The organism is Friedmanniella luteola (assembly GCF_900105065.1).
Classification (GTDB): domain Bacteria; phylum Actinomycetota; class Actinomycetes; order Propionibacteriales; family Propionibacteriaceae; genus Microlunatus; species Microlunatus luteolus.
Genome location: NZ_LT629749.1, coordinates 958,869 through 1,071,119, shown reverse-complemented (window position 1 = coordinate 1,071,119; position 112,251 = coordinate 958,869). Strand labels below are relative to the sequence as shown.

116 protein-coding genes and 1 other RNA gene (2 of these 117 running past the window's edge) are annotated in these 112,251 nt (G+C 74.2%); 61 read left to right on the top strand and 56 right to left on the bottom strand.

The features are described 5' to 3' along the window. Together BLT72_RS05100 and BLT72_RS05095 are read right to left on the bottom strand one after the other, a co-directional pair. Positions 1–257, bottom strand: the 5' portion of a protein-coding gene (locus BLT72_RS05100; RefSeq protein WP_231930343.1) for an SDR family oxidoreductase. 427 nt of this gene lie to the left of the window's left edge; only the first 257 of its 684 coding nucleotides appear in the window; the start codon lies at positions 255–257; its stop codon lies off the left edge, out of view. Continuing rightward, entirely contained in the window at positions 247–906 is a 660-nt protein-coding gene (locus tag BLT72_RS05095; RefSeq protein WP_091410746.1) for an MBL fold metallo-hydrolase, read from the bottom strand. Before BLT72_RS05095 ends, BLT72_RS05100 begins: the two co-directional genes overlap by 11 nt. Before the next feature lie 73 nt (positions 907–979). On the opposite strand from BLT72_RS05095, the gene BLT72_RS05090 reads away from it, so the two are divergent. Further along, positions 980–1,555: a DUF2087 domain-containing protein gene (locus BLT72_RS05090; RefSeq protein WP_157720301.1), complete on the top strand. Its 576-nt coding sequence runs from the start codon at positions 980–982 to the stop codon at positions 1,553–1,555. A gap of 25 nt (positions 1,556–1,580) precedes the next feature. On the opposite strand, the gene BLT72_RS05085 is transcribed toward BLT72_RS05090, so the two are convergent. The 9 genes from BLT72_RS05085 to BLT72_RS05045 form a co-directional block, all read right to left on the bottom strand. Beyond that, positions 1,581–2,606, bottom strand: a complete 1,026-nt coding sequence (locus BLT72_RS05085) for a threonine aldolase family protein (protein ID WP_091410742.1) — start codon at positions 2,604–2,606, stop codon at positions 1,581–1,583. A 258-nt stretch (positions 2,607–2,864) separates the two neighbouring features. Then, entirely contained in the window at positions 2,865–4,250 is a 1,386-nt protein-coding gene (locus BLT72_RS05080) for a class II 3-deoxy-7-phosphoheptulonate synthase (RefSeq protein WP_091410740.1), read from the bottom strand. Positions 4,251–4,293: 43 nt separating this feature from the next. Continuing rightward, complete coding sequence (locus BLT72_RS05075) at positions 4,294–4,650, bottom strand: hypothetical protein (protein ID WP_091410737.1); 357 nt, start codon at positions 4,648–4,650, stop codon at positions 4,294–4,296. 388 nt (positions 4,651–5,038) lie between these two features. Then, positions 5,039–5,329 carry a phosphatase RsbU N-terminal domain-containing protein gene (locus BLT72_RS05070; RefSeq protein WP_091410735.1) on the bottom strand — a complete coding sequence of 97 codons (291 nt, stop codon included), beginning with the start codon at positions 5,327–5,329 and terminating at the stop codon, positions 5,039–5,041. Further along, complete coding sequence (locus BLT72_RS05065) at positions 5,326–5,730, bottom strand: STAS domain-containing protein (protein WP_231930342.1); 405 nt, start codon at positions 5,728–5,730, stop codon at positions 5,326–5,328. Before BLT72_RS05065 ends, BLT72_RS05070 begins: the two co-directional genes overlap by 4 nt. Then, complete coding sequence (locus BLT72_RS05060; protein WP_091410734.1) at positions 5,727–6,623, bottom strand: STAS domain-containing protein; 897 nt, start codon at positions 6,621–6,623, stop codon at positions 5,727–5,729. The genes BLT72_RS05065 and BLT72_RS05060 overlap by 4 nt, the downstream gene beginning before the upstream one ends. After that, positions 6,620–7,714, bottom strand: coding sequence for a sigma-70 family RNA polymerase sigma factor (locus BLT72_RS05055; protein ID WP_091410732.1), 1,095 nt, complete (start codon positions 7,712–7,714; stop codon positions 6,620–6,622). The genes BLT72_RS05060 and BLT72_RS05055 overlap by 4 nt, the downstream gene beginning before the upstream one ends. A gap of 48 nt (positions 7,715–7,762) precedes the next feature. Further along, positions 7,763–8,515, bottom strand: a complete 753-nt coding sequence (locus tag BLT72_RS05050; protein ID WP_197677318.1) for a lysophospholipid acyltransferase family protein — start codon at positions 8,513–8,515, stop codon at positions 7,763–7,765. An 85-nt stretch (positions 8,516–8,600) separates the two neighbouring features. Then, positions 8,601–9,380 carry a lysophospholipid acyltransferase family protein gene (locus BLT72_RS05045; RefSeq protein WP_091410730.1) on the bottom strand — a complete coding sequence of 260 codons (780 nt, stop codon included), beginning with the start codon at positions 9,378–9,380 and terminating at the stop codon, positions 8,601–8,603. 169 nt (positions 9,381–9,549) lie between these two features. Between BLT72_RS05045 and BLT72_RS05040 the strand changes: the two genes are divergently transcribed. Together BLT72_RS05040 and BLT72_RS05035 are read left to right on the top strand one after the other, a co-directional pair. Beyond that, on the top strand, positions 9,550–10,401 hold the full coding sequence (locus tag BLT72_RS05040) for an alpha/beta hydrolase (protein WP_231930341.1): 852 nt from the start codon (positions 9,550–9,552) through the stop codon (positions 10,399–10,401). Further along, positions 10,398–10,892, top strand: coding sequence for a hypothetical protein (locus BLT72_RS05035; protein ID WP_091410728.1), 495 nt, complete (start codon positions 10,398–10,400; stop codon positions 10,890–10,892). Before BLT72_RS05040 ends, BLT72_RS05035 begins: the two co-directional genes overlap by 4 nt. Positions 10,893–11,111: 219 nt before the next feature. Here the strand turns inward: BLT72_RS05035 and BLT72_RS05030 are convergent, their stop codons facing one another. The 6 genes from BLT72_RS05030 to BLT72_RS05005 form a co-directional block, all read right to left on the bottom strand. Beyond that, positions 11,112–12,167 carry an ROK family glucokinase gene (locus BLT72_RS05030; RefSeq protein ID WP_091410726.1) on the bottom strand — a complete coding sequence of 352 codons (1,056 nt, stop codon included), beginning with the start codon at positions 12,165–12,167 and terminating at the stop codon, positions 11,112–11,114. Between the two features lie 53 nt (positions 12,168–12,220). Next, entirely contained in the window at positions 12,221–12,646 is a 426-nt protein-coding gene (locus BLT72_RS05025; protein ID WP_091410724.1) for an SRPBCC family protein, read from the bottom strand. Positions 12,647–12,770: 124 nt separating this feature from the next. After that, positions 12,771–13,889, bottom strand: coding sequence for a glycosyltransferase family 4 protein (locus BLT72_RS05020; protein ID WP_091410722.1), 1,119 nt, complete (start codon positions 13,887–13,889; stop codon positions 12,771–12,773). A gap of 1 nt (position 13,890) precedes the next feature. Continuing rightward, a complete protein-coding gene (locus BLT72_RS05015; protein WP_091410721.1) occupies positions 13,891–15,198 on the bottom strand; it encodes a hypothetical protein in 1,308 nt (435 codons plus the stop codon). Further along, positions 15,171–16,319, bottom strand: coding sequence for a C40 family peptidase (locus BLT72_RS05010; RefSeq protein WP_091410720.1), 1,149 nt, complete (start codon positions 16,317–16,319; stop codon positions 15,171–15,173). The genes BLT72_RS05015 and BLT72_RS05010 overlap by 28 nt, the downstream gene beginning before the upstream one ends. 216 nt (positions 16,320–16,535) lie before the next feature. Next, positions 16,536–16,775: a hypothetical protein gene (locus tag BLT72_RS05005; protein ID WP_091410719.1), complete on the bottom strand. Its 240-nt coding sequence runs from the start codon at positions 16,773–16,775 to the stop codon at positions 16,536–16,538. Between the two features lie 114 nt (positions 16,776–16,889). On the opposite strand from BLT72_RS05005, the gene BLT72_RS05000 reads away from it, so the two are divergent. The 5 genes from BLT72_RS05000 (at position 16,890) to BLT72_RS04980 (ending at position 20,838) form a co-directional block, all read left to right on the top strand. Beyond that, positions 16,890–17,711, top strand: coding sequence for a methyltransferase domain-containing protein (locus BLT72_RS05000; RefSeq protein ID WP_231930340.1), 822 nt, complete (start codon positions 16,890–16,892; stop codon positions 17,709–17,711). 98 nt (positions 17,712–17,809) lie between these two features. Further along, on the top strand, positions 17,810–19,546 hold the full coding sequence (locus tag BLT72_RS04995; protein WP_091410716.1) for a DEDD exonuclease domain-containing protein: 1,737 nt from the start codon (positions 17,810–17,812) through the stop codon (positions 19,544–19,546). A 5-nt stretch (positions 19,547–19,551) separates the two neighbouring features. Beyond that, complete coding sequence (locus tag BLT72_RS04990) at positions 19,552–20,349, top strand: maleylpyruvate isomerase family mycothiol-dependent enzyme (RefSeq protein ID WP_091410715.1); 798 nt, start codon at positions 19,552–19,554, stop codon at positions 20,347–20,349. Between the two features lie 41 nt (positions 20,350–20,390). After that, a complete protein-coding gene (locus tag BLT72_RS04985; protein ID WP_091410713.1) occupies positions 20,391–20,666 on the top strand; it encodes an Lrp/AsnC family transcriptional regulator in 276 nt (91 codons plus the stop codon). Continuing rightward, the gene (locus tag BLT72_RS04980; protein WP_091410711.1) at positions 20,656–20,838 is read left to right on the top strand and encodes a hypothetical protein; all 183 of its coding nucleotides are present in this window, start codon (positions 20,656–20,658) and stop codon (positions 20,836–20,838) included. The genes BLT72_RS04985 and BLT72_RS04980 overlap by 11 nt, the downstream gene beginning before the upstream one ends. 48 nt (positions 20,839–20,886) lie before the next feature. Here the strand turns inward: BLT72_RS04980 and BLT72_RS04975 are convergent, their stop codons facing one another. Together BLT72_RS04975 and BLT72_RS04970 are read right to left on the bottom strand one after the other, a co-directional pair. After that, complete coding sequence (locus tag BLT72_RS04975; RefSeq protein ID WP_091410709.1) at positions 20,887–21,735, bottom strand: rhomboid family intramembrane serine protease; 849 nt, start codon at positions 21,733–21,735, stop codon at positions 20,887–20,889. Next, entirely contained in the window at positions 21,732–22,247 is a 516-nt protein-coding gene (locus tag BLT72_RS04970) for a peptidylprolyl isomerase (RefSeq protein ID WP_091410708.1), read from the bottom strand. The genes BLT72_RS04975 and BLT72_RS04970 overlap by 4 nt, the downstream gene beginning before the upstream one ends. Positions 22,248–22,421: 174 nt before the next feature. On the opposite strand from BLT72_RS04970, the gene BLT72_RS04965 reads away from it, so the two are divergent. From BLT72_RS04965 to BLT72_RS04955, 3 genes are all read left to right on the top strand, one after another. Continuing rightward, positions 22,422–23,579, top strand: coding sequence for a sunset domain-containing protein (locus tag BLT72_RS04965; protein WP_091410706.1), 1,158 nt, complete (start codon positions 22,422–22,424; stop codon positions 23,577–23,579). Between the two features lie 133 nt (positions 23,580–23,712). Beyond that, entirely contained in the window at positions 23,713–24,186 is a 474-nt protein-coding gene (locus BLT72_RS04960; protein WP_157720300.1) for a hypothetical protein, read from the top strand. 52 nt (positions 24,187–24,238) lie between these two features. Beyond that, on the top strand, positions 24,239–24,901 hold the full coding sequence (locus tag BLT72_RS04955; protein WP_091410703.1) for a prepilin peptidase: 663 nt from the start codon (positions 24,239–24,241) through the stop codon (positions 24,899–24,901). Between the two features lie 7 nt (positions 24,902–24,908). On the opposite strand, the gene BLT72_RS04950 is transcribed toward BLT72_RS04955, so the two are convergent. Beyond that, positions 24,909–25,325: a hypothetical protein gene (locus tag BLT72_RS04950; RefSeq protein ID WP_091410701.1), complete on the bottom strand. Its 417-nt coding sequence runs from the start codon at positions 25,323–25,325 to the stop codon at positions 24,909–24,911. An 84-nt stretch (positions 25,326–25,409) separates the two neighbouring features. Here BLT72_RS04950 and BLT72_RS22680 point away from each other — a divergent pair, with 84 nt between their 5' ends. Then, the gene (locus BLT72_RS22680; protein WP_091410699.1) at positions 25,410–26,282 is read left to right on the top strand and encodes a DUF2510 domain-containing protein; all 873 of its coding nucleotides are present in this window, start codon (positions 25,410–25,412) and stop codon (positions 26,280–26,282) included. Here BLT72_RS22680 and trpD read toward each other — a convergent pair. Together trpD and BLT72_RS04935 are read right to left on the bottom strand one after the other, a co-directional pair. Further along, complete coding sequence (gene trpD, locus BLT72_RS04940) at positions 26,275–27,312, bottom strand: anthranilate phosphoribosyltransferase (protein ID WP_091410697.1); 1,038 nt, start codon at positions 27,310–27,312, stop codon at positions 26,275–26,277. The two genes, BLT72_RS22680 and trpD, sit on opposite strands and share 8 nt — an antisense overlap. Then, the gene (locus BLT72_RS04935; RefSeq protein ID WP_091416735.1) at positions 27,309–27,731 is read right to left on the bottom strand and encodes a response regulator; all 423 of its coding nucleotides are present in this window, start codon (positions 27,729–27,731) and stop codon (positions 27,309–27,311) included. The genes trpD and BLT72_RS04935 overlap by 4 nt, the downstream gene beginning before the upstream one ends. A gap of 123 nt (positions 27,732–27,854) precedes the next feature. Between BLT72_RS04935 and BLT72_RS04930 the strand changes: the two genes are divergently transcribed. The 6 genes from BLT72_RS04930 (at position 27,855) to BLT72_RS04905 (ending at position 33,870) form a co-directional block, all read left to right on the top strand. Then, on the top strand, positions 27,855–28,382 hold the full coding sequence (locus BLT72_RS04930) for a hypothetical protein (RefSeq protein ID WP_157720299.1): 528 nt from the start codon (positions 27,855–27,857) through the stop codon (positions 28,380–28,382). An 85-nt stretch (positions 28,383–28,467) separates the two neighbouring features. After that, positions 28,468–29,178, top strand: coding sequence for an aa3-type cytochrome oxidase subunit III (gene ctaE / locus BLT72_RS04925; RefSeq protein ID WP_483423482.1), 711 nt, complete (start codon positions 28,468–28,470; stop codon positions 29,176–29,178). Positions 29,179–29,277: 99 nt separating this feature from the next. Further along, a complete protein-coding gene (gene qcrC, locus BLT72_RS04920; protein WP_091410692.1) occupies positions 29,278–30,093 on the top strand; it encodes a cytochrome bc1 complex diheme cytochrome c subunit in 816 nt (271 codons plus the stop codon). 32 nt (positions 30,094–30,125) lie between these two features. Then, complete coding sequence (qcrA, locus tag BLT72_RS04915; RefSeq protein WP_091416729.1) at positions 30,126–31,187, top strand: cytochrome bc1 complex Rieske iron-sulfur subunit; 1,062 nt, start codon at positions 30,126–30,128, stop codon at positions 31,185–31,187. Positions 31,188–31,193: 6 nt separating this feature from the next. Further along, positions 31,194–32,948, top strand: coding sequence for a cytochrome bc1 complex cytochrome b subunit (qcrB, locus tag BLT72_RS04910; protein WP_091410690.1), 1,755 nt, complete (start codon positions 31,194–31,196; stop codon positions 32,946–32,948). 184 nt (positions 32,949–33,132) lie between these two features. Next, a complete protein-coding gene (locus tag BLT72_RS04905) occupies positions 33,133–33,870 on the top strand; it encodes a hypothetical protein (RefSeq protein WP_091410687.1) in 738 nt (245 codons plus the stop codon). Here the strand turns inward: BLT72_RS04905 and BLT72_RS04900 are convergent. The 8 genes from BLT72_RS04900 to BLT72_RS04865 all read right to left on the bottom strand — a co-directional run bounded on the left by BLT72_RS04900 (position 33,867) and on the right by BLT72_RS04865 (position 41,453). Next, entirely contained in the window at positions 33,867–34,622 is a 756-nt protein-coding gene (locus BLT72_RS04900) for an urease accessory protein UreD (RefSeq protein WP_091410683.1), read from the bottom strand. The two genes, BLT72_RS04905 and BLT72_RS04900, sit on opposite strands and share 4 nt — an antisense overlap. Then, positions 34,622–35,386, bottom strand: coding sequence for an urease accessory protein UreG (ureG, locus tag BLT72_RS04895; RefSeq protein ID WP_091410681.1), 765 nt, complete (start codon positions 35,384–35,386; stop codon positions 34,622–34,624). The genes BLT72_RS04900 and ureG overlap by 1 nt, the downstream gene beginning before the upstream one ends. Then, positions 35,379–36,047 (bottom strand): urease accessory protein UreF, encoded by a 669-nt coding sequence (locus BLT72_RS04890; RefSeq protein WP_091410679.1) that lies wholly within the window; start codon positions 36,045–36,047, stop codon positions 35,379–35,381. Before BLT72_RS04890 ends, ureG begins: the two co-directional genes overlap by 8 nt. A gap of 13 nt (positions 36,048–36,060) precedes the next feature. Further along, positions 36,061–37,764, bottom strand: coding sequence for an urease subunit alpha (locus BLT72_RS04885; protein WP_091410677.1), 1,704 nt, complete (start codon positions 37,762–37,764; stop codon positions 36,061–36,063). Between the two features lies 1 nt (position 37,765). Further along, entirely contained in the window at positions 37,766–38,125 is a 360-nt protein-coding gene (gene ureB / locus BLT72_RS04880) for an urease subunit beta (protein ID WP_091410675.1), read from the bottom strand. A 67-nt stretch (positions 38,126–38,192) separates the two neighbouring features. Further along, positions 38,193–38,495 (bottom strand): urease subunit gamma, encoded by a 303-nt coding sequence (locus BLT72_RS04875; RefSeq protein WP_091410673.1) that lies wholly within the window; start codon positions 38,493–38,495, stop codon positions 38,193–38,195. 181 nt (positions 38,496–38,676) lie between these two features. Continuing rightward, positions 38,677–39,711 carry a glutathione S-transferase family protein gene (locus BLT72_RS04870; RefSeq protein WP_091410671.1) on the bottom strand — a complete coding sequence of 345 codons (1,035 nt, stop codon included), beginning with the start codon at positions 39,709–39,711 and terminating at the stop codon, positions 38,677–38,679. A gap of 44 nt (positions 39,712–39,755) precedes the next feature. Continuing rightward, on the bottom strand, positions 39,756–41,453 hold the full coding sequence (locus BLT72_RS04865) for a WD40 repeat domain-containing protein (RefSeq protein ID WP_091410669.1): 1,698 nt from the start codon (positions 41,451–41,453) through the stop codon (positions 39,756–39,758). A gap of 151 nt (positions 41,454–41,604) precedes the next feature. On the opposite strand from BLT72_RS04865, the gene BLT72_RS04860 reads away from it, so the two are divergent. Together BLT72_RS04860 and BLT72_RS04855 are read left to right on the top strand one after the other, a co-directional pair. Beyond that, entirely contained in the window at positions 41,605–43,068 is a 1,464-nt protein-coding gene (locus BLT72_RS04860) for a GuaB1 family IMP dehydrogenase-related protein (protein WP_197677206.1), read from the top strand. Positions 43,069–43,114: 46 nt separating this feature from the next. After that, a complete protein-coding gene (locus BLT72_RS04855) occupies positions 43,115–44,098 on the top strand; it encodes a DUF3500 domain-containing protein (RefSeq protein WP_231930339.1) in 984 nt (327 codons plus the stop codon). A gap of 25 nt (positions 44,099–44,123) precedes the next feature. On the opposite strand, the gene BLT72_RS04850 is transcribed toward BLT72_RS04855, so the two are convergent. Continuing rightward, positions 44,124–44,396, bottom strand: a complete 273-nt coding sequence (locus BLT72_RS04850) for a DUF2277 domain-containing protein (protein ID WP_091410667.1) — start codon at positions 44,394–44,396, stop codon at positions 44,124–44,126. 117 nt (positions 44,397–44,513) lie between these two features. Between BLT72_RS04850 and BLT72_RS04845 the strand changes: the two genes are divergently transcribed. From BLT72_RS04845 to BLT72_RS23275, 3 genes are read left to right on the top strand one after another with little or no spacing between them, the layout of a single operon-like run. Further along, positions 44,514–44,876 (top strand): YciI family protein, encoded by a 363-nt coding sequence (locus BLT72_RS04845; RefSeq protein ID WP_091410665.1) that lies wholly within the window; start codon positions 44,514–44,516, stop codon positions 44,874–44,876. Then, positions 44,873–45,226 (top strand): YciI family protein, encoded by a 354-nt coding sequence (locus BLT72_RS04840; RefSeq protein WP_091410663.1) that lies wholly within the window; start codon positions 44,873–44,875, stop codon positions 45,224–45,226. The genes BLT72_RS04845 and BLT72_RS04840 overlap by 4 nt, the downstream gene beginning before the upstream one ends. Then, on the top strand, positions 45,223–46,455 hold the full coding sequence (locus tag BLT72_RS23275; RefSeq protein WP_091410661.1) for an RNA polymerase sigma factor: 1,233 nt from the start codon (positions 45,223–45,225) through the stop codon (positions 46,453–46,455). The genes BLT72_RS04840 and BLT72_RS23275 overlap by 4 nt, the downstream gene beginning before the upstream one ends. A 180-nt stretch (positions 46,456–46,635) precedes the next feature. On the opposite strand, the gene BLT72_RS04830 is transcribed toward BLT72_RS23275, so the two are convergent. Genes BLT72_RS04830 through ctaC form a run of 3 tightly spaced genes read right to left on the bottom strand, consistent with a single transcriptional unit; the run spans position 46,636 to position 49,672 of the window. Next, complete coding sequence (locus tag BLT72_RS04830; protein WP_091410658.1) at positions 46,636–47,031, bottom strand: cytochrome c oxidase subunit 4; 396 nt, start codon at positions 47,029–47,031, stop codon at positions 46,636–46,638. Continuing rightward, complete coding sequence (gene ctaD / locus BLT72_RS04825) at positions 47,028–48,848, bottom strand: aa3-type cytochrome oxidase subunit I (RefSeq protein WP_091410656.1); 1,821 nt, start codon at positions 48,846–48,848, stop codon at positions 47,028–47,030. Before ctaD ends, BLT72_RS04830 begins: the two co-directional genes overlap by 4 nt. Beyond that, positions 48,845–49,672: an aa3-type cytochrome oxidase subunit II gene (gene ctaC / locus BLT72_RS04820; RefSeq protein ID WP_425349221.1), complete on the bottom strand. Its 828-nt coding sequence runs from the start codon at positions 49,670–49,672 to the stop codon at positions 48,845–48,847. The genes ctaD and ctaC overlap by 4 nt, the downstream gene beginning before the upstream one ends. A 182-nt stretch (positions 49,673–49,854) precedes the next feature. Here ctaC and BLT72_RS04815 point away from each other — a divergent pair, with 182 nt between their 5' ends. The 7 genes from BLT72_RS04815 to BLT72_RS04785 all read left to right on the top strand — a co-directional run bounded on the left by BLT72_RS04815 (position 49,855) and on the right by BLT72_RS04785 (position 56,392). Further along, complete coding sequence (locus BLT72_RS04815; RefSeq protein WP_231930337.1) at positions 49,855–51,012, top strand: cysteine desulfurase family protein; 1,158 nt, start codon at positions 49,855–49,857, stop codon at positions 51,010–51,012. After that, the gene (locus BLT72_RS04810) at positions 51,009–51,248 is read left to right on the top strand and encodes a sulfurtransferase TusA family protein (protein WP_231930335.1); all 240 of its coding nucleotides are present in this window, start codon (positions 51,009–51,011) and stop codon (positions 51,246–51,248) included. The genes BLT72_RS04815 and BLT72_RS04810 overlap by 4 nt, the downstream gene beginning before the upstream one ends. Positions 51,249–51,399: 151 nt before the next feature. Next, on the top strand, positions 51,400–52,518 hold the full coding sequence (locus tag BLT72_RS04805; RefSeq protein ID WP_231930333.1) for an ABC transporter substrate-binding protein: 1,119 nt from the start codon (positions 51,400–51,402) through the stop codon (positions 52,516–52,518). A 26-nt stretch (positions 52,519–52,544) separates the two neighbouring features. Next, on the top strand, positions 52,545–53,447 hold the full coding sequence (locus BLT72_RS04800; RefSeq protein ID WP_197677205.1) for an ABC transporter permease: 903 nt from the start codon (positions 52,545–52,547) through the stop codon (positions 53,445–53,447). Continuing rightward, entirely contained in the window at positions 53,444–54,316 is an 873-nt protein-coding gene (locus BLT72_RS04795) for an ABC transporter permease (protein WP_231930332.1), read from the top strand. The genes BLT72_RS04800 and BLT72_RS04795 overlap by 4 nt, the downstream gene beginning before the upstream one ends. Next, positions 54,313–55,380: an ABC transporter ATP-binding protein gene (locus BLT72_RS04790; protein WP_091410652.1), complete on the top strand. Its 1,068-nt coding sequence runs from the start codon at positions 54,313–54,315 to the stop codon at positions 55,378–55,380. The genes BLT72_RS04795 and BLT72_RS04790 overlap by 4 nt, the downstream gene beginning before the upstream one ends. Positions 55,381–55,588: 208 nt before the next feature. Then, the gene (locus BLT72_RS04785) at positions 55,589–56,392 is read left to right on the top strand and encodes a glycosyltransferase family 2 protein (RefSeq protein WP_091410649.1); all 804 of its coding nucleotides are present in this window, start codon (positions 55,589–55,591) and stop codon (positions 56,390–56,392) included. Positions 56,393–56,506: 114 nt separating this feature from the next. Here the strand turns inward: BLT72_RS04785 and BLT72_RS04780 are convergent, their stop codons facing one another. Together BLT72_RS04780 and BLT72_RS04775 are read right to left on the bottom strand one after the other, a co-directional pair. Further along, a complete protein-coding gene (locus BLT72_RS04780) occupies positions 56,507–56,845 on the bottom strand; it encodes a HesB/IscA family protein (protein WP_245392081.1) in 339 nt (112 codons plus the stop codon). A 148-nt stretch (positions 56,846–56,993) separates the two neighbouring features. Continuing rightward, positions 56,994–58,076: a glycerate kinase gene (locus BLT72_RS04775; RefSeq protein ID WP_091410644.1), complete on the bottom strand. Its 1,083-nt coding sequence runs from the start codon at positions 58,074–58,076 to the stop codon at positions 56,994–56,996. Positions 58,077–58,177: 101 nt separating this feature from the next. On the opposite strand from BLT72_RS04775, the gene nadA reads away from it, so the two are divergent. Then, positions 58,178–59,371 carry a quinolinate synthase NadA gene (gene nadA, locus BLT72_RS04770; RefSeq protein ID WP_091410642.1) on the top strand — a complete coding sequence of 398 codons (1,194 nt, stop codon included), beginning with the start codon at positions 58,178–58,180 and terminating at the stop codon, positions 59,369–59,371. A gap of 83 nt (positions 59,372–59,454) precedes the next feature. Here the strand turns inward: nadA and pspAA are convergent, their stop codons facing one another. After that, complete coding sequence (gene pspAA / locus BLT72_RS04765; RefSeq protein ID WP_091410640.1) at positions 59,455–59,739, bottom strand: PspA-associated protein PspAA; 285 nt, start codon at positions 59,737–59,739, stop codon at positions 59,455–59,457. Continuing rightward, positions 59,736–60,569, bottom strand: coding sequence for a PspA/IM30 family protein (locus BLT72_RS04760; RefSeq protein WP_091410638.1), 834 nt, complete (start codon positions 60,567–60,569; stop codon positions 59,736–59,738). Before BLT72_RS04760 ends, pspAA begins: the two co-directional genes overlap by 4 nt. Before the next feature lie 157 nt (positions 60,570–60,726). Here BLT72_RS04760 and BLT72_RS04755 point away from each other — a divergent pair, with 157 nt between their 5' ends. From BLT72_RS04755 to BLT72_RS04740, 4 genes are all read left to right on the top strand, one after another. Next, a complete protein-coding gene (locus tag BLT72_RS04755) occupies positions 60,727–61,293 on the top strand; it encodes a DUF3043 domain-containing protein (RefSeq protein ID WP_091410636.1) in 567 nt (188 codons plus the stop codon). Between the two features lie 106 nt (positions 61,294–61,399). Then, entirely contained in the window at positions 61,400–62,413 is a 1,014-nt protein-coding gene (locus BLT72_RS04750; RefSeq protein ID WP_091410634.1) for an aldo/keto reductase family protein, read from the top strand. 3 nt (positions 62,414–62,416) lie between these two features. Next, on the top strand, positions 62,417–62,632 hold the full coding sequence (locus BLT72_RS04745; RefSeq protein WP_091410632.1) for a hypothetical protein: 216 nt from the start codon (positions 62,417–62,419) through the stop codon (positions 62,630–62,632). 33 nt (positions 62,633–62,665) lie between these two features. Then, complete coding sequence (locus BLT72_RS04740) at positions 62,666–63,151, top strand: NUDIX hydrolase (RefSeq protein WP_091410630.1); 486 nt, start codon at positions 62,666–62,668, stop codon at positions 63,149–63,151. Here BLT72_RS04740 and BLT72_RS04735 read toward each other — a convergent pair. Together BLT72_RS04735 and gcvT are read right to left on the bottom strand one after the other, a co-directional pair. Further along, the gene (locus tag BLT72_RS04735) at positions 63,148–63,477 is read right to left on the bottom strand and encodes a hypothetical protein (RefSeq protein WP_157720298.1); all 330 of its coding nucleotides are present in this window, start codon (positions 63,475–63,477) and stop codon (positions 63,148–63,150) included. The genes BLT72_RS04740 and BLT72_RS04735 overlap by 4 nt on opposite strands. Then, complete coding sequence (gene gcvT, locus BLT72_RS04730; protein WP_231930552.1) at positions 63,474–64,625, bottom strand: glycine cleavage system aminomethyltransferase GcvT; 1,152 nt, start codon at positions 64,623–64,625, stop codon at positions 63,474–63,476. Before gcvT ends, BLT72_RS04735 begins: the two co-directional genes overlap by 4 nt. 126 nt (positions 64,626–64,751) lie before the next feature. Between gcvT and BLT72_RS04725 the strand changes: the two genes are divergently transcribed. Next, positions 64,752–66,260, top strand: a complete 1,509-nt coding sequence (locus tag BLT72_RS04725; protein ID WP_091410626.1) for a leucyl aminopeptidase — start codon at positions 64,752–64,754, stop codon at positions 66,258–66,260. Between the two features lie 285 nt (positions 66,261–66,545). Here BLT72_RS04725 and BLT72_RS04720 read toward each other — a convergent pair whose 3' ends face one another. After that, positions 66,546–66,890: a hypothetical protein gene (locus tag BLT72_RS04720; RefSeq protein WP_091410624.1), complete on the bottom strand. Its 345-nt coding sequence runs from the start codon at positions 66,888–66,890 to the stop codon at positions 66,546–66,548. Positions 66,891–66,923: 33 nt separating this feature from the next. Here BLT72_RS04720 and lpdA point away from each other — a divergent pair, with 33 nt between their 5' ends. The 8 genes from lpdA to BLT72_RS04680 all read left to right on the top strand — a co-directional run bounded on the left by lpdA (position 66,924) and on the right by BLT72_RS04680 (position 75,972). Beyond that, a complete protein-coding gene (gene lpdA, locus BLT72_RS04715; RefSeq protein WP_091410621.1) occupies positions 66,924–68,318 on the top strand; it encodes a dihydrolipoyl dehydrogenase in 1,395 nt (464 codons plus the stop codon). 92 nt (positions 68,319–68,410) lie between these two features. After that, complete coding sequence (sucB, locus tag BLT72_RS04710; protein ID WP_425349220.1) at positions 68,411–70,354, top strand: 2-oxoglutarate dehydrogenase, E2 component, dihydrolipoamide succinyltransferase; 1,944 nt, start codon at positions 68,411–68,413, stop codon at positions 70,352–70,354. Between the two features lie 7 nt (positions 70,355–70,361). Further along, entirely contained in the window at positions 70,362–71,267 is a 906-nt protein-coding gene (locus tag BLT72_RS04705; RefSeq protein ID WP_091410616.1) for a TIGR01777 family oxidoreductase, read from the top strand. A 9-nt stretch (positions 71,268–71,276) separates the two neighbouring features. Then, positions 71,277–72,023, top strand: coding sequence for a lipoyl(octanoyl) transferase LipB (gene lipB / locus BLT72_RS04700; RefSeq protein WP_091410614.1), 747 nt, complete (start codon positions 71,277–71,279; stop codon positions 72,021–72,023). 89 nt (positions 72,024–72,112) lie between these two features. Beyond that, positions 72,113–73,141, top strand: coding sequence for an ATP-binding cassette domain-containing protein (locus BLT72_RS04695; protein WP_091416701.1), 1,029 nt, complete (start codon positions 72,113–72,115; stop codon positions 73,139–73,141). Then, positions 73,138–74,109, top strand: a complete 972-nt coding sequence (locus tag BLT72_RS04690) for an ABC transporter permease subunit (protein ID WP_157720297.1) — start codon at positions 73,138–73,140, stop codon at positions 74,107–74,109. Before BLT72_RS04695 ends, BLT72_RS04690 begins: the two co-directional genes overlap by 4 nt. A gap of 58 nt (positions 74,110–74,167) precedes the next feature. Further along, positions 74,168–75,100 carry a lipoyl synthase gene (gene lipA / locus BLT72_RS04685; protein ID WP_091410609.1) on the top strand — a complete coding sequence of 311 codons (933 nt, stop codon included), beginning with the start codon at positions 74,168–74,170 and terminating at the stop codon, positions 75,098–75,100. Positions 75,101–75,168: 68 nt separating this feature from the next. Continuing rightward, entirely contained in the window at positions 75,169–75,972 is an 804-nt protein-coding gene (locus BLT72_RS04680; protein ID WP_091410607.1) for a DUF4191 domain-containing protein, read from the top strand. Here BLT72_RS04680 and BLT72_RS04675 read toward each other — a convergent pair. Beyond that, a complete protein-coding gene (locus tag BLT72_RS04675; protein WP_091410605.1) occupies positions 75,951–76,442 on the bottom strand; it encodes a DUF1707 SHOCT-like domain-containing protein in 492 nt (163 codons plus the stop codon). The genes BLT72_RS04680 and BLT72_RS04675 overlap by 22 nt on opposite strands. A 203-nt stretch (positions 76,443–76,645) precedes the next feature. Here BLT72_RS04675 and BLT72_RS04670 point away from each other — a divergent pair, with 203 nt between their 5' ends. Continuing rightward, a complete protein-coding gene (locus BLT72_RS04670) occupies positions 76,646–78,436 on the top strand; it encodes an ABC-F family ATP-binding cassette domain-containing protein (RefSeq protein WP_091410603.1) in 1,791 nt (596 codons plus the stop codon). Positions 78,437–78,465: 29 nt separating this feature from the next. Beyond that, on the top strand, positions 78,466–79,830 hold the full coding sequence (locus BLT72_RS04665) for an FAD-binding oxidoreductase (protein WP_091410601.1): 1,365 nt from the start codon (positions 78,466–78,468) through the stop codon (positions 79,828–79,830). A gap of 25 nt (positions 79,831–79,855) precedes the next feature. On the opposite strand, the gene BLT72_RS04660 is transcribed toward BLT72_RS04665, so the two are convergent. After that, positions 79,856–80,284, bottom strand: a complete 429-nt coding sequence (locus tag BLT72_RS04660; RefSeq protein WP_091410598.1) for an RDD family protein — start codon at positions 80,282–80,284, stop codon at positions 79,856–79,858. 170 nt (positions 80,285–80,454) lie between these two features. Between BLT72_RS04660 and BLT72_RS04655 the strand changes: the two genes are divergently transcribed. Next, the gene (locus BLT72_RS04655; RefSeq protein WP_091410596.1) at positions 80,455–82,626 is read left to right on the top strand and encodes a glutamine synthetase III family protein; all 2,172 of its coding nucleotides are present in this window, start codon (positions 80,455–80,457) and stop codon (positions 82,624–82,626) included. A gap of 226 nt (positions 82,627–82,852) precedes the next feature. Further along, complete coding sequence (gene glnA / locus BLT72_RS04650) at positions 82,853–84,274, top strand: type I glutamate--ammonia ligase (RefSeq protein WP_091410594.1); 1,422 nt, start codon at positions 82,853–82,855, stop codon at positions 84,272–84,274. A gap of 189 nt (positions 84,275–84,463) precedes the next feature. Here the strand turns inward: glnA and BLT72_RS04645 are convergent, their stop codons facing one another. Next, positions 84,464–85,783 (bottom strand): phenylacetate--CoA ligase family protein, encoded by a 1,320-nt coding sequence (locus BLT72_RS04645; RefSeq protein WP_197677204.1) that lies wholly within the window; start codon positions 85,781–85,783, stop codon positions 84,464–84,466. Between the two features lie 199 nt (positions 85,784–85,982). Here BLT72_RS04645 and BLT72_RS04640 point away from each other — a divergent pair, with 199 nt between their 5' ends. From BLT72_RS04640 to BLT72_RS04610, 7 genes are all read left to right on the top strand, one after another. Further along, a complete protein-coding gene (locus BLT72_RS04640) occupies positions 85,983–87,515 on the top strand; it encodes a mannitol dehydrogenase family protein (protein ID WP_197677203.1) in 1,533 nt (510 codons plus the stop codon). Beyond that, positions 87,512–88,282 (top strand): HAD family hydrolase, encoded by a 771-nt coding sequence (locus BLT72_RS04635; RefSeq protein WP_197677202.1) that lies wholly within the window; start codon positions 87,512–87,514, stop codon positions 88,280–88,282. Before BLT72_RS04640 ends, BLT72_RS04635 begins: the two co-directional genes overlap by 4 nt. 264 nt (positions 88,283–88,546) lie before the next feature. Further along, positions 88,547–89,353 (top strand): CDP-glycerol glycerophosphotransferase family protein, encoded by an 807-nt coding sequence (locus tag BLT72_RS23270; RefSeq protein ID WP_091410589.1) that lies wholly within the window; start codon positions 88,547–88,549, stop codon positions 89,351–89,353. A 47-nt stretch (positions 89,354–89,400) separates the two neighbouring features. Next, positions 89,401–90,651, top strand: coding sequence for a D-inositol-3-phosphate glycosyltransferase (gene mshA / locus BLT72_RS04625; protein WP_231930331.1), 1,251 nt, complete (start codon positions 89,401–89,403; stop codon positions 90,649–90,651). Further along, complete coding sequence (locus BLT72_RS04620; protein ID WP_231930330.1) at positions 90,644–91,855, top strand: MFS transporter; 1,212 nt, start codon at positions 90,644–90,646, stop codon at positions 91,853–91,855. The genes mshA and BLT72_RS04620 overlap by 8 nt, the downstream gene beginning before the upstream one ends. A gap of 4 nt (positions 91,856–91,859) precedes the next feature. Continuing rightward, positions 91,860–92,243: a GntR family transcriptional regulator gene (locus BLT72_RS04615; protein ID WP_091410586.1), complete on the top strand. Its 384-nt coding sequence runs from the start codon at positions 91,860–91,862 to the stop codon at positions 92,241–92,243. 78 nt (positions 92,244–92,321) lie between these two features. Next, positions 92,322–92,810, top strand: a complete 489-nt coding sequence (locus BLT72_RS04610) for a DUF4383 domain-containing protein (RefSeq protein WP_091410583.1) — start codon at positions 92,322–92,324, stop codon at positions 92,808–92,810. 92 nt (positions 92,811–92,902) lie between these two features. Here the strand turns inward: BLT72_RS04610 and BLT72_RS04605 are convergent, their stop codons facing one another. After that, on the bottom strand, positions 92,903–95,884 hold the full coding sequence (locus BLT72_RS04605; RefSeq protein WP_091410581.1) for a bifunctional [glutamine synthetase] adenylyltransferase/[glutamine synthetase]-adenylyl-L-tyrosine phosphorylase: 2,982 nt from the start codon (positions 95,882–95,884) through the stop codon (positions 92,903–92,905). A 58-nt stretch (positions 95,885–95,942) separates the two neighbouring features. Then, a complete protein-coding gene (locus tag BLT72_RS04600; protein WP_091410578.1) occupies positions 95,943–96,767 on the bottom strand; it encodes an MBL fold metallo-hydrolase in 825 nt (274 codons plus the stop codon). A gap of 120 nt (positions 96,768–96,887) precedes the next feature. Between BLT72_RS04600 and BLT72_RS22475 the strand changes: the two genes are divergently transcribed. Next, on the top strand, positions 96,888–97,634 hold the full coding sequence (locus BLT72_RS22475) for a sterol carrier family protein (RefSeq protein WP_197677201.1): 747 nt from the start codon (positions 96,888–96,890) through the stop codon (positions 97,632–97,634). 20 nt (positions 97,635–97,654) lie between these two features. On the opposite strand, the gene BLT72_RS04590 is transcribed toward BLT72_RS22475, so the two are convergent. Together BLT72_RS04590 and BLT72_RS04585 are read right to left on the bottom strand one after the other, a co-directional pair. After that, positions 97,655–98,992 carry a glutamine synthetase family protein gene (locus BLT72_RS04590; protein ID WP_091410576.1) on the bottom strand — a complete coding sequence of 446 codons (1,338 nt, stop codon included), beginning with the start codon at positions 98,990–98,992 and terminating at the stop codon, positions 97,655–97,657. 52 nt (positions 98,993–99,044) lie between these two features. After that, positions 99,045–99,839 carry a carbon-nitrogen hydrolase family protein gene (locus BLT72_RS04585; RefSeq protein ID WP_091410574.1) on the bottom strand — a complete coding sequence of 265 codons (795 nt, stop codon included), beginning with the start codon at positions 99,837–99,839 and terminating at the stop codon, positions 99,045–99,047. Between the two features lie 76 nt (positions 99,840–99,915). Between BLT72_RS04585 and BLT72_RS04580 the strand changes: the two genes are divergently transcribed. Beyond that, positions 99,916–101,964, top strand: a complete 2,049-nt coding sequence (locus BLT72_RS04580; RefSeq protein ID WP_091410571.1) for an NAD(+) synthase — start codon at positions 99,916–99,918, stop codon at positions 101,962–101,964. 141 nt (positions 101,965–102,105) lie between these two features. Here BLT72_RS04580 and BLT72_RS04575 read toward each other — a convergent pair whose 3' ends face one another. Both BLT72_RS04575 and BLT72_RS04570 read right to left on the bottom strand, forming a co-directional pair. Further along, positions 102,106–102,918: a transglutaminase-like domain-containing protein gene (locus BLT72_RS04575; RefSeq protein ID WP_091410567.1), complete on the bottom strand. Its 813-nt coding sequence runs from the start codon at positions 102,916–102,918 to the stop codon at positions 102,106–102,108. A 4-nt stretch (positions 102,919–102,922) separates the two neighbouring features. Next, complete coding sequence (locus BLT72_RS04570; RefSeq protein WP_091410564.1) at positions 102,923–103,327, bottom strand: hypothetical protein; 405 nt, start codon at positions 103,325–103,327, stop codon at positions 102,923–102,925. A gap of 137 nt (positions 103,328–103,464) precedes the next feature. Between BLT72_RS04570 and BLT72_RS04565 the strand changes: the two genes are divergently transcribed. After that, the gene (locus tag BLT72_RS04565; RefSeq protein WP_091410562.1) at positions 103,465–103,854 is read left to right on the top strand and encodes an SRPBCC family protein; all 390 of its coding nucleotides are present in this window, start codon (positions 103,465–103,467) and stop codon (positions 103,852–103,854) included. Positions 103,855–103,942: 88 nt separating this feature from the next. Here the strand turns inward: BLT72_RS04565 and BLT72_RS04560 are convergent, their stop codons facing one another. Continuing rightward, a complete protein-coding gene (locus tag BLT72_RS04560) occupies positions 103,943–104,128 on the bottom strand; it encodes a hypothetical protein (RefSeq protein ID WP_091410560.1) in 186 nt (61 codons plus the stop codon). Positions 104,129–104,157: 29 nt separating this feature from the next. Between BLT72_RS04560 and map the strand changes: the two genes are divergently transcribed. From map to BLT72_RS04545, 3 genes are all read left to right on the top strand, one after another. Further along, the gene (gene map, locus BLT72_RS04555) at positions 104,158–105,006 is read left to right on the top strand and encodes a type I methionyl aminopeptidase (RefSeq protein WP_231930329.1); all 849 of its coding nucleotides are present in this window, start codon (positions 104,158–104,160) and stop codon (positions 105,004–105,006) included. A gap of 107 nt (positions 105,007–105,113) precedes the next feature. Next, an RNA gene (gene rnpB / locus BLT72_RS04550) (RNase P RNA component class A) lies at positions 105,114–105,499 on the top strand. Between the two features lie 137 nt (positions 105,500–105,636). Continuing rightward, positions 105,637–106,320 carry a class I SAM-dependent methyltransferase gene (locus BLT72_RS04545; protein ID WP_157720296.1) on the top strand — a complete coding sequence of 228 codons (684 nt, stop codon included), beginning with the start codon at positions 105,637–105,639 and terminating at the stop codon, positions 106,318–106,320. Between the two features lie 62 nt (positions 106,321–106,382). Here the strand turns inward: BLT72_RS04545 and mmsB are convergent, their stop codons facing one another. From mmsB to arfB, 5 genes are all read right to left on the bottom strand, one after another. Further along, the gene (gene mmsB / locus BLT72_RS04540) at positions 106,383–107,624 is read right to left on the bottom strand and encodes a multiple monosaccharide ABC transporter permease (protein ID WP_091410555.1); all 1,242 of its coding nucleotides are present in this window, start codon (positions 107,622–107,624) and stop codon (positions 106,383–106,385) included. After that, the gene (gene mmsA, locus BLT72_RS04535) at positions 107,621–109,159 is read right to left on the bottom strand and encodes a multiple monosaccharide ABC transporter ATP-binding protein (RefSeq protein ID WP_091410553.1); all 1,539 of its coding nucleotides are present in this window, start codon (positions 109,157–109,159) and stop codon (positions 107,621–107,623) included. The genes mmsB and mmsA overlap by 4 nt, the downstream gene beginning before the upstream one ends. A 137-nt stretch (positions 109,160–109,296) precedes the next feature. Continuing rightward, on the bottom strand, positions 109,297–110,427 hold the full coding sequence (gene chvE, locus BLT72_RS04530; RefSeq protein ID WP_231930328.1) for a multiple monosaccharide ABC transporter substrate-binding protein: 1,131 nt from the start codon (positions 110,425–110,427) through the stop codon (positions 109,297–109,299). A 311-nt stretch (positions 110,428–110,738) separates the two neighbouring features. Continuing rightward, positions 110,739–111,746 (bottom strand): LacI family DNA-binding transcriptional regulator, encoded by a 1,008-nt coding sequence (locus BLT72_RS04525; RefSeq protein ID WP_091410551.1) that lies wholly within the window; start codon positions 111,744–111,746, stop codon positions 110,739–110,741. Positions 111,747–111,840: 94 nt separating this feature from the next. Continuing rightward, a protein-coding gene (gene arfB, locus BLT72_RS04520; protein WP_091410549.1) for an alternative ribosome rescue aminoacyl-tRNA hydrolase ArfB crosses the window boundary here: on the bottom strand, positions 111,841–112,251 show its 3' portion. The gene runs 42 nt beyond the window's last position; only the last 411 of its 453 coding nucleotides appear in the window; the start codon falls outside the window, past its right edge — the gene reads right to left on this strand; the stop codon is at positions 111,841–111,843.

Genomic DNA, 112,251 nt, shown 5'->3' with positions numbered 1-112,251 from the left:
GCGGCGAAGACGACGGCGTCGGCCCCGCTCAGCAGCGCGGCCACCGTGTCGACGTCGCTGTGCTCGAGGTCGACGACGGCCGGCTCGGCCCCGGCGGCGACCAGGTCCCCGCCCTGGGCGGGGTTGCGGATCAGGCCGACGGGCCGGTGCCCGGCGTCGGCCAGCAGCCGGGCGGTGAGCAGGGCGATCTGGCCGTGACCCCCGGCGATGACGACGCGCATCCCGCGCCCCGCAGCGCGTCCGTCCTCAGAAGTCATGGCTCGCACCGCCGCGCAGGTCGAGCACCCGGGTGCCGGTCATGGCGTCGACGCGGCCCGAGATCAGCCCGCGGCCGCGGTCGTTGAGCAGCTCGTCGTGGATCGGGAACCCCTCGAGCGCCCCCACGGCGCGCACCCAGTCCACCGTCTCCTTGAGCGCGCCCCAGGGCCCGTAGGAGGGCATGGCGACGACGTCGACCCCGCTCGGCGCGGTCTCGTAGGAGTCGCCGGGGTGGAAGAACGTCGGCTCCCCCTCGGACCGCAGCACGAAGCCGACGTTGCCGATCCGGGGGATGTCGCGGTGGATGACGGCGTGCTGACCGCCGACCGCGGTGACCAGCACGTCACCCACGGCGGTCTGCTCCTCCGGCGCCAGGGCGGCCGCGCCCTCCCCGAGCGGCGGCAGGTCGCCGGCCTGCACCTGCTGCAGCACCGACGGCTCCAGCAGCACCCGGGCGGACGGGTTGGCCGCCAGCAGGGCCGGCAGGTGCTCGGGGTCGAGGTGGTCGGGGTGGCCGTGGGTGACCAGGACGGCGTCGAGGTCGGTGAGCCCGTGCCAGCCCGTCGACAGGTTCCCCGGGTCCAGCAGGATCCGGGCGTCGGCGGTCTCGATCAGGACGGCGGCGTGGCCGAGGTGGGCGATGCGCATGGCGTCAACCTACGGCAGCCCGCCCGCGGCGAAACCGATGGCGTCCGCCTCCCCGGCGGGAGAGACTGCGGCCGTGACCGACGACGACGCCGCCCCGTCCGCCACCCTGCTCAGCCGGGCCGCGCAGCAGCTGGCGGTCCTGGCGGACCGGCAGCGGGCCGCGCTGCTCGGCGGCGTCCTGCGGCTGGAGGAGCCGACGCAGGGCTGCACGGTCCCGGCGCTCGCGGCGGACCAGGGCACGGACCTCCGCACGACGGCCCGCCACCTCGCGGCGCTCGAGGCAGCCGGCCTGGTCACCGTCGCCGCGCACCGGGTGCGGCCGCGGGTCCAGGTCCTCGAGGAGACCGCCGGGGCGCTGCTGGCCGCGCTGCCCGTCACCGCACTGCTGGCCGCGGACCCGGCGCTCGGCCGGCTGTTCCGGCACGGCCGGCTGACGGGGCTCCCGGTGCTGGCCCGCGTGGACGAGCGGGAGCGGCTGGCCGCCCTGCTGGTCCAGCTGCTGCCCGCCGACCGGGCCCTGACCGAGGGCGAGGTGAACGCCGCCCTGGCCGAGGTCACCGACGACGTGGCCAGCGTCCGCCGGTTCCTGGTCGAGGAGAACCGCCTCACCCGCTCCGCCGGCCGGGACTACCGCCGCGTCACCCCTTGAACGACCGCCCGCCGGGGTGGTCCGGCTAGCCGCCGAGCAGCGCGCCGAGCACCTTGCCGGCGCTCGTGCACTCCTCGGCGGTCACGTCGAGGTGGGTGACCACCCGGACCATCCGGGGACCGAGTGCGGAGACCAGGACCCCCTGCTCGGCGGCGGCCGCCGCCACGGGAGCGGCGGGCCGGTCGCCGGTCGAGAGCACGACGATGTTGGTCTCGAGCGCGTCGACGTCCACGGCCGCGGGGGCGTGCTCGGCGACGGCCTCGGCCAGGGCGCGGGCCGCCGCGTGGTCCTCGGCCAGCCGGGCGACGTGGTGGTCGAGCGCGTGCAGGGCGCCCGCGGCCAGCATCCCGGCCTGCCGCCAGCCGCCACCGAGCCGCTTCCGCTGCACCCGGGCGCGGGCCATGTTCTCCGCGCTGCCCACGAGCACCGAGCCGACGGGGGCGCCGAGGCCCTTGGAGAAGCAGACGCTGACGGTGTCGAACAGCCGGCCGTAGACCTCGAGCGGCACGCCGCTCGCCACGTGCGCGTTCCACAGCCGCGCGCCGTCGAGGTGGTAGCCCAGGCCGTGCTCCCGGCAGAGGGCGCCGACGGCCTCGAGCTGCTCCAGCGGCTGGATGGTGCCGCCGCCGAAGTTGTGCGTGTTCTCCACCGCGACGGCGGCGGTCGAGACCAGGTAGGGACCGGCGGCCGGCGACAGGATCTCGGCCACCCGCTCGGCCTCCAGCCGTCCGTGGTCCGACGGCCACGTCCGCATCGTCAGGCCGTGCACGGCCGCGTGCGCCCCCATCTCGGCGCGGGCCACGTGGGCGGCGACGTCGCACAGGACCTCCTGGCCCGGCTCCACGAGCATCCGGACGCCGAGCAGGTTGGCCAGCGAGCCGGTGGCGCAGTAGAGCCCCGCCTCGTGGCCCAGCAGCGCCGCCGTCCGCCGCTCCAGCTCGAGGACGGTCGGGTCCTCCCCGTAGACGTCGTCGCCGACGGGGGCCTCGGCCATCGCGGCCCGCATCGCGGCGGTGGGTCGGGTGACGGTGTCGGAGCGCAGATCGATCACGCCCTCTGTTCTACCCGGCGGCACGGACGCGGCGGGCCGACGCCCGGCAGGTGGTCGGGCTCCCCGTCGGATCGGGGCCGCGGCCGGCCATGCCGGTGGCTGCTCGGCCGGCCGGCCGGTCCGGAGCGCCAGCGCGGCGGCCAGCACGACGAGCCCGGGCACAGCAGGGATCCTGGTGGAGCACCGCCGTCCGTCACGGTCCAGCAGCGACCGGTGCCGCTCGGCCCTCGTTCCCGCAGGTCCGAGGCGGGCTGGGCGTCAGACCGCGGCGGCCTGGACGGCCTTGGCTCGGCGGATCCGGCCGCTGGTGAGCCGCTCGGCCACCAGGAAGGCCAGCTCCAGCGACTGGTTGCGGTTGAGCCGCGGGTCGCAGAGCGTCTCGTAGCGGTTCACGAGGTCGGCCTCGACGAGGTCGTCGCTGCCGCCGACGCACTCGGTGACGTCGTCGCCGGTGAGCTCGACGTGCACCCCGCCCGGCCAGGTGCCGAGCTCCTCGTGCACGTCGAAGAAGCCGTTGAGCTCCTCCACCACGTCGGAGAAGGCGCGGGTCTTGTAGCCGTTGCGGGCCTCGAAGGTGTTGCCGTGCATCGGGTCGCAGACCCAGGCCACCTGACGGCCGCTGGCGGTCACCTTGGCCACCACCTCGGGCAGGATGTCGCGGACCTTGCCGGCCCCCATCCGGGTGATGAAGGTGATCCGGCCCGGCTCGTGGTCCGGGTCCAGCCGGTCGGCGAGCTCCAGGGCGGTGTCGGCCGTCGTCGTCGGTCCCAGCTTCACGCCCAGCGGGTTGCGGATGTGCCGCATCAGCTCGACGTGCGCGCCGTCCAGCTGCCGGGTCCGCTCGCCGATCCACAGGAAGTGCCCGGACGTGCCGTAGGGCTGCCGGGTGCGGGAGTCGATCCGGGTCAGCGCGTGCTCGTACTCCATCACCAGGGCCTCGTGGCTGGAGTAGAAGTCGACGGTGCGGAAGGCGTCGTCGTCGATCCCGCAGGCCACCATGAAGGCCAGCGCCCGGTCGATCTCGTCGGCCAAGTCCTGGTAGCGGACACCGGCGCCCGAGCTGAGGACGAAGTTCGCGTTCCAGCTGTGCACCCGCCGCAGGTGGGCGAAGCCGCCGGTCACGAAGGCCCGGGTCAGGTTGAGCGTCGCCGACGAGGCGTTGTAGACGCCGAGCAGCCGCTGCGGGTCGGGCTCGCGCGACGCGGGGCTGAAGGCGAAACCGTTGACCGCGTCGCCCCGGTAGGCCGGCAGCGTGACGCCGTCGCGGGTCTCGGAGCCGGAGCTGCGGGGCTTGGCGTACTGACCGGCCATCCGGCCGACCTTGACGATCGGCACCTGCGCCGCGTAGGTGAGCACGACGGCCATCGACAGCAGCGTGCGCAGCTTGTTCTGGATGTTGTCGGCCGTCACGCCCTCGAACGTCTCGGCGCAGTCACCGCCCTGCAGCAGGAAGGCCTCCCCCGCGGCGACGCTGGCCATCTTGGCCCGCAGCTCGTCGCACTCGCCGGCGAAGACCAGCGGCGGCAGGGTGCGCAGCTTGCCGATCACGTCAGCGAGGGCGCCCTGGTCGGCATAGGTCGGCTGCTGGAGCGGGTTCAGAGCATGCAGCTCGTCCAGCGAGGGGACCGGGGACGCATCGAGCATCCGCACACTCTAGACGCCGGGGGCCGCCGGGACCGCCCGATTGTCAGGACGTGGTCGCCGCCCCGACCGGGGGCCGCTGGACGCCCGGGCCGTCGCCGGAGCCGGGTACCGCCCACAGGGCGCGGTCGAACCAGCCCCAGAAGTCGGCCGCGTCCTCCAGGCCGAGGCCGCGGCGGAGCGCCGGCTCGCTGAGGAACAGCTCGCGCGCGGTCTGGGCGAGCCAGACCCGCAGCCCGTCCGCGTCCGCCCGCAGCCGGGCCTGCAGTTCCGCCCGGCAGCGCGCCCGGAGCTCCGACCCGCACCCGGGGAGGACGGCCGCCGCGGACGTCAGCGGGCAGTGGGCCCCGTAGTCCGCGGTGTAGAGCCGGACCAGCGCCTCCCGCAGGACGTCGTCACGCACCGCACGGCCCGCCCGCGTCGGGGAACCAGGACATCGTCGGCCTCTCTCGTCGGCTTCCGGGTCGCGCACCTGCCCGCTCCCGGTGGCTGCGGCTGCGGAACGCCCCAGGGGGTGCGGCGCCCCGCAGCCGCAGTTCGACGGCTCCACCGCCACGCCGGTCGACGGGAACGCTCCCCACGCCCCGGACACGCCACGCGTCGGTGGAGCCGTCACCCCTGAGACGCCTCGGCTCCCCGGTCATGACGCGGACCGGCGCCCGGGGGGCCCGGCACGGCCGACGACAGGGACGGACGGTGACGGCTGGGCCGCCCGGGGCGGGCCCGGCCGGGCCGCGTCATGACGCGGGGGTGGAGGCGTCCGTCCGCGGGCGCGGGCGGCCGCGGCCCGGTCAGCGACGGGGCGGCAGGCTGCGCTGGGCCATCTCGTAGGTGGCCAGCACCTCGACGAAGAACTCCGAGGCGGCGGCCGCGACGTCGCCCAGCTCGTCGCGGCGGACGGTCGTGATCACCTCGAGCAGCACCTCGTGGTGCACCTGGGCGAGGTCGAGGATGCTCAGGCCGTCGACGACGGCGGCGCGGCCGATCTCGTAACCCGCCCGCAGCGGCGCCTCGGCCCGGCGGGGCAGGTAGCGCAGGAAGGCGGCGCGGTAGTCGCGGCGGAGGTCCGCGAGGCTGCTCATCGCCGCTGGGCCGAGCGGGCGCGGGCGGCGGTCGCCGGCTGCCCGCCGAGGTAGGCCAGGCCCTCCTCGAGATCGAGCGCGGTGTGCACGCTGCCCGTGTCCATGCCCAGGGACACCATGGCGAAGGCCACCTCGGGCTGGATCCCGACGATCACGGTCGCCGCACCCCGCAGCCGGGCCATCTCCGCGATGTCGCGCAGCGTCCGCGACCCGAACGAGTCCAGCACGTCGAGGGCCGCGACGTCGATGACGACCCCGCGCGCCCGGTGCTCACCGATCTGGTGGACGAGGTCCTGCTGGAACCGCAGCATCTGGGTGTCGTCCAGGGCCGTGTGGATGGACGCGATCAGCTGCGACCCCTGCCGCAGGATCGAGACCAGCGCCGGGCCGTCGTCGGTCACGGTGAGCCGTCCTCGCGGATGACCGTGAAGCCGAGCAGCCGCTCGGCCTCCTCCAGACCACCCTGCAGGTCGCCGATGGTGTTCATCTTGCTCAGGTCGACCCCGATGGTGACCAGCGTCTGCGCGATCTCCGGGGACAGCCCGGTGATGATGACGCTCGCGCCCATCAGCCGGGAGGCGTCGACGGTGCGGACCAGGTGGTTGGCCACCGCCTCGTCGACGTCCGGGGCGCCGGTGATGTCGATGACCACGACCTTCGCCCGGTGGGTGCGGATGCCGCGCAGCAGCTGCTCGGTGAGCTGGCGGGCGCGCTCGGTGTCGAGCACGCCGATGATCGGCAGGATCAGCAGCCGCTCCCGCACGGGCAGCACCGGCGTCGACAGCTCCCGGATGGAGTCCTGCTGCTGGCGGATGACCCGCTCGCGCTCGTCGACGAAGCTGACCGCCACCGTGTTGGCGATCCGGTTGGCGGCGGGCTCGTAGGCGTCGAGCACCCGGTTGAGCAGGTCGAAGTCGCGCTGGTACTTCTCGAACAGCGAGCGGGCCAGCACGTCGCGCAGCAGCAGGACGATGCCGACCACCTCGTGGGTCTCGACGCCGCGGGGGATGATCCGCTCGGACAGGTCGCGCGCGTAGTGCTGGAGGGCCTCCACGCTGCCGGTCTCGAGCACCTCGACGTAGTTGTCGTAGACCGAGGTGGTCTCGGCGCCCACCTCCTGCGGCGTCATCGACCGCAGCAGGTGCGAGTCCTGGATCCGGCCGGCCCACTCCTCGCGGAGCCGGCTGCGGTGCTCGCGCAGGTGCGCGACCAGCTGCGGCAGCAGCTGCTCCACGTCCTCGTCCTCGTGGTGGACCCGTGCGAACTCCGTCGTCCCGCCGTCGCCCTCGCTCATGCCGTCCCTTCCCTCTGCCACTTGGTCATGGTCACCGTCGTGCCGCGGTCGACCTCCGAGACGACCGCGAACTCGTCCATCAGCCGTCGGGCGCCGGGCAGCCCCAGGCCGAGCCCGTGGTAGGTGCTGTAGCCGTCGGCCAGCGCGCGCTCGACGTCCGCGATCCCCGGACCCGCGTCGCGCGCGACCACCCGGATCCCCGGCCGCGGCTGCTCGAGGAGCTCCACGACCACCTCGCCGCGACCGGCGAAGCGCACGATGTTGCGGGCGATCTCGGAGACCGCGGTCGCCACCAGCGTCAGGTCGGTCCGGGAGAAGCCGATCCGCCCCGCCAGCTCGCGCGCCACCCGGCGGGCGGCCACGATGTCGGGGTCGCCCTCGATCCGCACGGTGACCACGGTGTCGGTCTCCGGGGAGCGCTCCAGCAGCGGCTGGCTCAGGTCGGCGCAGAAGTCGCACTCCAGCAGGTGCCGGGCGGCGTCGAGCTCGCGCTGCCGGCGCCGGTCCCCCAGCGAGAGCGCGAACAGCACGGGGCGGCAGCGGCCGGTGGGCGGCTCCTCGTCCTGCAGCGCCAGCAGGTACTCCACGCGCAGCCGGGCGCGGCTGCGGTTGAGCTGGGCGGCGACGGCCCCGGCGGACAGCCCCAGCTCGGTGCCCAGCGAGCGGGTGTCCTGGCCGGCCACCTCGTGGGCCAGCAGCGTCCGCCGCTCGCGCTCGCTCAGCCGGTCCAGGGCGGCGGCGACGGCGCCGCGCTCCTCCTCGCGGAGCAGGTCGGCGTCGGGTGCCTCCACCGGCACGAGGTCCACCACCCGGTGGACGTTGCGCCGGTGCCGGTCCCGTTCCTTCCACATCGACGCGACGACGTTGCGGGCGGTGACGATGGCGTAGGGCTCGAGCATGCCGGGCTCGACCCGGTGGGAGGCGGCGAGGACCTTGACGAGGGTCTCCTGGACCAGGTCCTCGGCCGCGGCCCGGTCCGCGACCCGGGCGTGCACGATGCGCCGGACCAGCGGGAGGAGCTCGGCGACGCCGGACTCCTCACCCGCCCCGTCCGGGTCGGGCGGCGCTGCCAGCGCCTCGGTGGCCCCCATGGCCGAAGACTACGGCCACCGCCCGTGGTCGGGGCAGGTCGCACCGGCTCAGGCCTGCGGTGAGATCTCGTCCCGCTCGGCGGCGGCCGCCTCCTTGGCGGCGGCCTCCTTGGCGGCGGGCGCGTAGAGGTCGACGTACTCCTGCCCGGACAGCTCCATGATCGCGTACATGATCTCGTCGGTGATCGAGCGCAGGATGAAGCGGTCGCTCTCCAGGCCCTCGTAGCGGGAGAAGTCCAGGGGCGCGCCGAACCGGACGGTGGGGCTGACGATCTTGGTGATGATCTTGCCGGGCGGGGCGATGACGTCGGTGCCGATCACCGCGGTCGGCACCACCGGCACCTTGGCCAGCAGGGCCATCCGGGCGACGCCGGTGCGGCCCTTGTACAGCCGGCCGTCGTGGCTGCGGGTGCCCTCGGGGTAGATGCCGAACAGCTCGCCGCGCTCCAGCACCTTGAGCCCGGCCCGCAGGGCGCCCTCGCTGGCCCGCCCGCCCGTGCGGTCGATCGGCACCTGGCCGGTGCCGGCGAAGAACCGGCGCTGCGCCCAGCCCTTGACCCCCACGCCGGTGAAGTAGTCGGACTTGGCGACGAAGGTCACCCGCCGGTCGAGGACCAGCGGCATGAACAGCCAGTCCGCGAAGGACAGGTGGTTGCTGGCCAGGATGGCCGGTCCGGTGGCGGGCACGTGGTCCCGGCCCTCGACGACCGGCCGGAAGATCTTGTCGATGGCGGGGCCGAGGAGGACGTTCTTCAGCACCCAGTAGATGCCGCGCCCCCCGCCGCCCCGGCCCCGCTCCAGGGTGACCCGGCCGTCGGCCGAGACCGAGACCACGTCGCTCGGTGCGGGGTCCTCGGCGTCGCCGGCCCGGCTCACGGGGTCCCGCTCACGGGGTGACCTCGGCCGGTCGGGGCACCGGCGCGGGCACGGGCGGCACCGGACGGCCGGCTCCCGGGCGCTCCAGCACCGTGGTGGGGAAGACGCGGCCCTCCGCGGCGGCGCTCTTGACCGAGGCGGCGTAGGCGTCGACGTAGGTCTGGCCCGACAGCTCCTGCACCGCCGCCATGATCTCGTCGGTCACCCACCGCAGGACGTCGCGGTCGTTGCCCGCCCCGGCGTAGCGGTCGAAGTCCATCGGCCGGCCGATCCGGACCCCGGGACGGCGCATCACCGGGATGCCGAGCAACGGCAGCTTGACGAACTGGGTGTCGACGACACCGACCGGGAGCACCGGGACCCGGGCCTGCAGGACCAGCCGGGCGACGCCGGTCTTGCCCTTGTGCAGCCGGCCGTCGGGCGAGCGGGTGCCCTCGGGGAAGATGCCGAGCAGCTCGCCGCGCTCCAGCACGTCGAGCACGCTCGTCATGCTGCTGGCGCTGGCCCGGCCGCCCGAGCGGTCCATCGGCAGCATGCCGACGCCCTCGAGGAACCACTTCAGCACCCGTCCGCGCACGCCGGTGCCGGCGAAGGCCTCCGCCTTGGCGGGGAAGGCCAGCCGGCGCGGGATCAGCGCCGGGATCAGGTAGGTGTCGCCCGCGGAGACGTGGTTCGCCACCAGGATCGCCGGTCCCGACGACGGGATGTTCTCCTTCCCCTCGATCCAGGGCCGGAACGCCACCTTGATCACGGGGAGGAAGAGGAACCACTTCAGCACCCAGTAGAGCAACCCGACCTCCGCGACCTCAACGCTCCGTGGCCCGGTGGAGAGGCCCTCCGCCGGTCGAGGAGACGTGGGCAGCCTAGTGTGCCGCGACCGCCGCGGCCGACCTGCCCGGCGAGCGCCGACCCGCGCCGAACCGTCGCGCTGCCGCAGGAGTCCGTGGCACCATGCCCCGGTGAGCCCCGCGTCGACGTCAGCGCCGTCCTCCGCGGTCCGCGGCCTGCTGGGCCGGCTGACCGGGTACGGCCGGCCCGCGGGACCGGCCCCGACGTCGGCCCCGGTCGTGCCGCAGGCTCAGCCGTACGCCGGCGGCTCCGGCCCGTACGGGGTCCTGCTCTGCCACGGCTTCACGGGCACACCCCACTCGATGCGCCCCTGGGCCGAGCACCTGGAGGCGGCGGGCTTCCGGGTCGTGCTGCCCCGGCTCCCGGGGCACGGCACCAGCTGGCAGGAGCTGAACCGGACGCAGTGGACCGACTGGTACGCCGCGGTCGACCGGGCGTTCGTCGACCTGACCCGGCAGTGCGAGCGGGTCGGCGTAGCCGGCCTGTCGATGGGCGGGGCGCTGGCGCTGCGGCTGGCCGAGCAGCACGGCGACGCGGTGGCCGCCCTGGCCCTGGTCAACCCGTGCATCAACATCACCGACCCCCGCATCCGGTTCTCCCGGCTGCTCAGCGTGGTGCCGTCGCTGCGGGGCATCGCCGGCGACATCGCCAAGCCGGGCGAGGGCGAGTTCGGCTACACCCGCAACCCGCTGCGGGCGCTGCACTCGCAGACCGAGCTGTGGGCCGACGTGCGGGCCGGCCTGGACCGGGTGACCTCGCCGACCCAGGTGTACTGGTCTCGGCAGGACCACGTCGTCGACCCGTCGTCGCTGGCCCTCATCCGGGCGGGTGTGCGCACCCCCGACCTGGAGGTCGTCACCCTGGAACGCAGCTACCATGTAGCCACGCTGGACTACGACGCGGACGACATCTTCCGCGGCTCCGCGGACTTCTTCCGCCGACACGTGGGGGACCGAGCATGACCAGGCCGAGCGAGGACGACCGCGCCGCCTTCGACCGCGCCTTCGCCGAGATGATGGCCGGCTACCACCTCACCGCCGAGCGGGCCTCCGACGTGGCAGCCGGCGACGCCGCGGCGGCAGCGACCACGACGGAACCACCGGCCGAGACCCCCGCCGTCGACGACGCGGGCCGCCGCTGGGAGCAGCTGCCGCTGTTCCAGTTCCCGGCCGAGGACGAGCGCCGCCCCCCGGGCGAGCCGGCCGAGGAGGAGCCCGAGCCGTACGTGCCCGAGCCGCTCCCCCCGCTGGACCCGCCGGCCCTGCCCGCGCTGCTCGGCTGGCTGGGCATCGGCTGGGCCGCCCTGGTGGTGCTGGCCGCCGCCTTCGGCGCCCGCTTCCCGTCCTGGGTCGGCTGGGTCGCCGTCCTCGGCTTCCTGGGCGGCTTCGCGGTGCTGGTCGCCCGGCTCCCCCGCCACCGCCCCCCCGGCTCCGGCGACGGCGCGGTCCTCTAGCCACCCGTCCCCCGGGCGCCACCGGGGACCGGTGACCGCCGGCGCACCCCCCGGGCGGTCCGCGGCCGGCGCCGGGGTCCCGGGCCGAGCCCGGTCCCCCACTTCACACCCCTGCGGTGGGCTTCACACCCCGTGCAGAGGGTGCGCGGACCACGCCAGGGGTGTGAAGTGGGGGACCCACCTCGACGCAGGAGAGGGGGCGAGCGGACCGCGGAGCCGTCAGGCCCGGGTGGCCCAGCGCTCGCGGCGCTCGCGGCGGGTCCGCACGCGGCGGACCTTCTGCTTGCGACGTCGGGGCCAGAAGCCGAAGCGGGCCGAGTCGGGCGGCTCGACCATGGCGTGCCGGGCCAGGTCGGCGGCGCCGATGAGTCCGGCGTCGTTCCGGAAGTGCGCGAGCTCCAGCCGGGCCTCCTCGCGGAACCCGCGCCCGGTCAGCGTCCGGCTGAAGGCCTGCCGGGCGGGCAGCAGCAGCAGGTCGCCCGCCGCGCTGACGCCGCCGCCGATGACGACCACCTCCGGGTCCAGGGCCGCCGCGAGGTTGGCGATGCCGCGCCCCAGCCAGGTGCCGACGTCGGCCAGCAGCTCGACGGAGTTGGGCTCGCCGGCGATGGCGGCGGCGGTGACGTCCGGGCCGGTGATCTCGTCCGGGTCACCGCCCACCATCTCCAGCAGCCGGAAGGCGGTCGGGGAGTTGGTCCGGGCCAGCGCCCGGGCCTCGCGGACGAGGGAGTTGCCCGAGGCGTACTGCTCCCAGCAGCCGCGGTTGCCGCACTCGCACCAGTGCCCGCCGGGCACCGCGATCATGTGGCCCCACTCCCCCGCCATCCCGTAGGTGCCGCGGAACAGCTGCCGGTTGATCACCAGGCCGCCGCCGATGCCGGTGCCCAGGGTGATGCAGACCATCACCGAGGAGCCGCGGCCCGCGCCGAACCGGTACTCCGCCCAGGCGGCGGCGTTGGCGTCGTTGTCCACGATCAGCGGCAGGTCGACCCGCTCGACGAGCCGCGCCTTCAACGGCTCGGAGCGCCACGCGAGGTGCGGGGAGAACCGGACGACGGCCTGCTCGTTGTCGACCCAGCCGGCGGCACCGATGCCCACCGCGTCGACCCGGTGCCGCGAGCGCAGCTGCCGGACGAGCCGGACGATCGCGTCCTCGACCGCGACGGGGCTGTGCGACGGTGTCGGCTCCTGCAGCCGCTCGAGGATGACGCCCTGCTCGTCGACCACGCCGGCGGCGACCTTCGTGCCGCCGATGTCGATGCCGATGCTCAGCACCGGCGGGACCGGCCAGGCGGTGGGGCGTCGCAGCCCGCCCGCCGGTGCGGTGGTCAGCCCTCCACCCGGCGCTTGAGGCCCCGGAGGGCGCCGTCGATGATCGTCTTCTCGGCCTTGCGGCGGAACATCCCGATCATCGGCAGGTTCGCGTCGACGGTCAGCCGGTAGGTCACGTTCGTGCCCGCACCCGCCGGCTCGACGGTGTAGGAGCCGTCCATGGTCTTGAGCAGGTCGCCCTCGACGAGCCGCCAGCTGACCACCGCGGGCTCCCACTGGTACCGCAGGACGTAGTCGTCCTGGACGACGGGGTGGTCGAGGACCATGCGCACCGTCTCGGGCCGCCCGCTGGCGGAGGTCAGGACCTCAGCGCTGCTCATCGAGTCCACCCAGGCGGGGTACTGCTCCACGTCGGAGATGACGGCCATCACCGCCTCGGGCGGGGCCGCGATGGCGATGGAGCCGCTCGTCTGGTCGGGCACGTGCCGCCTCTCCCCGGGTCGTCGGCCGCCCGGGATGAGCGGCCCCGCTCGTGCTGAGGACCTCGGTGCGCTGCTCAGGGTACCGGCTCCCGACCCCGCCCCGGACGCCGACCGGGGGGCGGGTTCAGCCGAGCTCGAGCGCGGCCCGGAGCGTCCGGCGGGCGGCGTCCGCACCGTAGCGGGCGGCGACGTGACGACGTCCGGCCGCGCCCAGGGCGGCGGCCCGGGCGGGGTCCAGGAGCAGGGTCCGCACCGCTCCCGCGACGGCGGCCGGGTCGTCGGGCTCGACCACCGCGCCGGTGCGGCCGTCGACGACGGTCTCGGGGGCCCCGCCGGAGCGGCCGACGACGACGGGCAGCCCGCAGGCCGCCGCCTCCACCGCGGCCAGCCCGAGCCCCTCCGCGTACAGCCCGCCCCAGCGGCTGCGCACCGGCAGGGCGAACACCCGTGCCGCCCGGAGCTCGGCCAGCACCGCGTCGCGGTCCAGCGCACCGGTCATCCGCACGGTCGGCGCGAGTCCCAGCGCACCGGCCAGCCGGGTCAGGGCCGCCCGCTCCGGCCCGTCGCCGACCAGGACCAGCTCCGGGGCCGCCGCGGCGGCCGGCCAGCCGTCGAGCACCGTGCGCCAGGCCCGGAGCAGGGTGTCGAAGCCCTTCTGCCGGACGAAGCGGCCGACGGCGACGCAGCGCACCGGTCGCGCACCGAGCGCGTCGTCGGGGGCCGGGGTGAACCGGTCGAGGTCGACCGGGGGCGGCAGCCGCAGCAGCCGGCGGCGGGCGGCCGGGGACAGCGCGGCGGCGACGGCGGCCGTGGTGTGGTCGGAGATGGTGGTGAGGTGGTCGCAGCCGTCGCCGACGCGGCGGAGCACTGCCCGGGCGGCCGGCACCCGCGCCCACCACACCTCGTGCCCGTGGGTCAGCCCGACGACGTGCCGGGCCCCGGCCCGACGCAGCGCCGGGGCCAGCAGGCCCAGCGGCGCCGCCGCCCCGAAGAGCACTCGGTCCGCCCCCGTGCTCCGCAGCAGCCGGGCCGCGTCCCGGGCCACGGCAGGGGTCGGCAGCAGCAGCCCGCCCCGCCGCAGCACCGGGTACCCGCGCGCCGTGTCGGTCGCGGCGGCGCCCGGCGGGCCGGAGGCGAGCACCACGACGTCGTCGTCGAGCAGGTGGCACAGGTCGGCGACGAAGGACTCGATGCCGCCGATCCGCGGCGGGAAGTCGTTGGTGACGACGAGGGTGCGGCCCACGTCAGGACCGCGCCTGCCGGGCCAGCGCCGCCCGCCAGCCGGCGGTGAACCGGGCCTCGTCCGTGCCGAGCGTGGCCTGCAGGGCCGCGTCGAGCCGCTGGCCGCCGTCGACGGCGGTGTAGAGCCGCTGCAGGTCCTCCTCCGACCAGGTCTCGGCGACGTAGCGGCAGGCCGTCCAGGCCGCGGCGTAGCTGACGGCGAGGTCGTCCGCACCGGCGAGGAACGCCTCGTCGCCGGGCAGCGCCTCCGGGGCGCCGTCGGCCCGGACCCGCGCCAGCAGGGGCTCGGCCACGCCGTCGGCCGCCGCGGGGTTCGCGGCCAGCGCGACCTCGTCGGCCAGCCCCTCGACGAGCCAGGTGGGCGCCGGGGAGTCGGGCGAGCGGGTGGCGACGTGCACCGTCTCGTGGGTCAGCACGACCGCGACCCCCAGCGGGGCGAGGACCCGGGTGACGTCGGGGTTGACGACGACGCGGAGCGCCGACCCCGCGCCGGACCCCTCGCCGAGCGTCACGGCGGCGATGCCCGTGTAGCTGCCGGGATCGGCACCGAGCTCGGCCTCGAAGGCGGTGCGGCTCGCCGGCACCTCGACGACGAGCCCCCCGCCCCAGCGGGCGGCGTCCCCGGCCCTCACCCGCTCCCGCACCACGGCGGCCGCAGCGACCGCCCGGTCCAGCCAGGCGTCAGCGGACTGGCCGGGACCGGCGAGCACCGTGACGCCGTCCCGGCTCGCGGCGGACACGGGACCCGTCCACCAGACCGGTTGGGGGCGGACGGCGCCGTCGGGGTCGTCGGGGTCCTCCGGCGGGGTGGTGCCGGCCAGCTGCGGCCGGTCGCCGTCGAGGTCGAAGGTGAGCCAGACGGTGTGCTCCGCCGTCGCCGTCTCCCCCACCAGCCGCCACCGGACGGTGGCCGGCTGCTGCCAGGCGTCGGGCCCGAGGAGCTCGCGCAGCCGGCCGCGCACGGGTTCACGGTCGGCGCGGAGCCGCACGTCGAGGACCGCCCACGGCAGCCCGACGAGGTTCCCGTAGAGCAGGCGTGCCCGGTCGGCGAAGGTGGGGTCGACGGTGCTGGTGGCGGCGTCGAACGCAGCCCGGTCGCCGGTCCGGCCGGCCTGCACCAGCGTGTCGACGACGGACTGCGCGGCTGGGTCGGCGGCCGGGACGGTGGCGGCAGGCGTCGGCCTGGGAGCAGGGGGCGTGGGACTGCTGCAGGCGGTCAGCAGCGCCGCGGCGACGGCCAGCGCGCCCAGGGCACGCGACCAGCGGGTGGTGCGGGGGACGGTCAGCCCGGGCGGCGCGCCCCGGCCCACGGCATCGAGTCGACGTCGGCGTACTTGACGCTGCTGCGGGAGTTCGGGGCGTGGATGATCTGGCCGTTGCCCACGTAGAGGGCGACGTGGCTGATGCCGCTGTAGTAGAAGACGAGGTCGCCGGGCTGCAGCTCGCTGCGGCTGACGGACCGGCCGGCGCCGATCTGGCTCTGCGAGGTGCGCGGCAGGGTGACCCCGGCGGCCTTCCAGGCCGCCCCGGTGAGGCCGGAGCAGTCGTAGGCGGCCGGACCCGTCGCCCCGAACCGGTAGGGCTTGCCGAGCTGGGCCTTCGCGAACGAGACCGCCTTCGCGCCGCGGCTGCTGCCGCTGACCGCGCTGGTCCCGGAGGTGGTGTCGGGAGTGGTCGTGGTCGACCCGCTCGTGCTGCCCGTCGTGGTGGTCGAGGAGGAGCTCGCGGCGGCGGCCTCGGCCTTCTTCTTGGCCTCCTCGGCCGCCTTCTTCTCGGCCGCGGCGATGGCCGCACGCTCGGCGGCCGTCAGCCGGGCCAGCACCTTCTTGGACTCGGCGACCTTCGCGTCGGAGTCGGCCCGCAGCTCCGCGAGCTTCTTCTCCTGCTCGGTGAGGGTGGCGAGGTCGGTCTCGCTGGAGTGCTGCAGCTCGGCCAGGGCCGCCTGCTGCTCCTGGAAGTCCTGGAGCACCGTGTTCTGGTTCTCGCTGACCTTCTCGACGGTGGAGATCTGGCTCATGAAGTTGTCGGAGTCGGAGTTGAAGAAGATCTGTGCCGCCGTGTCCACGTTGCGGTTCTGGAACTGCGCCAGCGCGACCTGACCGACCTGCCGCTTCACGCGGGCGACCTTCGCCGTCTGCGTCCGCACGTCAGCCTGCTTGCGGGCCAGCTTGGCGCGGCCCGCGTCCAGCTGCTCCTTGACGCCCACCCACTCCTGGTCGATGGCGGCGGACTCGACCTCGAGCTGCTCGATCTGCGCCTTCGCCTCGGCGATCGTCACCGCCGTCGGCGCGGCCGACGCGGTGGAGGCACCGGGGAGGAAGGTCGCGACCGTCAGCGCCAGCGTGGACAGACCGATGACCGACTTCCGCACGGTCCGGGTGGCCCGGACGGCGCGGAGGTCGTGGTCGGCCTCGCGGCGGTGTGACGTCAAGCGAGCTCTCCCCTTGCAGCAGTCGTGACCACCCAGCGGTCCGGGTGGGTCGTCCGGGTCCCAGCTCTGGGTCGGGCGGCTCGGCGAGCCACCAGTCAGAGCTTCAAGTGTACGACACCGCACACGAGCCGGGTCGGCTTCCGCCGGACCAGCGACTCTCCCGGAGTCGGAGTCACCTTAGGTCACGATCAGATCACAGGCAAGCCGGGGCCCCGGTCATGCGTAGTCCTGCCAGCTGAGCGGGCTCTGGCTGGCCCGTCCACGCCGCGCACCCGGCACGAGCCGCAGCGGCGGCACCAGTCCCTGGTCGGCGAGCGCGGACAGCGCCGCCTGCTCGTCGTCGTCCAGGTCGACGCCCTGGGGCGGCGACCCCAGCAGCACGCTGATCACGCAGTCGCCGCAGGCCGCCGGCCCCCGGGCCACACAGCTGGCACAGTCCACATGCAGCACGTCCATCTCGTCCTCCTCCACCTCGGGTCCCCGCGACGGGCGGCGGTCGCCGGTCCGTCGTGGGGGCTCATGTCCACCCCCGCGTCGAGAACTGTGCGGGACGGGTCTGACACTTTCGGGGTGGATGCTCCCCGGGCCCCCGACGCCGAGACCTACTCCCACGGCCACCACGCCTCCGTCCTGCGCTCGCACCGCTGGCGGACGGGGGAGAACTCGGCCGGCTTCCTGCTCCCGCACCTTCGGCCCGGGCTGCGGCTGCTGGACGTCGGCTCCGGGGCCGGCACCATCACCGCCGACCTCGCCGCCCTGCTCGCCCCGGGCGAGGTCGTGGGGCTGGACGGCGCCGTGGCCGCCGTCGACGCCACGGCCGCCCTGGCGGCCGAGCGGGGGCTCACCAACCTGACCGCCGTCCAGGGCAGCGCCTACGACCTGGCGTCGGCCGGCTCGGGCTTCGACGTCGTGCACGCGCACCAGGTGCTGCAGCACCTGGCCGACCCGGTCGGTGCCCTGCGGGCGATGGCGGACGCCTGCGCCCCCGACGGGCTGGTGGCGGTCCGCGACGCCGACTACGCCGCGATGACCTGGTACCCCGACGACGCGGGCCTGAGCCGGTGGCTCGAGCTCTACCGGTCCGTCGCCCGCGCCAACGGGGGCGAGCCCGACGCGGGCCGGCGGCTCGTGGGCTGGGCCCGCGCCGCCGGGCTGACGGACGTCGTCGCGTCGGCCTCGGTGTGGTGCTTCGCCGACCCCGAGGACCTGGGCTGGTGGACCGGCACCTGGGCGGAGCGGCTGACGGAGTCGGCGTTCGGCCGGCAGGGGGTCGATCTCGGCCTCACCGACCCGGCCGGGCTCGCCGGGCTGGCGGCGGCCTGGCGGGCGTGGGGGCGGCGGGAGGACGCGTGGTTCGCCGTGCTGCACGGCGAGGTGCTGGCCCGCCCCTGAACCGGCCGGCTGTCCTGCCCCGCGTCCCCCGATTCCCGCTGCTGACCGGCCCCGGCGGGCGACCGGAACTGTCAGCGGGCGTCCCTAGGGTTCCCGGCGTGGCACCCGGATCCCCCCTGCAGGCCTCCTTCGAGGACCTCGGCACCCCGCTGGCCGACGTCGTCTTCTGCGTCGTCGACCTGGAGACCACGGGCAGTGGCGAGACCGACCGGATCACCGAGGTCGGGGCCGTCAAGGTGCGCGGCGGTGAGGTGCTGGGTGAGTTCCAGACGCTGGTCAACCCGCAGGCCCACATCCCGCCGCTGATCGCCGTGCTCACCGGGATCACCAACGCGATGGTGGCCGGGGCGCCGGCGCTGGACGAGGTGCTGCCCGCGTTCCTGACCTTCGCCGAGGGCTGCGTGCTCGTGGCCCACAACGCCCCGTTCGACACCGGCTTCCTGCGCCGCGCCTGCGCCGCGCTGGACTACCCCGCGCCGCGCTGGTCGGTCGTGGACACCGCGACCCTGGCCCGGCAGATCCTGCTCCGCGACGAGGTCCGCAACTGCAAGCTGGGGACCCTCGCCGCCCACTTCCGGGCGGCCGTCACGCCCGACCACCGCGCGCTCACCGACGCCCGGGCGACCGTGGACGTGCTGCACGGGCTGATGGAGCGGGTGGGCAACCTCGGGGTGCACACCCTGGAGGACCTGCAGGAGTTCAGCCGCAAGGTGTCGCCGCAGCGGCGCGCCAAGCGGACCTGGGCGGCCGACCTGCCGGATGAGCCCGGGGTGTACCTGTTCGTCGCCGAGCACGGCGGCGAGCGCCAGGTCCTCTACGTGGGCAAGTCCAAGAACATCCGGACCCGGGTGCGCACCTACTTCACCGCCGCCGAGAAGCGGCCGCGGATGGAGGAGATGGTGCGGGTGGCGACCGGGGTGGAGCCGGTGCCGTGCGCCACGCCGCTGCAGGCCGAGGTGGTGGAGCTGCGGCTGATCGCCGCCCACGCGCCGCGCTACAACCGGCGCTCCAAGTACCCCGAGCGGGTCCAGTGGCTGAAGGTGACCGACGAGCCGTTCCCCCGGCTCTCGGTCGTCCGCGCGGTCAAGGACGACGGCGCCACCTACTTCGGACCGTTCTCCCGCCGGCAGGCGGCGGACGACGTCGTGATGGCGGTCTACGACAGCTTCCCGCTGCGCCAGTGCACGCCGCGGCTCAGCCTGGCGGGCACCGGGACGGCCTGCGCCCTCGCCGGGATGGGCCGCTGCTGCGCCCCCTGCGACGGCAGCATCACCCGGGACGACTACGCCGGCGTGGTGGAGCAGGTGCGGGCCGTGCTGTCCCGCGACGCCCGGCCCGCCGTCGCCGGGGTCTCGCACCGGCTCGTCCGGCTGGTCGACCAGCAGCGCTTCGAGGAGGCGGCCACCATCCGGCGGCGGCTGGAGACCCTGACCCGCACCGGCGCCCGCTACCACCGCGTCCGGGCTCTCGCGTCCTGCAGCGAGATCGTCGCGGCCCGGCGGGAGGGCCCGGACTGGGAGATCCACGTGGTCCGCCACGGCCGGCTCGCCGCGGCCGGGGTGGCCCGGCCGCACGACGTGCCGCAGGCGGTGGCCCGCGCGCTGCAGGCGACCGCCGAGACCGTCCGGCCGGCGCCCGACCCGCTGCCCGCGGCCACCATCGAGGAGACCGAGCGGATCGCCGACTGGCTGGAGCGGCCCGGGGTCCGGCTGATGGAGGTGACCGGGGACTGGATGTGGCCGCTGCACGCGGTGGTCGACCACGACACCCTCGTCGAGCACGCCCTCGGTGCCCGGGCCACGCCCCGGCCCGCGGCCGCCGCCGCACTAGGGTGAGCCGCATGTCCGTCGCGCTCGACCACCTGCGCCACATCACCGCCGAGACGGCCCGGTTCCGTGCCCTGCTGGCCGCCGTCGACCCGGCGACCCCGGTCCCCACCTGCCCCGGCTGGGACGCCGACGACCTGCTCTGGCACCTGACCGAGGTCCAGTCGTTCTGGGGCCGGGTGGTCGAGCAGCGCTGCACCGACCCGGAGACGCTGCGGGGCCCGGAGGTCCTCCGTCCGGACGACCGGGCGGCCCTGCTGGCGCTGTCCCGGCGCAGCACCGACGCGCTGGCCCGGACCCTGCGGCGCACGCCGCCCACCACCCCCGTCTGGACCTGGGCCGACGACCAGAGCGCGGGCTTCGTGCTCCGCCGGCAGGCGCACGAGGCGCTCGTGCACCGGGTCGACGCCGAGTGCACCGCCGGTGACCGGACCCCGCTCGACCCGGCGCTCGCCGCGGACGGCGTCGACGAGGCCCTGCGGGTGATGTTCGGCGGGGCGCCCGAGGGAGCCGAGCTCGAGGTCGACGCGGTCGCGACGGTGCGGCTGCACAGCACCGACACCGACGACCGCTGGCTGGTCACGCTCGCCCGCTACACGGGCGCGGTCCAGGAGGGCGTGCCCGGCAGCGGACCGACGCTGTTCATCGCGCCGGAGGACCACGGCCTGCCGACGGCGGCCACGGTCGCGGCGGCGGCCGGCGACCTGGACTGCTGGCTGTGGGGCCGGCCGCCGCTCGGCGACGTCGAGCTGGCCGGCGACGTCCCGGTGCTGGCGGGCCTGCGCGAGGTCGTCGAGTCGGGCATCAGCTGACGGCAGGGGTCGCGCCGGGGCCGGCCCCTAGGATGAGCGGCATGGTCACCGCCATCGTGTTCGTCAAGGCCGAGGTCGCCCGGATCCCGGAGGTGGCCGAGGCCATCGCCGCCCTCAGCGGGGTCAGCGAGGTGTACTCGGTGACGGGGGCGATCGACCTGATCGCGCTGATCCGGGTCGCGCAGCACGACCAGGTGGCCGACGTCGTGGCCGACAGCCTGAACAAGGTGCCCGGGGTGCTGAGCACCGAGACCCACATCGCCTTCCGGGCCTACTCCGCGCACGACCTCGAGGCGGCGTTCTCCCTTGGCGGCTGAGCACCCGCCCTCCGCGCCGGCGTCGCGCCGGCCCCGGCTGTCCGACCGGGCCCTGACGGGGCTGGTGGCGACGCTGCTGCTGGTGCTGCTGGCCACCCTGGTGGCCGGCTGGCTGACGCTGCGCTCCCCCGGGCTCGAGCCGGTGAGCATCCCGTCGCTCAGCCAGGCCTGACCGGCCCACCCGGTCGGCCGCCGCGAGCGGGACCGACCGGCCGCGCCGTCAGAACAGGCTGACCCGCAGGGCCACGGCCACCGCGCAGAGCGCGACGACGCCGAGCAGTCCGGTCACCTGCAGCAACGAGCGGCGGCGGCGCGGTGCATGGGCCAGCACCCAGCCGCTCAGCGCGCCGACGAGGATGCCGCCGACCAGGGTGAGCCAGCCGTAGCCGCTGAAGCCGACGAGCAGCGCGTACAGCACGAGCAGGAGCAGCAGGCCCACGTCGCCGCGGACGTCCTCCCCCGCCTTGCGCTTGCCGATGGCGTTCGCGGCCAGCAGCCCGACGACCGCGGCGGAGGCGGCCAGCGCCCCGCCGAAGGGCGGGCCGAAGACGAAGAAGAGGGTGGTGCCGCCCAGCCCCGCCGTCAGGTAGAGGGCGAGGAAGCGCCAGCGGCCCAGCTCGGACTCGAGGGCCCGGCCCGCGAGCCAGAGCACCACGAGGTTCATCAGCACCCCGAGGAAGCTGCCGGAGCTGAGCGACGCGGTCAGCAGCCGCCACACCTGGCCGGCGGCCACCGCCGCGTTGTCCATGAAGAGGAGGCGGGTGGCCAGCCCGCCGGTGACGAAGTCGAGCAGCCAGACCCCGGCGAGGACGACCATCAGGGCCTTGGTGACCACGCCGCTGTCCGGCCGCACCGTGGCGCCGAACCGCGTCCGCGCCGGGCGGGTGCCGGCCCGGCCACGGTGGACGCACGACGGGCACTGGAACCCCACCGAGGCCGGCTCCATGCACTCGCCGCAGATCGGCTTGCCGCAGCGCTGGCAGCTGATGCCCGTCATCCGCTCCGGATGCCGGTAGCAGCCGAGGAAGCCGGGCGCAGTGAAGTCGGGCCCGGTGGGGTTGGCGCTCACCCGGCGATGTCGACCGACTGGATCACGACGTCGTCGACGGGGCGGTCGTTGCGCCCGGTGCGGACGTTGCCGATCGCGTCGACGACGTCGCGGCTGGCCTGGTCGGCCACCTCGCCGAAGATGGTGTGCCGGCGGTTCAGGTGCGGCGTTGGGCCGAGGGTGATGAAGAACTGGGAGCCGTTGGTGCCGGGACCGGCGTTGGCCATGGCCAGCAGGTAGGGCTTGGTGAAGGCCAGCTCGGGGTGGAACTCGTCGGCGAAGGTGTAGCCCGGGCCACCGGTGCCGGTGCCGAGCGGGTCGCCGCCCTGGATCATGAAGCCGTCGATGATCCGGTGGAAGATCACGCCGTCGTAGAACTTGCCGGTGGTGGAGGCACCGGTGCGCGGGTCCGTGTACTCCTGGGTCCCGGTCGCGAGGCCCACGAAGTTGGCGACGGTCTTCGGGGCGTGGTCGGCGAAGAGGTTGATCGTGATGTCGCCGCGGTTGGTGTGGAGGATGGCGGTCTGTGCCACGTCGGCACCTTCCTGTGTCGTCGTTCCTGGTCGTTTCCGCCGGCCATCCTCCCAGACGCCGCCAACCGTGGCCGCCCCGACGCCCCCGCCCCACCCCGACCAACCCGGACCTCCCGGCGGTACGGTGGCCGTCACGGCGAACCGGAAGTCGCCCGTGCAGACAACGGAGGAAACGTGAAGCGCAAAAACCGCGTCGACGCCGCTCGGAGCAAGGTCCCGCCCGTCACCGAGACCGTCACGACCACCACGACGACGGAGAGGTTCGTCCCGCTGGCGCACTCAGCCGCGGAGCGGATCGCCCCGCTCTACCAGGGCGTGGCCGCCAAGGCCGGCCCGCTGGCCACCGGAGCCGCGGCCGCCGCCGGAGCCGCCCTCCCGCTCGCCCACCAGGTCTACGGCCGAGCCGTCCCGCTCGCCGCCGGCGTGGCGGCGGCCGCCGTGCCGCTGGCCCACCAGGCCTACGAGCGGGCCGTGCCGCTGGCCGCCGCGGCCGGACCGCTGGCCCACCAGGCCTACGAGAAGGCCGCGCCGCTGGCCGGCCAGGCCGTCGGCGCCGTCGCCCCGTACGCCCAGGCCGCCGCCGACCGGGTGGCCCCGCTGACCGAGGCCGCCTCGCTCCGCATCGCCCCCGTGGTCGCCGGCGGTGCCGCCGTGGCGCAGGACGCCGTGAGCAAGGTCGGGCCCGCCCTCGAGACGGCTCGCGACCGCGTGTCCGACGAGCTGCTGCCCCGGGCGGGCACCGCGCTCAGCGCGGCCGCCGCCTCCCCGCTGGCGGTCGAGGTCGTCAAGCGGGGCCGGGCCACCGTCGCCGCGGCCCGGGGCGAGCTCGCGCTGCCGGAGGAGAAGAAGGGCGGCAGCTGGGTGAAGCGGATCGCCGTCGTCGCCGCCCTCGCGGGTGTCGCCGTCGTCGTCGTCCGCAAGCTGCTGGGCGGCGGCCAGGACTCCGGCTGGCAGGCGGCCCGCCCGTCGACGCCCGCGCCGGCCACCCACGCCGCGACCACGCCGACCACCACCACCCCGTCCGACGAGCCGGTCGCCACGGCGGACGACACCGTCGAGACCGGCGCGGTCGAGACGAGCACGGTCGAGACGAGCACGGTCGTCGAGGAGGAGATCACCCCGGTGACGGTCCTCAAGCCGAGCTCCTCGACCTACGGCGAGGGGTCCTACACCGGCACCGAGCCGCCCGAGGGCTTCGTCATCAAGGGCAACGAGAACTCGATGAAGTACCACGTTCCGGACGGCGGCGGCTACGACCAGACCAAGGCCGAGGTCTGGTTCGACAGCGAGGACGCGGCCGAGCGGGCCGGTTTCACGCGCGCCCAGGGCTGAGCAGCAGCACCACCGGAGGGCCGGTCCCCGTCAGGGGACCGGCCCTCCGTCGGTTCCGGCGCCGACCGGGCCGTTAACAACGCCGCCCCTCCGCGGGCCCTCCTGGGTGAGGACCCACGACCAGGAGGACGAGATGGTGGCTGCAGCAGCGCCCTGGGTGGAGGCCGGACCGTTCCGGGCCCACCTGCGGCACCTGATGGACGTCGGCGGGCTGGACGCGACCGAGGTCGCGGTGCTGGCCGGCGTGCCCCCGCGGATGGCGACGTCGCTGGTCCGCGGCCGGAACGGTCGGCCGGTGCGCCGGATCAGCCCGGCCCACGCCCGGGCCCTGATCCGGGTCGGGGCCACCGACGTGCGGGACCTGCGCACCCGCCAGGTGCCGGCCGCGGAGTCCCGGCTGCGGCTGCGGCGGATGCTCGCCGGTCGCGGCGGCGGTCCGCCGGCGCTGGCCGTGGAGCTCGGGGTGGCAGCGTCGTCGCTCGACGAGCTGGCCCACCCCGGCACCGCCTGGTGCAGCGCGCTCGTGGCGCTGCGGCTGCTGACCGCCTCCCGGACCCGCCCCGGCGCCGTCGAGGCGCCCCCGGTGCCGCTCGGGGTGGCGGCATGAGGGCGGGTCCGGGAGCGGGCCGTCCCCCGCCCCGGATCCGTAGGATCGGCGGGTGACCCCGGCGCAGCTGCTCGTGCCGCTGGCCGTGCTGGTCACCGGACTGGTCACGGCGGCGGTGGCCGGACCACTGCTGCGCCGGCTGCCGGAGCCGACGGCGGAGGACCCGCCGGGCTACGCCGAGCTGCCGACGCCCCGCTTCCTGCTGGCCGTGGGGCTCGGCTCGGCGTCGGCGGCCGCCGTCGCCTGGACGGCCCTGCCTGCCACGGTGCAGCCGCTGTGGACGGTGCTGGCCGTCGGCGGGGTGCTGCTGGCCGGCGTCGACCTGGCGACCACCTGGCTGCCGCTGCGCCTGGTGCAGCTCACCTGGGCCGCGATGGCGGTGGCCGCGCTGACCGGGGCCGCGCTCGGCGGCGGCTGGGCGCAGCTGGTCCGCAGTGCGGTCGGGGCGGCGGTGGCGGGTGCGCTCTACCTGCTCGTCTGGACCGCGTCCCGGGGCGGGTTCGGCTTCGGCGACGTCCGCTACGCCCCGCTGCTGGGCGCCGCGGCGGCGGCGCACGGCTGGCGGCTGCTGCTGCTGGCCCTGCTCACCGGGACGCTGGTCGGCGGGGTCGTCGGCCTCGTCCAGCTGGTCCGGCGGCGCCGGGGCGGTTTCGCCTACGCCCCGTCGATGCTCCTCGGGGCCTACCTCGCGGTGCTGACCCGCTGGACCGGCTGAGCCGCGGTCAGGCCGTCGCCGGCGCGGCGGCCGTGAGCACGTAGAGCAGCGCCCGGCCGTAGGCGTCCGCGGCCTCGGGCTCGGGGTCGGTGTGGTGGGCGCGCCCGGGCCCGCTGACCGTGACGACGAAGCCCTCGGGCGTCGCGTCGAGCGAGAGGAACCAGGTCCCCACCAGCTCGCGGAGCTGCTCCTCCCGCGGCAGCCAGACCACCAGGTCGGCCTCGACGGAGTCCAACGCCCACTCCACGGTGCCGTTGAAGTGGAAGCGGGTCTCGCCCTGCAGGGTCACCCGCTCCACCACCATGTCGCTGACGGTGAACACCGACTCGGCGATCTCCTCGCGCGGGATGTAGAACTGGTCGCCGTTGTGCGGCGTCCAGGGGAGCAGGGGGGCCAGGGCGGCGGCCAGGTCGCGCGAGATCACCCGTGCAGTATGTCGCGGCGCTCCCAGCGGCACGCCCGCCCGCGGCCAGGAGCCGGGGGTGGCCCACCCGACTAGGCTCACCCGGTGAGCGCTGCCCCGCGGCCCGGCTGGTATCCCGACCCCGCCGGCACCCCCGACCTCTACCGGTGGTGGGACGGCGCCGACTGGACCGCGGCGATCAGCGAGTCCCCTCGCGCCCCCACCCCGCGGCTGCACTCCCCCGCCCGGCCCGAGGACGACGTCACCCGTCGCCGCCCGTCCCCCTTCCGCACCGTCGTCGCCCTGCTGGTCTGCCTGGCCCTGTTCCTCAGCGCCACCGTCGGCCTCGGGCTGGCGATCTGGGGCGACCGCTCGGGGGTCCAGCGGGGTGCGCGCTCCCCCGGCGCCGCCACCCCGGCGGCCGCTCCGGCCAGCAGCGCCGCGGTCGGCCGCCTCGACCAGTCCAGCCGGGTGGCCACCGTCGGCCCGGTCTCGATGACCCTGCCCGACGCCCCCTACCGGACCCGGCCCGACCCGATGAGCATCCCCCAGCTGCTCGACGCCTGCTTCCTCGCCTGGGCGCCGGTGCACACCCGCTCCCACGGCGCGACGTCGTGGGCCGCTGCGGTGCTGCTCGGCCGGCTGCACCCCGACGTCGGCGCGGGCGGCGACCTCGCCGCCCGCGGCCGGGCGGTCACCGCCCAGCTGGACCGGCTGCTGTTCCGCTCCGCCCCGGTGCAGGTCACCGGCGTCGAGGTGGCCGACCACGCGGTGGACAACCACGCCGGCGTGCTGGTCACCGCCCGGGTGCACTACCGGCTGCCGGACCTGCCCAGCCGCTACGACGACGTCGCGGTGGTGCTGGTCGGCCTGGAGGACGGGTCGGTCGTGCTCGCCGCCACCTCGGTGCCGGACGACGCCGACCCCGGGCTGGCGCGGCAGGCCGCGGACGCGCTGGCGTCGCTCGCCGTCAGCTGACGGCGCTGCGGGTCACGTCGACCCAGCGGGCCAGCGTCTCGGCGGCGCGGCCGGAGGCGATCGCCTCCTCGGCGGCGACCAGCTGCTCGCCGAGCTGCTCGGTCAGCCGCGCCGGGTCGGGCCCGTGGAAGGCCACCAGGGTCGCGGCCGCGTTCAGCACCACGACGTCGTGCACGGGTCCCGGCCGGCCGGCGAGCACGTCGTGGACCACCTGCGCGTTGTGGGCGGGGTCGCCCCCGGTGAGGTCGTCGGCGTCCGCGCGGGCGAGGCCGAGGTCCAGCGGGTCCAGCGCGGTCTCGGTGACCGCACCCCCGACGTGCACCCAGACCCGCGAGCTGGTCGTCGTGGTCAGCTCGTCGAGGCCGTCGCCGCCGTGCACGACCAGCCCCTGGTGGCCGCGTGCGGCGAAGACGCCGGCGACCAGGGCGGCCATCCGCTCGTCGGCGACACCGACGGCCTGGGCGCCGGGCTGCGCCGGGTTGGTCAGCGGCCCGAGGTAGTTGAAGGTCGTGGGGATCCCCAGCTCGCGGCGCACCGGTCCGGCGTGCCGCAGCGCCGGGTGGTAGTGCGGGGCGAAGAGGAACGCGATCCCGGCGGCGTCGGCCACGCCCTGCTGGGCCTCCGGCGGCAGGTCGAGCACCACGCCCAGCGCCTCGAGCACGTCGGCGGAGCCGCAGGCCGAGGAGGCGGCCCGGTTCCCGTGCTTGACCACGCGGGCGCCCGCGCCGGCCGCGACCAGCGCGGCCATCGAGGAGATGTTGACGGTGTTCGAGCGGTCGCCCCCCGAGCCGACGACGTCGACGGCCGGGCCGCCGAGCTCGATCGAGGTGGCGAAGTCGAGCATGGTGTCCGCGAGCCCGGCGATCTCCTCGACCGTCTCCCCCTTGGCCCGCAGGGCGACGACGAAGGCGGCGATCTGCCCGGGCGTCGCCGCGCCGCCCAGGATCTGCTCCATCGCCCAGGCGGTCGCGTCGCGGCTCTGGTCCTGGCCCTGCACCAGGGCCCCGAGCAGCACGGGCCAGCTGGTCACCGGCTGGGCGAGGTCGCGGCGGCGCTGCGCAGCAGGCCGGCGACCACCTCGGGCAGCCGCACCGGGTCCACGGGGTGCTCCAGCACGCCGTCGGCCCGGGACCAGGTGGCCAGCCAGGCGTCGTCGCGGCGGCCGGTGAGCACCAGCACGGGCGGGCAGCGGAAGATCTCGTCCTTGAGCTGGCGGCACAGCCCCATCCCCCCGGGGACGGCCTCGCCGTCCAGGATGGCGAGGTCGACGCCGCCGGCGTCCAGCGCGGTGATGACGGCGGCCTGGGTGGCGACCTCGAGCACCTGCACGGGCAGGTCCCGGGCGACCTTGCGGCCCAGCGCCAGCCGGATGTTCTCGCGCGTCAGCCGGTCGGAGGCGTAGAGCAGGACGGTGGCCACCTCGGCGGACGGCTGCGGGGTGCTGCTCATGGCGTCGATCGTCTCCACTCTCCTCGGACGGCGGGCACGAGCCTAGCGCCCCGGCACCCCCCGACCACCGTGCGCACCGCCGGGTTGCACGGCGCCGCCGGGACGGCCCGCGATACTGGTCGGGTGCAGCTGCGAGGAGTGACCCTGACCCGTGGACGCGTCGTCCCCGCGGCCGTCTCCGTCGTCCTGGTCGGGCTCGGAGCCCTGCTGCCGTACCTGCGGATGCAGTACCTCGACTTCACCGTGCAGGTGGTCGACGCGCGGCTGACGCTCTTCCCGGCGGCGACGCTGGTCCGCGGCGTCGACCCGCAGTGGCTGCCCGCCGCCGACCCCGCGCGCCTGCCCCTGGCGCTCAACGTGTTCAACCTCGGGGCGTCCATGCACCAGATCGGCGCCGTGCTCGCGGTGCTGCTCTGCTGGGCGCTCGTCGTCGACGAGATCAACAAGTTCTTCTGGTGGCCGCTGCACCTGGCCGGCTGGGTCCTGGCGCTGGGGTTCGTCCCGCTCTGGGCCGGCCTCGCGATGCTGCGCTCGGCGGGCGTCGTCGCCGGTCTCGGGGTGGGCTGGGTGCCGCTGACCCTGGCCGGCGTGGTGATCCTCGTCTCCACCTTCCGGGCCCACGCCCGCCTGGACACCTACGGCGGCATCTGAGCGCACCGGCCGCACGGCCGCGGCTCAGCCCCTCCCGGGGCGCGCCCAGGGTGACGGCTTCGGGTCGTGAGGCAATAATGTGCGCGTGGCCACTCACACGCACGCCGTCTCCGGCTCGATGACCAAGCCGGAGGGCGCCCTGCACGCGATCCCCCAGTCCCGTCTGCGGGGTCGGCCCGGCCGCCCGGACATGGTGGCCGTCGGCACCATCGTCTGGCTCGCCTCCGAGCTGATGTTCTTCGCGGCCCTGTTCGCGGCGTACTTCACGATCCGCAACGTGACGAACTCCCAGGCGGCGGGCGGCGGCTTCGAGAGCCTGTGGGCCCAGCAGACCGAGCTGTTGAACGTGCCCTTCGCGGTCGTCAACACGACGGTGCTGGTGGCCAGCTCCTTCACCTGCCAGATGGGCGTCTTCGCCGCCGAGCGCGGCCAGGTCTCCCGCGGCGGCGGCCCGCTCGCCCTCGGCCGGTGGGGGCTGCGCGAGTGGTACATCCTCACGTTCGTCATGGGCGCCTTCTTCATCGGCGGCCAGGTGTACGAGTACGCCGGGCTGATCTCGGAGGGCCTGACGCTGTCCTCCGACGTCTACGGGTCCGTCTTCTACCTCGCGACCGGCTTCCACGGCCTGCACGTGACGGGCGGTCTGATCGCCTTCGTGCTGCTCCTCGGACGCACCTACCTGGCCCGCACCTTCACCCACGAGCAGGCCGTCAGCGCCGTTGTAGTGTCCTACTACTGGCACTTCGTCGACGTCGTCTGGATCGCTCTCTTCGGCGTGATCTACCTGCTGCGCTGACCGGATCCCGCGGACTCCGCGCCGCATCCGCCGCACCCCCCACAACCGAATACCTGTCAGCCCCACAGCAAGAGCGATCACCCTGAGAGGGACCCTCACGTGCGATTCCTGTCCTCCCGACGACGGCACCCGGCAGCCAAGGCGCTGCTGCTGGTGCTGGGGCTCTTCGTCATGGGCGCCTTCTACACGGTGCTCGCGCCGGCCGGCCAGTCGTCGGCCGACACCGGCACCAGCCAGCAGGTCGAGGAGGGCCGGGCCCTCTTCGCCGTCGGCTGCTCCTCCTGCCACGGCCTGAACGGCGAGGGCCAGGCCAGCGGGGAGATCCAGGGCCCGCCGCTGGCCGGCGTCGGCGCCGCCGCGGTCGAGTTCCAGGTCGGCACCGGCCGGATGCCGATGGCGCGGCCCGAGGCCCAGGCCCCGGTCAAGCCCAACCGGTACACCCCGGAAGAGGTCGCCGCCCTGGCCGCCTTCGTCGCGACGATGGGTCCTGGCCCGGAGATCCCCGACCCGTCCCAGTACGACCCGGCCGGCCTGAGCGAGGAGGAGATCGCCCGCGGGGGTGAGCTCTTCCGCACCAACTGCTCGGCCTGCCACAACTTCGAGGGCGCCGGCGGCGCACTGCCGGGTGGCAAGTACGCCCCGTCGCTGTACGGCGTCAGCAACCAGCACATCTACGAGGCGCTGATCACCGGCCCGCAGCAGATGCCGGTCTTCTCCGACGGCGTGCTGAAGCCCGAGGACAAGCGCGAGATCATCGCCTACCTCAACACCCTGCACGAGGAGCCCAGCCAGGGCGGCCTGGAGCTGGGCGGGCTCGGCCCGGTCAGCGAAGGCCTGTGGGGCTGGATCATCGGCATCGGCGGACTCTCGGCGATCGCCGTCTGGATCGCCGCGAAGGGAGCGAAGGCGAAGTGAGTGACCTGGTCCCCCGCGACAGCGGGCACGAGGTGGACGTGGAGGCGCAGCAGCGTGCCGAGCTGGAGACCGCTCGCGACGTCGAGCGCTACCCCGTCCCCGACCCCGGTCTGCCGGAGCACCTGCCCCGGCTGAGCGACGTCGACGACCGCGCCGCCGACCGCGCCACCCGCCAGGTGGCCACCATGTTCGGCCTCGTGCCGGTGCTGGCGGTCCTCTTCGTGGTCATCTACTTCGCGGTCCCGCGCGACGCCGTCTTCCTGGGGCAGAACGCGAAGAACATCGGCCTCGGCGTCACCGCCGGGCTCGCCCTGATGCTGATCGGCGTCGGTGCGGTCCAGTGGGGCCGCCAGCTGATGGACGACCACGAGATGGTCGACCACCGGCACGGTGCGGCCTCCACCCAGGAGGACGTCGAGTACGTCCTGCGCGAGCTGGACGCCGGGACGAACGAGTCCGGCATCCGCCGGCGCAAGATCCTCGGCTACAGCCTCGGGGGCGCGCTCGCCGCCCTCGGCCTGCCCCTGATCGTCAGCTTCGCCGACCTCGGCCCCTACCCGACGAAGCGGGTCCGGGCGGCGACGATCGAGTCGACGATCTGGAAGGAAGGCATCCGCCTCGTCCACGACGTCACCTACGAGCCGATCAAGGCCAGCGAGATGGTGATCGGCCAGCTCGTGAACGCCCAGCCGGAGAACCTGCAGGAGTTCCACGGGACCGAGTACCTGCAGGAGAAGGCCAAGGCCTCGATCATCATCGTCCGGATGGACCCGAACGACATCAAGATCCCCGAGGAGCGCCGCGACTGGCAAGTCGGGGGCATCCTCTGCTACTCCAAGATCTGCACGCACGTGGGCTGCCCCATCAGCCTGTGGGAGCAGCAGACCCACCACCTCCTGTGCCCCTGCCACCAGTCGACCTTCGACCTCGGTGACTCCGGCCTCGTGGTCTTCGGCCCGGCGGCGCGCGCGCTGCCGCAGCTACCCATCACCACCGACGCCGAGGGCTTCCTCGTCGCGCGTCAAGGATTCACCGTGCCGGTCGGCCCGAGCTACTTCGAGCGCGACTCCCGCGGGGACTTCAAAGGAGAATGACCACTGATGGCTAAGCCAGCCACGACCGTCGACGACCAGAAGGCCGTCGAGGCGCACGTCCCGCAGAAGGAGCTGGGTCCCGTCTTCAAGGCGGCCTCCGGCCCCGCGCGCTGGGCCGACGAACGACTGGGCATCGCGACCCTGAGCCGGCCCTTCATCCGCAAGGTCTTCCCCGACCACTGGTCGTTCCTGCTCGGGGAGATCGCGCTCTACTCGTTCATCATCCTGCTGATCACCGGCACGTTCCTCTCGTTCTGGTACAAGCCGTCGATGGCCGAGATCGAGTACGAGGGCACCTACCAGCTGCTCCGCGGCGTCAGCATGTCGGAGTCCTACGCCTCCACGCTGGCGCTCTCCTTCGACATCCGCGGCGGGCTGCTGGTCCGCCAGATGCACCACTGGGCGGCCGCGCTGTTCCTGGCCGCGATGCTGGCGCACAGCCTGCGCGTCTTCTTCACCGGCGCCTTCCGCAAGCCGCGCGAGATCAACTGGGTCATCGGCGTCGCCATGCTGATGATGGGCCTGATCGAGGGCTTCGCGGGCTACTCGCTGCCGGACGACCTGCTGTCGGGCACCGGCCTGCGCTTCGTCGACGGCCTCGTCCGCTCGATCCCGCTGATCGGCACCTGGGCCGAGTTCTTCGTCTTCGGCGGGGAGTTCCCGGGCAGCCTGATCGTGTCGCGGCTCTACATCGTGCACGTCCTGCTGCTGCCGGCGATCATCCTCGGGTTGATCGCGGCGCACCTGGCGCTGGTGGTCTACCACAAGCACACCCAGTTCCCCGGCCCGGGCCGCAACGAGGGCAACGTCGTCGGCTACCCCGTCTTCCCGGTGTACGCCGCCAAGGCCGGTGGCTTCTTCTTCATCGTCTTCGGCCTGCTGACCCTCATGGGCGGGCTGATGCAGATCAACCCGGTGTGGACCTACGGGCCCTACAACCCGGCCGAGGTCACCGCCGGTTCGCAGCCGGACTGGTACATGGGCTTCGTCGAGGGCGGCATCCGGATCATGCCGAACTGGGAGTGGCACCTCGGCGGCACCACCTGGTCGTGGAACGTCGCGATCCCGGGTCTCGGCCTGATGGGTCTCTTCTTCGGCCTGATGGCGGTCTACCCGTTCATCGAGCAGTGGGTCACCAAGGACAAGTCGGAGCACCACATCGCCGACCGTCCGCGGAACGCCCCCACCCGCACCGCCTTCGGTGTGGCGGCGATGACCTGCTACGGCATGCTCTGGATCGGCGGGGGCAACGACCTGGTCGCCACCCAGTTCCGGGTCTCGTTGAACGCGGTGACCTACTTCCTGCGGGTCGCGGTCTTCGTGGCCCCCGTGCTCGCCTTCATCATCACCAAGCGGATCTGCATCGGCCTCCAGCGGGCCGACGAGGAGCGGCTGCTGCACGGTGCCGAGACCGGCGTCATCGAGCGGGACCCCTCGGGCTCCTACTCCGAGCGGCACGCTCCGATCTCGGTCGGGGAGGCCTACACCCTCACCCAGCACAAGCAGCTGCCCGCGCTGCTCCCGGCCCAGGACGGCGACGTCAAGGCGAAGGAGATGCGGATCGAGCAGCTGCGGCGCCGGGCCACCCGGTTCTACTTCCAGGACGACCTGCGCAAGCCGACGCGGGCCGAGCTGGAGGAGGCGCAGCACCACGGTCACGACGACGACCACGCGCTGACCGCCGGCCACGAGGGGAACGGCAGCAGCAACGGCCACCACTCGATCACGGCGGGGACGCAGCAGAACGTCACCCACCAGTAGGCACGCCCGACAGCGCCCCCGGTCCTCGGACCGGGGGCGCTGTCGCGTTCCCGGGAGGCTGTGGGGTTGCTCACGTCACCACCGCGGTGACAACGATCCGGGATCCTGCTGCGTTGGGCCGGGGGTGGACGCGAGCCGCACCACGCGGCCGCCCGCCCCCACGACCGACACGAGCTGAGGACAGTTGAGCACCGACACCCGACCCCTGCAGGACCCCACCCCCCGCGACGGCCGCGACGCGGAGCCGGCGAAGCCCCGGACGGACCTGTCGGCCACGCAGGTGCTGGCCGGCGCGCTGGCGGCGATGACCGCCGCCTACCTCGGTTCCCGGCTCAGCGTCGCCGGCACCGTCGTGGGCGCGGCCCTGGCCAGCGTGGTCGCCGCCGTGGCCAGCAGCCTCTACACCGCCTCGCTGCGCTCGACCCACCAGCGGGTGCGGACGGTCTTCCAGGGGCGGGTGGCCGGCCCGGCCGCGGGCGGGACCGCCCGGCGCGGCTGGTGGTCGCGGCTGTCCTGGCGCACCGTGCTCGTCGCCGCCGTGGCGGCCTTCGCGCTGGCCGGCATCACCCTGACCGGGCTCGAGCTGGCCACGGGCAGTGCCCTGTCCGGCGGTGGCGGCACGACCGTGGGTCGGGTGGTCGAGCCGGGTCCCGCCGCCGCCCCGCAGCCGGCCGCCAGCCCCTCCCCCGCCTCGTCGGAGAGCTCGCCGTCGGTCGCGTCGCCGTCGGCCACCCCGAGCGCCCCGGCGGAGCCGTCCGAGGACGCGACGGCCGCGCCGAGCAGCACCCCGGAGGCGACCCTCGAGCCGTCGTCGGCACCGCCCACCGAGGCACCGGCACCCTCCACCCCGGCCCCCAGCGCCGGCACGCCGAGCGCCGTCCCGACCCCGGCCGCCTCCGCCACGCCGAGCGCCGGCGGCTAGTCGACGGTCTCGCCGGTCGCCGCCCACCAGCGGTGCACCGGCGAGGAGGCCAGGTCGGGCAGCAGGGCCCGGCCCAGGGCGCAGCCCGGCTCGGGCAGCGAGAAGCGGCTGGCCCGGTGCCCCGTCGGCCCGACCGGCGGTTCCGGCAGGTCGGCGCCGACGGCCAGCAGGCTGTCCAGGACGCGCAGCTCGCCGAGCATCCCGGGCAGCCGGCGGTGGGTCGCCGGGTCCAGCCGGGCGTCCTCGACGAGCACCGGCCGGCCCCCGCGCCGGACCTCCGTGCGACTGCGCAGCCGGCCCCCCTGCTGCCCGGTCCGGCCGAGCACCAGCGTCTCCCGCAGCAGCGCCCGGCCGCCGTCCGCGACGGCGAGGTCCAGGCTCCGCGTCACGTCGGCGCCGTCGGCGACGACGAAGGGCTCCCCCGCCCAGCGCAGCCGGCCACCGTCGGCCACCCGGACGTCGACCCGCCAGTCGGCGGGCACGCCACGACCGTCGTAGGCGACCGTCCCCGCCACGTCGACCAGGTCGAGGGTGACCCCGGGCCCGACGTCGACCTCGAGCTCGACGACGTCACCACCGAGCAGCAGGGCCGTCGCCGCCAGCAGCCCGACCCGGCAGCGGTCGTCCGGGCCGTGCAGCCGCTGCGGCCGGAGCAGCCCGCCGCGCAGCACGGTCCGGAGCCGGCCGTGCTCGCGGCGGACCCGCACCACCGTCGGGGGCGTCCGGGCCACCGGACCGGCCGGGAGCAGCATCAGTGGCTGTGCAGCAGGCCGCCGGCGTGCAGGTGCTGGACCGCTCCGTCCGCCCCGGCGTGGACGTGCGGGGCCATCGGCCCGGGGTCGGCCGGCACGAGACCGCCGGAGCGGAACCGCTCGAGCGTCGCCAGCACCCAGCCCCGCAGCTGGGCCACCGAGGCGGGATCGGTGCGGGACAGCGCGATCACCGTGCGGCCGTCGCGGGCGTGCTCGGCGTCGTGCACCATCTGCGCCACGTCCACCCCGACGTGCGGGGCCAGGTCGGTCTTGTTGACCACCAGCACGTCGGCCCGGGCGATCCCGGGCCCGCCCTTGCGGGCCACGTCCCCGCCGCCCGCCACGTCGAGCACGAAGAACTGGGCGTCGACGAGCGCCGGGCTGAAGGTGGCGGTGAGGTTGTCCCCGCCGGACTCCACCAGGACGACGTCCACGGGCGCGAAGTCCCGCTCCAGGTCCTCCACGGCCAGCAGGTTCTGGCTGATGTCGTCGCGGATGGCGGTGTGCGGGCAGGCGCCGGTCTCCACCGCGCGGATCCGCTCGGGGTCGAGGACGCCGGCCGAGCGGAGGAAGCGGGCGTCCTCGTCGGTGTAGATGTCGTTGGTGATCACGGCGAGGCTGAGCTCGTGGCCGAGCTCACGGCAGACCATCGCGATCAGCGAGCTCTTGCCGGTGCCGACGGGACCGGCGACGCCGAGCCGCAGGGCGCGCGGCCCCGGGCCCGGTGGGGAGCCGGCGGTGGACGGGAGGTGGAGGTCAGGCACGGAAGAGCCGCCTTTCGCTGTCGCGGTGCTGCTGACCCCACTGCTCGAGCAGCGGGGCGGTCGGGGCCGGGAGGTCGGCGGCACGGGTGAGGTCGGCGACCCGGGCGACGAGCCCCTCCACCTCGGGCTGGGCGCGGACGGCCCAGGCGACGCCGAGCGCCGGGTCGAAGGGGGCCAGCTTGAGGGCGGCGGCGAGGACGGTCTGCACGTCCTCGAACGCCACCAGCCGCGCCGTCTCCGCCGCCGACAGGCCCGCCTCGGCGGCGGTCACGCCGACGACGACCGCGCGGCACCACACCCGCCCGGCTCCGACGAGGGCCGCCAGGTCCCAGACGGCGGCCGCCAGCCGCAGGTAGCTGCGGCCCAGCAGGTCGGCGGCGTCGCGGAGGACGTCGGACACCGTCCGCGCCCGCCAGGCGGCGTCGAGCGTGACCAGCCCGGCCAGCCGGTCCGGGGCGCCGTCGAGCCAGGTCCGGCGGGCCAGCACCGCCGTGGCCGCCTCCACCTCGGTGACCGTGCGCAGCCGGACGGTCAGGTAGTCCGGTACCGCGGACACGGCCATCCCGGCCTGGAAGGCGGGCTCCACCCCGGCGGACTGGGTGTGCGCCCCGGTGGGCAGCCGCCCGTCCGCCAGCAGCAGGCTCAGGTACGGGGCGGTCATCCGAGCGGGCTCATCAGAAGAGGGAGTACAGCTGGGCGAGCGGCAGCACGGTGGCCGGGGCGGGACGGATCTCGTCGCCGTCGACCTCGATGCGGTGGGTCTCGGGGTCGATGACGATGCTCGGCAGGGCGTCGTTGAGGACCATCGCGGCCTTGCCGACGTCGCGCGTCGGGCGCACGGCCACCAGCTGGTGCTGCAGGCCGAGGGCGTCGGCCAGCCCGTTCTCCAGCGCCGCCGGAGCCACGTAGGTCTGCGACCGGGCGGCGCCGCTGGCGTGGTAGAGCGCCGGCCGCATGAGGACCGGCTGCGGGGTGGGGATCGAGGCGTTCGGGTCGCCGAGGGCGCCGACGACGATGCCGCCGCCCTTGATCACCAGGTCCGGCCGGTGGCCGAAGAACCGTGGGTCCCAGAGCACCAGGTCGGCCAGCTTGCCCACCTCGACCGAGCCGATCTCGTGGTCGACGCCGTGGGAGACCGCCGGGTTGATCGTGTACTTGGCGACGTAGCGGCGGGCCCGGAAGTTGTCGGCGGGCAGCCCGCCGGGCAGCGCGCCCCGGACGTGCTTCATCACGTGCGCCACCTGCCAGGTGCGGGTGATCACCTCCCCGATGCGGCCCATCGCCTGGGCGTCGGAGGAGGTGATGGAGATGGCCCCGAGGTCGTGCAGGTGGTCCTCGGCGGCGATGGTGGTCGCGCGGATCCGGGACTCGGCGAACGCCAGGTCCTCGGGCACGGCCGGGTTGAGGTGGTGGCAGACCATCAGCATGTCGAGGTGCTCCGCGACCGTGTTGACGGTGTGCGGCAGGGTCGGGTTGGTGGAGCCGGGGAGGACGTGGGGCAGCCCGGCGATGGTGAGGATGTCGGGCGCGTGCCCACCGCCCGCGCCCTCGACGTGGAAGGCCGCGATGCTGCGGCCGGCGATGGCCCGGACGGTGTCGGCGACGAAGCCGGACTCGTTGAGCGAGTCGGCGTGCAGGGCCACCTGCAGCCCCCACTCCTCCGCCCCGCGCAGGGCGGCGTCGATCGCCGCCGGGGTGGAGCCCCAGTCCTCGTGCACCTTGTACCCGCCGGCGCCGGCCAGGGCCTGCTCCTCGAACGCGCCGCGGGAGACGGTGTTGCCCTTGCCGAGCAGCAGCAGGTTGACGGGGAAGCCGTCGAGCGCGCGGTGGGCCTGCCGCAGGTGCCAGGCGCCCGGGGTCACGGTGGTGGCCTTGGAACCCTCCGAGGGGCCGGTCCCGCCGCCGCCCAGCGTCGTCAGGCCCGTCGCCAGCGCCTCGTGCACCTGCGACGGGGACAGGAAGTGCACGTGGGAGTCGAAGCCGCCGGCGGTGAGGATGCGGCCCTCGCCGGAGATGACGTCGGTGCCCGGCCCGATCACGAGGGCCGGGTCGACGCCGTCGGCGATGTCGGGGTTGCCGCTGCGACCCAGCCCCACGATGCGGCCGTGGCGGATGCCGACGTCCGCGCGCACGACGCCCCAGTGGTCGAGGACGACCGCGTTGGTGATGACGGTGTCGAGGGCACCCTCGGCGGAGGTCAGCAGCGCCTGGTTGCCCGACTCCCGGATCGACTTGCCGCCGCCGAACACCGACTCCTCGCCGCCGGCGGTCAGGTCCTGCTCGACCTCGATCCACAGGTCGGTGTCGCCGAGGCGGATCTGGTCGCCGGTCGTGGGCCCGTACAGGGCGGCGTAGTCGGCGCGGTCCAGCCGGGCCACCTCAGGCCCCTTGCGCGGGCAGCGGAGCTCCGGACGGCTGAGGTCCCCGGAGCTGGAGACCCGGCACGCGCCGGCGGCCGCGGAGGCGGACGGTCGCGACGGTGCGCGACGCCCCCGGCTCGAAGCGCACGGAGGTGCCGGCGGCGATGTCCAGCCGGAAGCCGTACGCGGCGGCGCGGTCGAAGTCGAGCCCGGTGTTGACGTCGGGCAGGTGCACGTGCGAGCCGATCTGGATCGGCCGGTCGGCGGTGTTGGTGACGGTCAGCTCACCCCGCTCGTCCGGCCCGCGGTCGGCGTTGATCTCGATCGTGCCGGGCCGGACCCGGACCGCACCGGGGCCGTCGCTGGAGGTTCCCGCCATGCCTGCTCCTCGGGGCTGTGCTGCTGATCGGGCCGCTGCCGGACCGGCCTGCTGCTGGATGGGCCTGCTACTGGATGGGCTCGTGCAGGGTGACGAGCTTGCGGCCGTCGGGGAAGGTCGCCTCGACCTGCACGTCGCTGACCATCTCGGCGACACCGGGCATCACCGCGTCGCGTCCGAGCACCTCGCGGCCGGAGCTCATCAGCTCCTCCACGCCCACCCCCTCGCGGGCGCGCTCGACCACCCAGGTGGCGAGCAGGGCGACGGACTCGGGGTAGTTCAGCTTGACGCCGCGGGCGAGCCGGTCCCGGGCCACCATCCCGGCCACGGCCTGCAGCAGCTTCTCGGTCTCCGACGGAGCCAGATTCATCGCCGTGATCCCCTTCGCGGTCGCCGGTGAGCGGTGCGGACGGCGTCACCGTAGCGAGCGATTGTTTCGCCGGCGTTGCGGCTGGCGGCGGCTGGAGCCGGTGACCCTGCGGGTCGAGGGCCACCCGGACCTGCTGCTGAGGTCGACCTCGGCCCGCCGCCCGCCGGCTGAGCGCTGGAGGTCAGGCCGCCCCGGCGCCGTGCCCGGCGGGGACGACCTCGGCGGGCCGCGGCGGGGGCGGCGGGGTGCCGTCGCCGAACGGCCGGCCGCCCAGCTGCTCGCGGCCGTGGGAGGTCAGCCAGCCCGCCAGGTCGGGGCCCTTCGGGACGATCTGGGTCGGGTTGATGTCGACGTGGACGACGTAGTAGTGCTGCTTGATCTGCACGAAGTCGGTGGTGTCGCCGAACCCCGGGGTCTGGAACAGGTCGCGCGCGTACCCCCACAGCGCCGAGAACTCGCTGAGCTTCTGCCGGTTGCACTTGAAGTGGCCGTGGTAGACGGGGTCGAAGCGGGCCAGCGTGGTGAACAGCCGCACGTCGGCCTCGGTGATGGTGTCCCCCACCAGGTAGCGCTGGCCGGACAGCCGCTCCTCCAACCAGTCGAGGGCGGTGAACAGCCGGTCGTAGGCCTTGTCGTAGGCCTCCTGGGAGCCGGCGAAGCCGCAGCGGTACACGCCGTTGTTGACCTCGGTGAACACCCGCTGGGCGACCTCGTCGATCTCGTCGCGGTGCCGCTCGGGGTAGAGCTCCGGGGCGCCGTCGCGGTGGAAGTCGGTCCACTCGGTGGAGAAGTCGAGGGTGATCTGGGGGTAGTTGTTGGTGACCACCTGCCCCGTCGGGACGTCCACCACCGCCGGGACGGTGATCCCGCGCTCGTAGTCGGGGAAGCGCGCGAAGTAGGCCTCCTGCAGCCGCTCGTAGCCGAGCACCGGGTCGCGGCCGCCCTCGTCGAGGTCGAAGGTCCAGCTCCGCTTGTCGTGCGTGGGTCCGGTCAGCCCCAGCGAGATGGCGTCCTCCAGCCCCAGCAGCCGGCGGACGATCAGCGTCCGGTTGGCCCAGGGGCACGCGCGGGCGGCGACCAGCCGGTACCGGCCGGCCTCGACGGGGTAGCCGTCGCGGCCGTCCCGGGTGATCCGGGTGGCGATGTAGTTGGTGTCGCGGGTGAACTCGCTGCCCGTGGTCACGTAGGCGCCCTTGGTGGAGTTGTCGTCGTCCATGGGCCCCAACGTAGACGACGCCGGGGAGGCACCCGGGTGGACCGTCAGCCGTCGCCGGTGGGCGTGCTGGTCGTCGACGTCGGCGTCGAGATCTCGGTGGTCGGGCTGGTCACCCGGTGGCCGTCGGCGTCGGTCACGGCGACCTCGTAGCGGTACACCCGCCCGGGCTCGACGGTGCTGTCGGTCCAGCTCAGCGTCAGCCGGTTCCAGAAGTCCGAGGCGGCCGTCTTCGGCGTCCCGACCGCGACGCCCGGCCCGTCGGTCCCGTCCGCGCGCCGCTCCCGCCGGACGACGGCGTAGCTGAGCAGGCGCTGGTCCCGGTCGGCGTTGGTGCGGGCCTCGACGACGACGCCGGCCGGCTGCTGCCGGAGCACGGGGGCGGTGCTGGCGTCGGTCAGCAGGGGGCCCTGCCCGGGCGTGCGGATGGCGGTGCGCACGGCGAACCGGACCAGACCCTGCTGCGGCTTCCCGTTCACCGCGGTGAACTCGCCGGCGGCGGCGACGTAGGTCGCGTTGCCGACCACGCTCCAGGCGGACTGGCTGGTGCCGGTGAAGGTGCCCGGCGTGAGCTCGGGGAACCAGCTGGAGAGCGCCGGCGCCGGCTGGCCGGCGAAGTTGCCGTAGTGCGCGCCCGGCTGGGCGTTCGTGGCCACCGTGCCGGCGGCCTTCTTCGACACCACCAGGGCCCGGTACCACTGCCGCTTCGTCGCCTCCGGGAAGCCGCCGATGTTCTGGCAGGTGTGGGCGTGCCCGACGACGTAGACGAGCTCGCCGATCGGCGCGACGCCGTAGGTGTCGCCGTGGCAGTCCTGCAGCCACTTCACCGACCCGTCGGCGGGGTTCGCCGCGAACGCACCCTCGAAGTTGCCGCCGCCGTAGGCGTAGCCGCTGCCGTAGACGGTGTCGGCGTCCGCCGTGAGGCTGAGGATCGCCGACTTCGAGCCGTAGTCCCGGACGACGGTGTTGATCCGCCACGGCTTGACCTTGCCGGTCGTGACGTCGACCGCGCCCATCCCGCGGGCGGCGGTGGTGCCGATCTTGTCGAAGCCGCCGCCGATGACGACCTTCTTCTGGTCGGGGGTGGCGACCAGGGCGTTCACCGCACCGGAGGGCTTGGGCGCCCAGCTGGTGAGCTTCCCCGTGGTGCCGTTGACGGCGGCGACACGGGAGCGCGCGGTGGTGCCGACGCGGGTGAACCAGCCCCCGACGTAGACGTTGCTGCCCACCACCGCGAGCGCGTTCACGCGCGTGTTGAAGGCGGGCGCCGCCTTGCGGAGGGCGCCGGTCTTCGCGTCGAAGGCGGCGAACCGGAGCCGCTTGCTGGAACCGACCAGGGTGAAGTCGCCGCCGGCGAAGATGGTCGTGCGGTCGCCGGAGACGGCCAGCGCCTTCACCTGGCCGTTCAGCGCGGCCGGCTTGAAGGTGGTGGTCAGCTTGCCGGTGCTGAGGTTGTAGGCCAGCAGGTTCCGGCGCGCCGTGGTCGAGGTCTTCGGCGCGGCGCCGGCTGGGCGGGCGGTCGTGAAGTCACCGGCGGCGTAGACGGTGCCGCCGACCACCACCTGCGTCCACACGACCCCGTCGACCTGCACCGTGGGCAGGCCGTCGGCGGTGACGACGGCCGAGCTGCGCTCCCGGACCGTCGGGACGGCCGCCTCGGCCGGCGTGGCCGTCCCGGCCACCAGGGCGACGGCGGCCGCCACCCCGGTGAGCGCGCGGCTCCACCGCGTCGACCGTCCCTGCATGCTGGATTCCCCCGCAACGTCTTCGTGCACGGCCCTGCGGACCCCGCACTCCCCGACTCGTGATCGTACCCGTGAGACGTCCGCCGAACCGGCGAACGGAGAGCCGATCGCGGGTGAGCAGGATCGCCAAGACCGGCGTCGACGGGGGATGATGGACGTCGTGCGCTTCCTGAGCCCCCCGCCCGCCCACGACCTGACCTACTCCGACGTCTTCATGGTGCCGCGCCGCTCGTCGGTGACCTCGCGCCTGGACGTCGACCTGGCCAGCACCGACGGCATCGGCACCACCCTGCCGCTGGTGGTGGCCAACATGACGGCCGTCGCCGGCCGCCGGATGGCCGAGACGGTGGCGCGCCGGGGCGGCGTCGCCATCATCCCGCAGGACATCCCGACCGACGTGGTCGCCGACGTGACGGCGAAGGTCAAGGGGTCCTCCCCGCTGTACGACACCGCCGTCTCGGTCGCCCCGCACAGCACCGTCGGGGAGGCGCTGTCGCTGCTGCACAAGCGTGCCCACGGCCTCGTCGTGGTGGTCGAGGACGGCCGGCCGCTCGGCACCGTCAGCGAGGCCGACGCGGCCGGCGCCGACCGCTTCGCGCAGGTGCACGAGGTGATGTCGGACGACGTGCTCACGGTGCCCGCCGGCACCTCGGCGACCGCGATCTTCGACGCCCTCAGCAGCCGCCACCTGAACGCCGCCCTGGTGGTGGAGGACGGCCGGCTGCAGGGCGTGGTCACCCGGAAGGCCGCCCTCCGCTCGACCCTCTACCGGCCGGCGCTCGACGCCGACGGCCGCTTGCTGACGGGCGCCGCCGTCGGCATCAACGGCGACGTGGCGGGCCGTGCGGAGGCGCTGCTCGCCGCGGGCATCGACGTGCTCGTCGTCGACACCGCGCACGGCCACCAGGAGAAGATGCTGCAGGCGCTGAAGAGCGTGCGCGAGGTGCGCGACGGCCAGCTGGAGCGCGGGGGCCGGCGGGTGCCGCTGGTCGCCGGCAACGTGGTCTCCGCCGCCGGGGTGCTCGACCTCGTGGACGCGGGCGCCGACGTGGTGAAGGTCGGCGTCGGACCCGGCGCCATGTGCACCACCCGGATGATGACCGGCGTCGGCCGGCCCCAGTTCAGCGCCGTCCTGGAGTGCGCGGAGGCGGCCCGGTCGGTCGGCCGCTCGATCTGGGCCGACGGCGGGGTCCGGTACCCGCGCGACGTCGCGCTGGCCCTCGCCGCCGGGGCGGGCAGCGTGATGATCGGCTCGTGGTTCGCCGGCACCTACGAGAGCACCGGTGACCTGATGACCGATGCCCAGGGCCGCCAGTACAAGGAGTCCTACGGGATGGCGTCGGCCCGCGCGGTCAAGCTCCGCACCCGCGACTCCTCAGGCTTCGACCGGGCCCGGGCGGCCCTGTTCGAGGAGGGCATCTCGACGGGCCGGATGTACCTCGACCCGGAGCGTCCCAGCGTCGAGGACCTGGTGGACTCCATCGTCGCCGGCGTCCGGAGCAGCTGCACCTACGCCGGGGCCAGCAGCCTCGAGGAGTTCGCCGAGCTCGCGGTGGTCGGCGTGCAGTCCGGCTCCGGCTACGACGAGGGCCGGCCGGTGCACGCCGGCTGGTGACGCGGGGCCGCCCCCGGCGGTTGGGGGCAGCGGCTAGCGTGCGCTCGTGACCACCTCGACGGCCCCGCTGGCCCGCGCGATGCGCCGGGCGGCGACCGACCTGCTCGACGCCCTGGACGCGGACCAGCGCCGAGCCGTCGCCGGACCGTTCTCCACCGCCGAGTGGCACGCGTGGACCTACCTGCCCGGCGACCGGCCAGGGCTGCGGCTGGGCCGGCTGACGGCGGAGCAGCGGGACCGGGCTCAGGACCTGCTGGAGACGGCGTTAAGCCCCCGCGGCCGCTCCGACCTCGCGCTGGTGCTGCGCACGGAGGAGATCCGCCGCGAGACGAGCCGGTCCGACCACGTCGCCGTCCCGCACCTCGACGCGCCCTACTGGGTGCGGGTGCTCGGCCGGCCCGGGTCGGACGCGCCGTGGTCCTGGCGGATCAGCGGCCACCACCTGGTCGCCCAGGCGACCCTGGTCGGCGACGCCGTCGTCACCGCCCCCCAGTTCGTCGGCGCCCAGCCGGCCGAGGTGGCGAGCGGCCTGCACCGCGGCTTCCAGTCCCTGCCGCGGGAGCAGGACCTGGGCCGCCAGCTCGTCCTGGTGCTCGAGGACGACCAGCGAGCCCGGGCGGTCACGCCGGGCGCCGCCCCGGACGACCTGCTCACCCGCCAGGACCCGGCGGTCACCGGCTTCCCCGCCCGCGGGCTGCCCCGGAGCGCGATGGACCGCCGGCAGGGCGAGCTGCTGGAGGCGCTCGTCCGGCAGTACCTGGACCGCTCCCCCGCCGTCGTCGCGGACGCGGCCTGGACGGCGGCCCAGGACGCGGGCTGGGGCGACGTCCACTTCACCTGGTCCGGGGGCCTGCAGCGCGGCGAGGGGCACTACTACGCCGTCAGCGGGCCGACCTTCGTCCTGGAGTACGACAACACCCAGGAGTCCGGCAACCACGTGCACTGCGTCTGGCGGGACCGGCGGTACGACCTGGGCGGGGACCTGCTGGCCCAGCACCACGCGGCCGCCCACCGGCCCGCGGCGGGCTGAGCCGGCGCGGTCCGTCCGGCGGCGGTCAGGCGGACGCGAACCGCTTGGCGGAGCGGGCGCGCGCCTTCGCCGCCTCCTCCTCGCGGTTCTTCGCCGGCCCGTGGCTGACCAGGTCGGCGAGCAGGTGCTCGGTCGCGTGCGCGATGTCGTGGACCGCGCGCTCGAACGCCTCCTCGTTCGCCTTCGACGGCTTGGTGACCCCGGCGATCTTCCGCACGTACTGCAGGGCGGCGTCGTGCACCTCGCTCGAGGAGGCCGGCGGGTCGAAGTTGTTCAGCGGTCGGATGTTGCGGCACATGGCTGGAACGATAGTGGGCGGGACCGGCGGCCAGAAGAGCTCGCGCACCGCTGTCGATCCGGGGCCGGACCGCCCGTCATCGCAGTGACAGACTTCCGACGACGAGAGGGACCCGACATGACGGAGTACGCGATCCTGCTGCCCGGCGACGAGGACGCCTGGGAGCAGAGCACCCCCGAGCGGCGTGAGGCGGTGTACGCGGTGCACCGCGCGTTCGCCCAGCGCCTCGAGGAGCGCGGGCACAGGGTCACGGGCGGCGCCGAGCTCGTGCACAGCCGCCACTCGTGGGTGGTGCGGCGGACGGGGGACGCCGTGGCCGTCACCGAGGGCCCCTACGCGGAGAGCGCCGAGCAGCTGACGGGCTTCTACCTGGTGCGCACCGACGACCTCGACGACCTGCTGCAGGTGGCCGGCCTGCTGGCCGACGGCGACGGCGCCGTCGAGGTGCGGCCCACCGCGGGCGGGACGAGCGCCCCGTGAAGGTCCTGGTGCTGCTGACCGAGACCGACCCGGACGCCTGGGACCGGGCGACCGAGGCCGAGCGGACGGCCGTGTTCGCCGCCCACGACAGCTTCTCGACGGCGGTCGCGGACCGCGGATCGATCGTGGGCGGCGAGGCGCTGGCGCGCACGTCGGAGGCCCGGACGCTGCGCACGGTCGACGGGCAGCGGCAGGTCACCGACGGGCCCTACGCCGAGACCGTGGAGCAGCTGGGCGGGTTCTACCTGCTCGACGTGGACAGCGTCGGCACCGCCGTCGACCTCTGCCGGCTGCTGCCCGCCGGCTACACCATCGAGGTGCGTCCGGCGGTGGAGATCGACGCGGGGTGAGCGGTGACGGGGCGGCCGTCCTGGCGGACGTCTGGCGGTCCGAGTGGGGACGCCTGCTGGCCCTGCTGGTCGCGCAGTACCGACGGCTGGAGCTGGCGGAGGACGGGTTGGCCGACGCCTTCGAGGCGGCGGCCCGCACCTGGCCGGAGGACGGGGTCCCCCTCAACCCGCCGGCGTGGCTGCTCACCGCAGCCCGCCGGCGGGTCCTCGACCGGCTGCGGGCCGAGGCGGTCGCGGCGCGCCGCCTCCCGGTGCTGGCCGTCGAGGCTGCGCTGCAGCAGCAGGCGCAGCGGGTGATGGCCGACGACGGGGAGCCGGTGCTGGACGAACGGCTCCGGCTGGTCCTGCTCTGCGCGTCGCCCCGGCTGGTCCCCGAAGCCGCCGCCGCCCTGACGCTCCGGCTGGTGCTCGGCGTGCCGACCGAGGACATCGCCCGGCTGTTCCTGGTGAGCACGCCGACGATGGCCGCCCGGCTGACCCGGACCCGCAAACGGCTGGCCGGCCAGCCGTTCGCACTCCCGCCCGGGCCCGAGCTGCGCGAGCGGCTGCGGGTCGTGGCGGACGTCGCCTACCTGGCCTTCACGGCCGGCTACGCCCCGACCTCCGGCTCCGAGGTCCTGCGCCCGGCCCTGGCGGCCGAGGCGATCCGGCTGCTCCGGCTGGTCCGCACCCTGGTCACCCCCGGCTCCCCGGGCACCGACGACCTCGACGCCCGGCTGGCGCTCATGCTGCTGCAGCACGCGCGGCGCGACGCGCGCGTGGTGGACGGCCGGCTCGTCCTGCTCCCCGACCAGGACCGGTCCCGCTGGCACGCCGCCGAGGCCGCCGAGGCGCTCGACCTGCTGCTCCCCCAGGTGCACGCCCCCGCCCGGCCCGCCCTGCTCGAGGCCCTGATCGCCGCCGAGCACGCCGTGGCGCGGACGGCCGCGGACACCGACTGGGCCCGGATCGCCACCCACTACGCCGAGCTGGAGGCCCTCACCGGCTCCCCGGTCGTCCGCCTGAACCGCGCCGTCGCGGTCGCCGAAGCCGACGGCCCCCTGGCCGGCCTGGCCCTGCTGGACACCCTCGACCTCCCGGGCCACCGCCTCCCCGCCGCCCGCGCCGAGCTCCTCACCCGCGCCGGCCGCCCCGACGAGGCTCGCACCGCCTTCACCGAAGCCCTCACCCACTGCGCCAACGCGGCCGAACGCGCCCACCTCGAACGCCGGAGGGACGAGCTGGGCTGAGCCCCTCGACGAGCTCGGGGACGGAAGGACGAGGCTCAGGGACCAAGGACGCGGCGCGAGCGTCGGAGGGGTGCGGCCTGAACCGGAGAGGGCCGGGACGAGACACGTTCTTCGTCTCGTCCCGGCCCTCTCCGGTTCAGGTCTTCAGCACCCCCAGCGCGAGCGCAGCTCAAGAACAATTCAGTGCGCGTGGTCCCCGCGGTAGAACTCGTACAGCAGGCCCGTGATGCTGACCGCCCCGAAGCCGAAGCCGAGGATCGTCAGCCACCAGCCGAACACCGGGCCGAGGAAGACCAGGGTCGCGGTCAGCGCGACGAACAGCGGCCACTTGCTCTGCGGCGGGAAGAAGCCGAGCTCGCCGGCGCCTTCCGCGATCTCGCCGCCCCGCTTGTCCTCCGGGGCCCGGTCCAGGCGCCGGGAGACGAGGCCGAGGTAGCCGGCGATCATCAGGGTGAGGAAGAACGTCAGCGTCAGCGCCGTCGTCCCCGTGTAGTCGTGGGACAGGATCCAGTACACCGGCGTGATCACCGCGTAGAAGGCCATGAGGGCCAAGAAGATGAGCGAACCGATCTTCACAGACGACCGTCCTCAGGACGCGGGGACTGGCTGGGGTTGCCGCGCTCGTGGTGGGCCGCCGGGTCGTCCGTCGTCCCCTCCACGCGGGCCTTGAGCTCCTCGGCGCGACCGCTGTCGTCCGGGGAGTCGACCATGCTGTCCTCGAACATCTTGCCCGAGGTGCCCTCGTACTCGCTGAGGGCGACCTCGGGGTGGTGCAGGTCGAAGGCCGGGGACTCGGAGCGGATCCGCGGGATGGAGCTGAAGTTGTGCCGCGGCGGGGGCGACGACGTCGCCCACTCCAGCGACCGGCCCCAGCCCCACGGGTCGTCGTTGTTGACGAGCGGGGCGTTGCGCGACTTCCAGACGTTCCAGAAGAACGGGATCATCGAGGCGCCGAGCAGGAACGCGCCGGCCGAGGACACCTGGTTGAGGACCGTGAAGCCCTCGTTCGGCAGGTAGTCGGCGTAGCGCCGGGGCATGCCCTCCACCCCGAGCCAGTGCTGGACCAGGAAGGTCACGTGGAAGCCGATGAACAGCAGCCAGAAGTGGATCTTGCCCAGCGTCTCGTCCAGCATCCGGCCGGTGAACTTGGGCCACCAGAAGTAGAACCCGGCGAACATCGCGAACACCACGGTGCCGAACACGACGTAGTGGAAGTGCGCGACGACGAAGTAGGAGTCCGAGAGCTGGAAGTCCAGCGGCGGGCTGCCGAGGATGACGCCGGTGAGGCCACCGAACAGGAACGTGGTGAGGAAGCCGATCGCCCACAGCATCGGCGTCCGCATGGCGATGTTGCCGCCCCACATCGTGCCGATCCAGTTGAAGAACTTGACTCCCGTCGGCACCGCGATGAGGAACGTCATGAAGGAGAAGAACGGCAGGTTCACCGCACCGGTCACGTACATGTGGTGGGCCCAGACCGCTACCGAGAGGGCGGCGATCATCAGCGTCGCACCGACCAGGCCGACGTAGCCGAAGATCGGCTTGCGGCTGAACACCGGCAGGATCTCGGTGATGATGCCGAAGAACGGCAGCGCGATGATGTACACCTCGGGGTGCCCGAAGAACCAGAACAGGTGCTGCCACAGGATCGGACCGCCGTTCGCGGCGTCGAAGACGTGGGCCCCGAGCGTCCGGTCCGCCTCCAGCACCAGCAGCGCGGCCGCCAGGATCGGGAAGGCGATCAGCACGAGGATCGAGGTCACCAGGATGTTCCAGGTGAAGATCGGCATGCGGAACATGGTCATGCCGGGCGCCCGCATGCAGAGGATCGTCGTGACGAAGTTCACCGCACCGAGGATCGTGCCCAGACCCGCCATGTACAGGCCCATGATCCACAGGTCACCGCCGACGCCCGGGGAGTTCACCGAGTCGCTCAGCGGGGTGTAGGCGAACCAGCCGAAGCTGGCCGCGCCCGACGGGGACAGGAAGCCCGAGACCGTGACCAGGCCGCCGAAGAGGTACAGCCAGTACGACAGCATGTTCAGCCGCGGGAACGCCACGTCGGGCGCGCCGATCTGCAGCGGCATGATCGCGTTGGCGAACCCGGCGAACAGCGGCGTCGCGAACAGCAGCAGCATGATCGTGCCGTGCATGGTGAAGAACTGGTTGTAGGTCTCCCGCGACAGGTACTGCAGCCCCGGGAAGGCCAGCTCGGCCCGGATGCCCAGCGCCAGCACCCCGCCCAGCAGGAAGAAGCCCATCGAGGTGATGAAGTAGAGGTTGCCGATCAGCTTGTGGTCGGTGGTGGTGATCCACTTCCACGAGAGCGTCCCCAGCTGGCGCGTGGGTGCGGCGATCTCGCTGGTCGTGGCCGTGCGCTGCAAGGTGGTCATCGCTGGCCGACCTCCTCTCCCTGGTCCTGCTTGGCCTCGCCCTGCGGGTCGACGTCCTTGGGGCCGCGGGCCTCACCGATGTTGCCCGCCTCGGCGAGACCGCGGAGGTGCGCCTCGTACTCCTCCTCGGAGACGATGTGCACGTTGAACAGCATCGCCGAGTGGTACGTCCCGCACAGCTCGGCGCACTTGCCGCGGAAGACGCCCTCCTTGGTGGGGGTCATCTCGAAGTTGTTGTTGCGCCCGGCGACGACGTCGAGCTTGTAGTAGAACGACGGCACCCAGAACGAGTGGTTGACGTCGGCCGCGCGGAGGTTGAACCGGACGCTCTTACCCACCGGCAGGTAGAGGTCGGGCGTCTGCTGGATGGTGCCGCCCTCCCACACGTCCTCGCCGACGTCGGGGTTGTCCGCCGACTTGTAGTTGAAGACCCACGACCACTTCTGCGCCGTGACGTTGACGGTCACCTCGGGCTCGGCACTGCGGGCCGTCACCGTGTTCTGCGCGAGGATCGTGTAGTAGAACAGCACGCCGATGATCACGAACGGGGCCGTGGTGTAGAAGATCTCCATCGGCAGGTTGTAGCGGTTCTGCTTGGGCATGTCGTTGTTGTCGGAGCGGTACTTGATCACCGCCCAGCCGATCAGGCCCCACACGAACACGCCGACGATCCCGGCGGCGATCCAGCTGCCGATCCAGAGGTCCCCGATCGCCGGGGCGCGGTCACTCGCGGCCTCGGGCAGCCCGATCCGCTTGAGCTGAGCCGTCGTGTCCGCGGAGCACCCGGCCAGGAACAGCAGGGCGGCCGTGGCGGCTGACGCCACCACGCGCGTCCTCGTCCGCCGGCCAGGCCGTTGGCTGGTGACCACGTCGTGCCTTTCGTCGAAGCTGTGCATCAGGGGAAGAGCGGGGAGCGGCGGGCACGCGGCTCGCCCCCGATCCTCCGTGGTCACCCTAACCCAGTCGGAGAGGGCCGCCGAGTCGGCGGGGGCGTAGGTTTCGGCGTGTGGCGGAGCCGGTGACCGAGGTGTTCTGGGACGCGTCCACGGCGGAGCCGGTGCTGCCCGAGGCGCAGCAGGCCTGGCTCGCCGCGCAGGCGTCCGGCTGGGGTGACCCGGGCCAGCTGCACCGTCCCGGACGGCTGGCCGCCCAGGCCCTGGACGCGGCCCGGCAGACCGTGGCGGACGCCCTCGGCGCCCGCCCCGACGAGGTCGTGTTCCCGGCGTCGGGTGTGCACGCCGCTCACGCCGCCGTCGCCGGGCTGGCGCGAGGGCGTCGCCGGGTGGGAGAGGTCGTCGTGACGAGCACGATCGATCATTCCTCCGTGCTGAGCGCCGCGGATGCAGCCGGCCGGCGCGTCGGGGTGCCCGTCGACCGGTACGGCCACCTGGACCTGGAGCGCTGGCGGGCCGCCGTGGCCGCCCCGGGGGTGGCGCTGGCCTGCTTGGCGGTGGCGAACCACGAGGTGGGCACGCGGCAGCCGGTCGACGCGGCCGCCGAGGCCTGTGCCGCCGCCGGGGTGCCGCTGGTCCTCGACGTGTCGACCGCGCTGGGCCGCCTGGACCTGCGGCACCTGCCCGCCGGGACGGTGCTGACCGCCGGCGCCCAGGCCTTCGGTGGACCGCCGTCGGTCGGCGTCCTGGTGCTGCGCAAGGGTGCCCGCTGGCGCGCCCCCTACCTCACCGACGACCACCAGGCCGGGCGCTGGCCGGGGCCGCCCGACGTCCCCGCGATCCACGCCGCGGCCGCCGCGCTCGAGGTCTGGCTGCGGTCCGGCCGGGCGGTCGGGGACCGCCAGCGGGGCCTGGTCGACCGGCTGCGGGCCGGGGTCCTCGCCGGCGTCCCCGACGTCGAGGTGGCCGGCGACCCGGTGGACCGGGTCCCGCACCTGCTCACCTTCTCCGCCCTCTACGTGGACGGGGAGACCCTGACCCTGGAGCTCGACCGGGCCGGTTTCGCCGTCACCAGCGGCTCGGCCTGCAGCGCGAACAGCGAGCACCCGTCGCACGTGCTGGCCGCGATGGGTCTGCTCACGCACGGGAACGTGCGGATCGGGCTGACCCGCCGCAGCACCGCCGGGCAGGTGGAGGCGTTCCTCGCCGTGCTGCCCGACGTCGTGGCGCGCATCCGCGCCACCCTCGGCGCCCCCGGGAGCCCGCGGTGAGCGCGCAGCCCGGCTCGAGCGCGCAGGTGGAGGAGCTGGACTGCCGGGGCCAGCGCTGCCCGCTGCCGGTGATCGCCCTGGCCGGCCGGCTCCCCGCGCTGCCGCTCGGCGGGGTGCTCCGGCTGCTGGCCGACGACCCGGCCGCGGCCCCGGACGTCGCCGCCTGGTGCCGGATGCGCGGGCAGACGCTGGTGCGGAGCGCGCCGCCGGCCTTCGAGGTCCGCCGCGACCGCTGACTCCCACCGGGACACCCCGGGCAGGCGACATCTCGGTGAACTCCCCGGACGGGGCAGCAGGCCCCGCTGCCGGTCCGGTCGGCGCGTGCCACGCTGGACCCAGCAGGGCGTCCTCCGCCCCGCTCCAGCTCAGCTCGATCGAGGGGAAGCCGTGAACAGAATCCGCACCAGCATCGTCGCCGCCGCCGTGGCCGGCCTGGTCCTGGCCGGGGCCGGCTGCGCCCCGCCGGCCGCCGAGCCGTCGTCGTCCTCCTCCGGCGCCGCGGGCGCGACCTCCGCCGAGGCCCTCGGCGGGATGGACGCCCTCGTCGCCGCGGCCAAGGCGGAGGGGACGCTCAACGTCATCGCCCTGCCGCCGGACTGGGCGAACTACGACGACATCATCAAGGCCTTCGGCACGAAGTACGGCATCGAGGTCAAGTCGGCCCAGCCGGACGCGAACAGCCAGGAGGAGATCAACGCCGCCACCCAGCTCAAGGGGACCGACCGGGCGCCAGACGTCTTCGACCTCGGCCAGTCGGTCGCGCTGGCCAACACCGCGATGTTCGCGCCCTACAAGGTCGCCACGTTCGACTCCGTCGACGCCGCCTTCAAGGACCCGGACGGGACCTGGGTGAACGACTACGGCGGCTACATGTCGATCGGTTACGACGCGGCCAAGGTGCCCGACATCACCAGCGTCGAGGACCTGCTGGAGCCCGAGCTCAAGGGCAAGGTCGCGCTGAACGGCGACCCGACCACGGCCGGCGCCGCCTTCAGCGGCGTGGTCATGGCGTCCGTGGCCACCGGCGGCTCCGCCGACGACATCGCGCCGGGCATCTCGTTCTTCGGCAAGCTGGCCGACGCCGGCAACTTCCTGCCCGTCGACCCCACCCCGGCCACCATCGAGTCCGGTCAGACCCCGGTCGTCATCGACTGGGACTACACCAACGCCGCGGTGACGTCCAAGCTCTCCAGCTGGAAGGTGGTGGTGCCGGAGAACGCCCAGGTCGGCGGCTACTACTACCAGGCGATCAACAAGGACGCCCCGCACCCGGCGGCCGCGCGGCTGTGGCAGGAGTTCCTGTACTCCGACGAGGGCCAGAACCTCTACCTCGGCGGTGGTGCACGCCCGGTGCGCGCCGACGCCATGCAGGAGGCAGGCACCCTCGACGCCGCCGCCTACGCCAAGCTGCCGGAGGTCTCGGGCACCCCGGTGCTGCTGACCGCCGAGCAGAGCACGAAGGCGTCGGAGCTGCTGAGCCAGGAGTGGGCGAAGGTGACCGGCTGAGTGGGCGGCCCGACCCGGGAACGGCGATGAGCGCCGTCCCCGCCCCGGCCCCGGGCCCGGCCACCGCGCCGACCCGGCGCCCGGTGGTCGCCCGGGCGCTGCCCGTGCTCGGGGTGGTGCCGTTCCTCGCCTACCTCGTGGTCTTCCTGGTCGTCCCGACGCTGACGGTGGTCGTCGGCGCCTTCGTCGAGGACGGCCGACCCAGCCTGGCGGTGATCGGCGACCTCGCCGACCCCGCCGTCCTGAGGTCGCTGGCCGCCAGCCTGGTGCTGTCGGCGGTGACCGCCGTGATCGGCGGGGTGGTCGGCGCGCTGCTCGCCTACGCCGTGGTGACCGGACCCGCCGACGGCGCCCTCCGGAGGCTGGTCACCAGCGTCTGCGGGGTGCTGGCCCAGTTCGGCGGCGTCACGCTGGCGTTCGCGTTCATCGCCACCCTGGGGATCTCCGGCGTGCTGTCGGTCTGGCTCGACGCCAACCTCGGCACCGGCCTGACCAGCAGCACCTGGCTCTTCAGCCTGCGGGGGCTGGTGCTGGTCTACGCCTACTTCCAGATCCCGCTGATGGTCATCGTCTTCCTGCCGGCCCTGGACGGCATCCGCGTGCAGTGGCGGGAGGCGGCCGAGAACCTGGGCGCCAGCACCTGGCAGTACTGGCGGCTGGTGGGCCTGCCGCTGCTGACACCGGCCTTCCTCGGCTCGCTGCTGCTGCTGTTCGCCAACGCGTTCGCCGCGTACGCGACCGCCGCCGCCCTCGTCAGCCAGGGCAACCCGATCATCCCGCTGTGGATCCGCTCCGCGCTGACCAGCGAGGTCGTCCTCGGCCACGCCAACTTCGCCTACGCGCTGGCCCTGGAGATGGTCGTCGTGGTCGCCCTGGTGATGACCGGCTACAGCCTGCTGGTCCGGCGCACCGCCCGGTGGCTCGGGTGAGCGCCGGGCGCTCGCCGCGCCGGGCGGCACGGACCCGGCTGCAGGTCTTCCGGGTCACCGTGCTCGTGCTGACCGGCGCCTTCTTCGTCGTCCCGCTGCTGTCGATGCTGGACTTCAGCACCCGCGTCTTCAACGGCGGCGGCCGGACCGGGTCCGCCTGGGCGCTGCTGGTCGCCGACCCGCTGCTGCGGGACGCGATCGGCACGTCGCTGCTGCTCTCGCTGCTCACCGTCGTCGGGATGCTGGTGCTGCTGGTCCCCACCCTGGTCTGGGTGCGGCTGCGGGTGCCGCGGCTGGGCCGGACCGTGGAGTTCCTCTGCCTGCTGCCCCTGACGGTGCCGCCGCTGGTCATCATCGTCGGGCTCACCAACGTCACCGCCTGGCTGTCCTACCTGTTCGGCGACACCCCCAGCTGGCTCGCGTTCCTCTACGTCGTGCTGGTGCTGCCCTACGCCTACCGCGCCCTGGACGCCGGTCTCGCGGCGATCGACGTCACCACGCTCGCCGAGGCGGCACGCAGCCTGGGGGCCGGCTGGTGGACCGTCATCGTCCGCGTCGTCGTGCCCAACATCAGGACGGCGCTGGTCTCGGCGTCGTTCATCTCCATCGCCCTGGTGCTGGGCGAGTACACCTTCGCCTCGCTGCTGAACTTCGACACCCTGCAGGTCGCCATCGCGCTGCAGAGCAAGGCGAACGCCCAGGAGTCGGTGGCCGCGTCGCTGGCCTCCATCCTGGTGGCCGCCCTGCTGCTGGTGGGCCTGTCGTTCGTCAGCGGTCGACGCCGGTCCGGCGGCGGGGTCGTCGCGACCGCGGTCGCCCCGACGCCGACCGGCACCGCCGCCCCCACCCCGTCCGAGGAGCCCCGATGACCGCCGCACCCCGACCGTCGACCGAGCAGGGCTCGGTGGAGGTCCGGTTGGAGGACCTGCACCGCCGCTACGGCGAGGTCCGGGCCCTCGACGGCCTCAGCCTCACCCTCGCGCCCGGGGAGCTGGTGGCCCTGCTCGGACCGTCGGGCTGCGGGAAGACGACGGCGCTCCGCATCCTCGCCGGGCTGGAGGAGCCGACGGCGGGCCGGGTGGTGGTCGGCGGCCGCGACCTCACCGCGGTGCCGGCGAACAAGCGCGACATGGGCATGGTCTTCCAGGCCTACTCGCTGTTCCCCCACCTCTCCGCGCGGGCCAACGTCGAGTTCGGCCTGAAGCTGCGGGGCGTGCGGGCCGGCCAGCGGCGCACCCGGGCGCTGGAGATGCTGGAGCTCGTCGGTCTCGCCGCGCAGGCCGACCGGTACGCCAGCCAGCTCTCCGGCGGCCAGCAGCAGCGGGTGGCACTGGCCCGCGCGCTGGCCTTCCAGCCGTCGGTGCTGCTGCTCGACGAGCCGCTGTCGGCCCTCGACGCCAAGGTCCGCGCCCAGCTGCGCGACGAGATCCGCCGGGTGCAGCTGGAGGTGGGCACCACCACCTTGTTCGTCACCCACGACCAGGACGAGGCGCTGGCCATGGCCGACCGCGTCGGGGTGATGAACGCGGGCCGGCTGGAGCAGCTGGACGTCCCGCAGGTGCTCTACGCGGAGCCCCGGAGCGCCTTCGTCGCCGACTTCGTGGGGCTGATGAACCGGGTGCCGGCGGAGGTGGTCGACGGGCGCGTCCACGTGCTCGGCGCGACGCTGCCCGCCCTCGAGGGATCGCTGGGGCGGGGCCGGGGCGTGGCCCTGGTCCGCCCTGAGCAGCTGCAGCTGGAGCGGACCCCGACGGGGTCGGCCCGGGTCGTCGCGGTCTCGTTCCAGGGGGCGGTGTCCCGGGCGCGGGTGCGGACGGCCGAGGGCACCGAGCTGGTCGTGCTGCTGCCCGGCTCGGCCGCGGCGGGGCTCGCGGAGGGTGCGGCCGTCGACGTCCGGGTGGACGCCGCCGGGCTGCTGGTCGCCGTCGTCTGAGCTCCCTCAGCGGCCGCAGCGCACCTCCCTCAGGATCCGCGCTGCCGGCTCAGGACGCGTCACGCGGGCCGGGAGCCGGGCCCGGAGGTAACTGAGGGACATCTGAGGAGGACCGGCGGGGAGCCCGAGGGCCGCCAGAGGTCGCCGGGCGAGGCTTCGAGCACCCGGCCAGCTGGCCGGGCCCCCGATCCCCAGGAGCCTTCCCGCCATGAGCAGCGCCCCCACCGTCTCGATCGTCATCCCCGCCAAGAACGAGGCGGCGAACCTCCGCCTCGTGCTCCCGCAGCTGCCGGCCGCCTACGAGATCGTCCTCGTCGACGGCCACTCCAGCGACGGGACCGTCGCCGTCGCCCGGTCGCTCCGGCCCGACCTGGTGCTGGTCCACCAGACCCGCAAGGGCAAGGGCAACGCCCTGGCCTGCGGCTTCCTGGCCGCTAGCGGGGACATCATCGTGATGTTCGACGCCGACTGCTCCGCCGACCCGACCGAGATCCCGCGCTTCGTGCAGGCCCTCGTCGACGGCGCCGACTTCGCCAAGGGCTCGCGGTTCACCGCCGGCGGAGGGAGCGAGGACATCACGTGGCTCCGTCAGCTGGGCAACGACGGCCTCAACCTCGTGGCCAACCTCGGCTTCCGGACCCGGTTCACCGACCTCTGCTACGGCTACAACGCCTTCTGGCGCGACCTGGTCGGCGTGCTGGAGCTGCCCGACGTCTCGATCCCGGCGCCGTTCGACGGCCACATGCTGTGGGGCGACGGGTTCGAGATCGAGACCGTCATCAACTGCCGCTTCGCCGCGGCCGGGGCCCGCATCACCGAGGTCCCCAGCGTCGAGAAGCTCCGCGTGCACGGCGAGAGCAACCTCAACACCTTCCGCGACGGCTTCCGGGTGCTGCGCACCATCGCCGCCGAGCACCGCCGGATGCGCGCCGGACGGCAGCACAGCCGCACGCTGCAGCGCGCCCTGCTCGCCCCGCGCACGGACCTGGTCCAGGACCTGATCGCCCGGTGACCCGGGTCGCCCGGCGCCGCCCCGGGGACGGGAACGACAGAGCTCCCTGTCCCCGGACTCGGTGGGGGCAGGGAGCTCTGCAGCTCGTGGCCGCGGCGCGCGCGCCGCGGACGCTCAGTGGAAGCTGTCGCCGCAGGCGCAGGAGCCGGTCGCGTTCGGGTTGTCGATCGTGAAGCCCTGCTTCTCGATGGTGTCGACGAAGTCGATCGAGGCGCCCATCAGGTACGGCGCGCTCATCCGGTCGGTCACCACGTTGACGCCGCCGAAGTCCTTGACGACGTCGCCCTCGAGGTTGCGCTCGTCGAAGAACAGCTGGTAGCGCAGCCCCGAGCAGCCACCGGGCTGCACGGCCACCCGCAGCGCGAGGTCGTCGCGGCCCTCGCCGTCGAGCAGCGCCTTCACCTTCTGGGCCGCCACGTCGGTCAGCAGGACCCCGTCGGCCACGGTGGGCATCCCGAGGTTGGTCTGGTCAGTCGCCGTCATATTCGTCTCCCGCTTGGTCTGGGCGCTCTCGGCGGGGACAACCGGACGCTCGCCGCGGCTATTCCCCACGAGTCAGTGTAGAGCCGCCCCCGAGGCGGTCCAAGCGGTGTGGCGGTCCTCACCAGCTCCAGGAGCGGCCGACGCGGTGCGCGGTCGCCGCCAGCTCCGCCGCCCCGACGTCGCCGCCCGCGGGCACGTCCGCGGTGGTCTCGCGGACGGCGTAGGCCGCCTCCACCCCCATCGTCCGCATCTCGCGGGCGCCGATCAGCACCTCGCCGGCGACCACCACGCAGGGCGCCAGCGCCGCGGCCGCCGCGGCGGCCGCGGCGGCGACCACGCCCCCGCCGCGTGCCGCGAAGTCGAAGACCGAGCAGGCGGTGACCACCAGGTCCGGGCCGGGACGGCCCTCGCCGGGCGCGGCCGCGGCCAGCCCGAGCTCCGGCCCGGAGGCCAGCCGGCCGCCCAGCGCCAGGACCGCGAGACCGAGACCACCGCACGCCCCGGCGCCCGGCCGGCTGCCCAGCCCGGCGTCGGGCTGGTCCTCCCCCGCCAGCCGGGCCAGCTGCTCCAGGTCCGCGTCCGTGCGCAGCAGGTCCGCCGGGTCCAGCCCCGCGTCGCGGCCGCGGGAGGTGATGCCGCGCAGGCCGAGCAGCGGCAGGGTGAGGGCGTCAGCCGGCACCACACCGACCAGCTCGGTGCCGCCCAGGCGCGCCCGCACCGGGCGGAGGTCCAGCCGGCTCAGCCCCGTGAGACCGGCGACGCCGGCGTCCAGCGCGACGTCGGCCTCCGCCCCGAGCGCGGCGAGCAGGCCCGCGCCCCCGTCGTGCACCGCGAGCCCGGTCAGGTCGACGTGGACGCGGCGCGGGCGGCGCTCGGCCAGCAGGGCGGCCAGCGCGGCCCCGAGCGGCACCGACGTCGCCGCCAGCGGCAGCCCGGGGCCGGGCGGCGGGCCCTGCTCGACCCGGAGCGCGACCTCCTCGCGACCGTCCGCCCGGGTGACGACGGCGCCGTCCAGGCCGGTGGTCACGGTCCGGGTGCCCCACAGGTCCGCGGCCGCCTGGACGAAGCCGCCCCCGGCCGTCCCCAGCGGGACGACGGCGACCCTGGCCCGCGGCCACCCCGTCGCGAGCGCCTCCCCGGCCTGCCGGCTGGAGAGCGCACCGACGGTGTCGGCGGCGACGAGGACGCGCACGGCGGCCATCCTGGCAGGCGACGGGACGAGCCGCCGGCGGCGGCCGGCTGTGAGCCGGATCCCATCGCTCGGCCGACGGCAGCCACCCGCTCCGGCGGTAGATTGCGGTGGTGACCACCACCCCGCGTGCAGGAGCCCGCACGCCGACACCGCTGTCGCTCCACGTCCTCGGCCGCGAGGCCGACCCCCGCTCCGAGCGGGGCGTCGAGTGCCCCGGCGAGCTGCCGCCGGCCTCCGACCCCGCCCTGGTGGAGCGCGCCCGCCGGGCCAAGGCCGCCCTGGGCGACCGGCTGTTCGTGCTGGGCCACCACTACCAGCGCGACGAGGTCATCCAGTTCGCCGACGTCACCGGTGACTCCTTCAAGCTGGCCCGCGAGGCCGCCGCCCGCCCGGACGCGGAGTACATCGTCTTCTGCGGCGTGCACTTCATGGCCGAGTCGGCGGACATCTTGACGTCCGACCGCCAGGCCGTCGTGCTGCCGGACCTGGCCGCCGGCTGCTCGATGGCCGACATGGCCCGGCTGGCGCAGGTGGAGGACGCCTGGGACGTGCTGGCCGACGCCGGTGTCGCCGACGTCACCGTCCCCGTGACCTACATGAACTCCTCCGCCGACATCAAGGCCTTCTGCGGCCGCCACGACGGCGTCGTCTGCACCTCCTCCAACGCCGCCTCGGTCCTCCGCTGGGCCTTCGGCCGCGGGGAGAAGGTGCTGTTCCTGCCCGACCAGCACCTCGGCCGCAACACCGCGGTGCTCGAGCTGGGGCTCGGGCTGGAGGACTGCGTCGTGTACGACCCGCACCTGCCGGACGGCGGGCTGACCGCCGAGGAGCTGCGGGCGGCCACGGTGATCCTGTGGAAGGGCCACTGCTCGGTGCACGGCCGCTTCACCCTGGACGCCGTCCACGACGTCCGCGCGCGGGTGCCCGGGGTGCAGGTCCTCGTCCACCCGGAGTGCCAGCACGACGTCGTCCTCGCCGCCGACCTCGTCGGCTCAACGGAGTTCATCATCAAGGCCGTCGAGCACGCCCCCGCCGGGTCCCGGTGGGCCATCGGCACCGAGCTCAACCTGGTGCAGCGGCTGGCCCGGGCGCACCCGGAGCAGGAGATCACCTTCCTCGAGCAGCACGTCTGCTACTGCGCGACGATGAACCGGATCGACCTGCCGCACCTGGTGTGGGCGCTGGAGAACCTCGCCGCCGGGCAGGTGGTCAACCAGATCACCGTCGACCCCGAGACCGAGCGGTTCGCCCTCGCCGCCCTGCAGCGGATGCTCGAGCTGCCGGGCGAGACCGCCAAGGACTGAGCCTCCCCGGCGGGCGCCGGGACGACGAAGGCCGGCCCGGTGCGCCCGGGCCGGCCTTCGTCGTCGTCGTCGGTGCTGCGATGTCAGCCGGGGATCAGGCCCTCGTCGGACGTGTCGAGCAGCGCCCGCACGTCCTCCAGGGTGGAGTCGGCCGCCGGGAGGATGAGGTCGGAGTCCGAGAGCTCGTCGTCCGGCACCACCTGGCCCTGCGTCCGCACCTCGCCCAGCAGCGCGTGCAGCGCGCGCTCGAGCTCGGCCGCGTCACCGGTCCGGACCGCACCCTCGACCTGGTCGTCGAGCCGGTTGAGGTCGGCCACCACGGCGTCCTCGATCCGCCACTGCCCCTCGCCGAGGATCCGGACGATCATCGGAGGTCCCCCGCTCCGGGCTGCGCCTCCGGCTGGGTCTGGGGAGCGGTGTAGCCCTGCACCGGCGGGACGGGCTGCGCCTGACCGGCCGGCTGGCCGGTGATCGCCGGCTGGGCTCCGCCCGAGCCGGCCGGCAGCGACGCCCGCATCCGGGCCAGCTCGTCCTCGACCTCGCTGGTGGAGGCCAGCTGCTCGAGCTCGAGGGTGATGTCGTCCTTCGCCGTGCCCGTCGGGTCGTCGAGCGCCCCGCTGGCCAGCAGCTCGTCGATCGCGCCGGCCCGGGCCTGCATCTGCTGGGTCTTGTCCTCGGCCCGCTGGATGGCCAGGCCGACGTCGCCCATCTCCTCGCTGATGCCGGAGAAGGCCTCGTTGATGCGGGTCTGCGCCTCCGCGGCGGAGTAGGAGGCCTTGATGGTCTCCTTCTTGGTGCGGAAGGCGTCCACCTTGGCCTGCAGCCGCTGGCTGGCCCGGGTGAGCTTCTCCTCCTCGCCCTGCAGCTGTGCGTGCTGGGTCTGCAGGTCGGTCATCTGCTGCTGGATCCCGGAGCGCCGGGTGAGCGCCTCGCGAGCCAGGTCCTCACGGCCCACCTCGAGTGCCTTCTGCGCCTGCTGGGTGAGCTTGTCGGCCTGGCCGCTCAGCTGCGTGGCCTGCAGCTCGACCCGCTTGCGGCTGGTGGCGACGTCGGCCACCCCGCGGCGGACCTTCTGCAGCAGCTCGAGCTGGCGCTGGTAGGAGTAGTCCAGCGTCTGGCGGGGATCCTCCATCTTGTCCAGGGCCTGGTCGGTCTTGGCGCGGAAGATCATGGAGATGCGCGAAAAGATGCCGCTCATAGGGGGTCAGCTGGTCCTTCCCGGGTTGTCCGTACCGCGGCGACACCGTCGCTCACAGGGCCCCACCGTATCTCGCGCCTCCGCAGCGGCGCAGCCCCGGCAACCCTCCCGGCGCCAGGGTTTCGTCTCCGGGGGAAACCCCTGAGAGGATCCGGGGGTGGCACTCTTCCGACGGAACAGCGGGGGCACCGAGTCGACCCCGACGGCACCGCCCCCGGCCCCCGCGCCGACGGCGGGCGCGAAGAAGGACCGGCCCACCCCCAGCCGCCGCGAGGCGGAGGCGGCGCGGCGCGAGCGGGTCAACCGCACGCTGACCCCCAAGGAGGCCCGGCGGGCCTCGGCCCAGCAGAACCGGACGCAGCGGATGCGCACGCTCAGCGCCCGCGAGGCCGCCCCGGACAAGGCGCTGATGCGGGACTACGTCGACGCCCGGTTCAGCCTCGGTGAGTTCCTGCTGCCCAGCCTCGTGGTCATCCTCGCGCTGAGCTTCCTCACCGTGGCCATCCCCAACATCAGCGCCATCACGACCATCCTGATGTACGTCTTCATCCTCGCGGTGCTGGTGGACTGCTTCTTCCTGTGGCGGGGCTTCAAGCGCGTGCTGGCCGAGCGGATGCCGGGGACGCCGACCCGCGGTCTGCTGATGTACGGCGTCAACCGCTCGATCCAGATCCGCCGCTTCCGGATGCCCGCGCCGCGCCTCAAGCGCGGCGACACCTACTGACGGGGGCGCGTCGGGGAGACCCGCCCGCAGGGGTGTCAGGGCCGCCCGGTTGACTGTCGGGGTGGGCGGCTCGCTGCCGCCCAGCCCTCGACGCGGAAGGTCAAGCATGGAGTTCAGGTATCTCGGCAACAGCGGACTCAAGGTCTCCGAGATCAGCTACGGCAACTGGGTGACGCACGGCTCGCAGGTGGAGGCCGACCAGGCCACGGCCTGCGTCCGGGCCGCCCTCGAGGCCGGCATCACGACGTTCGACACGGCCGACGTCTACGCCAACGGCAAGGCCGAGACGATCCTCGGCGACGCCCTGGCCGGCGAGCGGCGGGAGAGCCTGGAGATCTTCACCAAGGTCTTCTTCCCCACCGGCCCGAAGGGGCCGAACGACACCGGTCTGTCACGCAAGCACATCGCGGAGTCGATCAACGCGTCGCTGAAGCGGCTGCGCACCGACTACGTCGACCTCTACCAGGCGCACCGCTACGACCACGAGACGCCGCTCGAGGAGACGATGCAGGCGTTCGCCGACGTGGTGCGGGCCGGCAAGGCGCTGTACATCGGGGTCAGCGAGTGGACGCCCGACCAGCTCCGCGCCGGGCACGCGCTGGCGGCGGACCTGGGGGTGCAGCTGATCTCCAACCAGCCGAAGTACAACGCGCTGTACCGGATCATCGAGGCCGAGGTCGTGCCGACCTCGCGCGAGCTCGGCATCAGCCAGGTGGTCTTCTCCCCGATCGACCAGGGCATCCTGACCGGCAAGTACAAGCCGGGCCAGCCGGCGCCGGAGGGCTCCCGGGCCACCGACACCGCCGGCGGCGGCGCCAACTTCATCAAGGGCTCGCTCAAGGACGAGGTGCTCACCCGCGTCCAGCAGCTGGCCCCGCTGGCCGAGGCGGAGGGCCTGAGCATGGCCCAGCTCGCCGTGGCCTGGGTGCTGCAGAACGACAACGTCGCGTCCGCGATCACCGGTGGCTCCCGGCCCGAGCAGGTGCACGACAACGCCGCGGCCGCCGGCAAGAAGCTCTCCGCCGAGACGCTGCAGGGCATCGACGACGCCCTCGGTGACGTCGTCGAGGCCGACGGCGCGCAGGTGGGCCAGGCCTCGCCGACCGCCCGGCTCACCTGAGCCGTGGCGGCGAGCAGCACACCCGCCCACCCCTGGCACTGGACGGCCGACCGCGACCCCGGCGAGGGGCTGCTGGACCGGACGTTCCCCAGCCAGGGTGAGGCGGAGACGTGGCTCGGGGAGTTCTACCCCGAGCTGCGGGAGCGCGGCGTGCGCGCCGTGACGCTGCACGAGGCTGACCGGCGGGTCTACGGGCCGATGGGCCTGGACCCGGCCTGACCCGGCAGGGGTCGGCGCCCCTAGGCTCGACGGGTGCCGACCCCCGCCTACGTCCTGGAGCTCCGCCGCGGCCACGGGCACGGCCTGCTGCTGCTGGCCGGGGTCTGCGGCGTGGTCGTGCGCGACGACCTGGAGCCCGGCCGCCGGCACCTCCTGCTGGTCCGGCGCTCCGACACCGCGGCGTGGTCCCTGCCGGCGGGCATCGTCGAGCCGGGCGAGCAGCCGGCCACCACGATGGAGCGCGAGCTGCTCGAGGAGACCTGCGTGGTCGCGGTGGCCGAGCGCCTCGCGTGGCTGGTCGCCGACCCCGAGCAGGTCTACCCGAACGGGGACCGCTGCCAGTACCTCACCTCGGTGTTCCGCTGCCGCTACGTCGGCGGCGAGGCCCGGGTGGGCGACGAGGAGTCCACCGAGGTGGCCTGGGTGGACCTGGCGGCGCTGCCGCCGCTGGACGAGCGCCAGCAGCAGCGGATCCGCGCGGCCCTGGACGGCACCGGCCCGACCCGGTTCGAGCGCTAGCGGGGCTGCTCGGCCGCGGCGCCCGGGCGCCGGCGCAGCTCCCCGGCGAGCAGCACGACGCCGAAGCCGGTCAGCAGCAGGCCGCCGACCGCGATCACCGGGCGCGCGTTGCGGACGTCGGCCGCCCGCTGCTCGTAGGTCTGGGTGCCGGAGTCGCCGGCCTTGGCGCAGACGTCGCCCGGCCGCATCGCCGTGCCGCGGCAGGTCACCGACGGGGAGGCCCCGACGGTGAACGGGTACAGCAGGACCAGCAGGCCCAGCAGGACGACCACGGCGTGGGCGAGCACCGCGCGGCGCCGGGGGCCGCGCACCACCGGGGTGCTCACGGCTCGCGGACGCCGGTGGCGACGAACGGCGGACGGGTCAGCAGGAACTGCTCGCGGCGCTGCCGCACGTCGACCGTCACGGCGTCGCCGTCGGCCAGCCGCGGGTCCAGCAGGGCCAGCGCGATCCCCGTCTTCAGCGTCGGGGAGAAGGTGCCGGAGGTGACGAGGCCGACGGCCGCCCCCTCGGTGTCGCGGACCACCATGCCGGGGCGCGGGATGCCGCGACCCACGGCGCGCAGCCCGCGGAGCACGCGGCTGGGTCCCGCCTCCTTCTCGGCGCGGAGGGCGGCGGCGCCGAAGAACTCCGGCTTCTTCCAGCCGACGGCCCAGCCGAGCCGGGCCTGCACCGGGGTGATCACCGGCGAGAGGTCCTGGCCGTGCAGCGGGTAGCCCATCTCGGTGCGCAGCGTGTCCCGGGCGCCGAGCCCGGCCAGCTGCAACCCGTGGGGCTCGCCGGCGGCGACGACGGCGTCCCAGACGGCCGGCGCCGCCGCCGAGGGCGTCACCAGCTCGTAGCCGCGCTCACCGGTGTAGCCGGTCCGGCAGACGATCAGGGGGGCGCCGGCGTGCTCGACGACCGCGAAGGACATGTAGGCGTGCCCGACCGGCAGCCCGGCGTCGCGGAGCACCTCGTCGGCGCGCGGTCCCTGGACGGCGAGCACCGCGTGGGCGTCGTGCTCGTCGGTGATCTCGACGCCCTCCGGGGCGGCCGCGCGCAGCATGGCCACGACCTGCGCGCCGTTGGCCGCGTTGGGGATGAGGAACACCTCCTCGGGCCCGACGAGGTAGGCGATCAGGTCGTCGACCACGCCGCCGGCGTCGTCGCAGATCAGCGTGTACTGCGCCTGGCCCGGACCGATCCGGTCGAGGTCGGCGGTGAGGCAGCGGTTGACGAAGGCGGCGGCGCCCGGCCCGGCGACCCGCGCCTTGCCCAGGTGGCTGACGTCGAAGAGCCCGACCGCCGTGCGGACGGCCGCGTGCTCGGCCAGCACCCCGGCACCGGCGTACTCCAGCGGCATCGACCACCCGCCGAAGGGCGCGAACTTGGCCCCCGCCCGCACGTGCCGGTCGTGCAGCGGTGAACGCCGCAGCTCCGTGCCCGCGGTCGCCGGCGACCCCTCGTCAGCCTGCCCACCGTCGGCCCGCACAGCCACCTCCACCTCGTCCTCGGTCCCGGCGAACCTATCGCAACAGCCCGAGAGCGCCCGGCTAGCCTGAGCACCGCGGCCGGCCGGACGGGTCGGACGCCGCACCACTCGAGAGGAACGTCGTACGTGAGCACTCCAGTCCTCCCCTCCCTCAGCGTCGCCGCCGGTCTGCCGCGCGAGGTCGACGTGCTGGTCGTCGGCCTGGCCGAGTCGGGCCTGCAGGGCCTGCCCGAGGAGGTCGAGGCGGCCTACCAGCGCAAGCTCGGGACCGGCGTCGCCGAGCTGGCCGCCTCCGTCGGGGCCAAGGCCTCCGCCGGCAGCACGCGCACCCTGCCGGCCGTCGACGGCGGACCGCGGCTGGTGGTGACGGGCCTCGGCGAGGGCGAGCCCGACACCGAGGACCTGCGGCGCGCCGCCGGCGCCAGCACCGCCTACCTGGGGGCGCTCGCCGAGGAGGGCGGCCCGCTGCGCGCCGCCCTCGCGTTCGGCACCTCGTCGGTGGACGAGCTGCAGGCGGTCGCCGAGGGGGCGCTGCTCGGGGTCTACCGCTACGCGCCGGTGAGCGGCAAGCCGGCCCCGGCCCCGGCGGTGACGGCGGTGACCGTCCTGCACACGGGGGCGACCGCGACCGTCGACGGCGAGGACGTCACCACGGCCGCGCCCACGGTGGCCGCCGCGGTGCTGACGGCCCGCGAGTGGGTCAACATCCCGCCCAACCTGCTGTACCCCGAGACGCTGGCCGAGGAGGTCCGGGCGCTGGTCAAGGACAGCAAGATCAGCTACGAGGTGCTGGACGGCCCGGCCCTGGTCAAGGGGGGCTACGGCGGCCTGCTGGCGGTCGGTGGCGGCTCGTCGCGCCCGCCGCGGCTGGTGCGGCTCAGCTACCGGCCCAAGGGCGCCACGCGGCACCTGGCCCTGGTGGGCAAGGGCATCACCTTCGACTCGGGCGGCCTGAGCCTCAAGCCCGGCGACAGCATGTACACGATGAAGTGCGACATGGCCGGCGCCGCCGCGGTGCTCGCCGCCACGCACGCCATCGCCAAGCTGGGGCTGCCGGTGCAGGTGACGGCCTACGGGGCGCTGGCGGAGAACCTGCCCTCCGACACCGCCTACCGCCCGTCCGACGTGCTGACGATCTACGGCGGCACGACCGTCGAGAACGGCAACTCCGACGCCGAGGGCCGGCTGGTGATGGCCGACGCCCTGGCCCGCGCCAACGAGGACCACCCGGACCTCGTCGTCGACGTCGCCACCCTGACGGGCGCGTGCATGGTCGCGCTGGGCGACCGCACCGCCGGTCTGATGGCCACCGACGACGAGACCGCCGACCTCGTGCTGGACGCCGCCGAGGCGGCGGGCGAGGACTTCTGGCAGCTGCCCATCCCCCGGGAGACCCGCGGCAAGCTCGACTCGAAGGTGGCCGACCTGAAGTCCACCGGCAGCGACCGCTTCGGTGGCGCGCTGGTCGCGGCCGCCTTCCTCCGGGAGTTCGTGAAGACGGGCACCCCCTGGGCCCACCTGGACATCGCGGGACCCGCCTTCCTGGACGGCAAGCCCTACGGCTACGTCTCCGCCGGCGGCACCGGCGTCGGCGTCCGCACCCTCATCGCCCTCGCCCGCGCGATGAGCCGCTAGCGGGCGGGACGCGGGCGAGTGCTGAGGAACCGCCGCTGATCAGGCCGTTCGGCGGGGGGGTTCCTCAGCACCCGCGGGCTGGCGGGAGCCGTGCCGGCGGGTGCCCTGGTGGCGCTCAGTCCATCCCTGATGAGCGACACCGCCCGCCGGCACGGCGGGTGGGACGCCGACCCCCTGGGCGCCGGAGAGGTGTCAGGCCACTCCGACGTCGACGTACCACCTGGACGTGGTTCGGAGCGGGGCGGCGATCGGATGGGTCGGCGGGCAGAAGTCTTCCGGCCGAGCTCAACGGAGGTCGGGGTGCCGCTTGTTGCGCGTGTTGTAGTCCCGCATCCGCTGCGGGTAGCCGACGACGGCGGCGTCGTAGCCCGGGATCTGCAGGTGACCGGCGAAGGCGTGCGCCCACTCGGGCGAGGGCACGACCCGGCGGGTCCACTCGCCGTCGTAGGCGACCAGCAGCAGCGTCACCTGGGTGACGGAGGTGCGCGGCTCCACGTAGGCCTCGACCCCGCGGCGGGTCCGGGCGAACTCGGTGAGGTGGGCGGTGACGGCGTCGTCGACGACCCGGTTCCCGGTGGCCACGCTGCGGCCACGCCTGACCCGGCTCGCGGTCCGGTTCAACCAACCCATGGTCCCAGTATGGCCGCCTGACAAGATGGTCCGATGAACGTGTTCGACCTCGTCGTCCTCGGTGCCGGTAGCGGCGGGTACGCCTGCGCCCTGCGCGCGGCCCAGCTCGGGCTGACCGTCGCCCTGGTGGAGAGGGACAAGGTCGGCGGCACCTGCCTGCACCGCGGCTGCATCCCCACCAAGGCGCTGCTGCACGCGGCCGAGGTCGCCGACAGCGCGCGCGAGGGCAGCCGCTTCGGGATCCACACCACCCTGGACAAGGTCGACCTCGCCGGCGTGCAGACCTACGCCGACGGCGTCGTCTCCCGCCTCTACAAGGGGTTGACCGGACTGGTCCGGGCGCGCGGCATCACCGTCGTCGCCGGGTCCGGCCGCCTCGTCCACGACGCCGAGGGCCCCGCGGTGCAGGTCGGTGACGAGCTGTACCGGGCTCCCGCGGTGGTGCTGGCCACCGGTTCCGCGCCGCGCCACCTCCCCGGGGTCGCGGTGGACGGCGAGGTCGTGCTGACCAGCGACGAGGCCCTGCGGCTCGCCACCCTGCCGGGCCGGGCCGTCGTCCTGGGCGGCGGCGTGATCGGCTCGGAGTTCGCCTCCGCCTGGCGGTCCCTCGGCGTCGAGGTGACCCTCGTCGAGGCGCTGCCCCGGCTGCTGGCCGCCGAGGAGCCGGCCTCGTCCGCCGCCCTGGAGAAGGCGTTCCGCGCTCGGGGCATCGAGGTGCTGACGGGCGTCGCCCTGGAGTCCTGCCGGCGGGCCGGGGCCGGGGTGGAGGTGACCCTGGCCGACGGCCGCGCCCTGGCGGCGGACGTCCTGCTGGTCGCGGTGGGGCGGGTGGCGGTCAGCGCCGGGCTGGGCTACGAGGAGGCCGGCGTCGTGCTGGACCGCGGCCTGGTGGCGGTGGACGAGCGGCTGGCGACCGGCGTCGACGGGGTCTACGCCGTCGGCGACCTGGTGCCGGGCCTGCAGCTGGCCCACCGCGGGTTCGCGCACGGCCTGTTCGTGGCCGAGGAGGTCGCGCACCGGGCCGGGCGCCTCGCCGCGGCACCGGTCCCCCCGCAGGACCGGGACCTGCCGCGGGTCACCTACTCCGATCCGGAGGTGGCCTCGGTCGGGCTCACCGAGGCGGCCGCGCGCGAGGCGTACGGGGAGGTCGAGACCCTCACCTACGACCTCACCGGCAACGGCCGCTCGCAGATCCTCGGCACCTCCGGCTTCGTCAAGCTGGTCCGCCGGGCCGACGGCCCCGTCGTCGGCGTGCACCTGGTGGGCTCGCGCGTCGGCGAGCTGGTCGGCGAGGCGCAGCTGATCACCGGCTGGGACGCCCATCCCGGGGAGGTGGCCAGCCTGCAGCACGCGCACCCGACCCAGCACGAGGCCCTCGGCGAGGCCCACCTGGCGCTGGCCGGCCGGCCTCTGCACGTCCACGGTTAGGGCAGGATGAGCCCGCGGCACCCCGGGATCGGCCCTGGACCGGCTCAGGCGCCCGAAGGCTAGGCTGACCCGCAACCGCACCAGGTCACGTGATGAAGGAGTCCCAAGACACGATGTCGACTGATGTAACCCTCCCCGCCCTGGGCGAAAGCGTCACCGAAGGCACCGTCACCCGCTGGCTGAAGCAGGTCGGGGACGCCGTCGCCGTCGACGAGCCGTTGCTGGAGGTCTCCACCGACAAGGTCGACACCGAGATCCCCTCCCCCGCCGCCGGGGTGCTGCTGGAGATCCGGGCGCAGGAGGACGACTCCGTCGAGGTGGGTGCGGTGCTCGCCGTCATCGGCGAGGAGAGCGAGGCGGGCGGCGGGGACGCGGCGCCGGAGCCGCCGAGCGCCGAGCCGGCCCAGGCCGAGGCCAGCCCGGAGCCGGAGCCGGCGAGCGCCGCGGACGCGGAGATCGCGCAGGACGACGCACCGGCCCCGACGGCCGAGCGGACCGCCGGCGGCAGCGCTGGCGGCGGCACCGAGGTGACCCTGCCCGCCCTGGGCGAGAGCGTCACCGAGGGCACCGTCAGCCGCTGGCTGAAGAAGGTCGGCGACAGCGTCGAGACCGACGAGCCGCTGCTCGAGGTCTCCACCGACAAGGTCGACACCGAGATCCCCTCCCCGATCTCCGGCACCGTGCTGGAGATCCGGGTGGCCGAGGACGAGACGGTCGAGGTGGGTGCGGTGCTCGCCGTCGTCGGCGACGCCTCGGCCAGCACCGGTGGCGGCGACGCCGCCGGACCGGCCGGCAGCGCGGAGCAGCCGCACGGCGACGACGCGAACACGGCGGCCACCCAGGACGAGCCGCAGGCCCCGGCGACCGCCACCGTCACCGACGGGACCGACGTCGACCAGCAGGCCGACGCCGGCGACGAGGGCGGTCAGGCCCCGATCCCGGCCCCCGAGCCCCGTGCTCCCGAGCCTCAGGCTGCGCCCCCGGCGCAGCCCGCCGCCCGGGAGGACGCCCAGCCCGAGCAGCACGGCCCGGCGCCCACCCGGACCTCGCCGACGCCCGTGGCCGCGGACGGCGACGCCGTGTACGTGACCCCGCTGGTCCGCAAGCTCGCCAAGGAGCACGACGTCGACCTGGCCTCGGTCACGGGCACCGGGGTGGGCGGGCGGATCCGCAAGCAGGACGTGCTCGCCGCCGCCGAGGCGGCCAAGGCGGCGGCCGCGGCCGCGAAGGCCGCCCCCGCCCCCGCTCCGGCGGCCCCGGCCGCCGCCGCGCCGGCGCCCGCCAAGGCCGCACCGTCGCTCCAGCCCAGCTCGCTGCGCGGGACGACCGAGAAGATGTCGCGGCTGCGGAAGACCATCGCCAAGCGGATGGTGGAGTCCCAGCAGGTGTCGGCGACGCTGACGGCGACGGTGGAGGTCGACCTGACCGCCATCTCCCGGATCCGCGCCCAGGCCAAGGACGCCTTCAAGGCCCGGGAGGGCGCGAGCCTGTCCTACCTGCCCTTCATCGCCAAGGCGACCGTCGAGGCGCTGAAGGTCTACCCGAAGGTCAACGCGACGATCGACACCGAGGCCGGCGAGGTCACCTACCCGGCCTCGGAGCACCTGGGGATCGCCGTCGACACCGAGAAGGGCCTGCTGGTCCCCGTGATCAAGGACGCGGGCGACCTGAACATCGGGGGCCTGGCGAAGAAGATCGCCGACCTGGCGGCGCGGACCCGGCAGAACAAGGTCACGCCGGACGAGCTCAGCGGCGGCACCTTCACCATCACCAACTACGGGTCGGCCGGGACGCTGATGGACACCCCGATCATCAACCAGCCGCAGGTGGGGATCCTGGGCACCGGCGCGCTCGTCAAGCGGCCCGTGGTCATCCAGGACCCGAACCTCGGCGAGGTCATCGCGGTCCGCGACATGATGTACCTGTCGCTGTCCTACGACCACCGGATGGTCGACGGCGCCGACGCCGCCCGCTTCCTGTCGACGCTGAAGCAGCGCCTGGAAGAGGGCGACTTCGGGGGCGAGTTCGGGGTCTAGGACCGCCATGAGCACCTGGTTGCTGGCCGGGGCCTCCGGCTTCCTCGGCACCGCGCTGCGGGTCCGGCTGGCCACCGAGGGCCACGAGGTCGTCCGGCTCGTCCGGCGGGAGCCCGCGACCGGCAGCGAGCGCCGCTGGGACCCGGCGGCCGGGCTGCTGGACCCGGCGGTGCTCGACGGCGTGGACGTCGTCGTCGACCTCGCCGGGGCGGGCGTGTTCACCCAGCCCTGGACCGCGGCGCGTCGCGAGCTGCTGCTCAGCTCGCGCCTGGAGACCACCGGCACGCTCGCCCGGGCCCTGGCGGCCCGGGCGGGTGACGGCCGCCCGCGCGCCTTCCTGCAGGCCAGCGGGATCGCGCGCTACGGCACCGAGCCACGGACCGCACCGGCCACCGAGGACGCGCCGGCGGCCCCGGACTTCCTCGCCCAGCTGACGGTCGCCTGGGAGGGCGCCGCGCAGCCGGCGGTCGACGCCGGCGTGCGGACCGCCTTCCTGCGCACCAGCCCCGTGCTGGCCGCCAGCGGGGGCGCCTTCGTGCCGATGAAGCTGGCCTGGTCGGCCGGTCTCGGCACGGTGATCGGCTCGGGCCGGCAGTGGATGCCGATGATCAGCCTCGAGGACTACCTCGGGGTGACCCTGTGGGCCGCCGCGGCGCCGGGGGCGCGCGGGGCCTACAACCTGACCATCCCCGAGCCGACGACCAACGCCGCGTTCACCGACGCGCTGGCCCGGGCCCTGCGCCGGCCGCGGCTGCTCAAGGCCCCGGCCTTCGTGCTGCGGCGGGCGCTCGGGGAGCTGGCGGAGCAGCTGGTCGGCGACTGCTGGGCGGTGCCGGCCCGGCTGACGGGGGACGGGTACGTGTTCCAGGCCCCCGACGTCCACGCGACGATCGCCTCCGCGCTGCGGACCTAGGATCGCCGCATGAGCCTCGACTTCCTCTACCCCGGCCTGGGCAGCGAGCTGGTGGACTACACCGACGCCTGGGAGCTGCAACGCCGGCTGCACGCGGAGGTGTCGGCGGGCACCGCGCCGGACACCGTCCTGGTGCTGGAGCACGCGGAGGTCTACACCGCCGGCAAGCGGACCGAGCCGCACGAGCGGCCGACCAGCGGCGACGTGCCCGTCGTCGAGGTCGACCGGGGCGGCAAGATCACCTGGCACGGGCCCGGCCAGCTGGTGGTCTACCCGATCGTCAGGCTGCCCGAGGCCGTCGGCGTCGTGGACTACGTGCGCCGCCTCGAGGAGGCGATGATCGGCCTGTTCGCCGAGTACGGGCTGGTCACCGGTCGGGTGCGCGGCCGGTCCGGGGTCTGGCTCGCCGCGGATCCTCCGACGGGCCCAGGAAGCGGACCCGCGCGGCCCGAGCGCAAGATCGCCGCGATCGGCGTCCGCGTCGCGGGCGGCACCACCATGCACGGGCTCGCCATCAACGTCGCCCCCGACATGGCGGGCTTCGACCGGATCGTGCCGTGCGGGCTGAGCGACGTGGGCGTCACCTCGCTCGCGGCCGAGCTCGGCGAGGCGCCGGGCCTGCCCGAGGTCGCCCACCTGTTCCGGCCGCACCTGGAGGAGCTGCTCGCCTTCCAGCCCTACGAGCAGTCGCCGGACCTGCTGACCGCCCCGGCGGCACCGCGGGTGACCTACGGGCTGACGGTCGGCGCTCCGTGAGCCCGCGGGGCGTCCTGCCCCGCTAGGGTGGGCCGACCCTCCCCGCCGAGAAAGGCCGCTCTGTGCCGGTGAACGCTGCCCGACGCGCCTTGGCACAGGAGACGGCCTACGCCGTCGAGGTGTCCGACCTGCGCAAGACCTACCGGACGCGGAAGGGTCGCTTCCAGGCCGTCGGCGGGCTGGACCTCAAGGTGCCGGTGGGCGGCGTCCACGGCTTCCTCGGCCCCAACGGCTCCGGCAAGACGACCACGATCCGGATGATGCTGGGCCTGATCACGGCCGACTCCGGCGCGATCCGCATCTTCGACGCCGAGATCCCGGGTGCGCTGCCGCAGGTCATCGGGCGGGTCGGCGCGATCGTCGAGCAGCCCAAGTTCTTCCCCGCGTTCTCCGGCCGGCGCAACCTCGAGCTGCTGGCCACCGGCATCGGCGCCCCGGCCCGGCGGGTCGGCGAGGTGCTCGACGAGGTGGGGCTGACCGGCCGCGACAGGGACCGCTTCCGGACCTACTCCCTGGGCATGAAGCAGCGGCTGGCCATCGCCGCCACCCTGCTCAAGGACCCCGACCTGCTGATCTTCGACGAGCCCACGAACGGGCTCGACCCCGCCGGCATCCACGAGATCCGGGCGACCATGCGCGGGCTCGCCGACCGCGGCAAGACGGTGCTGGTCTCCAGCCACATCCTCAACGAGGTGCAGCAGGTGGCCGACACGGTGTCGATCATCGGCCGCGGACGGCTGCTCGCCGAGGGCGAGGTCGGCGAGATCCTGGCCGGCGCCCGCGTCGGCGGGCCGTCCGTCCGGGTGCTGGTGGCCGACCCCGCCCGGGCGGCCGCGGTGCTGGCGCCGGCCGGGTTCACCGCGCACCCGCTGCCCGAGGGCCGGTTGGAGGTCCGGCGGGCCGACGACCAGCCCGGCTTCGACCCGGCGCAGATCACCTGGCTGCTCGCGCAGCAGGGTCTCTACGTCGCCGAGCTGGTGCCGGTGCGGGCCGACCTGGAGTCGGTGTTCCTCGACCTGACCGCCGAGGAGCACCTCGGTGCGAGCCGGACGGCACCACCACCGCCGCTCCCGCCGGCGCCCGGTCCCGCCCGCGCGGCCCGCGAGGAGCTCCGGTGACGGCCCTGCTGCGCGCCGAGCTGCTGCGGATCCGCAGCCGACGGCTCACCTGGGTGGCCCTGGGCGTCGTGCTGCTGGTGGTGGCGCTGAGCCAGCTCGCGGTCGCCGGCTCGATGCGACCCGTGACCGCGGCCGAGCGCGCGCAGGCGCAGGTCGCCTACCAGCAGGCCGTCGAGGACTACGACGAGAACCACGAGCAGTACGAGCAGGAGTGCCGCGACTCGGGCCTGAGCGCCGAGGACTGCGCCTACCCGCCGCCGCGGCTCGAGGACTACGTGGCCCGCTCCGTCTCGACGTTCGAGGCCGCCGGCCAGCTGGTCGTCGTCGTCACGGTGGCGTTCAGCGGGCTGGCCCTGCTGCTGCTCGGCGCCTCGGTGACCGGAGCCGAGCTGTCCAGCGGGGCGCTCGCGAACTGGCTCACCTTCGTGCCGGAGCGGAACCGCGTCTTCGCCGCCAAGGTCCTCGCCCTGGTCCTCGTCGCGGCCGTCTCGACCGCGGTGGTGACCGCCCTCGCGCTCGCCGTCACCGCCGTCATCGCCCGGGTGGTCGGCGGCCCCCTGGACGGGCTCGGCGACCTGGCCGCCGTGGCGGCCCGCGGGGTGCTGGTCGGCGTCGCCGCGGTCGTCGTCGGCTTCGGGCTGGCCCTGCTGACCCGGCACACCATCGCCGCGGCCGGGACGGTGCTCGGCTACCTCATCCTCTCCGGCGTGCTGGCCGTGGTCTGGGGGGCCGTCCCGGCGCTGGCGGGCGTGCAGCGCTACCTCCCGGAGAACAACCTGCTGGCCCTGCTGCTGGGCCGGCACGAGTTCTACACCTCCACCGAGGTCGCCCAGCCCGACGGCACGTTCGAGTCGACGGCGGTCACCCACGTCATCTCGCTCACCCACGGCGCGGTCTACTGGGCGGTCGTGGTGGCCGCCCTGGTGGCGGTCACGCTGGTGGTCTTCCGCCGCCGCGACGTCAACTGAGGACCCTCGGCACGGCGGGTAGTCTGAGCCGGTGACAATCGCCCCAGAAGGTCGCAAGATGCTGCGGCTGGAAGTCCGCAACGCATCGGTGCCGATCGAGAAGAAGCCGTCCTGGATCAAGACCACGGCGAGGATGGGCCCGGAGTACCGCGAGCTGCAGCAGATGGTGAAGACGGAGGACCTGCACACGGTCTGCCAGTCCGCCGGCTGCCCCAACATCTTCGAGTGCTGGGAGGACCGCGAGGCCACGTTCCTCATCGGCGGCGACCAGTGCACCCGCCGCTGCGACTTCTGCCAGATCGACACCGGCAAGCCGGCCGACTTCGACGCCGGCGAGCCGCTGCGCGTCGCGGAGTCGATCCAGAAGATGGACCTGCGCTACGCCACGGTCACCGGGGTCTGCCGCGACGACCTGCCCGACGAGGGCATCTGGCTGTACGCCGAGACGATCCGCAAGATCCACGAGCTGAACCCGGGCACCGGCGTCGAGATGCTGGCCCCGGACTTCTCCGGCAACGCCGAGTACCTCGACCAGCTGTTCGCGACGCGGCCGGAGGTCTTCGCCCACAACGTCGAGACCGTCCCGCGGATCTTCAAGCGGATCCGCCCCGGCTTCCGCTACGAGCGCTCGCTGGGCGTCCTGCGCGCCTCGCGCGACGCGGGGCTGGTCACCAAGTCGAACCTCATCCTGGGGATGGGCGAGACCCGCGCCGAGGTCACCGAGGCGTTGGCGGACCTGCACGACGCCGGCACCGAGCTGATCACCATCACCCAGTACCTGCGGCCGTCCCCGCGCCACCACCCGGTGGAGCGCTGGGTGAAGCCCGAGGAGTTCGTCGAGCTGGCCGCCGAGGCTACCGCGATGGGCTACGCGGGCGTGATGAGCGGACCGCTCGTCCGCTCCTCCTACCGGGCCGGGCGGCTGTACCGCCAGGCCCTGGAGTCGCGCGACGCGGCCGGGCTCCACCGGCCCGCCGCCGCATTGGCATGATCGTCCGCGAGGGCGTAGAAAGGGGTGCCCCGCCGGGGGCACCCGGAGGAACGAGAGGCAGAGCCACCATGGCCGACCAACCGCGCACCAAGGCGGTCGCCGCGACGCCGCTGGACCCGAAGCAGGCGAAGCAGCAGGCGCGCCTCGCCAAGCGGGCCGAGAAGGCCCGCCGCAAGGCGAGCACCGACCCGGCCGACATGGGGCGGCTGCGCCAGATCCGGCGCGCCTACGAGCTCACCCACGAGTACGACAAGCCCCTGCCCTGGCTGCTGCTGGCGGCGCTACTGGCTCCCGTCGTGGTCGCCGTGGTCATCGGCCTGCTCTGGGACCACCTCGTCTACCTGGTCCTGATGGGCCTGCTCCTCGGGGTGCTGCTGGCCATGCTGATGCTGGTCCGGCGGGCCAAGGCCGCCACCTACCAGCGCTACGCCGGCCAGGCCGGCTCGGCCGAGGTGGCCCTGCAGATGCTGCCGAAGCAGTGGGTGTCCACGCCGGTCATCGCCGCGAACCGGAGCCGGGACGTCGTCCACCGCACCCTCGGCCCGGGCGGCCTCGTGCTGATCGGCGAGGGCGAGCCCGGACGGGTGCGCCAGCTGCTGGCGGGCGAGGTGCGCAAGCACGAGCGCGTCGCCTACGGCGTCACCGTGCACACCGTCGTGATGGGCGACAAGGAGGGCCAGGTCCCGCTGGGACGGCTGGCCGACCACATCCGCAAGCTGCCGAAGACCCTGCAGGCGAACCAGGTGACCGACGTCAAGGCCCGGCTGCGGGCGCTCGACGCCGTGCGCCCGCCGGTGCCGGTCCCCAAGGGACCGATGCCCACCAGCGCCCGGCAGGCCAAGGGCGCCCGTCAGGCGATGCGGGGCCGCTGAGCGTCGCGCTCGGCCGCGGCCTGGGCCCGGGCCCAGCCCCGGTGCACCAGGTGCGCCAGCGACGCACCGCCGACGGCGGCCACGCTGCCGCCGAGGAAGCCCAGGGCGGCCATCCCGCCCGCTCCCCCCACGGTCAGCGCCAGCATGAGCAGCGCGGCCAGCCCGAGGCAGCCGACCACCGCCAGCAGGGCGACGACGTCCAGCGCGGTCCAGGCCGGCCGTGCCCCCACCCGCGGCGAGGGGCCGGGGGCCGGCGGGGTCGCCGGCAGGTCGGCGGTCAGCCGGCGCAGCTCCAGCAGGGTCGTCGCGTGCACCGCCGCGCCCAGCCGGGCGTCCAGCTCGTCCTCGCGCAGCCGGCCGGCCGCGAAGTGGGCGGAGAGCTCGTCGCAGACCGCACTGCGGTCGGTGTCGCCGGCGCGCTGCGCCAACGCGGTCGAGGGCCGGGCGGTCAGGGCGTGGGACGGGTCCATGCGGTCAGTCTCGGCGACGGACGGGCTCCCGCTCCAGGGTGGCGGCCCAGGTCGGGACCGTGGGCCCACCCCCCGACCGGGGATCGCGACCACGGTCTGAGGAGTCCGGCGCGGCCGTTATCCTTGACGGTCCGCTCTGCGCGGGGCCGGACGGGTCCCGGACACGGACGGCAGCAGGCGCGCGGGTGCCGGGAGGAGGAGCGATGGTCAACCTGGTCAACGCCGAGCACATCACGATGGCCTTCGGGACCAGGACGCTGCTCGACGACGTCAGCCTGGGGCTCGGCCGGGGCGACGTCATCGGCGTCGTCGGCCGCAACGGCGACGGCAAGACGACGCTGCTGAAGATCCTCACCGGCATCGTCGACCCCGACGCCGGTCGCGTCACCCGGACCGGCGCCGTCTCCATCGGCTACCTCCACCAGGCGGACGACTTCTCCGCCGACAGCACCGTCCGCGACGTCATCGTCGGCGGCCGCCCGGACCACGTCTGGGCCTCCGACGCCGCGGCCCGCTCGGTCGTGCAGCACCTGCTGGGCGACGTCGACCTGGACGCCGCCGTCGGCTCGCTGAGCGGCGGGGAGCGCCGGCGCACCGCGCTGGTCGCGCTGATGCTGGGCGACCACGACCTGCTGGTGCTGGACGAGCCGACCAACCACCTCGACGTCGAGGCGGTGGCCTGGCTGGCCGAGCACCTGCGGGCCCTGCAGGCCCGCGACACCGCGATGCTCGTGGTCAGCCACGACCGGTGGTTCCTCGACGCGATCTGCACCCGCGTCTGGGAGGTGCACGACGGGGTGGTCGACTCCTACGACGGCGGCTACGCGGCCTACGTGCTGGCCCGCGCCGAGCGGTCCCGGCAGGCCGCCGGGATGGCGGCCCGCCGCAAGAACCTGCTGCGCAAGGAGCTGGCCTGGCTCCGCCGCGGGGCGCCGGCCCGGACGTCGAAGCCCAAGTTCCGGATCGACGCGGCCAACACGCTGATCGCGGACGAGCCGCCGCCCCGCGACCGGTTGGAGCTGGAGCGGTTCTCGGTGTCCCGGCTGGGCAAGGACGTCTTCGACCTGGAGCACGTCGACGTGGCCGTCGGCGCGGACGAGACCCGGCGGGTGCTGCTCTCCGACCTGAGCTGGTCGATCGGGCCCGGCATGCGGATCGGTCTGATCGGGGTGAACGGTGCGGGCAAGACGACCCTGCTCAAGCTCCTCGCGGGCGACCTGCAGCCCGACCGCGGCCGGGTGAAGCAGGGCCGGACCATCGCCCTCGGGCACCTCCGGCAGGACGTCGCCGAGCTCGCCGGCGACCTCCGGGTGCTGGAGGCGGTCAACGCGGTGCGCCGCACCACGCAGCTGGCCTCCGGCAAGGAGAGCAGCACCAGCACGCTGCTGGAGGACTTCGGGTTCACCGGCGACAAGCTCACCACCCGGATGTCGGACCTGTCCGGCGGCGAGCGGCGCCGGCTGCAGTTCCTGCGGCTGCTGCTGGCCGAGCCGAACGTGCTGCTGCTCGACGAGCCCACCAACGACCTGGACATCGACACCCTGACCGTGATCGAGGACTACCTCGACACCTGGCCGGGGACGTTGATGGTGGTGTCCCACGACCGCTACTTCCTGGAGCGGGTGTGCGACGTGACCTACGCGCTGATGGGCGACGGCACCTGCGTGCTGCTGCCCGGCGGGGTGGAGCAGTACCTGGAGACCCGCCGCGACCGTCCCGTCGGCAACCCGACCTCCAGCGGCGGAGGCTCGGCCGGCGGCCCCGGCCGGGGCGCCGCCGCCACCGAGACCCGGCAGGCGAAGAAGACGCTGGCCCGCGTCGAGCAGCAGATGGCGAAGCTGGACACCCAGATCGAGCGCCTGCACGGTCAGATGGCCACGGCCGCCTCGGACTACGGCCGGCTCGGCGACCTGCAGCGCGACCTCGACGGCCTGCAGGCGGAGAAGGACGGCCTGGAGCTGGCCTGGCTGGAGGCGGCCGAGCAGGTCGGCTGACCCCGCCGGACGGCGGCTAGGTTGGCGCCATGACGACGACGACGTTGGACGGTCTGGTCGAGGCGCTCGGCGATGCGGTGCTGACGGACGCGGACGCGTGCGAGGCCTACCGCCACGACTGGGCGCGCGAGCCGGGGGCGGGCACCCCGCTGGCCGTCGTCCGGGCCCGGAGCGCCGCCGACGTCCAGGAGGCGCTGCGCTGGGCCACCGCGCACGGCGTCCCGGTCGTCCCCCGCGGCGCGGGCACCGGGCTGTCCGGCGGGTCGTCCGCCGTCGACGGCGGGCTGGTGGTCAGCCTGGAGCAGATGCGCGGGATCGAGATCGACGTCGAGACCCGGGTGGCGGTGGTCGAGCCCGGCGCGCTGAACATCGCGGTCAAGGCCGCGGCGGCCGAGCACGGTCTCTGGTACCCGCCGGACCCGTCGTCCTACGAGATCTGCTCGATCGGCGGCAACGTCGCCACCAACGCCGGTGGCCTGTGCTGCGTGAAGTACGGCGTGACCACCGACTACGTGCTGGGCCTCGACGTCGTGCTCGCCGACGGCACCCTGATCACCCTGGGCGGCAAGCGGATCAAGGACGTCGCCGGGCTCAGCCTGCTCAAGCTGTTCGTGGGCAGCGAGGGGACGCTGGGCATCGTCACCCGGGCGGTCCTGCGGCTGATCCCCGCCCAGCCGCCCCGCGCCACCCTGGTCGCGTCGTTCCCCACGGTCACGGCCGCCGCCCGGGCCGTCGTCGCCGTCGGCCGGACGCTGCGCCCGTCGATGCTGGAGCTGATGGACGCCGCCTCGATCAACGCGGTCGAGGACCACAAGCCGATGGGGCTGGACCGCAGCGCCGGCGCCCTGCTGATCGCGCAGTCGGACGCCCCGGCCGCGGCCGCCGCCGAGGAGGTGGCCGTGATCGAGGCGGCGTGCCGCGCCGCCGGGGCCGACGACGTCTTCTGCACCGACGACCCGGAGGAGGGCGAGATGTTCATCGCCGCCCGCCGGCTGGCGTTCCCGGCCATCGAGGCGCGCGGGTCGCTGCTGCTGGAGGACGTCGGCGTCCCGGTGCCGCTGCTGCCCGAGCTGGTCGAGGGCGTCGCGGCCATCGCGGCCGAGCTGGCGGTGGAGATCCCCGTCGTCGCGCACGCCGGGGACGGCAACACGCACCCGATCATCGTCTTCGACCCCGCCGACCCGGCCGGCGCGGCCCGCGCCCAGCAGGCGTTCGAGCAGATCATGACGCTGGCCCTCGGGCTGGGCGGGACGATCACGGGCGAGCACGGGGTGGGCCGCACCAAGAAGGGGGCGCTGCCGGCCCAGCTGGGCGCCGACGTGATGGCGCTGTCCCGGAAGATCAAGGACGCCCTGGACCCGCAGGGGATCCTCAACCCCGGCGCGGTGCTCTAGCCCGGCCGACCGGCCGCAGCCCGCCTCAGCGGCGGTGCACCACGACGGTGCCGACGGCGTAGTCGTGCAGGCCGCGACGGTCGGCACCGACGACCAGCGGCGGCAGGGCCAGGCTCACCAGCGCGGCGCGGAGCACCGCCCGGAGCAGGCCGAGCGGCACCCGGTCGAGCCGGACGATGCCGATCCGGCACACCAGCTGGCCGAGGCTGCCGCCCGTGAGCCAGCTGAGGACGGCGGACTCGACGAAGAAGGTGGCGAGCACCATCCACGCCTGCCACCCGTTCGAGGTCATCACGGCGGTGCCGAACAGCCCGACGGCGACCGCCATCGAGACGGCCCAGTCCAGCAGCAGGGCGGCGATCCGGGACCGCCAGGAGGCCAGCGACCCGCGGCCGTCCGGGGCCAGCCCCAACCGCTCGCCGGGGTACTCCTGGGGCGCGGTGGCGGTGCTCACCCGTCGAGGCTACGTCGCCGCCCGCAGCCGCCGTCACACCGCCGACACCGAGCCGGAACACCGCGGACTTGTCCGCTCCGTAGCGTCTGCGGGCGGACGGGGCCTCCGGTGAGCAGCGCGCGCCGTCCGACCCCGGTCCACCGCCGAGCCACCACCCGAGGAGCCACCGCATGAGTGGAAACGCCACCCGCCGCGCCGCCGTGAAGGCGGTCAGCGACTACGTCATCCCCGACAAGGACTTCAGCGAGCCGCTCGGTGAGCTGTTCGGGAAGAACGTCTTCGGCCCGACCGAGATGAAGGCCCGGCTGCCGAAGAACATCTTCCGCTCGGTCAACGCCACCATCGAGGAGGGCGCCCCGCTCGACCCGACGGTCGCGGACGCCGTCGCCTCCGCCATGCGCGACTGGGCGATGGAGAACGGCGCCTCGCACTACGCGCACGTCTTCTACCCGCTGACCGGGCTGACCGCGGAGAAGCACGACTCGTTCCTCGAGCCCTCCAGCGACTCCTCCTCGATGGCGGAGTTCAGCGGCAAGACCCTGCTGCAGGGCGAGCCGGACGGGTCCAGCTTCCCCAACGGCGGCATCCGCAGCACCTTCGAGGCCCGCGGCTACACCGGCTGGGACGTGACCAGCCCGGCCTACATCCTCGAGAACCCGAACGGCAACACCCTCTGCATCCCCACCATCTTCATCTCCTGGACCGGGGAGGCCCTCGACAAGAAGACGCCGCTGCTGCGCTCGCAGCAGGCGATGAGCGTGCAGGCCGCCCGCGTGCTGCGGCTGTTCGGCCACACCGACATCGACACGGTCGTCTCCTACGCCGGCGCCGAGCAGGAGTACTTCCTGGTCGACGAGCACTTCTTCCACGCCCGCCCCGACCTGATGAGCACCGGCCGCACCCTGTTCGGCGCGCCGCCCGCCAAGGGCCAGGAGTTCGACGACCACTACTTCGGCCACATCCCGGAGCGGGTGCTGGCGTACATGATCGAGGTCGACCGGGAGCTGTTCAAGCAGGGCATCCTGGCCAAGACCCGGCACAACGAGGTCGCCCCCGGCCAGTTCGAGATCGCCCCGCTGTTCGAGAAGTCGAACCTCGCCCACGACCACCAGCAGCTGATGATGACCACGCTGAAGAAGGTCGCCGAGCGCTACGGGATGGCCTGCCTGCTGCACGAGAAGCCGTTCAACGGCGTCAACGGCTCCGGCAAGCACGTCAACTTCTCGATCGGGAACAAGAAGCAGGGCAACCTGCTGAACCCGGGTGACACCCCCCACGAGAACGCGCAGTTCCTGGTCTTCTGCGCCGCCGTCATCCGCTCGGTGCACCGCTACGGCGGGCTGCTGCGGGCCGTCGTCGCCTCGGCCAGCAACGACTTCCGGCTCGGCGCCAACGAGGCCCCGCCCGCCATCATCTCGATCTTCCTCGGCGACCAGCTGATGGACGTCTTCGACCAGATCGCCAAGGGCGGGGCGACCGACTCCAAGGAGTCCGGCCTCCTGCACGTCGGGGTGGACACCCTGCCGCCGATGAAGGCCGACCCGGGGGACCGGAACCGGACCAGCCCGTTCGCGTTCACGGGCAACCGGTTCGAGTTCCGCGCCCCCGGCTCGAACCAGTCGATCTCCGGACCGATGGTCGCGATCAACACGATCATGGCCGAGGCGATGGACCACATCGCCACCGACCTGGAGACGGCGGTCGAGGCCGGGACGCCGTTCAACGAGGCGGTCCAGACGCTGCTGGCGAAGATGATCACCGACCACGGTGCCGCCGTGTTCAACGGCAACGGCTACAGCGACGCGTGGCAGGAGGAGGCGGCCGCGCGCGGCCTGCTCAACCTGCGGACCACGCCGGACGCGCTGCAGCAGTTCTCCGAGCCGGCCATCATCGACGTGCTCGACCGCTACGACGTGCTGAGCAACCGCGAGCTGGCCAGCCGCCAGGAGGTCTACCTGGAGCAGTACGTCTTCAGCGTCCACGTCGAGGCGAAGCAGACCGCCGAGCTGGGCCGGACGACGATCCTGCCCGCGGCCCAGCGCTACCTCGGCGAGCTCGCCGGCCAGGCCGCGAGCCTCAAGGCCGTCGACCTGCCCTGGGACACCGGCACGCTCACCGCGATCTCCGGTCTGGTCACCGACCTGCTCGGCGCGCTGGCCGACCTCGAGGCCGCGCTCGGGCACGAGGCCGAGGGCACCTCGATGGACCACGCCACCTACGCCCGGGACGCGCTCATCCCGCCGATGACGGCGGTCCGCAGCGCCGCCGACGCGCTCGAGGGTCTGGTCGCCGACGACCTGTGGCCGCTCCCCACCTACCAGGAGATGCTGACCATCATCTGAGCCGCCGCGCACGACGTCCGCCGGACGGCTCCCACGGGGCCGTCCGGCGACGCACGCCCGCAACAGTTCCGCAACGTGGTGGTAACGACCTCTGGCGTACCTTGCCGGGAGCCGAGGCGATAGCCTCGCCGTGCCTGACGCACCGTCCTGCGCCCGACGGCGCTGCCCGTGCTGAAGGGCTCGATCCCGTCTCGCGTGCTCGCACGCCCACTCCCACGGAGGACGAATGTTCCAAGGCGCCGACGACCTGTTGGCCTACATCAAGGACGAGGGCGTCGAGATCGTCGACGTCCGCTTCTGCGACCTGCCCGGCACCATGCAGCACTTCACCGTGCCGGCCGGGTCCTTCGGGCCCGAGGTCTTCGAGGACGGTCTGGCGTTCGACGGGTCGTCGATCCGGGGCTTCCAGAAGATCCACGAGTCCGACATGGCCCTGCTGCCGGACCCGACGACGGCCTACCTGGACCCCTTCCGGATCGCGAAGACGCTCTGCATCAACTTCTTCGTCCACGACCCGCTGACCAAGGAGCCCTACAGCCGCGACCCGCGCAACATCGCGCGCAAGGCCGAGGCCTACCTGGCGTCCACCGGCATCGGTGACACCGCCTTCTTCGCCCCCGAGGCGGAGTTCTACGTCTTCGACGACGTGCGCTACGAGACCAAGGCCAACACCGGCTACTACGCCATCGACTCCGTCGCCGGCGCCTGGAACACCGGGCGCGTCGAGGAGGGCGGCAACCGCGGGTACAAGGTCAAGTACAAGGGCGGCTACTTCCCGCTGCCCCCGATCGACCACTTCGCGGACCTCCGCGACGAGATGACCAAGCACCTCGAGGCCTCGGGGCTGATCGTCGAGCGCGCCCACCACGAGGTCGGCACGGCGGGCCAGGCGGAGATCAACTACCGCTTCAACACCATGCTGTCCGCGGGCGACGACCTGCAGAAGTTCAAGTACATCATCAAGAACACGGCCTGGGCGGCGGGCAAGACGGCCACCTTCATGCCGAAGCCGATCTTCGGCGACAACGGCTCGGGCATGCACGTGCACTCCTCGATCTGGAACGCCGGCACCCCGCTGTTCTACGACGAGGCCGGCTACGGCGGCCTGTCCGACATCGCCCGCTGGTACATCGGCGGCGTGCTGGCGCACGCGCCCTCGATCCTCGCGTTCACCAACCCCAGCGTGAACTCCTACCACCGCCTCGTGCCCGGCTTCGAGGCCCCGGTCAACCTGGTCTACAGCTCGCGGAACCGCTCCGCCGCGATGCGGATCCCGATCACCGGCTCGAACCCGAAGGCCAAGCGCGTCGAGTTCCGCTGCCCGGACCCGTCGTCGAACCCGTACCTGGCGTTCGCCGCGATCCTGATGGCCGGCATCGACGGCATCCAGAAGAAGACCGAGCCGATGGCCCCCGTCGACAAGGACCTCTACGAGCTGCCGCCCGAGGAGCACGCCTCCGTGCCGACCGTGCCCGACAGCCTGGGCGGGGTGCTGGACAACCTGGAGGCCGACCACGACTTCCTCCTCGGCGGCGACGTCTTCACCCCCGACCTGATCGAGGCCTGGGTCGAGCTGAAGCGGGCCGACATCGACGGCGTCCGGCTGCGCCCGCACCCGCACGAGTTCGAGCTGTACTACGACTGCTGACCGCTCCGCTCACCGCGAGGTGAGGGGGACGCCGGGCACGGTGTCCCCGGGGGGCGGCGACCCGTCGTCGCGCGCTGCCGCGCGGGCCGCGATCACCACGGTGATCGCGGCCCGGTGCGATCAGCCCGGAGCCCCGCCCGGGGCACGAGCGGTCGTCGACGGGTCCGGGGCGGCCTCAGGACCGGTGCGTCAGGACGGGGCGGAGAGCCGGACGGCCGCCCGCAGCTTGCCGTTGCCCTCGCGGGGGATCTCGCTCATGACGCGGAACGTCACGGTCTGGTCCGGCCCGAAGTACTTCTCGACGTTGCGCCGCGCCTGCTCCTCGGCGGCCGAGGTGTCGGCACCCGTGCCCGGGACGAGCCGGAACTCGAAGCAGCCCGGGGCCAGCTGGGCCACCTGCACCTCCCGCAACCCCACCAGGTCGTCCAGCACCACCGAGGGCAGCGGCAGCGGTCGACCGTTCGCGGCGGTGAAGGAGTCCTCCACCCGCCCGTCGATCTTCCCGAGCAGCGGGAAGGCCCGACCGCACGGGCACGGGGCGGTGGGGCGCGGGCCCACCTCGTCGCCCGTCCGGTAGCGGAACAACGGGAACCCCCAGTTGTGCAGCGGGGTGCCGACGATCTCCCAGCGGTCCTCGCGGCCCTCGACCGGCAGCAGCTCGACGATCCCGTAGTCGGGGAACTCGTGGTAGCCGCCGGCCTCGCAGGCCCCCGCCATCACCACCCGCTCCGTCTGGCCGTAGTGGTCCACCACGGGGCCGTCGAAGACCTCCCGCATCAGGGTCAGCTGCTCGACCGTCATCACCTCCGACGAGGTGATGACCGCACGGACCGGCAACCGCTCCCCGCGTTCCCGGAGCAACGACGCCAAGATGGTGATGCTGGAGGGCCATCCTTCGACCACCTGGGGGTCGAAGGCGCGGATCTGGTCCACCAGCTGCGGCAGCTGCTCCTGGCCCAGGCGGAAGCTGGACACCAGCAGCTGACGGGTCGCCGGGATCTCGCGGGTCAGCACGCCCGCTCCCTCCGGATCCGGGTCGCTGCTCCGCAGCAGCAGGCTCCGTGGCCGGTGGGGCACGTCGAACCAGCTCCACTGCCGTTGCAGCGAGGCCAGCTCGTACACGGAGGAGCCCGGGGTGCGGTGGACCGTCACCACCTGCCCGGAGGTGCCGCTGGAGTGGGCGACCCACGTCAGCAGCCGGGGGTAGACCAGGAACCGCTCCGGCCGGTGGACCAGGTGCGAACGGTCCAGCAGCGGGAGCTTCTCGAGATCGGCCAGCGTCCGGATCGAGGCGGGGTCGACGCCAGCACCGGCGAACCAGTCGCGGTAGAAGTCCGACCTCGACGCCGCGAGCCGGACCAGCAGGCGCAGGCGGCGCTCCTGGTAGCGGACGATCTCCTCGGCCGAGCGTCGCTGCATCCGGTCCAACGACCAGCGCATGCCCAGTCGCAGCGGGAACGCCTGCCGCGTCCGCTGCTGGAAGGACACGAACCTCGCCGGCGGCGCCACGCGCGAAGACTACCCCGGACCGCTCGGCGCTGAGCGGCGATCGGCCGGACCCGGTGTGACCGGGTCGACGTTGCCGGTGAGGGGTGGGCCCGCCTATCCTGAGAGCGCGACCAGTCGAGCAGTCGGCTCGCGACCCCCCGGACGGGACGGACCCCGGGTGAGCGTCGCTCTCGCAGCCCCCCAGCAGAAGCGATCCCCGATGACCGTCACCCACGCGCGTACCGACGCGCCCGCACCCCTCTCCCCCGAGCCGCCGGCCCCGCTCCACGACGGCAGCGTCGCGGCGCTCCCGGACGCCGTCGCGGTCCCGGGCTACGACCGGAGCCAGCTCGAGCCCGCCGTCGTCCACATCGGCGTCGGCGGCTTCCACCGCGCCCACCAGGCCGTCTACTTCGACGAGCTGGCCCGGGCCGGCGTGTCCACCGGCTGGGGCATCACCGGTGTCGGTCTGCGCAGCCCGCAGATGGGTGAGGTGCTGGGCGACCAGGACCACCTCTACACCCTCGTCGTCCGCGGACCCGAGGGCGACGACGTCCGCGTGATCGGCTCGCTCGTCCGCTACCTGTTCGCCCCGGACGACCCGGAGGCCGTGCTGGCCACCCTGGCCGACCCGCGCACCCGGCTGGTCACGCTCACCATCACCGGGTCGGCCTACCCGGCGGGCGAGCCCGACCCGGAGGACCCGGACGTCCGGGCCGACGTCGCGACCCCCGGCACGCCCGGCACCGCCTTCGGCTTCCTCGTCGAGGGGCTGCGGCGGCGCCGCGCCGCCGGCCTGGCCGGCTTCACCGTGCTGTCCTGCGACAACGCGCAGCACAGCGGCGACCTCGCCCGGGCCGCCGTGCTCGCCACCGCCCGGCTGCGGGACGTCGGCCTGGCCGGCTGGATCGAGGAGCAGGTGACGTTCCCGGGCAGCATGGTCGACCGGATCACGCCGGAGACGACGCCGGAGGGACGCGACGCGATCGCCCGGCGGCACGGCATCGACGACCGCTGGCCGGTCATCACCGAGCCGTTCAGCCAGTGGATCGTCGAGGACCGCTTCTGCGCCGGCCGGCCGCCGCTGGACGAGGTCGGCGTCCAGTTCGTCGACGACGTCCGCCCCTTCGAGATCATGAAGACGCGGATGCTCAACGGCGCGCACAGCGCGCTGGGGCACCTGGCCTCGCTCGCGGGGTTCAGCACCACCGCCGAGGCCATGGCGGACCCGACCATCCGCGGCTTCGTCCGGGGCTACCTCCACGAGGTGGCCCGCGGCCTCCTCCAGGTGCCCGGCGTCGACCTCGACGCGTACGCCGACACCCTGGTGGAACGGTTCTCGAACCCCCAGATCAGCGACGAGCTCGCGCGGCTCTGCCGGCGCAGCTCGACCAAGGTGCCCACCTACGTGCTGCCGTCGGTGCAGGTGGCGCTCGACCACGCCGGCCCGCGTGAGCACCTGGTGCTCGCCGTCGCGGCCTGGATGCGGTACCTGCGCGGCACCGACGACGACGGCCGGGCCCTCGAGGTCACCGACGCCCTGGCGGACGAGCTGCGGGCGCTGGCCGAGCTGGGGGGCACCGACCCGCACCCGCTGCTGGGCCGCACCGACCTGTTCGGCGCCCTGGCGGCCACCCCGGGGTTCGCGCAGGAGCTCGAGGCGGCGCTGACGGGGCTGGAGGACGGCGCCCTGGCCGCAGCCGCGGCGCTCCAGCGAGACGCGGGCGTCGAGGCCCAGGAGTCGGCCGCGTGAGCGCCGCCGACGGGGTGCCCACCCGGTTCGGCCGGGTCCGCGTCGTGCTCTGCGACGCCGACGGCAACCTCTTCCCCTCCGAGGAGCCGGCCTTCGTCGCCTCCGCCGCGGTGACGAACCGGTTCCTGGCCGAGCACGGCGTGGACCGTCGCTACGGCGCCGAGGAGCTGCGGCTGGCCACCACCGGGCTGAACTTCCGCTCCACCCTCGCAGCGCTGGCGCGCGAGCACGGCGTCGGCGTGCTGGCGGCGCCGGACGTGGACCGCTGGGTGCAGACCGAGAAGCAGGAGGTCACGGCCCACCTGCGGACCGTCCTGCAGCCGGACCCCGCCGTCCTCGAGCCGCTGACGGCCCTGGCCGACCGCTTCGGGGTGGCGGCGGTCAGCTCGAGCGCGGAAGCGCGGATCACGGCGTCCTTCGAGGTGACCGGGCTGGCCGGGTTCTTCCCGCCCGGACGCCGGTTCAGCGCCGAGGACTCGCTCCCCCACCCGACCAGCAAGCCGGACCCGGCCATCTACCTGCACGCCCTGGCCGCCCTGGGCCTGGACCCGGCGGAGGCCGTCGCCGTGGAGGACTCGGTGGCCGGGGCGACCTCGGCCGTCGCCGCCGGCCTCGCCACGTTCGGCAACCTGCAGTTCGTGGCCCCCGACGAGCGCGCTGCGCGGCGGTCGGCCCTCGAGGAGGTCGGGGTGAGCGCCGTCGTCACCTCCTGGGCCGAGGCCGCCGGGCTGCTGGGCGTCGGGACCGCCGAGCACCGCGCCGCCTGACCCCGGCCGGCGGCCCCCGGCCCGCCGGCAACGGGGAGGCCGGGCGTTCACCCCGGTGCAGGATGGCTGCCAGCACCACGCAGGAGACCACGCCGCCGGACCGCGCTCCCTCCCCGGGAGCGCCCGGCCGCAGCACGAGCACCGCCGTCGCCGTCCGGGCCGCGAGGACCCGCCGCCGGCCCGGCACCCGTGACGCCCCCGCGTCCGCACGTCACGCCCGACCCTGGTCGGCCGTCCCACCGTCCCTGCAGGGGAGGACAGAGGATGAAGGTGGTCTACGACTCGTTCGAAGGCCGCTGCAGCGACAGCCCACGGGCGCTGCACGCCTGGATGCGGGCACGCCGTCCCCAGGACCAGCCCGTCTGGCTCTGCGACCCGCGGCACGCGAGCACCTTCCCCTCCGACGTGGCGACGGTGCCCACGGGCGGGTCGGAGGCCGTGGCGGCGCTCGAGTCGGCCGACCTCGTCGTCGGCAACACCCACCTCGAGCTGGACTGGGTGGAGAAGCCCGGCGCGCGGTACCTGCAGACCTGGCACGGCACCCCGCTCAAGCGGATCCACCACGACTCCCTGTGGGCCCCGCCGGGCAAGGTCGCCGAGGGCACGACCGCCGTCCTCCACGCGCCCACCTGGCGCGACCGCGAGTTCTACCGGCCCGGCGTCGTCGAGGTCTCCCGCCACCCCGAGGTGCACGCGCTGTACCGGCCGGCCGACGTGCTGGTGACCGACTACTCCTCCGTGATGTTCGACTTCGCCATCACCGGTAAGCCGCTCCTCCTCTTCTACGCCTACGACCTCGAGGCGTACCGCGACGACCTGCGGGGCTTCTACGTCGACCTGGAGGAGGTGGCCCCCGGTCCGGTCGTCCGGACCACCGACGAGGTGGCCGACGCCCTCGTCGACCTCCCCGGGCTACGGCTCCGCCACGCCGACGGCCGGGCGGCCGAGCGGCTGGGGCCGGTCTTCCACGAGACCGCCCGGCGGGCGGCCCCGAGGGCGACGACGGGGCGGGCCCCGGAGCGGGCCGCCCTGCGCGCCGGGGCACGGCTGACGTCGGGCGCCCGGGGATAGGGTGTCCCGGGCGGCGCGGGCCTCCCGGACGGCAGAGGGAGGTGCGCGTGGGGGCCCCGGTCGAGTACCCGCAGCGGATCGCGATGGTCAGCCTGCACACCTCCCCGCTCGCCACCCCGGGCGTCGGCGACGCCGGCGGCCTGAACGTCTACGTGGCCGAGGTGGCCCGCCGGCTCGGTGAGCGCGGCGTGGCCGTGGACGTGTTCACCCGGGCCGAGGACGACGGACCCGACGTCGTCGAGGTCAACGAGCACACCCGCGTCGTGCAGGTCGAGGCCGGCCCCCGCGAGCCGGTGGCCAAGGAGGACCTGCCGGCCCTGCTGCCCGCGTTCACCGCGGCCCTCGAGCAGCGGCTCGACGGGCACGACCTGCTGCACTCCCACTACTGGCTCTCCGGGCAAGTCGGCCTGGCCGTCGCCCGTCGGCACGGGCTGCCGCTGGTGCACACCATGCACACGATGGCGCGGGTGAAGAACGGCGCCCTGGGCGCCGGGCAGACCGGCGAGCCCGACGTCCGGGAGCGCGGTGAGGCCGAGGTCGTCGCGGGGGCCGACGTCCTCACCGCCAACACCACCGACGAGGCCGAGGAGCTGCAGCGGCACTACGCCGCCGACCCGGCCGCGATCGCCGTCGTGCCGCCCGGCGTCGACCTGCACACCTTCCACGCGTGCCAGCAGCCGGCGTCCCGGACCCAGCTGCACGTCGACCCCGACCGGCAGGTCGTGCTGTTCGTCGGCCGGATCCAGCCCCTCAAGGCGCCCGACGTCGTCATCCGGGCGGTGGCCGAGCTGGTCCGCCGCGACCCCCGGCGACGTCAGCAGCTGCGGCTGATCGTCGTCGGCAGCCCCAGCGGCCCGCAGGCCGCCTGGGCCGGCTCGCTCGGCCCGCTCGCGGCCGAGCTGGGGGTGGCCGACGTGGTCGAGCTGCGGCCGCACTCCCCGCGCTCGGAGCTGTTCCGCTGGTACTGCGCCTCCGACGTCGTCGCGGTGCCCTCCTACAACGAGTCCTTCGGGCTGGTCGCGCTGGAGGCCCAGGCGTGCGGCCGCCCGGTGGTCGCCACCGACGTCGGCGGGCTGCGGCACGCCGTCCGCGACGGGCAGACCGGGCTGCTGGTGGCCGGCCACGCCCCGGAGGCCTGGGCCGACGCGCTGGCCGCCGTGCTGGACGACGCCGGGGAGCGCGGCCGGATGGGCGCCAACGCCGCCGGGCACGCGTCGCGGTTCAGCTGGGACAACACCGCCGCCGCGACGCTCGAGGCCTACCACGCCGCTCGGGTCCGCCGGGGCGCGCGTGGCTGAGCCGGCGACGGCGGAGCAGCAGCGGACCGCCGGGGCCTGGCGGGCCGTCGTCGGGTTCGGGGTGGTGAGCCTGGCCGCCGACATGGTCTACGAGGGCGCCCGTTCGGTCACCGGGCCGCTGCTGGCCTCGCTGGGGGCGACGGCCGTCGTCGTCGGGCTGGTCACGGGGCTCGGCGAGGCCGTCGCGCTCGTGCTGCGGCTGTTCTCGGGCTCGCTGGCCGACCGGACCGGGCGCTACTGGGGCCTCACGCTGGCCGGCTACGCGCTCACGGCCGTCTGCGTGCCGCTGCTGGCGGTCACCCCGTTCCTGGGCGCCGCCGGGCTCGCCGTGGCGATCGCCCTGGTCCTGGCCGAGCGCACCGGCAAGGCGGTCCGCAGCCCCGCCAAATCGGCCCTGCTGGCCACCGCCGCGGCGCAGGTGGGGCTGGGCCGCGGCCTGGGCGTCCACAAGGCGCTCGACCAGGTCGGCGCGTTCGCCGGGCCGCTGCTGGTGGCCGGCGTCGCCGCGCTCACCGGGGCGCTGTGGCCGGCGCTGGCCGTGCTCGTCGTGCCCGGCGGGGTGGCGATGGCCCTGCTGCTGTGGGTCCGGCGGCGGGTCGACGGCCCACGAGCGTCGCGGGAGCGCCCGACGGCCGCTGCGCCCGTCCTCACCACCCGGCTGCCCCGGCGGTTCTGGTGGTTCGCGGCGTCGTCGGCCGCGGCCACCGCGGGACTGGTCACCTTCGGCGTCATCTCGTTCCACCTGACCCGCGAGCAGGTGGTGCCGGTGGCGGGCGTCCCCGTCGTCTACGCCGGCGCCATGGCCGTGGGCGCGCTCGCCGCGCTGGCCACCGGCTGGGCCTACGACCGGGTCGCCGGGCGGGTGCTGCTGGTGCTGCCCGTGCTCGTGGTCCTCGTGCCGCTGCTGGCCTTCTCCGACGACCTCGGGCCGGCGGTCGCCGGCGTGCTGGTCTGGGGCGCCGCCGTCGGCGTCCAGGACTCCACGGTGAAGGCCCTGGTGGCCGACCTCGTCCCCGCCGGCCGCCGCGCCGCCGCCTACGGCTCGTTCGCCGCGGTGCAGGGCGGCGCCGCGGTGCTGGGCGGGGCGGCCGCCGGCTGGCTGTACGAGCGGTCGCTGCCGGGGCTGGTCACCGTCGTCGCCCTCACCCAGGTCGTGTCGCTGGTCCTGCTGCTGGTCAGCCTCCGCCGGCCTCCGGCAGGCTGAGCGGGTGAGCACCCCCGCACCGTCCGACCTGCCCGCGCTGCGGCTGGACCCGGCCTCGGCCCTCCCCGTGGCCGAGCAGATCCAGGTCCAGGTCGTCGACCTGGTGACGTCCGGGGTGCTGCCGCCCGGGCGGCGGCTGCCGCCGGTGCGCACCCTGGCCGCGACGCTCGGCGTCGCCCCGGGGACGGTGGCCAAGGCCTACCGCGGCCTGGAGCAGGAGGGCTTCGTGGAGACCGCGGGCCGCAACGGCACCGTGGTGGCCGACCAGCGGGTCGAGGCGACCGCGCGCACCCGGCAGCAGCTGCGCGCCGTCCTGCAGCCGCTGCTCGACGAGGGGATGAGCTCCGCCGAGGTGCTGCGCCTCGTCCGGTCGGTGCTGGGGGGTTGACGAGCGCCGCGGTTTGTGGTGGAGAACCGCGGGGTACAACGCGGACGACAACTTCCCCGCACCGTCACAGGAGATCCCATGTCCACCGCCTCGCAGAGCGGCACCGGCGCGACCACGCACGGCCGCGGCCCCACCGATGTCCAGAAGGCCGCCCGCCTCGTCGGCATCGTCTTCCTCGCCGTCGGCGTGCTGGGGTTCATCCCCGGCATCACCACCAACTACGACACCCTGCAGTTCGCCTCGCACCACTCCGAGGCCAAGCTGCTGGGCCTGTTCCAGGTCTCGATCCTGCACAACATCGTGCACCTGCTCTTCGGCGTCGCCGGCCTGGTGCTGTCCCGCAGCATCCGCGGCGCGAAGAACTACCTCATCGGCGGCGGGGTCATCTACCTCGTGCTGTTCGTCTACGGCCTGGCCGTGGGGAACGACAGCGACGCCAACTTCGTGCCGCTGAACGTCGCGGACGACATCCTGCACCTGGTGCTCGGCCTGGGCATGATCGCCCTCGGCGCCCTGCTGACCCGGCGCCCGGACGTCGAGCGGCACACCGACGTCGCCAACGCCTGACCTCGGACGCCTGACCACCGCAGAGCCCCGGGCCCGTCGCCAGCCGACGGGCGCGGGGCTCGGCCGTCCCCGGGTCGGGGCGCGGACGGCTCCTAGTCCAGGCCCCAGAAGACCCGGTCGACGACGCCGCTGGCCCGGCGGGTGATCCGGCGGTAGTCGGCCAGCAGGTGCGACGACTCCCCCGGGCCGTAGCCCAGCAGCTCGGCCAGGGCGGCCAGCTCCCGGTTGTCGGCGGGCAGGGAGTCGGAGCCGCGCCCGCGGACCAGCATGATCTGGTTGCGGATCCGGCTCGCGAACAGCCAGGCCGCCTCGAGGTGGCCCGCGTCGGTCGGGTCGACCAGCTCGGCGTCGCGGGCCGCCCGGAGCGCGGTGATCGTCCGCGACGAGCGCAGCGCCGGCACCGCGTGGGCGTGCTGCAGCTGCAGCAGCTGGACCGTCCACTCGACGTCGGCCAGCCCCCCGGGCCCCAGCTTGGTGTGCTTGGCGGGGTCGGCGCCGCGGGGCAGCCGCTCGGCCTCCACCCGCGCCTTGAGCTTGCGGATCTCCGACAGCTGGGCGCCGGTCAGGCCGCCCTCGGGCCAGCGGCGGGCGTCGATCTCGGCCAGCAGGTCGGCGCCCACGTCGGCCGCGCCGGCCAGCGCGTCCGCCCGGACGAGGGCCTGCAGCTCCCAGGTGGAGGACCACCGGCCGTAGTAGTTGCGGTAGGCGGTCAACGAGCGGATCAGCGCCCCGCCCTTGCCCTCCGGACGCAGGTCCGCGTCGACGGCGAGCGCCGGGTCGGCGCCGGGCCGGGCCAGCAGCCGGCGCATCTCGCTGATCACCGCGGCCGCGGCCCGGGTCGGGTCGCCGGCCCCGCCGGGCACGACGTCGCCCATCACGAACATGGCGTCGCAGTCGGAGGCGTAGGACATCTCGTGCCCGCCCCACCGGCCCATCGCGATGACCGCGATCGGCGGCACCGCGGACGGGTCGGACGCCCTGGAGCGGACCACGGCCAGGGCGGCGTCGATGGTCGCCGACGCCAGGTCGCTGATCGCCTCACCGACCCCCAGCACGTCCAGCTGGCCCAGCAGGTCGGCCGCCGCGACGCGGAACAGCTCCCGGCGGCGGATGGCCCGGATCGCCTCGATGGCCGCCTCGGTGCTGCTCTGCCGGCCCGCGGCCGCCCGCATCTCGCCGGCCAGGTCGGCCAGCGGCCGGGGCCGCAGCTCCTGCTCCCCGGCCAGCATCTGCACCGTCTGCGGCGCCCGGGTCAGCAGCGAGACCGCGAAGCGGCTCGACGCGAGGATGCGCGCCAGCCGCTCCGCCATCGCCCCCTCGTCGCGGAGCGCCCGCAGGTACCACGGGGTGGTGCCGAGCGCCTCCGAGACCTGGCGGAACGCGAGCAGGCCGGCGTCGGGGCTGGGCGCCTCCGCGAACCAGCCGAGCATGGCGGGCAGCAGCTGGCGCTGGATCTCCGCCTGCCGCGACACCCCCTGGCCGAGCGCGCCGATGTGCCGCAGCGCCGCCACCGGGTCGGCGTAGCCGAGCGCCTTGAGGCGGTCGACCGCCGCCCCGGTGGTCAGCCGGAGCTCCGGGCTGGGGATCCGGGCGACCACGTCCAGCAGCGGGGAGTAGAACAGCCGCTGGTGCAGCCGGCGCACCCGGCCGGAGACGTGCCGCCAGGTGCTCAGCAGCTGCTCGACGGGGTCGCCGTAGCCGAGCGACCGGCCCAGCCGGCGGAGGTCGGCCTCGCTGTCGGGCAGCACGTGGGTGCGGCGCAGGTGGAACAGCTGGATCCGGTGCTCGAGCGTCCGCAGGAAGCGGTAGGCCAGGCCGAAGCCCTTGCCGTCCTCGCGGCCGACGTAGCCGTTGTCGACCAGCGCCCGGAGCGCCGGCAGGGTGGCGCGGGTGCGCAGCCGCTCGTCGACCCGGCCGTGCACCAGCTGGAGCAGCTGGACGGAGAACTCGACGTCGCGGAGCCCGCCCTCCCCCAGCTTCAGCTCCCGGCCCTGCTCGCGGGCCGGGATGTGGGCGACGACCCGCTTGCGCATGGCCTGGGCGTCGCTGACGAAGTTCTCCCGCTCCGCGGCCTGCCAGACCATCGGCGCCACCATGTCGACGAAGTCCTGGCCCAGCGCCAGGTCCCCGGCGCAGGCGCGGGCCTTCAGCATCGCCTGGAACTCCCAGGTCTTGGCCCAGCGCTCGTAGTAGGCCTGGTGGCTGGCCAGCCGGCGGACCAGCTGGCCGGCGCGGCCCTCCGGGCGGAGGGCGGCGTCGACCTCCCAGATCGTCCCCGCCGCCGTGTGGGCCGAGCAGATCCGGCTGAGCTCGGCGGCCATCCGGGTCCCGGTGGTGACCGCGGCGTCCCCGCTCAGCAGCGGCTCGCCGTCCGCCCCCAGCACGGGCTCGGCCACGAACAGCACGTCGACGTCGCTGACGTAGTTGAGCTCCTGGGCCCCGCACTTGCCCAGCCCGACGACGGCCAGCCGGGTGAGCAGGGCCTGCGCGCCGACCTTGGCGCGGGCGATCGAGAGCGCGGCCTCCAGGGTGGCGTCGGCGAGGTCGGACAGCTCGTCGGCGACGTCGTCGACCATCTCGATCGGCTCCGGCGCGCACAGGTCCCGGGCGGCGATCCGGAGCAGGGCGCCCCGGTAGGCGGTCCGGAGCGGGTCGCCGGTCAGCTCGACGGCCACCGGCGCAGCGGCGTCGGGGTCGGCGCCGGTGGCCTCGAGGAGGGTGCGCCGGAGGGCCCCCGGAGCGGCCTTGTCCAGCTGGTCGTCCAGCAGGTCGAGGTGCTCGGGGTGGGCCCGGAGGTGCTGGCCCAGCGAGGCGCTGGCCCCCAGCACCGTGACCAGGTGCCGGGCGAGCCCGGGTGCGGCGACCAGTCGGTCGGGCAGGTCGGGCTGCTGCTCGTAGAGCCGGCTCAGACCCGCCAGGGCCAGGTCGGGGTCGGCGCTGCGCACGACGAGGTCCAGCACGACCTCCTGGTCGGCGCGCCAGCCCTCCAGGGCCTCGAGGGCGGCGGCCGCGTCGAGGAAGCCACGGCGCGCCAGCGTGCCCTGGGTGGTCTGCAGCCGCGTCATGGCTCGCATGGTACTGACGCCCTGACCGGGCACCGGGCTGCGCGGCCGGCCCCGAGGGCGGCCGCGCTCAGCGGGCCCGGCGGGGCGGCACCGGGGCCGGGACAGCCTGCACCGGGTCCCGGTTGGCCCGCCGCGCCCAGGCGGGGGCGGCCGACCCCAGCTCCAGGCCCAGGCCCGGGGACGCCGCCAGCACCGAGGCGGCGCCCTCGGACCGGGCCGCTGCCAGCAGGGCCGCGGGGGCCTGGTCGGGGTGGGCGTGGGTGAGGACGGTGTGGCCCACCTCCGCCGCGAGGCCCAGCCGGGCCGCCTGCCGCGCGCTGGACAGGAACCAGGCCTGGGCGGCGGGCACCCGGTCGGCCCAGGTGGCCTCGGCGAGCAGCACGTCCGCCCCCTTGGCCAGCGTCACCCGCTCCTGGCACGGACCCGAGTCGCCGGTGCAGGCCAGCACGTGCCCTGCGGCGGAGATCCGCAGCCCGGCGGTCGGCACCTGGTGCGGCAGCAGCGCGGCCTCCAGGGTCAGCGGCCCGAGCTCGACGGTGTCGCCGTCGCCCAGCCGGACGACGTCGGCGGCCCGGCGCACCACCGCGCTGCGGCCGGCGGCCAGCACGTCGTCCAGCGCGTGGGCCGGGGCGAGCACCGGGAGCGCGTCGGCGCCGGGGCGGCCGGCGTGCCAGCCGAGCAGGGCGGGCAGGTCGGCGCAGTGGTCGAGGTGGCCGTGGCTCACCACCACCGCGTCCAGCCGGGGCACCGGGTCGAGGGCCAGCAGCTGGACCAGCACGCCGTGCCCCGGGTCGAGCAGGACGGTGGTGCCGCCGTGCTCCACCAGGTAGCCACCGCAGGCGCGTGCCGGCGTCGGCCAGGCGGTCCCCCCGCCCAGGATCGTGAGCCTCACCGCGGTGCCGCCATGGACGTCCCTCTCCCAGCGCGACCCCGAGTCCCGGCGAGCCTAGCGACCCGGGTGCCAGGTGACCACCTCCGCACGCTTGGTAGCGTCGCCGCCGGAGGTCAACTGATGGCATCGCTGCGACAGCGGCCCGCCGACGCGCTGCTGGAGCAGGCGGCGACCGTCCTGGACGCCCTGCGCGGGCTGGCCGGGGGCACCGCGGACGCCGACGAGGTGGCCGGCCGGCTGGTCGCCCTGCAGCGCGGGCTGCGGGCGACCCTGGCCACCCCGGTCGCCGAGCGGCCGCAGCCGCTGCCCGCCCTGCTCACCCTCGCCGCGGTGGCCCCCGACCACCCGTCGACGACGGTCGAGGAGGCCGTCGAGGAGCTGGCCGCCCACGCCGACGAGGTGGCGAGCGCCCTGGGTCCCGACGGCCTGCCGGGCAGCGCCGTCGTCCGCACGGCGGCGGGTCCGGCCACCCTCGACGACGCCCTCGCCGTGCAGCTGGTCGCCCAGGTGCTGGCCGCCGACGACCTGAACCGCTCGCACCCGGACCCGCCGCTGGTCGCGCTGGGGCGTGGCGCGCTGGCCCGGGCCAGCCGGGCCCTGGTCGCCGTGCTGGCGGACCGGCACCCGGGCCGGTCGGTGGAGGTGCGGGTGCCGCCGTTCGCCGCGGTGCAGTGCGCCATCGGCGACCCGGGTCCGCGGCACACCCGGGGGACCCCGCCCAACGTGGTCGAGACCGACGCCGTCACCTTCCTGCGGCTGGCCGTCGGCCGAACGCCCTGGCCGCAGGCGGTGGCGTCGGGCCGGGTCGCCGCCAGCGGGCTGCGCGCCGACCTCACCCCGGTGCTCCCGCTGCTGCGGCGGGGCTGACCCGCCCGGCGGGCCTGCCGTCAGAGGACGGGCAGCAGCCGGCGCAGCTCCATCGGGGTGACCTGGCGGCGGTACTCCTCGAACTCGGCGCGCTTGTTGCGCAGGAAGAAGTCGAAGACGTGCTCGCCGAGGGTCTCCGCGACCAGCTCGGAACGCTCCATGGCCCGGATGGCCTCGTCGAGGTTGCGCGGCAGAGGCTCGATGCCGAGGGCCTGACGCTCCCGCTCGGTCAGCGACCAGACGTCGTCCTCGGCCCCCTCGGGGAGCTCGTACTCGCCCTCGATGCCGGCCAGGCCGGCGTTGAGCATCAGCGCGAAGGCCAGGTAGGGGTTGGCGGCGGAGTCGATGGAGCGCAGCTCGACCCGGGCGGAGGAGCCCTTGTTGGGCTTGTACATCGGCACCCGGACCAGCGCGGAGCGGTTGTTGCGCCCCCAGCAGATGTAGCTGGGCGCCTCGCCGCCGCCCGCCAGCCGCTTGTAGGAGTTGACCCACTGGTTGGTGACCGCGGTGATCTCACCGGCGTGCCGCAGCAGGCCGGCGATGAAGTAGCGGGCGATCTTGGACAGGTGGTGCTCGGCCCCGGCGTCGTAGAAGGCGTTGTTGTCGCCCTCGAACAGGGACATGTGCGTGTGCATGCCGGAGCCGGGGTGCTCGGTGAACGGCTTCGGCATGAACGAGGCGTGGATGCCCTGGGAGAGCGCCACCTCCTTGACCACCACGCGGAAGGTCATCAGGTTGTCCGCGGTGGACAGGGCGTCGGCGTAGCGCAGGTCGATCTCCTGCTGGCCGGGGCCGCCCTCGTGGTGGGAGAACTCCACCGAGATGCCCATCTGCTCCAGCATGGTGATCGCCTTGCGGCGGAAGTCGCTGCCCAGGCTCTGCGGGGTGTGGTCGAAGTAGCCGGACTGGTCGACCGGGACCGGCGGCTGGTCGGGCTCCAGCGGGTCCTTGAAGAGGAAGAACTCCACCTCGGGGTGGGTGTAGAAGGTGAAGCCGAGGTCGGCGGCCTTCTTCAGCGCACGCTTGAGGACGTAGCGCGGGTCGGCGTAGGACGGCGAGCCGTCCGGCATCGAGATGTCGCAGAACATCCGCGCGGTGGCCGGGCTGGTGTCGCGCCAGGGCAGCACCTGGAACGTGGCGGGGTCGGGGTGGGCCACCATGTCGGACTCGTAGACCCGGGCGAAGCCCTCGATCGCCGAGCCGTCGAAACCCATCCCCTCCGCGAAGGCGCCCTCGAGCTCGGCCGGCGCGATGGCCACCGACTTGAGGAACCCGAGCACGTCGGTGAACCACATCCGGACGAAGCGGACGTCCCGCTCCTCGATGGCCCTCAAGACGAACTCGGTCTGCTTGTCCACGGGCTCAGTGTGCCCGTCCCCCCGTAACGCTCGCGTTACGCCCTCGGCGTGTTCAGAACCGCCGGTTCGCCAGCACCGGCAGGGCCTGCCGGACCGCCGCCAGCTCGGCCGGGTCGACGTCGGCCAGGAGCAGCCCGGGCTCGGCGCCCAGCCCCGCCAGCACCGTCCCGGTGGGTCCCACGACGAGGCTGTGACCGACGCCCGTCGGCGCGCTGCCGGCCGGCGCCACCCCGGTCGTCGACGGGTCGGCCTGGCCGCAGGCGGCGACGAACACCGTGGCGTCCAGGGCGCGCGCGCGCACCAGCAGCTCCCACTGCTCCACCTTTCCCGGGCCGGCCCCCCAGGAGGCGCAGACCGCCACCACCGTGGCGCCGCGCTCGGCCAGCGTCGTGTACAGGCCCGGGAACCGGACGTCGTAGCACGTGGTGAAGCCGACGCCGACCCCCGCGACCTCGACGACCAGCGGCTCCTCGCCCGCGGCGACGGTGTCGGACTCCGCGAAGCCGAAGGCGTCGAAGAGGTGGATCTTGGTGTAGGACGCCTCGACGCCCGGGCCGGTCACCAGCAACGTGTTGGTGACCCGGCCGCCGCCGGCCGGGGTGAACATCCCGGCCGCGACCACGACGCCCGCCTCCGTGGCGGCCTCGCGCACCGCCGAGGCCCACGGCCCGTCGAGCGGCTCGGCCACCGCGGCCAGGTCGCCCCCGCCGAAGGCGCGCATCGTCGCCTCCGGGAACAGCACGAGCTCCGCCCCCGCGCCGGCGGCCTCCCGCGTCCGGCGGGTCAGCTGCGCGAGGTTCGCGGCCGGGTCGGGACCGCTGACGATCTGGGCGAGAGCGATGCGCATGGCCCCATCCTGCCGCTCCGGCACGCCCCCGGGGCGGCCCGACCGGAGCGCGGCGCCCGTGCGGCAGACTGCCTCCGTGGACTTCCACTCCGTGTACGACCAGGGCTTCGTCCGGATCGCGGCCTGCACGGCACCGGTCATCCTCGCCGACCCGCGCGCCAACGCGGCCTCCGTCCTCGAGCAGGTCCGGGCCTGCGAGGCCGAGGGCGTCGGCGTGGCGGTGTTCCCGGAGCTGACCCTCAGCGGCTACTCGATCGAGGACCTGCTGCTGCAGGAGCTGCTGCTGGACCAGGTCGACGCGGCCCTGGCCGACCTCGTGGCCGGGACCGCCGACCTGCGCACCGTCGTCGTGGTCGGCGCGCCGCTGCGGCACGGCCACCGGCTGCTGAACGCGGCGGTCGTCGTCCACCGCGGGACCGTGCTCGGGGTCGCCCCCAAGTCCTACCTGCCGACCTACCGAGAGTTCTACGAGCGCCGCCACTTCGCCGCCGGCGACGACCGGTCGGGCGCCGTCGTCACCGTGGCCGGCCAGGAGGTCCCGCTGGGCCCGGACCTGCTGTTCGCCGCCACCGACGTGCCCGGCCTCGTGGTCCACGTCGAGGTCTGCGAGGACCTGTGGGTGCCGCTGCCCCCCAGCACCGAGGCGTCGCTGGCGGGGGCGACCGTGCTGCTCAACCTCTCCAGCAGCCCGATCACCGTCGGCCGGGCCGACGACCGGCGGCTGCTGGTCCGCTCGCAGTCAGCCCGCTGCCTGGCGGCCTACGTCTACGCGGCCGCCGGCGCGGGCGAGTCCAGCACCGACCTGTCCTGGGACGGCCAGACGATGGTCTACGAGCTCGGCCAGCTGCTGGCCGAGACGGAGCGGTTCCCGGACGGCCCCCGCCGCAGCGTCGCCGACGTCGACCTGCTGCGGCTGCGGCAGGAGCGGCTGCGGATGGGGACGTTCGACGACAACCGCCGCAGCTGGCAGGAGCGCACCGGCGGACGGCCGTTCCGGACCGTGCCCTTCACGCTCGACCCGCCGCGGCGCGACATCGGGCTCCGGCGCCGCGTCGACCGCTACCCCTTCGTGCCCGACGACCCGGCGCAGCTGGCCCAGGACTGCTACGAGGCGTACAACATCCAGGTCTCGGCCCTGGAGCAGCGGCTCACGGCGATCGGCCAGCCCAAGATCGTCATCGGCGTCTCGGGCGGCCTGGACTCCACCCACGCGCTGATCGTGGCGGCCAAGGCGATGGACCGGCTGGGCCGGCCGCGCAGCGACATCCTGGCCTTCACCATGCCGGGCTTCGCGACCAGCGCGGGCACCAAGGACAGCGCGACCCGGCTGGCCGAGGCCGTCGGCACGACGTTCGCCGAGCTGGACATCCGCCCGGCCGCCCGGCAGCTGCTGGCCGACATGGACCACCCGTTCGCCGGCGGCGAGCCGGTGTACGACGTCACGTTCGAGAACGTGCAGGCCGGGCTGCGCACCGACTACCTGTTCCGGCTGGCCAACCAGCGCGGCGGGATCGTGCTGGGCACCGGCGACCTGTCGGAGCTGGCGCTCGGCTGGTGCACCTACGGGGTCGGGGACCAGATGTCGCACTACGGCGTCAACGCCGGCGTGCCGAAGACGCTGATCCAGCACCTGATCCGGTGGGTGATCGGCACGGGCCAGTTCGACGAGGGGACCAGCGCGGTGCTGCGGGTGATCCTCGACCAGGAGATCTCGCCGGAGCTGGTGCCGGTCGCCGCGGGCGAGCGACCCCAGAGCACCGAGGACGTGGTGGGGCCCTACGCGCTGCAGGACTTCACCCTGTTCCACGTCCTGCGCTACGGGTTCCCGCCCAGCCGGATCGCCTTCCTGGCCCTGCACGCGTGGGAGCACGCCGACCGGGGCGACTGGCCGCCCGGCTTCGACCTCGACTCCCGCAAGGAGTTCGACCTGCCGATCATCCGGCACTGGCTCGAGGTGTTCCTGCGCCGCTTCTTCGGCTTCAGCCAGTTCAAGCGGTCGGCCCTGCCGAACGGCCCGAAGGTGGTGGCGGGCGGCTCGCTGTCCCCCCGCAGCGAGTGGCGGGCACCGTCGGACGGCAACGCGACGATCTGGCTGGAGGAGCTGGCGCGCAACGTGCCCCGGTGACCCCCGCACGGTGTCGTGGAGCCGCGCACGCGTGTGCGGGACGGGTGGCCCCCGCCTTCGTCGGCGGGGCGGGACGACGAGCGTGTCCCGTCCCGCCTCCTCCGGGCGAGGGCGGGCGCCCGCCCCTCGACGCCCGCGCCGCTAGCGCTCGTCCTGGGCGATGACGGTCATGCTCTCCAGGTAGGGCGAGCCGAAGGTCGTCGCCATGGCCACGTCCCCGGCGTCACGGCCGCGGCCGATCAGCACCCGGCCCTTGCGCCGCTGGTTGTTGCGGGGGTCGAAGGTCCACCAGCGGTCGCCGAGGTAGACCTCCATCCAGGCCGCGAAGTCCATCGGCGCGTCCAGCGGTGGCACCTCGATCTGCGGGAGGTAGCCGAAGACGTACCGGGCCGGGATGTTCAGCGCCCGGCACAGCGACACCGCCAGGTGGGTGAAGTCGCGGCAGACGCCGTAGCCGGACGCGTGCACGTCGGCGGCCGTGGTGCGGGCGTCGCTCGCGCCGTACTGGAACGTGAGGTGGCTGTTGACGTAGTCGCAGATCGCCTGCACCCGGGTGTAGCCCGGGTCCAGGCCGCCGAAGCGGTTCCACGCCTCCTTGCCCAGCACGTCGGGCAGTGCGTACCGGCTGGGGAGGGTGTAGATCAGCACGTCGTCGGGAAGCTTCTCCGGAGCGAGCTCCGGAGCCTCCTCGTCGGCCTCCTCGGTGTCGTCGGGGACGATCATCGTGGCGTCGTAGCGGATCACCGACCGGCCCGCCGGGATGACGAGCCGGCGGCACAGGTTGCCGTACAGGTCCGTGTAGGTGGTGCTGCGCAGCTCGGGGTCGCCCGACCACGCGGACTCGACCAGCTCGGCCTGCTGGTCACCCAGCGGCTCCACCTGGAACACCGAGGGCACGTCGTAGCGCGACTGGTGGACGAACTCGCAGCCGATCTGCAGGGTGCGGGTGGTCACCGGGTCAGACGACGGGACGGGGCGGGCCGCCGATCCCGCTGACCGGGTCGTCGCCCTCGAGGGCGTCGGGGTCCGGCGCGGCGGTGGCCGGGGCGACCGTCGTCGGGGACGGGGACGTGGGGCCGTCGCTGGCGCTGGTGGCCTCGGTGGCGGAGTCCGCCACCTTGTTGACGGCGTCGGCGATCGGGTCGGGCAGCTTCTCCGCGCTCTCCCGGACCTTGTCGGCGACGTTCGCCACGGTCTCGCGGACCTGCGGGCTGCGGGCCAGCCGGTCGGCCTGGGCGCGCAGCTTGTCGGCCTGCACCTTCAGCTCGGCGTAGCGGGTCTGGCCGGCCTTAGTGCCCAGCACGTACCCGGTGCCACCAGCGATGGCGGCCACCAGCAGGGTCCTGATCTTGACGATCTTCATGCGTCTCTCCTCGCTCCCGTGGACTGCGGTCGACGCACTCCGTCGGCGCCTCAGGGGAGTTTACGATGTGCCGGTCACGCCCCGCCGGGGGCTACGCCGCGCGGACGCGGCGCTGACCTCGACAGCAGGAGGAACCGATGGCCGTGCGCCGGCTGACGGCGGAGGGGCCGGCCGCGGTCGGGACCGCCTGGGAGCGCTACGCCGAGATCGCGCGCTGGCCGACCTGGTCCCCGCAGATCGTGCGGGTGGACGCCGACGCGGAGCGGATCGCCCGCGGGGTGACCGGGACGGTGCACGCGCTGGGCGGCCTCCGGCTGCGGTTCACGATCACCGACGTCGACGTGGTCGCCCGCCGCTGGAGCTGGCTGGTGCGGCTCGGCCCGCTGCAGCTGGACCTGCACCACGACGTGCGCGCCGTGCCCGGCGGCGGCTCGGCGACCGGCCTGGTGATCCAGGGACCGGCCGCCGTGGTGACGGCCTACGCCCCGCTGGCCTGGTGGGCCCTGCAGAAGCTCGTCGCGCGCTGAGCCGGCGCGGCGGGCCGGTGAGTGCTGGGGACCGGCCACCCGGACCGGCTCCGGGGTGCGGTCCGCCGGCACGCGTGCCCGGCCGGCGTCAGTCGTCGTCCTTCCAGCGGGGGTCGTTGTCGAAGGCCTCGTTGCGCTCGGCCACCTTGTCGAGGGCCTGCTCGGCCTCCTCGCGGGAGGCGTAGGGCCCGAGCCGGTCGGCGATCTTGCCCGCCCGGGCGTCCTGCACCGCCGACTTCGTCTTGAGGTCGTACCACCACTGCCCGTCAGCCATGGTCAGACCGTACAACTAGCCTGGCCTGCGTGAGTCCCGTCCTGCCCGCCCCCGTCTCCCCGCCGCGTGCGGTCCCGCGCTCCATCCGCCGCCCCGACTACGTGGGGCGTCCCGCTCCCCGGCCCTACGACGGCCCCGACGTCCAGTCGGCCGAGACCGTGGAGAGGATGCGGGTGGCCGGCCGGATCGCCGCCGGCGCGATCCAGGCCGCCGGCGCGGCGATCGCCCCGGGGGTCACCACCGACGCCCTCGACGCGGTGGCCCACACCTACCTGCTCGACCACGGCGCCTACCCGTCGACGCTCGGCTACCGCGGGTTCCCCAAGTCCTCCTGCACCTCGGTCAACGAGGTGATCTGCCACGGCATCCCGGACGCCCGGCCGCTCGAGGACGGCGACCTGGTCAAGATCGACATCACCGCCTTCGTCGACGGCGTGCACGGCGACAGCTGCGTCACCTTCGGCTGCGGCTCGGTGGACGAGGCGTCCCGGCTGCTCGCCGAGCGCACCCAGGAGGCCCTGCGCCGCGCCGTCGCCGCCGTCCGCCCCGGCCGTCGGGTCAACGTCATCGGCCGCGTCATCGAGAGCTACGCGAAGCGGTTCGGCTACGGCGTCGTCCGCGACTACACGGGCCACGGCGTGCACACGGCGTTCCACTCCGGGCTGGTCATCCCGCACGTCGACGAGCCCCGGCACGACACGGTGATGGCGCCGGGCATGACCTTCACCATCGAGCCCATGCTGACGCTGGGCACGTCGGAGTGGTTCATGTGGGACGACGGCTGGACGGTGCTGACCGCCGACGGCAGCCGCTGCGCCCAGTTCGAGCACAGCCTGGTGGTCACGAGCACGGGCGCCGAGGTGCTGACCCTCCCCTGACCACGCCCCCTGCCCTCGCCCTGGCCCCCTCGCCCGCCGACCTGTCAGCGTCGGTGGCGGCCCGGGCGACCACCGGCGCGGACAACTCCGTTAGAGTGGCGCGCGGACGAGTCGGTCAGACGGTTGCGGCGCCGGCGACGGCGTCGAGGAAAGTCCGGACTCCACAGAGCACGGTGGTGGGTAACGCCCACCCGGGGTGACCCGCGGGACAGTGCCACAGAGAACAGACCGCCCGCGCGGCGACGTGCGGGTAAGGGTGAAACGGCGGTGTAAGAGACCACCAGCGCCCCAGGTGACTGGGGCGGCTCGGCAAACCCCACCGGGAGCAAGACCAAGAAGGGCACGCTCGCGTGCCTGCGGAGGCGTTCGAGGGCTGCTCGCCCGAGTCTCCGGGTAGGTCGCACCAGGCCGCTGGTGACAGCGGTCGCAGATGGATGACCGTCCCCGGCCCTCGTGGTCGGGACAGAATCCGGCTTACCGACCGACTCGTCCCTCCACCACGGCCGGCTCGGGGCCGCGGCACCGGCCGCCCGGCTCGACCGCACATTTGTGCACCTCTCCCAGGCGTCCCGGCGCGGGCGCGGCCCGACAGGTCGACGCCCGGCCGCGTCGGTTCGTAGGGTGCCGGGCATGACACGTTCGCTGCTCCGGCGTGTCCTCGGGGGATCACGACGGCGCGTCTACGACGCCGTGCTGCTGAGCCGACGACGACACCGCTTCCAGTCCGAGCTCGCCCGCGCCCGCGCGGCGGGCCCGGTGCGCATCAACGTCGGCGCCGGCCGCCGCGCGCTGCCCGGGTGGGTGAACACCGACATCTCCTGGCGCTGCGCGGCCCACCTCGACGTCGTCCGGCCCTGGCCCGTCCCGGCCGGCAGCGTCGACCTCGTGCACGGCGACAACGTGATCGAGCACCTCACCCTGGAGCAGGGACGGGTGCTGCTCCGGGAGGCGTTCCGGGCCCTCGCCCCGGGCGGGGTGATCCGGCTGTCGACCCCGGACGTCGAGGCCAGCGCCCGCAGCTACCTGGAGAACGGCGAGCTGGCGCGGCTGGGCATGGCGCGCAACGCCGAGCTGGGCAACGTCCTCACCCACCCCGTCCAGCTGCTCTCGGAGGTCTACGTCGGCGCCGAGCACTACCGCGGCTTCTGCTACGACTACGCCGCCCTCGCCGCCGAGATGCGGGCGGTCGGCTTCGAGGTCGAGCGCCGCGTCGCCGGCGACAGCCACCACCCGGACCTGAAGGGCCTGGAGCACCGCATGCACCCCGCCGAGGTGGCCACCCAGCTCTGCGTCGAGGGGACGCGACCGGGCTGAGACGCGACAGCGCCCTCCCCGCCGGAGCGGGGAGGGCGCTGGAGGGTGCTGCCGAGCCGGGCCTACTTGGAGGCGTTGGCGGCGCGGCGCTTGTTGAAGATGTCGAACGCGACGGCCAGCAGCAGGACGAAGCCCTTGATGAAGGACTGGACCTCGCTGCCCAGGCCCAGCAGCGACATGCCGTTGTTCAGCACGCCCATGATCAGGCCGCCGATCATGGCCCCGGTGACCGTGCCGATGCCGCCGGTGACCGCCGCCCCGCCGATGAAGACGGCGGCGATGGCGTCCAGCTCGAAGCCGGTACCGGCCCCGGGCAGGGCCGAGTTGCTGCGGGCGGTGAAGGCGATGCCGGCGATGGCGGCCAGCACCCCCATGTTGACGAACAGCCAGAAGTCGACCCGCTTGGTGTCGACGCCGGACAGCTGCGCCGCGTGCAGGTTGCCACCGCGGGCGTAGACGTGCCGGCCGAACACGAAGCGGTTCATCACCGTCGAGTAGAGCAGCACGAGGGCGGCCAGGATGACGAGCACGATCGGGGTGCCCCGGTAGCTGGCCAGGGTGAAGGTGATGGCGAGGATGAAGACGGCGGTGAAGGCGGCCTTGACCAGGAACCACGAGCGCGGCTCGTCCTCCAGGCCCATCTTGACCCGCTTGGCGCGCTCGCGGAACTGGCTGAGCAGCAGGCCCGCGGTCGCAGCCACCCCGAGGACGACCGTGAGGATCTCGAAGGTCGAGGTGGCGCTGGGCTGGGGCAGGAAGCCCGAGCCGATGGCCACGTAGGAGTCCGGGAACGGCGTGATCGGCACGTTCTGCAGCACCATCTGCGTGAGGCCGCGGAAGGTCAGCATGCCGGCCAGGGTGACGATGAACGCCGGGATGCCGACGTAGGCGACCCAGAACCCCTGCCAGGCGCCGATCAGGCCGCCCACGACGAGGCCGAGCAGCACGCCGGCCCACACCGGCAAGCCCCACTGCACGATGAAGATGCCGCTCATGGCGCCGACGAAGGCCACCACCGAGCCCACCGAGAGGTCGATGTGGCCGGCGATGATGATCATCACCATGCCGATGGCCAGGATCAGGACATAGGCGTTCTGGTTGATGATGCTGGTGACGTTGCGCGGGGTCAGCAGCGTGCCCTGGGTCAGGATCTGGAACAGGATCACGATCGCGATCAGGGCGATGAAGATGCCGATCTGGCGCAGCCGTCCGGCGAGGAACGACAGCACGCCGCCCGAGGACTGCTCGCGCGGCGGCGGGATGACCGGCGACGGGTCCGTCGCGGTCTGGGTGGTCGAGCTCATCGGGATCCGTCCTTGTCCATGGTCATGTAGTGCATCAGATCTTCGGCCTTCGCGCCCGCCACCTCGACCTCACCGGTGATGCGGCCGGCGGCCAGGGCGTAGATGCGGTCGCAGATGCCCATCAGCTCCGGCAGCTCGGAGGAGATGACGATGATCGCCTTCCCCTGCGCGGCCAGGGTGTTGATGATCGTGTAGATCTCGTACTTGGCGCCGACGTCGATGCCGCGGGTGGGCTCGTCCAGGATCAGCACGTCGGGGTCGGTGAACATCCACTTGCTCAGCACGACCTTCTGCTGGTTGCCGCCCGAGAGCTTGCCGGTCAGCACGCCCACGTTCGGCGCCTTGATCCGCATGCTCTGGCGGTAGTCGTTGGCCACGACGGTCTCGCGGTTGGCGTCGACCCAGCCGGTCTTGGCCAGCTTCTCCAGCGCGGCACCGGAGATGTTGCGCTTGATGTCGTCGATCAGGTTCAGGCCGTACCGCTTGCGGTCCTCCGTGGCGTAGGCGATGCCGTTCTTGATCGCGTCGCGGACGGTCCTCAGCTGGATCTGCCGGCCGTCCTTGTACAGGTTTCCGGTGATGTTGTGGCCGTAGGAGCGGCCGAAGACGCTCATCGCCAGCTCGGTGCGCCCGGCGCCCATCAGCCCGGCGATGCCGACGACCTCACCCGCCCGGACGTAGAGGTTCGCGTGGTCCACCACGGTGCGGGAGTGCTCCAGCGGGTGCTGCACGGTCCAGTCCTCGATCCGCAGCACCTCCTCGCCGATGTCCGGGGTGCGGTCGGGGTAGCGGCTCTGCAGGTCGCGGCCGACCATCCCGCGGATGATCCGCTCCTCGGAGATGTCGTCGGCGTCGAGGTCGAGGGTCTCGATCGTGCGGCCGTCGCGGATGACCGTCACCCGGTCGGCGATGGCTTTGATCTCGTTCAGCTTGTGGCTGATGATGATGCAGGTGATGCCGTGCTCGCGCAGGCCGCGCAGCAGGTCCAGCAGGTGCGCGGAGTCCTCGTCGTTCAGGGCCGCGGTCGGCTCGTCCAGGATCAGCAGCCGGACGTCCTTGGACAGCGCCTTCGCGATCTCCACCAGCTGCTGCTTGCCCACGCCGATGTCGGTGATCTTGGTGATCGGGTTCTCCGTCAGCCCCACCCGCTGCAGCAGCCGGGCCGCCTCGAGGTTGGTGGCGTTCCAGTCGATCACCCCGCGCCGGGCCTGCTCGTTGCCGAGGAAGATGTTCTCCGCGATCGACAGGAACGGGCTGAGCGCCAGCTCCTGGTGGATGATCACGACGCCCGACTTCTCGGAGTCGCGGATCCCGGAGAACGAGGCCGGCTGACCGTCGAGGATGATCTCGCCCTCGTAGGTGCCGTGCGGGTAGACCCCCGACAGCACCTTCATCAGCGTCGACTTCCCGGCGCCGTTCTCGCCGCAGATCGCGTGCACCTCGCCGCGCTCGACGGTCAGGTTCACGTCCTGCAGCGCTTTCACGCCCGGGAACGTCTTGGTGATGTTCACCATCTCAAGGATGTGGTCAGCCATGTTCTTCCTCGTGTGCTGCTTCGGTGGTGCGGGTCGGACCCGCGGCCGCGTCCTGAGCCCGCCCCGCTCGACGGGACAGGCTCAGGACGCGTTGGTCGGCTCGGGAGCCGGTCGTCCGGTTCAGGACCGGAGGGGGCTCACTCGCCCTTCTCGACCTCTTCCTGGGTGTAGTAGCCGGAGTCGACGACCTCCTTGGTGAGGTTGTCCTTGGTGATGATGACCGACTCGTGCAGGTAGGACGGGACGACCTTGACCTTGTTGTTGTAGGTCTCGTTGTCGTTCGTCTCGGGGGTCCTGCCGTTCAGCACGTCGTCGACCATGGTGGCCGCGGTGTTGCCCAGCAGGCGGGTGTCCTTGAAGATCGTCGAGTACTGCACGCCGTCGAGGATCAGCTTGTCCGAGGGCTTCTCGGCGTCCTGGCCGGTGACGACCGGGTTGTCGATGCCCGCCGACTTGGTGGCGTTCAGGATGCCGCGCGAGATGCCGTCGTAGGGCGAGAGCACGCCGTCGAGGTCCTTGCCGGAGTAGAAGCCGTTGAGGATGGTCTCCATCCGGGCCTGCGCGGTGTCGAGCTTCCACTGCTGGGTGGCGACCTGCTGGAACTCGGTCTGGCCCGACGGCACGACGAGGGTGCCGTTGTCGATGTAGGGCTGCAGCACGCCCATCGCGCCCTTGTAGAAGAACGTGGCGTTGTTGTCGTCCGGGCTGCCGGCGAAGAGCTCGACGTTGAACGGGCCCTTCTTGCCGGTCTCCTTGCCCGCGGCGTCGAGGATGCCGAGGCCGGTGAGCAGCGACGTGCCCTGCTGGATGCCGACCTTCTCGTTGTCGAACGTCACGTAGTAGTCGACGTTCGGCGAGCCGTTGATCAGCCGGTCGTAGGCGATGACCTTGACGCCGTCGGTGCCGGCGTCGGCCAGCTGCGTGGTGAGCGCGGTGCCGTCGATGGAGGCCACGATCAGCGCCTTGGCGCCGTTGTTCAGCATGGACTCGATCTGCTGCTGCTGGTCGGGGACCTTGTCGTTCGCGTACTGCAGGTCGACCTTGTAGCCGAGCGCCTCGAGCTTGGCCTTGACGTTGTTGCCGTCGTCGATCCAGCGCTCGGACGTCTTGGTGGGCATCGCCACGCCGATCAGGGCGCCGGCGTTGGAGCCGGGAGCGGCGGAGGTGTCGCCACCGGCCCCGGCGCGGCCGCCGCCACAGGCGGACACGGTGAGGGTCAGGGCGGCGGTGGCCGCGAGACCGGCGAGCATACGGCGTCTGTTGATCACGAAGGATCCTTTCGGTTGGTGCTGCCGGCACCCACGAGAAGCGCGGAGCGGAACGAGCGGGAGCGGGCACGCGCGGCAGGGGGTCGAGGACCCACCTGGGGCGCGGACGTCGCGGACGGTGTGGTCACCGGCGCTGGGCTCGGGCGGGCGCAGCAGAGGGCGCGCCGGGCGCGCTGACTGCTGACATCTATCCGACCTCGTCGTCGTCAGGGGAAAGATCCCCACGTTTGTGACCGGTCACATCTAAGCACAGGGCGTGCAGGACCAGCGCCAACTTGGGGAAACTCTCAGTCTCGCTCCCATAACGATGGTCAGCGTGACGGCGCCGCCGTCGAGCCGCGGACCACCAGCTGCGGCTCCAACGGGGCGGGTTCCTCCCCCTCGCTGCCGCCGAGCAGCCGGGCGACGCAGCGGCGGCCCAGCTCCTCGAAGTCTTGGCGGACGGTGGTGAGCGGCGGCCAGAAGTGCGCCGCCTCGGGCATGTCGTCGAAGCCGACGACGCTGACGTCCCGGGGCACGTCCAGGCCGGCGTCGCGGAAGGCGTGCACCAGCCCCAGCGCCATCTGGTCGTTCGCGGTGAACACCGCGGTGAAGTCGCGGAACCGGGCGAGCTCGCGGCCCGCGTGGTACCCGAAGTCCGGCGTCCAGTCACCCAGGATCGGCGGCCGGATCGGCAGGTCCGCGTCGATCATCTCGGTGAGGAAGCCCTGCATCCGCGCCTCGGCCTCGATCCACTCCTGCGGCCCCGCCAGGTGGAACACGTCCCGGTGACCCAGCTGCACCAGGTGCCGGGTGGCGGCCCGGGCACCCGCGAGCTGGTCGACGAACAGCTCGTGCTCGTCGCCCTGGGCGCGGGAGTGCAGCAGCACGTAGGGGATGTCGAGGGCCAGCTCGTCGATCTGGTCGAGCGTCCGGGTCTGCGGGGCGATGATCACCAGCCCCTCGACCTTGTGCTCGACCTGCAGCGCGAGGGCGTCGCGGATGACCTGGGGCTCGGTCGAGGCCAGGTTCGTGGTGTTGACCAGGTACCCGGCGTCCCGGGCGGCCAGCTCGATCCCCTGGATGGCGGCGGAGGGCCCCCACTGGGTGCGCTGGGAGGCGATGACGCCGAAGGTCCGGGAGCGGCTGCCGCCCAGCGCCCGGGCGATCGGGTTGGGCCGGTAGTGCAGCTGGTCGATCACCGCCTGCACCCGGTCCCGCGTCTCCGGACGGAGGCTGGGGTGGTCGTTGATCACCCGGGAGACCGTCTGCCGCGAGACGCCGGCGATCCGGGCGACGTCCCGGATGCTCGCGGGGTGACCGAGCTTGGGCGCGGTCACGGGTTGCACCGGGACACGTCGTGCACCCTATACGGCCTGGCGGGTGGTGCTGCCGTCCATGATCGTGATCGCGGCGCCGACCAGCCACCGGTGATCAGGACCAGCCGGCGTCCCGGCCCCGCCGTCGCCCGGCCTTGACGCCGGCGCGGACCCGCTTGCCCTGCAGCCGCCGCTCGACCGATCCGCGGGTCGGCCGGGTGCCGCGCCGTCGCGGCGGGGGCGGGGCCAGGGCCTGCCGCAGCCGGACCACCAGCCGGTCCCGGGCGGCCGCCCGGTTGCGGAGCTGGGCCCGGTGCTCCGACGCCACCACCACGACGGCCCCCTGCACCAGCTGGCCGGCCAGCCGGGCCGTCAGCCGCTCCTGCAGCGCGACCGGCAGCCGGGCCAGCGAGGCCGACCCGGCCGGCGTCCAGGCCAGCTCGACCCGGCTGTCGGTGGTGTTGACGCCCTGCCCGCCGGGACCGGAGGCGCGGGAGAACCGCCAGCGCAGCTCCTCGGGGTCGAC

Coding starts and splice junctions, on each gene's coding strand:
- BLT72_RS05095 (WP_091410746.1), bottom strand. CDS start 906: ATGCGCATCGCCCACCTCGGCCACGCCGCCGTCCTGATCGAGACCGCC.
- BLT72_RS05080 (WP_091410740.1), bottom strand. CDS start 4,250: ATGCTCGATGCGTCCCCGGTCCCCTCGCTGGACGAGCTGCATGCTCTG.
- BLT72_RS05070 (WP_091410735.1), bottom strand. CDS start 5,329: ATGAGCAGCCTCGCGGACCTCCGCCGCGACTACCGCGCCGCCTTCCTG.
- BLT72_RS05060 (WP_091410734.1), bottom strand. CDS start 6,623: ATGAGCGAGGGCGACGGCGGGACGACGGAGTTCGCACGGGTCCACCAC.
- BLT72_RS05055 (WP_091410732.1), bottom strand. CDS start 7,714: ATGGGGGCCACCGAGGCGCTGGCAGCGCCGCCCGACCCGGACGGGGCG.
- BLT72_RS05035 (WP_091410728.1), top strand. CDS start 10,398: ATGACCAGGCCGAGCGAGGACGACCGCGCCGCCTTCGACCGCGCCTTC.
- BLT72_RS05005 (WP_091410719.1), bottom strand. CDS start 16,775: ATGGACGTGCTGCATGTGGACTGTGCCAGCTGTGTGGCCCGGGGGCCG.
- BLT72_RS04990 (WP_091410715.1), top strand. CDS start 19,552: ATGTCCGTCGCGCTCGACCACCTGCGCCACATCACCGCCGAGACGGCC.
- BLT72_RS04985 (WP_091410713.1), top strand. CDS start 20,391: ATGGTCACCGCCATCGTGTTCGTCAAGGCCGAGGTCGCCCGGATCCCG.
- BLT72_RS04960 (WP_157720300.1), top strand. CDS start 23,713: ATGGTGGCTGCAGCAGCGCCCTGGGTGGAGGCCGGACCGTTCCGGGCC.
- BLT72_RS04935 (WP_091416735.1), bottom strand. CDS start 27,731: ATGAGCAGCACCCCGCAGCCGTCCGCCGAGGTGGCCACCGTCCTGCTC.
- qcrB (WP_091410690.1), top strand. CDS start 31,194: ATGGCTAAGCCAGCCACGACCGTCGACGACCAGAAGGCCGTCGAGGCG.
- BLT72_RS04900 (WP_091410683.1), bottom strand. CDS start 34,622: ATGCTGCTCCCGGCCGGTCCGGTGGCCCGGACGCCCCCGACGGTGGTG.
- BLT72_RS04890 (WP_091410679.1), bottom strand. CDS start 36,047: ATGACCGCCCCGTACCTGAGCCTGCTGCTGGCGGACGGGCGGCTGCCC.
- ureB (WP_091410675.1), bottom strand. CDS start 38,125: ATGGCGGGAACCTCCAGCGACGGCCCCGGTGCGGTCCGGGTCCGGCCC.
- BLT72_RS04875 (WP_091410673.1), bottom strand. CDS start 38,495: ATGAATCTGGCTCCGTCGGAGACCGAGAAGCTGCTGCAGGCCGTGGCC.
- BLT72_RS04870 (WP_091410671.1), bottom strand. CDS start 39,711: ATGGACGACGACAACTCCACCAAGGGCGCCTACGTGACCACGGGCAGC.
- BLT72_RS04865 (WP_091410669.1), bottom strand. CDS start 41,453: ATGCAGGGACGGTCGACGCGGTGGAGCCGCGCGCTCACCGGGGTGGCG.
- BLT72_RS04860 (WP_197677206.1), top strand. CDS start 41,605: ATGGACGTCGTGCGCTTCCTGAGCCCCCCGCCCGCCCACGACCTGACC.
- BLT72_RS04850 (WP_091410667.1), bottom strand. CDS start 44,396: ATGTGCCGCAACATCCGACCGCTGAACAACTTCGACCCGCCGGCCTCC.
- BLT72_RS04845 (WP_091410665.1), top strand. CDS start 44,514: ATGACGGAGTACGCGATCCTGCTGCCCGGCGACGAGGACGCCTGGGAG.
- ctaD (WP_091410656.1), bottom strand. CDS start 48,848: ATGACCACCTTGCAGCGCACGGCCACGACCAGCGAGATCGCCGCACCC.
- BLT72_RS04800 (WP_197677205.1), top strand. CDS start 52,545: ATGAGCGCCGTCCCCGCCCCGGCCCCGGGCCCGGCCACCGCGCCGACC.
- BLT72_RS04790 (WP_091410652.1), top strand. CDS start 54,313: ATGACCGCCGCACCCCGACCGTCGACCGAGCAGGGCTCGGTGGAGGTC.
- BLT72_RS04785 (WP_091410649.1), top strand. CDS start 55,589: ATGAGCAGCGCCCCCACCGTCTCGATCGTCATCCCCGCCAAGAACGAG.
- BLT72_RS04780 (WP_245392081.1), bottom strand. CDS start 56,845: ATGCCCACCGTGGCCGACGGGGTCCTGCTGACCGACGTGGCGGCCCAG.
- BLT72_RS04775 (WP_091410644.1), bottom strand. CDS start 58,076: ATGGCCGCCGTGCGCGTCCTCGTCGCCGCCGACACCGTCGGTGCGCTC.
- pspAA (WP_091410640.1), bottom strand. CDS start 59,739: ATGATCGTCCGGATCCTCGGCGAGGGGCAGTGGCGGATCGAGGACGCC.
- BLT72_RS04760 (WP_091410638.1), bottom strand. CDS start 60,569: ATGAGCGGCATCTTTTCGCGCATCTCCATGATCTTCCGCGCCAAGACC.
- BLT72_RS04750 (WP_091410634.1), top strand. CDS start 61,400: ATGGAGTTCAGGTATCTCGGCAACAGCGGACTCAAGGTCTCCGAGATC.
- BLT72_RS04720 (WP_091410624.1), bottom strand. CDS start 66,890: ATGGGTTGGTTGAACCGGACCGCGAGCCGGGTCAGGCGTGGCCGCAGC.
- lpdA (WP_091410621.1), top strand. CDS start 66,924: ATGAACGTGTTCGACCTCGTCGTCCTCGGTGCCGGTAGCGGCGGGTAC.
- sucB (WP_425349220.1), top strand. CDS start 68,411: ATGAAGGAGTCCCAAGACACGATGTCGACTGATGTAACCCTCCCCGCC.
- BLT72_RS04705 (WP_091410616.1), top strand. CDS start 70,362: ATGAGCACCTGGTTGCTGGCCGGGGCCTCCGGCTTCCTCGGCACCGCG.
- lipB (WP_091410614.1), top strand. CDS start 71,277: ATGAGCCTCGACTTCCTCTACCCCGGCCTGGGCAGCGAGCTGGTGGAC.
- lipA (WP_091410609.1), top strand. CDS start 74,168: ATGCTGCGGCTGGAAGTCCGCAACGCATCGGTGCCGATCGAGAAGAAG.
- BLT72_RS04680 (WP_091410607.1), top strand. CDS start 75,169: ATGGCCGACCAACCGCGCACCAAGGCGGTCGCCGCGACGCCGCTGGAC.
- BLT72_RS04675 (WP_091410605.1), bottom strand. CDS start 76,442: ATGGACCCGTCCCACGCCCTGACCGCCCGGCCCTCGACCGCGTTGGCG.
- BLT72_RS04670 (WP_091410603.1), top strand. CDS start 76,646: ATGGTCAACCTGGTCAACGCCGAGCACATCACGATGGCCTTCGGGACC.
- BLT72_RS04665 (WP_091410601.1), top strand. CDS start 78,466: ATGACGACGACGACGTTGGACGGTCTGGTCGAGGCGCTCGGCGATGCG.
- BLT72_RS04655 (WP_091410596.1), top strand. CDS start 80,455: ATGAGTGGAAACGCCACCCGCCGCGCCGCCGTGAAGGCGGTCAGCGAC.
- glnA (WP_091410594.1), top strand. CDS start 82,853: ATGTTCCAAGGCGCCGACGACCTGTTGGCCTACATCAAGGACGAGGGC.
- BLT72_RS04640 (WP_197677203.1), top strand. CDS start 85,983: ATGACCGTCACCCACGCGCGTACCGACGCGCCCGCACCCCTCTCCCCC.
- BLT72_RS23270 (WP_091410589.1), top strand. CDS start 88,547: ATGAAGGTGGTCTACGACTCGTTCGAAGGCCGCTGCAGCGACAGCCCA.
- BLT72_RS04610 (WP_091410583.1), top strand. CDS start 92,322: ATGTCCACCGCCTCGCAGAGCGGCACCGGCGCGACCACGCACGGCCGC.
- BLT72_RS04605 (WP_091410581.1), bottom strand. CDS start 95,884: ATGCGAGCCATGACGCGGCTGCAGACCACCCAGGGCACGCTGGCGCGC.
- BLT72_RS22475 (WP_197677201.1), top strand. CDS start 96,888: ATGGCATCGCTGCGACAGCGGCCCGCCGACGCGCTGCTGGAGCAGGCG.
- BLT72_RS04585 (WP_091410574.1), bottom strand. CDS start 99,839: ATGCGCATCGCTCTCGCCCAGATCGTCAGCGGTCCCGACCCGGCCGCG.
- BLT72_RS04570 (WP_091410564.1), bottom strand. CDS start 103,327: ATGAAGATCGTCAAGATCAGGACCCTGCTGGTGGCCGCCATCGCTGGT.
- BLT72_RS04565 (WP_091410562.1), top strand. CDS start 103,465: ATGGCCGTGCGCCGGCTGACGGCGGAGGGGCCGGCCGCGGTCGGGACC.
- BLT72_RS04560 (WP_091410560.1), bottom strand. CDS start 104,128: ATGGCTGACGGGCAGTGGTGGTACGACCTCAAGACGAAGTCGGCGGTG.
- BLT72_RS04545 (WP_157720296.1), top strand. CDS start 105,637: ATGACACGTTCGCTGCTCCGGCGTGTCCTCGGGGGATCACGACGGCGC.
- mmsB (WP_091410555.1), bottom strand. CDS start 107,624: ATGAGCTCGACCACCCAGACCGCGACGGACCCGTCGCCGGTCATCCCG.
- mmsA (WP_091410553.1), bottom strand. CDS start 109,159: ATGGCTGACCACATCCTTGAGATGGTGAACATCACCAAGACGTTCCCG.